General features: G+C 34.3%; 116 protein-coding genes, 1 tRNA gene and 1 pseudogene (1 of these 118 only partly in view). 44 read left to right on the top strand and 74 right to left on the bottom strand.

The features are described 5' to 3' along the window. Both HM990_RS12185 and HM990_RS12180 read right to left on the bottom strand, forming a co-directional pair. Positions 1-332, bottom strand: partial view of a glycosyltransferase family 2 protein gene (locus HM990_RS12185; RefSeq protein ID WP_178989205.1) — the 5' end (the start) only. The gene continues 430 nt to the left of window position 1, outside the view; 332 of the gene's 762 nt are visible here — the first part of the coding sequence; the start codon lies at positions 330-332; its stop codon lies beyond the left edge, outside the window. A 2-nt stretch (positions 333-334) separates the two neighbouring features. Continuing rightward, complete coding sequence (locus tag HM990_RS12180) at positions 335-1,036, bottom strand: glycosyltransferase family 2 protein (protein WP_178989204.1); 702 nt, start codon at positions 1,034-1,036, stop codon at positions 335-337. Positions 1,037-1,093: 57 nt separating this feature from the next. Here HM990_RS12180 and HM990_RS12175 point away from each other — a divergent pair, with 57 nt between their 5' ends. Beyond that, positions 1,094-1,816, top strand: coding sequence for a polysaccharide deacetylase family protein (locus HM990_RS12175; protein ID WP_178989203.1), 723 nt, complete (start codon positions 1,094-1,096; stop codon positions 1,814-1,816). Positions 1,817-1,826: 10 nt separating this feature from the next. Here HM990_RS12175 and HM990_RS12170 read toward each other — a convergent pair whose 3' ends face one another. After that, a complete protein-coding gene (locus HM990_RS12170) occupies positions 1,827-2,564 on the bottom strand; it encodes a glycosyltransferase family 2 protein (protein WP_178989202.1) in 738 nt (245 codons plus the stop codon). 72 nt (positions 2,565-2,636) lie between these two features. On the opposite strand from HM990_RS12170, the gene HM990_RS12165 reads away from it, so the two are divergent. Together HM990_RS12165 and HM990_RS12160 are read left to right on the top strand one after the other, a co-directional pair. Next, a complete protein-coding gene (locus tag HM990_RS12165) occupies positions 2,637-3,461 on the top strand; it encodes a glycosyltransferase family 2 protein (RefSeq protein ID WP_178989201.1) in 825 nt (274 codons plus the stop codon). Then, entirely contained in the window at positions 3,462-4,277 is an 816-nt protein-coding gene (locus tag HM990_RS12160) for a glycosyltransferase family 2 protein (protein WP_178989200.1), read from the top strand. It begins immediately after the preceding gene. Here the strand turns inward: HM990_RS12160 and HM990_RS12155 are convergent. After that, positions 4,274-4,864 (bottom strand): class I SAM-dependent methyltransferase, encoded by a 591-nt coding sequence (locus HM990_RS12155; RefSeq protein ID WP_178989199.1) that lies wholly within the window; start codon positions 4,862-4,864, stop codon positions 4,274-4,276. The two genes, HM990_RS12160 and HM990_RS12155, sit on opposite strands and share 4 nt — an antisense overlap. Before the next feature lie 4 nt (positions 4,865-4,868). Continuing rightward, complete coding sequence (locus HM990_RS12150) at positions 4,869-5,924, bottom strand: glycosyltransferase family 9 protein (protein ID WP_178989198.1); 1,056 nt, start codon at positions 5,922-5,924, stop codon at positions 4,869-4,871. Positions 5,925-5,983: 59 nt separating this feature from the next. Here HM990_RS12150 and HM990_RS12145 point away from each other — a divergent pair, with 59 nt between their 5' ends. Then, positions 5,984-6,751 (top strand): lipopolysaccharide kinase InaA family protein, encoded by a 768-nt coding sequence (locus HM990_RS12145; RefSeq protein WP_178989197.1) that lies wholly within the window; start codon positions 5,984-5,986, stop codon positions 6,749-6,751. A gap of 64 nt (positions 6,752-6,815) precedes the next feature. On the opposite strand, the gene HM990_RS12140 is transcribed toward HM990_RS12145, so the two are convergent. Next, positions 6,816-7,631 (bottom strand): 2,3,4,5-tetrahydropyridine-2,6-dicarboxylate N-succinyltransferase, encoded by an 816-nt coding sequence (locus tag HM990_RS12140; protein ID WP_178989196.1) that lies wholly within the window; start codon positions 7,629-7,631, stop codon positions 6,816-6,818. A 634-nt stretch (positions 7,632-8,265) separates the two neighbouring features. Between HM990_RS12140 and ruvX the strand changes: the two genes are divergently transcribed. From ruvX to mazG, 4 genes are all read left to right on the top strand, one after another. Then, positions 8,266-8,679, top strand: a complete 414-nt coding sequence (gene ruvX / locus HM990_RS12135; protein WP_178989195.1) for a Holliday junction resolvase RuvX — start codon at positions 8,266-8,268, stop codon at positions 8,677-8,679. 178 nt (positions 8,680-8,857) lie between these two features. Beyond that, complete coding sequence (gene def / locus HM990_RS12130) at positions 8,858-9,448, top strand: peptide deformylase (protein ID WP_178989194.1); 591 nt, start codon at positions 8,858-8,860, stop codon at positions 9,446-9,448. 10 nt (positions 9,449-9,458) lie between these two features. Continuing rightward, positions 9,459-9,890, top strand: coding sequence for a DUF5606 family protein (locus HM990_RS12125; protein WP_178989193.1), 432 nt, complete (start codon positions 9,459-9,461; stop codon positions 9,888-9,890). 78 nt (positions 9,891-9,968) lie between these two features. Next, complete coding sequence (gene mazG / locus HM990_RS12120) at positions 9,969-10,742, top strand: nucleoside triphosphate pyrophosphohydrolase (protein WP_178989192.1); 774 nt, start codon at positions 9,969-9,971, stop codon at positions 10,740-10,742. 469 nt (positions 10,743-11,211) lie between these two features. Here the strand turns inward: mazG and HM990_RS12115 are convergent, their stop codons facing one another. The 13 genes from HM990_RS12115 to HM990_RS12055 all read right to left on the bottom strand — a co-directional run bounded on the left by HM990_RS12115 (position 11,212) and on the right by HM990_RS12055 (position 27,313). Then, entirely contained in the window at positions 11,212-12,006 is a 795-nt protein-coding gene (locus tag HM990_RS12115; RefSeq protein ID WP_178989191.1) for a cation transporter, read from the bottom strand. Between the two features lie 74 nt (positions 12,007-12,080). Further along, complete coding sequence (locus HM990_RS12110; protein ID WP_178989190.1) at positions 12,081-12,611, bottom strand: hypothetical protein; 531 nt, start codon at positions 12,609-12,611, stop codon at positions 12,081-12,083. Between the two features lie 24 nt (positions 12,612-12,635). Beyond that, a complete protein-coding gene (locus HM990_RS12105) occupies positions 12,636-14,780 on the bottom strand; it encodes a DUF349 domain-containing protein (RefSeq protein ID WP_178989189.1) in 2,145 nt (714 codons plus the stop codon). A 325-nt stretch (positions 14,781-15,105) separates the two neighbouring features. Then, positions 15,106-15,879: a shikimate dehydrogenase family protein gene (locus HM990_RS12100; RefSeq protein WP_178989188.1), complete on the bottom strand. Its 774-nt coding sequence runs from the start codon at positions 15,877-15,879 to the stop codon at positions 15,106-15,108. Further along, on the bottom strand, positions 15,848-16,867 hold the full coding sequence (locus tag HM990_RS12095) for a DUF368 domain-containing protein (RefSeq protein ID WP_178989187.1): 1,020 nt from the start codon (positions 16,865-16,867) through the stop codon (positions 15,848-15,850). Before HM990_RS12095 ends, HM990_RS12100 begins: the two co-directional genes overlap by 32 nt. Beyond that, positions 16,868-17,791, bottom strand: a complete 924-nt coding sequence (locus tag HM990_RS12090) for a DUF368 domain-containing protein (protein ID WP_178989186.1) — start codon at positions 17,789-17,791, stop codon at positions 16,868-16,870. Between the two features lie 38 nt (positions 17,792-17,829). Then, entirely contained in the window at positions 17,830-19,236 is a 1,407-nt protein-coding gene (locus HM990_RS12085) for a tetratricopeptide repeat protein (RefSeq protein ID WP_178989185.1), read from the bottom strand. A 161-nt stretch (positions 19,237-19,397) separates the two neighbouring features. Beyond that, a complete protein-coding gene (locus HM990_RS12080; protein WP_178989184.1) occupies positions 19,398-20,573 on the bottom strand; it encodes an aspartate aminotransferase family protein in 1,176 nt (391 codons plus the stop codon). Continuing rightward, positions 20,574-22,391, bottom strand: coding sequence for an OstA-like protein (locus HM990_RS12075; protein WP_178989183.1), 1,818 nt, complete (start codon positions 22,389-22,391; stop codon positions 20,574-20,576). 181 nt (positions 22,392-22,572) lie between these two features. Continuing rightward, a complete protein-coding gene (locus tag HM990_RS12070) occupies positions 22,573-23,853 on the bottom strand; it encodes an adenylosuccinate synthase (RefSeq protein ID WP_178989182.1) in 1,281 nt (426 codons plus the stop codon). Positions 23,854-23,865: 12 nt separating this feature from the next. Beyond that, positions 23,866-24,318 (bottom strand): Fur family transcriptional regulator, encoded by a 453-nt coding sequence (locus tag HM990_RS12065; RefSeq protein WP_178989181.1) that lies wholly within the window; start codon positions 24,316-24,318, stop codon positions 23,866-23,868. 249 nt (positions 24,319-24,567) lie between these two features. Beyond that, positions 24,568-26,775: a RelA/SpoT family protein gene (locus HM990_RS12060; protein ID WP_178989180.1), complete on the bottom strand. Its 2,208-nt coding sequence runs from the start codon at positions 26,773-26,775 to the stop codon at positions 24,568-24,570. A 154-nt stretch (positions 26,776-26,929) separates the two neighbouring features. Next, positions 26,930-27,313 carry a VOC family protein gene (locus tag HM990_RS12055; protein ID WP_178989179.1) on the bottom strand — a complete coding sequence of 128 codons (384 nt, stop codon included), beginning with the start codon at positions 27,311-27,313 and terminating at the stop codon, positions 26,930-26,932. Positions 27,314-27,371: 58 nt separating this feature from the next. On the opposite strand from HM990_RS12055, the gene HM990_RS12050 reads away from it, so the two are divergent. Next, complete coding sequence (locus HM990_RS12050) at positions 27,372-27,548, top strand: hypothetical protein (RefSeq protein WP_178989178.1); 177 nt, start codon at positions 27,372-27,374, stop codon at positions 27,546-27,548. Between the two features lie 422 nt (positions 27,549-27,970). Here the strand turns inward: HM990_RS12050 and HM990_RS12045 are convergent, their stop codons facing one another. From HM990_RS12045 to HM990_RS12035, 3 genes are all read right to left on the bottom strand, one after another. Further along, positions 27,971-28,144, bottom strand: a complete 174-nt coding sequence (locus tag HM990_RS12045) for a hypothetical protein (protein WP_178989177.1) — start codon at positions 28,142-28,144, stop codon at positions 27,971-27,973. A gap of 430 nt (positions 28,145-28,574) precedes the next feature. Further along, on the bottom strand, positions 28,575-29,807 hold the full coding sequence (locus HM990_RS12040; protein WP_178989176.1) for a M48 family metallopeptidase: 1,233 nt from the start codon (positions 29,805-29,807) through the stop codon (positions 28,575-28,577). 132 nt (positions 29,808-29,939) lie between these two features. After that, positions 29,940-30,737: a TrmH family RNA methyltransferase gene (locus HM990_RS12035; RefSeq protein ID WP_178989175.1), complete on the bottom strand. Its 798-nt coding sequence runs from the start codon at positions 30,735-30,737 to the stop codon at positions 29,940-29,942. 132 nt (positions 30,738-30,869) lie between these two features. Between HM990_RS12035 and HM990_RS12030 the strand changes: the two genes are divergently transcribed. The 3 genes from HM990_RS12030 (at position 30,870) to HM990_RS12020 (ending at position 37,684) form a co-directional block, all read left to right on the top strand. Beyond that, positions 30,870-34,229 (top strand): DUF7619 domain-containing protein, encoded by a 3,360-nt coding sequence (locus HM990_RS12030; RefSeq protein ID WP_178989174.1) that lies wholly within the window; start codon positions 30,870-30,872, stop codon positions 34,227-34,229. A 110-nt stretch (positions 34,230-34,339) separates the two neighbouring features. After that, positions 34,340-36,754 carry a T9SS type A sorting domain-containing protein gene (locus tag HM990_RS12025; protein WP_178989173.1) on the top strand — a complete coding sequence of 805 codons (2,415 nt, stop codon included), beginning with the start codon at positions 34,340-34,342 and terminating at the stop codon, positions 36,752-36,754. Between the two features lie 132 nt (positions 36,755-36,886). After that, positions 36,887-37,684: a DUF6503 family protein gene (locus tag HM990_RS12020; protein ID WP_178989172.1), complete on the top strand. Its 798-nt coding sequence runs from the start codon at positions 36,887-36,889 to the stop codon at positions 37,682-37,684. 29 nt (positions 37,685-37,713) lie between these two features. Here HM990_RS12020 and HM990_RS12015 read toward each other — a convergent pair whose 3' ends face one another. Together HM990_RS12015 and HM990_RS12010 are read right to left on the bottom strand one after the other, a co-directional pair. Next, positions 37,714-38,724 (bottom strand): DUF3810 domain-containing protein, encoded by a 1,011-nt coding sequence (locus tag HM990_RS12015; protein ID WP_229719257.1) that lies wholly within the window; start codon positions 38,722-38,724, stop codon positions 37,714-37,716. A gap of 132 nt (positions 38,725-38,856) precedes the next feature. Continuing rightward, on the bottom strand, positions 38,857-39,561 hold the full coding sequence (locus HM990_RS12010) for an FKBP-type peptidyl-prolyl cis-trans isomerase (protein WP_178989170.1): 705 nt from the start codon (positions 39,559-39,561) through the stop codon (positions 38,857-38,859). Between the two features lie 270 nt (positions 39,562-39,831). On the opposite strand from HM990_RS12010, the gene HM990_RS12005 reads away from it, so the two are divergent. Further along, a complete protein-coding gene (locus tag HM990_RS12005) occupies positions 39,832-41,295 on the top strand; it encodes an aminoacyl-histidine dipeptidase (RefSeq protein ID WP_178989169.1) in 1,464 nt (487 codons plus the stop codon). Positions 41,296-41,512: 217 nt separating this feature from the next. Here HM990_RS12005 and HM990_RS12000 read toward each other — a convergent pair whose 3' ends face one another. From HM990_RS12000 to HM990_RS11990, 3 genes are read right to left on the bottom strand one after another with little or no spacing between them, the layout of a single operon-like run. Beyond that, a complete protein-coding gene (locus HM990_RS12000) occupies positions 41,513-42,739 on the bottom strand; it encodes a peptidylprolyl isomerase (protein ID WP_178989168.1) in 1,227 nt (408 codons plus the stop codon). Beyond that, positions 42,732-43,265 carry a gliding motility-associated peptidyl-prolyl isomerase GldI gene (gene gldI, locus HM990_RS11995; RefSeq protein WP_178989167.1) on the bottom strand — a complete coding sequence of 178 codons (534 nt, stop codon included), beginning with the start codon at positions 43,263-43,265 and terminating at the stop codon, positions 42,732-42,734. The genes HM990_RS12000 and gldI overlap by 8 nt, the downstream gene beginning before the upstream one ends. 28 nt (positions 43,266-43,293) lie before the next feature. Further along, positions 43,294-44,310, bottom strand: coding sequence for a DHH family phosphoesterase (locus HM990_RS11990; RefSeq protein WP_178989166.1), 1,017 nt, complete (start codon positions 44,308-44,310; stop codon positions 43,294-43,296). Positions 44,311-44,593: 283 nt separating this feature from the next. Between HM990_RS11990 and HM990_RS11985 the strand changes: the two genes are divergently transcribed. The 3 genes and pseudogenes from HM990_RS11985 to HM990_RS19855 all read left to right on the top strand — a co-directional run. Continuing rightward, a complete protein-coding gene (locus HM990_RS11985) occupies positions 44,594-45,013 on the top strand; it encodes a nucleoside-diphosphate kinase (protein ID WP_178989165.1) in 420 nt (139 codons plus the stop codon). A 231-nt stretch (positions 45,014-45,244) separates the two neighbouring features. Next, complete coding sequence (locus tag HM990_RS11980; RefSeq protein WP_178989164.1) at positions 45,245-47,074, top strand: DUF885 domain-containing protein; 1,830 nt, start codon at positions 45,245-45,247, stop codon at positions 47,072-47,074. A 160-nt stretch (positions 47,075-47,234) separates the two neighbouring features. Then, positions 47,235-47,412 (top strand): annotated as a pseudogene (locus HM990_RS19855) (IS110 family transposase); the annotation flags it as partial. 52 nt (positions 47,413-47,464) lie between these two features. Here the strand turns inward: HM990_RS19855 and HM990_RS11975 are convergent. From HM990_RS11975 to recF, 8 genes are all read right to left on the bottom strand, one after another. Next, the gene (locus tag HM990_RS11975) at positions 47,465-48,640 is read right to left on the bottom strand and encodes a hypothetical protein (RefSeq protein WP_178989163.1); all 1,176 of its coding nucleotides are present in this window, start codon (positions 48,638-48,640) and stop codon (positions 47,465-47,467) included. 148 nt (positions 48,641-48,788) lie between these two features. Beyond that, positions 48,789-49,484, bottom strand: coding sequence for a hypothetical protein (locus HM990_RS11970; RefSeq protein ID WP_178989162.1), 696 nt, complete (start codon positions 49,482-49,484; stop codon positions 48,789-48,791). Between the two features lie 149 nt (positions 49,485-49,633). After that, on the bottom strand, positions 49,634-49,987 hold the full coding sequence (locus HM990_RS11965) for a hypothetical protein (RefSeq protein ID WP_178989161.1): 354 nt from the start codon (positions 49,985-49,987) through the stop codon (positions 49,634-49,636). After that, a complete protein-coding gene (locus HM990_RS11960; protein ID WP_178989160.1) occupies positions 49,987-52,398 on the bottom strand; it encodes a penicillin acylase family protein in 2,412 nt (803 codons plus the stop codon). Before HM990_RS11960 ends, HM990_RS11965 begins: the two co-directional genes overlap by 1 nt. A 352-nt stretch (positions 52,399-52,750) precedes the next feature. Next, positions 52,751-53,233: a CIA30 family protein gene (locus HM990_RS11955; protein ID WP_229719256.1), complete on the bottom strand. Its 483-nt coding sequence runs from the start codon at positions 53,231-53,233 to the stop codon at positions 52,751-52,753. 119 nt (positions 53,234-53,352) lie between these two features. Continuing rightward, positions 53,353-53,649 (bottom strand): DUF721 domain-containing protein, encoded by a 297-nt coding sequence (locus HM990_RS11950; RefSeq protein WP_178989159.1) that lies wholly within the window; start codon positions 53,647-53,649, stop codon positions 53,353-53,355. A gap of 137 nt (positions 53,650-53,786) precedes the next feature. Continuing rightward, complete coding sequence (locus tag HM990_RS11945; protein WP_178989158.1) at positions 53,787-54,227, bottom strand: lipocalin family protein; 441 nt, start codon at positions 54,225-54,227, stop codon at positions 53,787-53,789. 3 nt (positions 54,228-54,230) lie between these two features. Further along, a complete protein-coding gene (recF, locus tag HM990_RS11940) occupies positions 54,231-55,310 on the bottom strand; it encodes a DNA replication/repair protein RecF (protein ID WP_178989157.1) in 1,080 nt (359 codons plus the stop codon). Positions 55,311-55,449: 139 nt separating this feature from the next. Between recF and HM990_RS11935 the strand changes: the two genes are divergently transcribed. The 7 genes from HM990_RS11935 (at position 55,450) to HM990_RS11905 (ending at position 62,090) form a co-directional block, all read left to right on the top strand. Next, complete coding sequence (locus HM990_RS11935) at positions 55,450-56,214, top strand: tetratricopeptide repeat protein (RefSeq protein WP_178989156.1); 765 nt, start codon at positions 55,450-55,452, stop codon at positions 56,212-56,214. Between the two features lie 3 nt (positions 56,215-56,217). Continuing rightward, entirely contained in the window at positions 56,218-56,724 is a 507-nt protein-coding gene (gene ribH, locus HM990_RS11930) for a 6,7-dimethyl-8-ribityllumazine synthase (protein WP_178989155.1), read from the top strand. Positions 56,725-57,263: 539 nt separating this feature from the next. Beyond that, positions 57,264-57,569: a hypothetical protein gene (locus tag HM990_RS11925; RefSeq protein WP_178989154.1), complete on the top strand. Its 306-nt coding sequence runs from the start codon at positions 57,264-57,266 to the stop codon at positions 57,567-57,569. Then, positions 57,569-59,428, top strand: coding sequence for a DNA mismatch repair endonuclease MutL (gene mutL, locus HM990_RS11920; RefSeq protein ID WP_178989153.1), 1,860 nt, complete (start codon positions 57,569-57,571; stop codon positions 59,426-59,428). The genes HM990_RS11925 and mutL overlap by 1 nt, the downstream gene beginning before the upstream one ends. A gap of 3 nt (positions 59,429-59,431) precedes the next feature. After that, positions 59,432-60,187, top strand: coding sequence for a rhomboid family intramembrane serine protease (locus HM990_RS11915; RefSeq protein ID WP_178989152.1), 756 nt, complete (start codon positions 59,432-59,434; stop codon positions 60,185-60,187). Positions 60,188-60,189: 2 nt separating this feature from the next. Then, a complete protein-coding gene (locus HM990_RS11910) occupies positions 60,190-61,062 on the top strand; it encodes a rhomboid family protein (RefSeq protein ID WP_178989151.1) in 873 nt (290 codons plus the stop codon). Positions 61,063-61,067: 5 nt separating this feature from the next. Continuing rightward, on the top strand, positions 61,068-62,090 hold the full coding sequence (locus tag HM990_RS11905) for an endonuclease/exonuclease/phosphatase family protein (RefSeq protein ID WP_178989150.1): 1,023 nt from the start codon (positions 61,068-61,070) through the stop codon (positions 62,088-62,090). 1 nt (position 62,091) lies between these two features. Here HM990_RS11905 and HM990_RS11900 read toward each other — a convergent pair whose 3' ends face one another. From HM990_RS11900 to HM990_RS11825, 16 genes are all read right to left on the bottom strand, one after another. Next, complete coding sequence (locus HM990_RS11900) at positions 62,092-62,400, bottom strand: DUF6122 family protein (RefSeq protein ID WP_178989149.1); 309 nt, start codon at positions 62,398-62,400, stop codon at positions 62,092-62,094. A 76-nt stretch (positions 62,401-62,476) separates the two neighbouring features. Then, positions 62,477-63,088 (bottom strand): WbqC family protein, encoded by a 612-nt coding sequence (locus tag HM990_RS11895; protein ID WP_178989148.1) that lies wholly within the window; start codon positions 63,086-63,088, stop codon positions 62,477-62,479. Positions 63,089-63,091: 3 nt separating this feature from the next. Then, entirely contained in the window at positions 63,092-64,708 is a 1,617-nt protein-coding gene (gene lepB / locus HM990_RS11890; protein ID WP_178989147.1) for a signal peptidase I, read from the bottom strand. Between the two features lie 63 nt (positions 64,709-64,771). After that, positions 64,772-65,473: a 4-hydroxy-tetrahydrodipicolinate reductase gene (gene dapB / locus HM990_RS11885; RefSeq protein ID WP_178989146.1), complete on the bottom strand. Its 702-nt coding sequence runs from the start codon at positions 65,471-65,473 to the stop codon at positions 64,772-64,774. A 31-nt stretch (positions 65,474-65,504) separates the two neighbouring features. Then, positions 65,505-66,107, bottom strand: a complete 603-nt coding sequence (locus tag HM990_RS11880; protein WP_178991976.1) for a DUF5683 domain-containing protein — start codon at positions 66,105-66,107, stop codon at positions 65,505-65,507. Next, a complete protein-coding gene (locus tag HM990_RS11875) occupies positions 66,097-67,002 on the bottom strand; it encodes a ParB/RepB/Spo0J family partition protein (RefSeq protein WP_178989145.1) in 906 nt (301 codons plus the stop codon). Before HM990_RS11875 ends, HM990_RS11880 begins: the two co-directional genes overlap by 11 nt. Then, positions 67,002-67,769: a ParA family protein gene (locus HM990_RS11870; protein WP_178989144.1), complete on the bottom strand. Its 768-nt coding sequence runs from the start codon at positions 67,767-67,769 to the stop codon at positions 67,002-67,004. Before HM990_RS11870 ends, HM990_RS11875 begins: the two co-directional genes overlap by 1 nt. Before the next feature lie 106 nt (positions 67,770-67,875). Then, positions 67,876-68,778 carry an SDR family oxidoreductase gene (locus HM990_RS11865; RefSeq protein ID WP_178989143.1) on the bottom strand — a complete coding sequence of 301 codons (903 nt, stop codon included), beginning with the start codon at positions 68,776-68,778 and terminating at the stop codon, positions 67,876-67,878. Positions 68,779-68,792: 14 nt separating this feature from the next. Further along, positions 68,793-69,734 carry an alpha/beta hydrolase gene (locus HM990_RS11860; RefSeq protein WP_178989142.1) on the bottom strand — a complete coding sequence of 314 codons (942 nt, stop codon included), beginning with the start codon at positions 69,732-69,734 and terminating at the stop codon, positions 68,793-68,795. Then, the gene (gene scpA, locus HM990_RS11855) at positions 69,727-71,853 is read right to left on the bottom strand and encodes a methylmalonyl-CoA mutase (protein ID WP_178989141.1); all 2,127 of its coding nucleotides are present in this window, start codon (positions 71,851-71,853) and stop codon (positions 69,727-69,729) included. The genes HM990_RS11860 and scpA overlap by 8 nt, the downstream gene beginning before the upstream one ends. Beyond that, positions 71,850-72,431, bottom strand: coding sequence for a hypothetical protein (locus HM990_RS11850; protein WP_178989140.1), 582 nt, complete (start codon positions 72,429-72,431; stop codon positions 71,850-71,852). The genes scpA and HM990_RS11850 overlap by 4 nt, the downstream gene beginning before the upstream one ends. 66 nt (positions 72,432-72,497) lie before the next feature. Next, entirely contained in the window at positions 72,498-73,895 is a 1,398-nt protein-coding gene (locus HM990_RS11845) for a methylmalonyl-CoA mutase subunit beta (protein WP_178989139.1), read from the bottom strand. After that, positions 73,888-74,214 carry an FtsB family cell division protein gene (locus HM990_RS11840; RefSeq protein WP_178989138.1) on the bottom strand — a complete coding sequence of 109 codons (327 nt, stop codon included), beginning with the start codon at positions 74,212-74,214 and terminating at the stop codon, positions 73,888-73,890. The genes HM990_RS11845 and HM990_RS11840 overlap by 8 nt, the downstream gene beginning before the upstream one ends. Further along, a complete protein-coding gene (gene udk, locus HM990_RS11835; RefSeq protein WP_178989137.1) occupies positions 74,214-74,819 on the bottom strand; it encodes a uridine kinase in 606 nt (201 codons plus the stop codon). Before udk ends, HM990_RS11840 begins: the two co-directional genes overlap by 1 nt. Positions 74,820-74,877: 58 nt before the next feature. Next, complete coding sequence (locus HM990_RS11830; RefSeq protein ID WP_178989136.1) at positions 74,878-75,321, bottom strand: c-type cytochrome; 444 nt, start codon at positions 75,319-75,321, stop codon at positions 74,878-74,880. Beyond that, positions 75,318-76,418: a PQQ-dependent sugar dehydrogenase gene (locus tag HM990_RS11825; RefSeq protein ID WP_178989135.1), complete on the bottom strand. Its 1,101-nt coding sequence runs from the start codon at positions 76,416-76,418 to the stop codon at positions 75,318-75,320. The genes HM990_RS11830 and HM990_RS11825 overlap by 4 nt, the downstream gene beginning before the upstream one ends. Before the next feature lie 103 nt (positions 76,419-76,521). Here HM990_RS11825 and HM990_RS11820 point away from each other — a divergent pair. Next, positions 76,522-76,596 (top strand) — tRNA-Pro (locus HM990_RS11820). Between the two features lie 52 nt (positions 76,597-76,648). On the opposite strand, the gene HM990_RS11815 is transcribed toward HM990_RS11820, so the two are convergent. Both HM990_RS11815 and HM990_RS11810 read right to left on the bottom strand, forming a co-directional pair. After that, positions 76,649-76,801, bottom strand: a complete 153-nt coding sequence (locus HM990_RS11815) for a hypothetical protein (RefSeq protein WP_178989134.1) — start codon at positions 76,799-76,801, stop codon at positions 76,649-76,651. A gap of 12 nt (positions 76,802-76,813) precedes the next feature. After that, positions 76,814-78,178, bottom strand: a complete 1,365-nt coding sequence (locus HM990_RS11810) for an NAD-dependent succinate-semialdehyde dehydrogenase (protein WP_178989133.1) — start codon at positions 78,176-78,178, stop codon at positions 76,814-76,816. 195 nt (positions 78,179-78,373) lie between these two features. Between HM990_RS11810 and HM990_RS11805 the strand changes: the two genes are divergently transcribed. The 3 genes from HM990_RS11805 to HM990_RS11795 are packed head-to-tail and all read left to right on the top strand — an operon-like array spanning position 78,374 to position 79,265. Next, positions 78,374-78,706 (top strand): YtxH domain-containing protein, encoded by a 333-nt coding sequence (locus HM990_RS11805; protein ID WP_178989132.1) that lies wholly within the window; start codon positions 78,374-78,376, stop codon positions 78,704-78,706. A gap of 3 nt (positions 78,707-78,709) precedes the next feature. Further along, the gene (locus HM990_RS11800; protein WP_178989131.1) at positions 78,710-79,057 is read left to right on the top strand and encodes a hypothetical protein; all 348 of its coding nucleotides are present in this window, start codon (positions 78,710-78,712) and stop codon (positions 79,055-79,057) included. A gap of 1 nt (position 79,058) precedes the next feature. After that, positions 79,059-79,265 carry a DUF6327 family protein gene (locus HM990_RS11795; RefSeq protein WP_178989130.1) on the top strand — a complete coding sequence of 69 codons (207 nt, stop codon included), beginning with the start codon at positions 79,059-79,061 and terminating at the stop codon, positions 79,263-79,265. A gap of 2 nt (positions 79,266-79,267) precedes the next feature. On the opposite strand, the gene HM990_RS11790 is transcribed toward HM990_RS11795, so the two are convergent. After that, positions 79,268-80,299, bottom strand: coding sequence for a helix-turn-helix domain-containing protein (locus tag HM990_RS11790; RefSeq protein WP_178989129.1), 1,032 nt, complete (start codon positions 80,297-80,299; stop codon positions 79,268-79,270). An 8-nt stretch (positions 80,300-80,307) separates the two neighbouring features. Continuing rightward, positions 80,308-80,907, bottom strand: a complete 600-nt coding sequence (locus HM990_RS11785) for a DUF2652 domain-containing protein (RefSeq protein WP_178989128.1) — start codon at positions 80,905-80,907, stop codon at positions 80,308-80,310. 190 nt (positions 80,908-81,097) lie between these two features. Here HM990_RS11785 and HM990_RS11780 point away from each other — a divergent pair, with 190 nt between their 5' ends. The 4 genes from HM990_RS11780 to HM990_RS11765 all read left to right on the top strand — a co-directional run bounded on the left by HM990_RS11780 (position 81,098) and on the right by HM990_RS11765 (position 84,088). Then, a complete protein-coding gene (locus tag HM990_RS11780; RefSeq protein ID WP_178989127.1) occupies positions 81,098-81,532 on the top strand; it encodes a hemerythrin domain-containing protein in 435 nt (144 codons plus the stop codon). A gap of 362 nt (positions 81,533-81,894) precedes the next feature. Further along, positions 81,895-82,344 carry a ferritin-like domain-containing protein gene (locus tag HM990_RS11775; protein WP_178989126.1) on the top strand — a complete coding sequence of 150 codons (450 nt, stop codon included), beginning with the start codon at positions 81,895-81,897 and terminating at the stop codon, positions 82,342-82,344. A gap of 390 nt (positions 82,345-82,734) precedes the next feature. Then, complete coding sequence (locus HM990_RS11770; RefSeq protein ID WP_178989125.1) at positions 82,735-83,439, top strand: SOS response-associated peptidase family protein; 705 nt, start codon at positions 82,735-82,737, stop codon at positions 83,437-83,439. Positions 83,440-83,926: 487 nt separating this feature from the next. Then, the gene (locus HM990_RS11765) at positions 83,927-84,088 is read left to right on the top strand and encodes a DUF1328 family protein (protein ID WP_115810288.1); all 162 of its coding nucleotides are present in this window, start codon (positions 83,927-83,929) and stop codon (positions 84,086-84,088) included. A 299-nt stretch (positions 84,089-84,387) separates the two neighbouring features. Here the strand turns inward: HM990_RS11765 and HM990_RS11760 are convergent, their stop codons facing one another. Beyond that, positions 84,388-84,867, bottom strand: a complete 480-nt coding sequence (locus HM990_RS11760) for a hypothetical protein (protein WP_178989124.1) — start codon at positions 84,865-84,867, stop codon at positions 84,388-84,390. 162 nt (positions 84,868-85,029) lie between these two features. Here HM990_RS11760 and trxB point away from each other — a divergent pair, with 162 nt between their 5' ends. The 4 genes from trxB (at position 85,030) to HM990_RS11740 (ending at position 88,764) form a co-directional block, all read left to right on the top strand. Beyond that, positions 85,030-86,013, top strand: coding sequence for a thioredoxin-disulfide reductase (trxB, locus tag HM990_RS11755; RefSeq protein ID WP_178989123.1), 984 nt, complete (start codon positions 85,030-85,032; stop codon positions 86,011-86,013). A 102-nt stretch (positions 86,014-86,115) separates the two neighbouring features. Then, positions 86,116-86,793: a YceI family protein gene (locus HM990_RS11750; protein WP_178989122.1), complete on the top strand. Its 678-nt coding sequence runs from the start codon at positions 86,116-86,118 to the stop codon at positions 86,791-86,793. 37 nt (positions 86,794-86,830) lie between these two features. Further along, a complete protein-coding gene (locus tag HM990_RS11745; RefSeq protein WP_178989121.1) occupies positions 86,831-88,102 on the top strand; it encodes a hypothetical protein in 1,272 nt (423 codons plus the stop codon). Between the two features lie 65 nt (positions 88,103-88,167). Further along, positions 88,168-88,764, top strand: a complete 597-nt coding sequence (locus HM990_RS11740) for a YceI family protein (protein ID WP_178989120.1) — start codon at positions 88,168-88,170, stop codon at positions 88,762-88,764. 14 nt (positions 88,765-88,778) lie between these two features. On the opposite strand, the gene HM990_RS11735 is transcribed toward HM990_RS11740, so the two are convergent. From HM990_RS11735 to HM990_RS11715, 5 genes are all read right to left on the bottom strand, one after another. Beyond that, positions 88,779-89,615, bottom strand: coding sequence for a GIN domain-containing protein (locus HM990_RS11735; RefSeq protein ID WP_178989119.1), 837 nt, complete (start codon positions 89,613-89,615; stop codon positions 88,779-88,781). 254 nt (positions 89,616-89,869) lie between these two features. After that, positions 89,870-90,586 carry a head GIN domain-containing protein gene (locus tag HM990_RS11730; protein ID WP_178989118.1) on the bottom strand — a complete coding sequence of 239 codons (717 nt, stop codon included), beginning with the start codon at positions 90,584-90,586 and terminating at the stop codon, positions 89,870-89,872. 125 nt (positions 90,587-90,711) lie between these two features. Continuing rightward, on the bottom strand, positions 90,712-92,514 hold the full coding sequence (locus tag HM990_RS11725) for a PspC domain-containing protein (protein ID WP_178989117.1): 1,803 nt from the start codon (positions 92,512-92,514) through the stop codon (positions 90,712-90,714). Continuing rightward, positions 92,511-92,852 carry a PadR family transcriptional regulator gene (locus HM990_RS11720; protein ID WP_178989116.1) on the bottom strand — a complete coding sequence of 114 codons (342 nt, stop codon included), beginning with the start codon at positions 92,850-92,852 and terminating at the stop codon, positions 92,511-92,513. The genes HM990_RS11725 and HM990_RS11720 overlap by 4 nt, the downstream gene beginning before the upstream one ends. 92 nt (positions 92,853-92,944) lie before the next feature. Continuing rightward, positions 92,945-93,391, bottom strand: coding sequence for a DUF4870 domain-containing protein (locus HM990_RS11715; RefSeq protein ID WP_178989115.1), 447 nt, complete (start codon positions 93,389-93,391; stop codon positions 92,945-92,947). 145 nt (positions 93,392-93,536) lie between these two features. On the opposite strand from HM990_RS11715, the gene HM990_RS11710 reads away from it, so the two are divergent. The 3 genes from HM990_RS11710 (at position 93,537) to HM990_RS19850 (ending at position 95,594) form a co-directional block, all read left to right on the top strand. Next, positions 93,537-93,992, top strand: a complete 456-nt coding sequence (locus HM990_RS11710; RefSeq protein WP_178991974.1) for a DUF4442 domain-containing protein — start codon at positions 93,537-93,539, stop codon at positions 93,990-93,992. Between the two features lie 361 nt (positions 93,993-94,353). Next, a complete protein-coding gene (locus HM990_RS11705; protein ID WP_178989114.1) occupies positions 94,354-95,178 on the top strand; it encodes a TIGR00266 family protein in 825 nt (274 codons plus the stop codon). Positions 95,179-95,396: 218 nt separating this feature from the next. Next, positions 95,397-95,594 carry a hypothetical protein gene (locus HM990_RS19850; protein ID WP_229719255.1) on the top strand — a complete coding sequence of 66 codons (198 nt, stop codon included), beginning with the start codon at positions 95,397-95,399 and terminating at the stop codon, positions 95,592-95,594. A 95-nt stretch (positions 95,595-95,689) separates the two neighbouring features. On the opposite strand, the gene HM990_RS11700 is transcribed toward HM990_RS19850, so the two are convergent. Further along, positions 95,690-96,628, bottom strand: coding sequence for a LysR substrate-binding domain-containing protein (locus HM990_RS11700; RefSeq protein WP_178989113.1), 939 nt, complete (start codon positions 96,626-96,628; stop codon positions 95,690-95,692). Between the two features lie 102 nt (positions 96,629-96,730). Here HM990_RS11700 and HM990_RS11695 point away from each other — a divergent pair, with 102 nt between their 5' ends. After that, a complete protein-coding gene (locus HM990_RS11695; RefSeq protein ID WP_178989112.1) occupies positions 96,731-97,210 on the top strand; it encodes a Dps family protein in 480 nt (159 codons plus the stop codon). A 73-nt stretch (positions 97,211-97,283) separates the two neighbouring features. Here HM990_RS11695 and HM990_RS11690 read toward each other — a convergent pair whose 3' ends face one another. Further along, positions 97,284-98,627, bottom strand: coding sequence for a hypothetical protein (locus HM990_RS11690; RefSeq protein WP_178989111.1), 1,344 nt, complete (start codon positions 98,625-98,627; stop codon positions 97,284-97,286). 133 nt (positions 98,628-98,760) lie between these two features. Here HM990_RS11690 and HM990_RS11685 point away from each other — a divergent pair, with 133 nt between their 5' ends. From HM990_RS11685 to HM990_RS11675, 3 genes are all read left to right on the top strand, one after another. Continuing rightward, a complete protein-coding gene (locus tag HM990_RS11685; protein ID WP_178989110.1) occupies positions 98,761-99,273 on the top strand; it encodes an RNA polymerase sigma factor in 513 nt (170 codons plus the stop codon). Between the two features lie 63 nt (positions 99,274-99,336). Then, entirely contained in the window at positions 99,337-100,257 is a 921-nt protein-coding gene (locus tag HM990_RS11680; RefSeq protein WP_178989109.1) for a FecR family protein, read from the top strand. 2 nt (positions 100,258-100,259) lie between these two features. Further along, the gene (locus HM990_RS11675) at positions 100,260-102,560 is read left to right on the top strand and encodes a TonB-dependent receptor domain-containing protein (RefSeq protein ID WP_178989108.1); all 2,301 of its coding nucleotides are present in this window, start codon (positions 100,260-100,262) and stop codon (positions 102,558-102,560) included. A 60-nt stretch (positions 102,561-102,620) separates the two neighbouring features. On the opposite strand, the gene HM990_RS11670 is transcribed toward HM990_RS11675, so the two are convergent. The 7 genes from HM990_RS11670 to HM990_RS11640 all read right to left on the bottom strand — a co-directional run bounded on the left by HM990_RS11670 (position 102,621) and on the right by HM990_RS11640 (position 109,591). Further along, complete coding sequence (locus HM990_RS11670; protein ID WP_178989107.1) at positions 102,621-103,037, bottom strand: DUF2141 domain-containing protein; 417 nt, start codon at positions 103,035-103,037, stop codon at positions 102,621-102,623. A 287-nt stretch (positions 103,038-103,324) separates the two neighbouring features. Next, positions 103,325-104,656: a DUF58 domain-containing protein gene (locus HM990_RS11665; RefSeq protein ID WP_229719254.1), complete on the bottom strand. Its 1,332-nt coding sequence runs from the start codon at positions 104,654-104,656 to the stop codon at positions 103,325-103,327. Next, a complete protein-coding gene (locus HM990_RS11660; RefSeq protein ID WP_178989106.1) occupies positions 104,656-105,747 on the bottom strand; it encodes an AAA family ATPase in 1,092 nt (363 codons plus the stop codon). The genes HM990_RS11665 and HM990_RS11660 overlap by 1 nt, the downstream gene beginning before the upstream one ends. Positions 105,748-105,753: 6 nt before the next feature. After that, positions 105,754-106,953: a DUF4350 domain-containing protein gene (locus HM990_RS11655; protein ID WP_178989105.1), complete on the bottom strand. Its 1,200-nt coding sequence runs from the start codon at positions 106,951-106,953 to the stop codon at positions 105,754-105,756. Further along, positions 106,946-107,674, bottom strand: coding sequence for a hypothetical protein (locus tag HM990_RS11650; protein ID WP_178989104.1), 729 nt, complete (start codon positions 107,672-107,674; stop codon positions 106,946-106,948). Before HM990_RS11650 ends, HM990_RS11655 begins: the two co-directional genes overlap by 8 nt. Beyond that, positions 107,667-108,587 carry a hypothetical protein gene (locus HM990_RS11645; protein WP_178989103.1) on the bottom strand — a complete coding sequence of 307 codons (921 nt, stop codon included), beginning with the start codon at positions 108,585-108,587 and terminating at the stop codon, positions 107,667-107,669. The genes HM990_RS11650 and HM990_RS11645 overlap by 8 nt, the downstream gene beginning before the upstream one ends. Then, complete coding sequence (locus HM990_RS11640) at positions 108,584-109,591, bottom strand: stage II sporulation protein M (protein ID WP_178989102.1); 1,008 nt, start codon at positions 109,589-109,591, stop codon at positions 108,584-108,586. The genes HM990_RS11645 and HM990_RS11640 overlap by 4 nt, the downstream gene beginning before the upstream one ends. A gap of 35 nt (positions 109,592-109,626) precedes the next feature. On the opposite strand from HM990_RS11640, the gene HM990_RS11635 reads away from it, so the two are divergent. Together HM990_RS11635 and HM990_RS11630 are read left to right on the top strand one after the other, a co-directional pair. Then, a complete protein-coding gene (locus HM990_RS11635) occupies positions 109,627-110,352 on the top strand; it encodes an RDD family protein (RefSeq protein ID WP_178989101.1) in 726 nt (241 codons plus the stop codon). A 165-nt stretch (positions 110,353-110,517) separates the two neighbouring features. Further along, positions 110,518-111,129, top strand: coding sequence for a trimeric intracellular cation channel family protein (locus HM990_RS11630; protein WP_178989100.1), 612 nt, complete (start codon positions 110,518-110,520; stop codon positions 111,127-111,129). Positions 111,130-111,209: 80 nt separating this feature from the next. Here HM990_RS11630 and HM990_RS11625 read toward each other — a convergent pair whose 3' ends face one another. The 4 genes from HM990_RS11625 to HM990_RS11610 form a co-directional block, all read right to left on the bottom strand. Further along, a complete protein-coding gene (locus tag HM990_RS11625; protein ID WP_178989099.1) occupies positions 111,210-111,662 on the bottom strand; it encodes a GNAT family N-acetyltransferase in 453 nt (150 codons plus the stop codon). Positions 111,663-111,713: 51 nt separating this feature from the next. Next, on the bottom strand, positions 111,714-112,772 hold the full coding sequence (locus tag HM990_RS11620; RefSeq protein ID WP_178989098.1) for a DUF4421 family protein: 1,059 nt from the start codon (positions 112,770-112,772) through the stop codon (positions 111,714-111,716). 87 nt (positions 112,773-112,859) lie between these two features. Then, the gene (locus tag HM990_RS11615) at positions 112,860-113,672 is read right to left on the bottom strand and encodes a hypothetical protein (protein ID WP_178989097.1); all 813 of its coding nucleotides are present in this window, start codon (positions 113,670-113,672) and stop codon (positions 112,860-112,862) included. Between the two features lie 840 nt (positions 113,673-114,512). Further along, a complete protein-coding gene (locus tag HM990_RS11610) occupies positions 114,513-115,298 on the bottom strand; it encodes a transglutaminase domain-containing protein (RefSeq protein ID WP_178989096.1) in 786 nt (261 codons plus the stop codon). Positions 115,299-115,343: the final 45 nt, after the last annotated feature.

Raw genomic sequence — 115,343 nt, 5'->3', positions numbered from 1 at the left:
AGTCGATTAGCATAATAGCCATCAAATTTCCAATTGGATTTTAGTTCAATAATAGATTTTTGAAGTGTTGAGGATAAGGCTTCATCACCATCTAATGAAACGACATAATCATAAGAGGCTTGCGCCAAGGCAATATTCTTTTGTTCGATATAACCTAGGAATTCTTGTTCAATAAATTTTACGTTAAACTTAATGCAAATAGCTTTTGTGTTATCTGTTGAAAAAGAATCGACAATCACAATTTCGTCAACGACATCTTCCAGCGATTCCAAACACTGCTTTATATGTCGTTCTTCGTTATACGTAATTATTACACCAGATAGCTTTACCATAATTATCTCAAGTTTCTGTAATGAAGCCAAAGGTATAAATAACGTTTAAACACTTTAAACGCTTGTAAATAGGAATAAATAAAACCTTCCTTACCATCCAAAAACCCCAGTTTAAAGACATAATGCTTCATTAAACTACCAAAAGGTTTTATTAAAAAATGATAGAGATTAGGTCTTAAATTTTTCTGGGCTAAAGTGTTAGCTTCGTTTTTAGCTTGTTTGGTCAGTGTGGCATTAAACCGATCAAAACATATATAATCCGTAATTATCGGGTTCTTTAATGTTTTGGTTTTTGTTGAAGTATCGCCAACATGGTTTAATCTGTCTTTTAATATGCGAGTACTATCGGCATGTTTTAAAACCTTTCCCATAAAAGACAACTTTGATTTGATAGAGTAATTTCCATTTGAATTGGAGTCTACAATATCAATTATTTCATTACTTAAAGCTTCTGAAATGCGCTCATTAGGTTTTAAACATAAAATCCAAGGATGTGATGCTTTAGATAGCGCAAAAGGTTTTACAATTTCAAAATCCATAAAATCGCCCGAAAAAACAAACGCACTTTTTGATTTAGCAATTTGAATTGTAGCGTCGTTACTATGGTTATCCAGTACAATAATTTCATTGGCAAACTGGCAGTTTGCTATAAAATCAGCAATGATATCTTCATCATTATAAGTAAGGGCGACAACGCTAATCATTCAATTAAAAATAATACTTTTGTGTAAAGCAAAAACAAAAGTAACACTTTTAGGCTTATGACAAGATTGCCCATATTAATGTATCATAATGTTTCCAATGATAAAAATAGTAATGGACTTACCATTTGGGCAAACAATCTTGAAGAGCAGTTTAAATATTTAAAAGACAATGGTTTTGAAAGCTTTCATTTTTCTAAATTAGAGCGCATTAAGGAAAACCAAAAATCACTTCCAAAGAAAAGTGTAGTCATAACGTTTGATGATGTTTATGTCAATCAATTAGAGCTAGCTTATCCACTCCTAAAAAAATATAATTTAAAGGCCACTTTTTTTATACCCTTCAAATATGTTGATGCAGTGGATTCATGGAATACCAATGAAGCAAAAATAATGTCGGTAGCACAGTTAAAGTCTATGGATTCTGATATCATTGAATTAGGCCTGCATTCATTTCATCATAACAATTATAACGATATTTCAATTTCAGAAATTGAAAAAGACTTTGAAGCCTGCTTTGAATTTATCGAACAACACAATTTGAAGGTCGAAAATATATTAGCTTATCCTTATGGCAAATTCCCACGAAAAAATCCAAAGCAACGTGAGTTTTTTAACCAATTAGAACAACAAAATATTACCTATGGTTTACGTATCGGCAATCGTGTGAATCGTTTTCCTTTTAAGGATAATTATCAAGTACAACGAATCGATATTAAAGGAGAGGATAGTTTAAAAACGTTTAAACTAAAACTGAAGTTTGGCAAACTGCGCTTATTTTAATCCAGTAATTTTATTTGATGCCACGTTTTAGCAACATGAGTTTAGCATATCTCGAAAACACACCATAGGCATTTACACCAGCAATAGCCATTCCTGGAATCCCATCCCTAAAACCGCCACGAATTATATAACTATGAAAAAAGCGGTAAAATGGCTTAAATGCTAAATGGAAATAAGTGGCTTTTTTACCCTTATCAAGCATTTGTTGTGCCTGAAACCATGCATAAGTATCTTTCTTCTCGATGTAATGTTCTAAACCTTTGTACGTATAATGCAGCACATGGTGTTTTAATTTTCCAACGGAACCATCAACAATTAATTTTTCGTGTACACTGCCTTCAAAATGACATTTTTCCCTGACCACCAAACGTGTCACATCATTACTGTGATGAAACAGAAAACGATTCATATAGAAATGTGGAAAATTAAGTTTATAGGCGGTATGTTTTCCATTATTGATGGCATCAATGATCTCAAGTTGAAGCGGATAGGTAATACGTTCGTCGGCATCTAAAAATAAAACCCAGTCGCAAGTCGCAAACTGTAAAGCGTGATTTTTTTGATTTGAAAAGTTATCAAATTGGCGTTCAACGATTTTACAATTATACTGTTTGGCAATTTCAACCGTTTTATCAGTGCTGAAGGAATCTACAACAATAATTTCATCGGCAAATTTTACAGAATATAAAGCACGAGCAATGTAGGCTTCTTCGTTGTAAACTGGAATTATGACGGAAAGTGTTTTCATATTTCAATACAAAAGTACATAATTTATGGTTGTAATTAATTCCTTAAATTTGCATCAAAATTGCTAATGAATATGACGCATTTATCCATATCTGTAATAGTAAGTACTTATAATTCTGTCGACTGGTTACAAAAGGTTTTAGAAGGGTACAAACATCAGGCGTACGATCATTATGAAGTTATCGTTGCTGATGATGGTTCTGGAGAAGAAACACGTCAACTTATTGAAAGCTATCAGGCAGATTATCCTGTGAAGTTACGCCATATTTGGCATGAAGATTTAGGCTATCGTCGTCAAGAGTTGCTTAATAAGGTGATCATGCAAACCGAATACGATTATATTTTAATGACCGATGGCGATTGCATACCACGAAAGGATTTTTTGGCCGTCCATGCTAAATTTGCTGAAAAGGGTTATTTTCTTTCAGGTGGTTATTGTAAATTAAATATGCCTTTGAGTAGAGCCATAGATACAGAACATATTGCCAAAGAAGATTGTTTTGATGTCAAATGGTTAAAATCTAATGGTGGATTGCAAAGTAAAAATGCATTAAAAATAAGTGCAGGCGAAACCTTGGCTACATTTTTAGATTTTGTAACACCAACTGGTGCGACCTTCAATAATTGTAATTCTAGTGCATGGAAGGAAGATTTAATAGCTATAAATGGTTACGATGAACGCATGCAATATGGCGGACCAGACCGTGAACTCGGAGAGCGTTTAATGAATTACGGGATTAAACCTAAGCAAATCCGCCACCAGGCGATATGTTTACATTTGGATCATAAAAGAGGCTATAAAACTAAAGAATCCCTGGATCGAAACCTTCAAATCCGAAAGGATGTAAAAACCCAAAAATTGACTTGGACTGATTTCGGAATTGTTAAAAAACAATAAATGCCTCAGCTTTCAGTCATTATTAGTACTTATAATCAGCCTAAATGGTTGGAGAAAGTCTTAATTGGCTATCAACAGCAATCATTTAAAGATTTTGAAATTATCATTGCCGATGATGGTTCTTCCAAGGAAACCGAAAAGGTAGTAACTGATTTCGTGTCTCGTTCGGATTTAAAAATTACGCATTGCTGGCAAGCGGATCATGGCTTTCAGAAAACAAAAATTTTGAACAAAGCCATTGTAGCTTCTGCATCTGATTATTTGTTATTTACGGATGGCGACTGCATTCCACGTAACGATTTTGTTGAGAAACATTTCAAATTAAGACAACCTAAATCTTTTTTGTCTGGTGGTTACTTTAAATTGCCTAAGACCATTTCAGAATCAATAGCTGAAGATAACATCATCAGTCAAGACTGTTTTAAAAGTGATTGGTTATTGAGCCATGGATTAAAAAAGACATTTAAACTTAATAAGTTGACGTCTAAGGGTTTTAAGGAGAAGTTCTTAAATAATGTAACACCAACCAAAGCCACTTGGGACGGTATGAATGCTTCAGGATGGAAGACCGATATTGTTGCTGTAAACGGTTTTGATGAGCGTATGGAATATGGTGGAGAGGATAGGGAACTTGGTGAACGCTTAATGAATTCAGGTATAAAACCAATCCAAATTCGATATAGTGCCATTTGTTTGCATTTGTTTCATGAGCGTAGCTATAAAAATGAACCAACTATCGCAAAAAATAAAGCAATTAGAAAAGAAACAAAAACCCAAAAAAGGAAGTGGACAGATTTAGGTATAAAAAAGAGTTAAACTTTTTTATAAACACCAACTTTCCAATAGGTAGATTCTCGGTCTGTATCTACTTTTTCAAAATTAAGTTGCTGTATTTTAGACGAATTATTTATTAATTGCCAACAGTCCGTTCCTTCCTTATATATTGAAACGATTAAAATACCTTCGGAATTTAATTTTCCAATAAACCGATCTAATACGTCTTGTTTCAAATCATTATGAACATAATAAAAGGCTTCGTTAAAAACAATAACATCAAAGGTCTCTTCAGGAGTATACGTATGGATATCAGCAACCAAATTAACTGAATTTTCAAGGTTTTTCGTTTTGGCGATATCAATAGAGGCACTTGAAAAATCCACGTTAAAAAACGTTTTATATTCATTTTTATTAAGCCTTTGGTTTAGTACAGCTTCGCCTGCACCTAAATCTAAGATTGATGGATTTGTCGTAGCATAAGTTTTTATATAATCTACAATTTTATGATATCTACTAGACTCGCGTTCATCATTCAAATACTTCCATTTGCCTTTTTTATATTGTTTATTCCAACGCATTTTTCTGCGCCAATGATGAAACCTGTCTATGAAAGATAGTTTGTGCATATATCTAAAAATTATGTTTTAAAAACGTATCTAGAATAGGTATAATAAGTTCGGGAGTTAATTGTTTGTATAAAAAAGAAGGGTCTTCTTCTATTTTTTTACGTTGTGCTCTGTCTGTGGAAAATAAATCTGGTTTTTCGTCCAGTAGGTGTACCGAGGTATGTGTCTTTCCATCTTCAAAACTTGCCCAATGGTCTTTTAAAACATAAGGGGAAAAAATGGTAAAAGTAGGTTTGTTCAATGCTTTTGCAATATGTACCGTCCCACCTTCATTGGCAATTAATAATTTACATTTGTTCATTAATTGAATGAACCCACGGATGCTATCCTCATAAACATCAAAAATTATCCTATCCTTATGTTTGCAGCTGTTATAAATGCTTTCAGCATCTTCTTTCTGGTGTGGTGAATAATTGAATAAAGCATAGACATCATAGTGCTCTGTTACAAAATCTATGATTGCGGTTATATGCTCATAAGGCATCGATTTTTGCGGTGTGCTTCCCAATATGCCAAACATAATAACAGGTTTGTCATAAGCATTGAGTTTGTCATAATTTTGCTCTTCCTTGGTTAAATATATTTTTGGTTCATAAATGGGGTTTTCAAGAGGAAAAACAGAATTCACTAAGTTGACGCGGTCTTCAATGGATTTTCCGCATGGAAGGGATTTTTCCTTTAAAAACGGTACGTTATGCGTATAAAAAGATAATGGCGGATTTTTATCCCGTTTTTTATAGCCCACTCGTATGTCTGCACCAGATAATAAACTGATGATTCGACTTTGAAATTTAGCATAAGGATCAAAGATAATGTCATATTCTTTTTTTCTAACCTGTAAAGCTGTTTTAATAAGGTTGGGTATTTTTTTTAGTTCCTTTTCTTTAATTTCAATGATATTGTCAATGGCAGGATTCTGCTCTATAACACCAGTCGTGTAATCATAAACCATATAATCAATTATTGCATCCGGAAACACAGTTTTAATGTTAGTTGCAATTAAAGAGGCTAAGAGTACATCGCCTATACGCTTATTTTGAATGACAAGTATTTTTTTCATTATATGAGATAAAACCTATATTCGCAAAGTATTACATTTTTTAATGTTTTAAAACTAAAATGAAACAATTATACCTTCATTCAGACTATAAGTTTTTAGAAAAAGAAGTTTTAGAGTTTATAGAAAATTTTGATTCACGTGGCGAATATGTCGTAAAAGGAGAACGAAATTCTATAAAAAAGGAAACCCTTCAGAATGAAACGCTAAATGTAAAACAATACAAAATTCCCAATTTTTTTAATGCTTTTATTTATAAATATATTCGTAAATCGAAAGCCAGGCGCTCGTTTGAATATGCTTCAATTTTAATTGAGAAAGGTATATTGACCCCATTTCCGATTGCCTATTATGAAGAAACTACCGCCTTTGGTTTAAGAAACAGCTATTATGTAAGTCAACAAGTTGAGTACGATTTAGACTTTAGAGTATTGATTCACGATTTGAATTATCCAAATAGAGATGAAATTTTAAGACAGTTTACAGCCTTCACCTTTAAGCTTCATGAAAACAATATCAATTTTTTAGACCATTCACCAGGAAACACCTTAATTGTTGATAACGAAGATGGAAACTACGACTTTTATCTTATTGACTTAAATCGGATGCGTTTTGAACCTATGGATTTTAACAAACGTATGCATAATATAAGACGTTTGTGGCCATCAAAAGCGATGATAAAAATCATGGCAAAGACCTATTCCAAACTCTACAACAAATCCTACGAAAGCACGCATGCCTTAATGTTAATACACGCTAGGGATTTTCAAAGAAAAATTGATAGTAAAAAATTACGTCGTTCTGGACGAAAGATAAAATTTAAGTCTTAAAAGTTGATAATTATTTTCAGTATGAGTGAGCACTGTAAACTGCTACTGAATACTGTTAACTTTTTCAGACCGCTACATCATACTCACGTAAAGCATCGTTCAATGACGTTTTCTTATTAGTACTTTCTTTACGTTTACCAATAATCAATGCACAAGGCACTTGGTATTCGCCTGCAGCAAACTTTTTGGTATAGCTTCCAGGAATCACAACGGAACGTGCAGGAACAACACCTTTGGTTTCCACAGGTTCATCTCCAGTAACATCAATAATTTTGGTACTCATAGTTAAGACCACATTAGCCCCTAAAACAGCTTCTTTTTCAACACGTACCCCTTCAACAACTATGCAACGACTACCAATAAAAGCACCATCTTCAATAATTACAGGAGCAGCTTGTAAAGGTTCTAAAACGCCGCCAATGCCAACACCTCCAGACAAATGCACATTTTTACCAATTTGCGCACAACTTCCAACAGTTGCCCAAGTATCTACCATCGTACCTTCATCTACATAAGCACCAATATTTACATAACTCGGCATTAAAATAGTACCGGAAGAAATATAAGCGCCATGTCTTGCCACGGCATGTGGCACAACACGAATCCCTTTAGCAGCATAACCGCGTTTCAGGGGAATTTTATCGTGATATTCAAAAATGCCGACTTCAAAAGTTTCCATTTTTTGAATTGGGAAATACAAAACCACAGCTTTTTTTACCCATTCATTTACCTGCCATCCATTATCAGTGGGTTCTGCAACGCGCAATGTCCCAGCATCGACTAGGTCAATGACACCTCTGATAGCATCAATGGTGACTTTATTAGTTAAAAGAGAACGGTCTTCCCAAGCATTTTCTATAACGGATTGTAATTGTTTCATGTGATTTTGTTTATTGTTTAATCAGCGGTCATATAGAACTTGCAATTCATCATTACTATTAATGAAATGCTTCCTTCATGTTCGTATTATATCAAATTTAACCCAAAGATAAGTCCATAAATACCTTTGGAAAAATATTTTAAAATTTATTTGATATAATTGTGACCTCTTCAAAAAAATGGTGTCTAAATAGTATTAAATGGAAGATAATTTAGTTCTAATAACGTTATCTGAGAATTTAATTAATAGCTAATTCAGAAAACCCCTTTCCCCTTTGACTTAAGGGGTTTTCTTTTTTGTGAAAAATTGGGATACTTGTGACCTAGATAAAAACAAGGTGTCTTATAAGCAATTGATTTAATGATTTATTTATAAGAGGGAATAATATCATAATAATTGGTTTGTATAGATTGGTTACCTACTAACGCTTCTTTTTTTAAGGAAGCGTTTTTTTTGAGTGAAACTCAAATTTTAGAAGTCCTAAGGACGCACTAAAAATTGTTAGCTGAACTAATCCCGCTCCTGTGCTGAACTTGATTCAGAATCTAGCGGGATCTTTTGTTTGCTATAATCTTGTTTAAAATTTTTATTCAATTTAAAAAGTTTAATCCAGTTCTATAGTACCTTTGTAATTATGGGACGAATTTTAGCCATTGATTTTGGTACAAAGCGAACAGGCATAGCAGTCACGGATGAAATGCAAATTATTGCATCAGGCCTTACAACAGTTGATTCCAAAGATCTACTTGACTTTTTAAAAGATTATGTATCAAAAGAAAACGTCGACAAGATAGTCGTGGGTTTACCTAAACAAATGAATAATACAGCTTCTGAAAGTGAAGTTTATATTCAGAAATTTTTGATAAAATTGGCAAAGGCTATTCCTGATATTCCAATAGATCGTGTTGATGAACGTTTTACCTCGAAGATGTCGATTCAAACGATGATTGATAGTGGCTTAAAGAAAAAACAGAGACGTAATAAAGCCTTAATTGATGAGATTAGTGCGACGTTGATTCTACAGAGTTATCTTTCTAGTGTGCAGTAGGTGGAAGTAGTCTCAGTCGCAGTCTCAGTGTCCAGAAAAAAATGTAAAGTAAAAGGATTTTAGTAATTAAACTTTGCGGCTCTGAGTATCTGTGAGAAAGTACTATTGAATTTAGTGCTTAGAATTTGGAATTTAATTATTGGAATTTAATACTTTTGCACCCGAAAATAAACGAATTATGATTTTACCAATCGTTGCCTATGGTGATGCTGTTTTAAGGAAAAAAGCAAAAGCCATTGATAAAGATTATCCGAAGTTAAATGAGCTAATAGAGAACATGTACGAAACCATGTATGGTGCCTATGGCGTTGGTTTGGCGGCACCTCAAATTGGTTTGGCTATTCGTATGTTTATGGTGGACACTAGTCCTTTTGCAGACGACGAAGATCTCTCGGAGAAAGAGCGAGAGCAGATAAAAAATTTCAAAAAGACATTTATTAATGCTGAAATTTTGGAAGAAGATGGCGATGAATGGGCTTTTAATGAAGGTTGTTTGAGTATTCCAGAGGTCAGGGAAGATGTGTTTAGGCAACCAAAGATTAAAATTCAATATCAAGATGAAAACTTTGATACGCATGTTGAAGAATACGATGGATTAATTGCTAGAGTGATTCAACATGAATACGACCACATAGAAGGTATTTTATTTACAGATAAACTATCATCTTTCAAAAAACGTTTAATAAAAGGACGTTTAACCAACATTTCTAAAGGTAAAATTAAAATAGATTACAAAATGCGATTTCCTGCAATGAGCAGAAAACGCTAATACCATATATATGAGCTTAGACAAAATACTATCCATTTCCGGAAAACCGGGATTATACCAAATTGTTACCCAGACCAGAACAGGTGCGGTTGTAGAATCGTTAATTGATAAAAAGCGTATCACAGTTGGTGCGCATAGTAATATTAGCATTCTTAGTGAAATCGCTATATATACCTTGACTGAAGAAGTGCCTTTGAGAGACGTACTTAAAAAAGTTAAAGAAAAAGAAAACGGACAACCAACATCGATTAGCCATAAAGATGGAAAAGATACTTTAGAAGAATTTTTCTTTGAAGTATTACCAGAGTATGATGAAGATCGTGTCTATCCATCAGATATTAAGAAAGTGGTGCAATGGTACAACTTACTTCAAAAGAATGATTTATTAGGTGCACTTGAGGAACCAAAAGAAGATAAAGACACGTCTTCTGAGGAAGAATAAAGCATGCATCAGTTCGAGTGATTTTGTTCGGAATATTTTCAGAACAAAATTGTATCGAGAACATTTTATATGAAATTAATGTCTGATAAAACAGCCCAATTAAAAGCCTTTGAGCGTTTGTTAACTATCATGGATGAGCTGCGCGAGCTATGTCCTTGGGATAAAAAACAAACCATGGAATCGTTGCGTCATCTCACTATTGAGGAAGTTTACGAACTTGGCGATGCCATTCTCGTCAATGATTTGGACGAGGTAAAAAAGGAATTGGGAGATGTGCTTTTGCATATTGTTTTCTATTCTAAAATAGGAAGCGAAACTAACAATTTTGATATTGCAGATGTCTGCAATAGTATTTGCGACAAACTTATCGATCGCCATCCACATATTTATGGCGATGTAAAAGTTGAGAACGAAGAAGACGTTAAGCGCAATTGGGAACAACTGAAGTTAAAAGAAGGTAAGAAAAGTGTACTCGAAGGTGTGCCAAAAAGTTTACCTGCTATGGTTAAGGCTAGCAGAATTCAAGATAAAGTTGCTGGTGTTGGTTTTGATTGGGAAGAACCTGAACAGGTTTTTGAAAAAGTAGAGGAGGAGTTGGCCGAATTAAAGGCTGAAATCGCCAAAGGCGACCAAGATGCGATTGAAAGCGAGTTCGGCGACGTTATGTTTTCAATGATAAATTACGCTCGCTTCCTAAAAGTTAATCCTGAAAACGCTCTAGAACGTACCAACAAAAAATTCATTAAACGCTTTCAATATCTTGAAGCCAAGGCTAAAGATTTAGACAAATCTTTGAAGGACATGACACTTGCCGAAATGGATGTGTTTTGGGAAGAAGCTAAACTGCTCTAAAAATTCCTGCGACCGCAGACAAACCTTTAGGTTCAGCGCAGCTAATCTCTTTTTAAACAAATCAATTCTGTGCTATTTTTCCATTTTATTTCAAATTATCAATTTGCTATTATAGCTAATATTTAAATAACAAGAGCTAAATCTAAGGTCATAATCGACTTGTTTTTAAGTTTTATTTAAATTTTGAAAAAAATGTCAACGCAAAACATCCAAAACTAAATTCTGTACGTAAATACTCTATATAAAAGCAAACGCGCTTTTATAATCTTAGTAGGAGATCTTAATTATTATTTTAAGCGGTTGTAATTAAGGTTAATTTAGTTTAGTTAGGGCAAAACCCATCTGTTGAGACAGGTGGGTTTTGATATTTAAAATTCCTGCGTAGGCAGGAATCTCAGGATGATATGTTATTTTGAATACAAAACTTTGGACTTAAGTTCTATAATGTTTTACTCGCGCCAGCAATTATTCACTTGCTTAATTTCAATATCCGAAATGCGCCTTGAATTACCAACACAAAAACAATTGTTCCGATTATCAGATCAGGTTTATTTGAACTCAACCAATTGACCAAAACTCCAGCGATTATGACACCTAAGTTAATGATTACATCATTGGAAGTGAAAATCATGCTTGCTTTCATATGAGCCTCTTCCTTACTCTTCGACTTTTGTAAAATATAAAGACAAACTCCGTTTGCAATAAGAGCAAAAATGGACACAATAATCATTGTTGAAAAATCGGGAAGTCTTTCACTTTCGAAAAAACGTCTTAAAACTTCTACAAAACCAATAATAGCAAGTGCTATTTGGAAATATCCGGCTAGTTTAGCAATCCGTTTTTTTTTAATCAAAGTGCCACCTACCGCGAACAAGCTAATTCCATAAACAAAACTATCTGCAAGCATATCTAAACTATCAGCAACAAGTCCCATGGATTTTGAGATTATTCCCGTTGTCATTTCGATAACGAAAAAAGCAAAATTTATGGCGAGTACAGACCAAAGTAGCTTTTTTTGGTTCGCAATTTCTTTAAATTCCGTATGGTCGGTCTGTTCGCTCGAGATTTTCATACCGCCTAAATTAAGTTCTAGAATGGATTTTTCGATTTGGTCGGTTTCGCCGCTGTGAAAGACGATCAATTTTCGGTTGGGAATATCAAAGTCCAAATTCTTAATACTTGAAATTCCGTCCAATTTCATTCGGATTAGATTCTCTTCCGAAGGACAGTCCATTTTAGTAATTTCAAATATTGTTTTTTCCACTCTGATGATTTTGATTATGTCTGAAAAGAATATGGTCTATTTACAAACTCTTACCAACGAAGGATTTGAACAATTCATTTGTGAATTCTTGGGTTAACTCTATTACTTAGATATTCTCTTAATTTTTCATATTCATTATTTGACATTGAGTTTTTTGGAATGAGATAAGTTTCAGATTTTGATATCATATGTATAAGTGAATTGGTAATATCTGTAGATGTTATATCAGACCAGTTTTCATTATAGGTTTCACTATCCTGAAATATTTTGAATTCATCTTGTGTAAGTAACAGACTATGCTTTTTGTAACTTTCAATATGATCTAGGTACAATTTTACTTTAATACGAAGTTTCCGTGTTTCAAAAATGGCATGAGCATAATTAAGAAGTTGGAAAATAAAGAAAAACTCAGTTATAAAAGGAGGTGCTAAATATTTGCTGCTATATTCATAGGTGTAATAAAAAACACCAGAAAATATGATTAGACTTAGGATAAAATAGAATAAAGGTTTTCTTGTTGTTTTACTTTTAAAGTAATGTCCTTGATTTTCATTGAAATAGATTCGTTCAAAATCTACTCTATCAAATTTCAAATCTATTTTCAAATTTTCTTCCAACCTAGAAAATTATTAACTATACATCCCACGAACCTTAGATAACTTTTTCTTCCAAGTCTCTAATTCTTTTTTATGATTAGCGATATTTTTATGTACATCCTTAACTAAAGGATTATCCGATTTTACATTAGAGAAAAACTGTAGATTGTTTTCCAATTGATTGATTTCAGATTTAATCTCGCTCATTCGTTTTTTGATAAAGTTGTACTCGTTATCCAATAATCTTGTATCATCAGGACTGGCCAAATTTTCAAGTTTACTATCAAATTTAATCATCTCTAATTTGGACTTGTCCATTTTCAGTTTATCAAAGGCATCATCTATGGCTTTGTAGAATTTGCCATCGATATAACGTTTGTTCTGTGGTACATGACCTATGTCTTTCCACTCGGAAATCTTGGATTTTAAGATGTCAACATCTGCTTTTGGATCGTCGCTAAGTTCCATCGCTTTTAAATCGTCAAGAAGTTTTACTTTTTTATCAAAAGCATCATAAAGATGTTGGTCTTGTGCTTTGCGCTGCGCATGCATTCTGTCAAAATAATGGTTGCAGGCTTTTTTAAACTGTTTCCAGATTTTATCACTATCGCGTCTTGGTACATGACCTATTTTTTTCCAATCGCTCTGAATTTTCTTCATCAAGGGTGTGACTGTTTTAAAATCTTCACTATCCTTATTGTCTTCCGCAATTTGAATAAGTTCTTTTTTCTTTTTTAGATTCTCGTATTGATCTTTCTTTAAATCTTTATAGAATTTATTTTTCCCACGATTAAAGGTCCTTACCGCATCTTTAAACTTTGCCCAAGTAGCTTCATTAACTTTTATAGGCACTTTGCCAGCCTTGAAAAAAGCATCCCTTAAGGCTTCAATCTCTTTTATCTTTTTCTGCCAAGCACTGTGTGAACTAGCTTTATCTTCTGCTATCGCTGCGATTTGGGCTATTATTTCTTCTTTGCGCTCAAGATTTTTTTCATGAGCTTTGTCCATATCCGCAAAATAAGCTTGACGCTTGTCGTGAATTGCTTTTGTGGCTTTGCTAAAACGTTCCCAAATTTCTTCTCGATGTTCTTTGCCAACAGGACCGAGTTCTTCTTTCCATAATTTGTGTAATACTTGCAACTCTCTAAAGGAGCGATTGGTATTTTCATCTTGTGCCAATTCTTCTGCACGTTCTATGATTTTTAATTTTTGATCATAGTTGTGCTTAAAATCCATATCCCGCAAATCATTATTGAGATGCAAAAAGTCGTAAAAACGCTCTACATGATGGTGGTAGGTATTCCAAGCATTATTGTATTTGTCTCTTGGAATTGGGCCAGCATTACGCCATTTTTCCTGAAGCTCTTTGAAGTGCTTATAAGTGGTGCCCATGTTTTCTTCAACATTGAGTAACCCTTTAATATCTTCTATGATTTGTAATCTATCTTCAAGATTTTGCTTTAGGTTTTGCTCGCGTTCCTTATAATAAGCGCCAATGGATTGTTTGTAATTTTTATAAAGTGAATTGAACAGTTTTTTGGTGTCGTTGGTGTAATAGAAGTCAATTTCATTGCCACCATCTTCAATAAACTCTTCCTTTTTTTCGTCTAAAAGTTCACTGAATTTGGCGTTGAATTCCGATTTTATTTCATTGACGTTTTTAGAAATCGTTTGGATTTTGTGATGTTTCAATAACCGGTTTAATTCCGTAGCCAATTCATTCATACTCATGGCATGGTAGTCTTTTTCCTCTACCTCATGGCGTTCAGCATTGGATTCATCTTCCGCATCCTCGGCGTTAGACGCTTCAATCTCATCAACGTGATCGTCTTTGGACGTTTTTTTTGTGGTGGCTACGACTTCAGCTTCATTCTCAGTGTCATTTTCAACAACTTTGGCTTCACTTTCAGTTTCCATCTCAGTTTCTATATCAGTTTCCACCTTTGTTTCGTCATCCGTTTTAGCGTCTTTTGTTTCTTCCGTAACTTGTTCTGAAGTTGTTTCAGTTTTCGCTTTAACCTCAGTTTCATCCGTTTTTATTTCGGCATCTTTATCAGGTGTGCCCTCAGATTCGATTTTCGTTTCAACGTCTTTGGTCGTTTTTGGTGTTGGCGTAGTTTCTGTCGATTCTACTTCTTTTTTTCCATCTGCTTTTGGCAGGTTATCATTCTCAGACATAAGTCAATTTTTTTATAGATGGTTAAAGATACTAACAACCGTTAGAACTACAAAGGAAATGAACCTAGAGCTCATATTTTATGATATATATATCTATTATTGATTGTTTAATGTATGTTCGCTTAAAGCTTTGGTGTTATCGAGTTTTCAAGAGTTTTTAAATCGAGATACCTTAGCATTTGCATATAAAGAATTATTAAACTGGTAAAATGATTATAATTCAGTTTTTCAGTTAGTTAGAATTTTTTCTATAATCTATCAGTACAGCGGTCTTTTATCTTTTTTCGGACAATATTGGTTTATATCTACTTAAAATATGTTAGTTCTAAATATTCAATTTGTTATTAAACCATATTTCCCAAGATTTTTCCGCTTGTAAGCGAAGCATTTCTAAGCCATTGATTGTGGTTGCGCCTCTCTGAAAACCATGTTTTAGGAATTTTGTTTGTTCGGGATTGTAAATAAGATCATACATAATATGATTTTCGGTTAAAGCTGAATACGGAATATCAGGACAATCATTAACTTTTGGAAATGTGCCAATAGGTGTGCAATTGATAATAATGGTATAATCTGATATGGTATTTTCTGTTAAATCCGAATACAAAAATGTAACCCCTTTTTTATGGGAACGGGATACAAAATCAAATTGAATGTTTAGCTTTTTAAGCGCATAAGCAATCGCTTTAGAAGCACCACCTGTACCAAGAATCAAGGCTTTTTTATGGTGTGATTTTAAATGCGGTTCGAGTGAGTTTTTAAAACCATAAAAATCGGTATTATAACCAATGAGTTTTCCACTTTTTGTAAACCGAATGGTGTTTACAGCACCAATTTTTTCTGCTTCCTTATTCAATTTATCGAGCAATGGCATCACCTGTTCTTTATAAGGAATAGTTACATTTAAGCCTTTTAAGTTCGATGTGTTTTTAATTATCACTTTGAGTTCGCCTATTGATTGCAAATCGAAATTCACATAGGAATAGGGTAAATTTTCCCTGTCGAATTTATCCGCAAAATAACCTCTTGAAAAAGAGTAGGAGATATCTCGACCTACGAGCCCGAATTTAAGTTTTGATTTGTCTTGTGCGTTGTCCATACCATTCTAATCCTAAAACTATGAGGATCCCAATGGCAATATAAGCAATTGCAATGTAAGTTTGGGTGCTGAGTTCTGGCAAAAACCGCTCATAATTAGTGATAATTTGTTTTCCTGTAGAATCTAAAATTTGCGAACCATCAAGGTTTGTTTTGTAGATGGTTTTTTTCCATGGCCAAACCACACCTAGCGAACCAATTATAAAACCCATTATAGTAGCTAATGTGATATTTTTATAATGTTTCAAGATATAATTCAATATATGGGAGAATGTCACTAAACCTGTAACTGAACCTAATGTGAAAACTACTAAAACTTTTAAGAGTCTAATACGGACTTCGTTATGGATAAATTCAAAATTACCAGTAAACACGTCGAAGATGGTATCGTAAAGTGCATTTACGGAATCGACCAAAAGTAACACATAATTACCTAATAGAATTAGAATAAACGAACCTGAAAAACCAGGTAAAGTCATACCAGAAACACTAATGATACCACAAAAGAAAACAAAAAAGAGGTTGTCATTTTCTGTGGCAGGATCTAAGAAACTAATACTTATTCCAACAATAGCACCAAGGGTTAAAGCCAAAAGTGTTGTTCTGTTCCATTCTTTAAAATCTTTGCTGATATAATATATCGAACCTAAAATCATTCCGAAGAATGTACTCCATACATAAAGCTCGTAGTGTACAATGAGGTAATCCAGGATTTTTGAAACACTGAAATAACTCACCACCATTCCTAAGAATAGTAAGCTTAAAAATTTACCGTTAATGTAACGATAGAAGCTTCTAAATCTACCGTTTAATAAAAATTTAAAAGCTGTTTTATTGACGCGTTGTAATGAGTATATAAATTCTTGGTAAAAACCAGCGACAAAAGCAACAACTCCACCAGAAACACCAGGTACTTTATTGGCAGCTCCCATTGCCAAACCTTTAATGACCAAAAATATACGATCGATTAGGGTTCTGGTACTTTGCATTTAATTTTGGTGTTTAGATCCCAATTGTTCTAATAAAAGTATGGCGAAAAAACCTGCAAACATTAGTAGTATAGCAAAAACAATTTGTGGTTCTCCATCAAAAGCAGTAGGCCAAACACTTTCTTCCTTAAAAGGTACTTGAAGTCCTTCGGAATCCGTTCGCCAAGACAAAACGCGCTTCCAAGGCCAAACTTTATTTAATGATCCTAATATAAAACCCGTTAACAATGCCATGGTTAAGTTATGGTAATTTTTAAAAAGCCATTTTAGTATCCTACTAAATGATAATAAACCTATTATTGCTCCTAATATAAAAATAGCTAGGCGCTTAAAATCAAAGTCATGGATGGCATCACTAAGTGCTTTGTAAGCTCCGAGAACCACTAATATAAATGAACCCGAAACTCCTGGAAGTATCATCGCACAAATAGCAATAGCTCCTGCAAAAAACAGAAAGAAATTATTGTTATTTCCTGCCATTGATGGTAACGTGGTTATATAATAAGCAACGATTGCTCCTGCAATTATAGATAAATAAGTGGCAAATCGCCATCGTGTAATTTGCTTTGCGACGTAATAAATACTGGCAACAATAAGTCCGAAAAAGAACGACCAAATGAGCACAGGATGATGCTCCAATAGATATTTGGCAACACGCATGAAACTTACAAAGCTGATAATAATACCTGTGAGCAAAGCCGTAAGAAAACTACCATTTATTGCAGTCCAAAAGGCTTTAAAACCTTCTTGTCTCCAAATGGTTATCAAAGATGGTTTAATATTGCTAATGGTTGTAATTAACTCTTCGTATATCCCAGAGATAAAAGCAATGGTACCACCAGAAACACCAGGTACAGCATCAGCTGCTCCCATGGCTATGCCTTTAAAAGTGATGACTAAGTAATCTATAAATCGTCTTTGCATTCCGTTTTAAAATAAGAATCGCTAAGGTATGATTTTTTTTAGTTTGACATCTTTTTCGCGTCTGAAATTATCGCCTTAACCAAAGGCTTATCCGTGAGTTGTGGAAATAATTCTGAAATAATAAAACTATAGTCAATGTTAAGACAGGTGGCGTTTTTAAGATGAAAACGGCCTTCTTCAGATTGATGAACGGTGAAATAAAGACCGGCTAAACGGTATTCAATTTCAGCATTTTCCGGGTAGAATTCTGTAGTTTGAATAAGATTAAATATAGCTGCTTCATATTCGCCTAGAGACGTTAAAATATCTGCGCGATCTAACCACGTGTCCAATTCGTAGTTGCCCAATTCAAGCGTACGTTTGTAGCCACGTTCTGCTTCTTCAAGAAAGTTTAAACGCTTATTTATGGTGGCATATATTTTCCAATACAATACATTGTCGCCATCAATAGTGACTGCTTTATTGATGTAGTATAAAGCTTTTTGATAGTTGACGCGTTTCATGTAAAACTTGGTAATCGCTATCCAGCCTTTATCTAATAAAGGATCTTCATCAATGGTTTTTTTAAAGAATTGAATCGCTAAATCTTCTTGCCCGAGTTTGGAATAACATTGACCAATACGCAAAAGTGCAAACGATGTTGGGTCGTCTAAGGCTAAAGTAATTTTGTAATTTTCAATGGCATCATCGTATTTTTTCAACTTCTCTAAAACCTTGCCTTTTTCTAAGTAAGCACCAACAAAAGTATCGTCGGAAATAATGGCAAAGTCTAAAGCTGCATTGGCTTTTGCATAGTCCTTAATTTCAAAATATTGTCGGCCCAATTGTTGCCAAGCGACTTCACAATACGGATTGGTGTTTAAGAATGTATTGAGATACGCAATGGCTTCCTCGTTTTTATTCAAAAAATCATAGCAATACACAATATTATGAAGCGCAGAATAATCTGTAGTATCACTCTCCAAGCACTTTTTGAAATAAATGAGGGCATTTTCAAATTGGTCTAAAAATAAATATTCCATACCCACTAAGGCATACAAATCGGCATCATCTTCTGGCGTGTTGGACATTTCAATAGCTATTAAAAGGGTGTTAATAGCTTTTTGATGTTCGTCCTGTTTAGATAAAACATTGGCTTTTTGAATGAATATTTCTTCATTATTGGGTTCTATATGATGAAGTCTATCCAAAAGGTCATCGGCTTCTATAAATTTATTCTCAATAACTAATATTTCAACTTGAAACAATCTTAGGTTGATGGAAGTTGGGTGTTGTTCCAAACCTAATTTTATCGCACGTTTAGAAAGAGCAATTTTACCATTTTCAAGATAGTGGTGTATGATATTTTCAAATTCGGCTGAATCAAAGAACAAGATATTATTGGTCTTTAACATGGACTCGAATCGAGTGAGAGGGAAATTTTCGTCTTCGTGACTGTATTGCATAAAAGGATTAATAGTTCACGAGAATAAAATTACAGTTATACTTTGCGCTACATCGATTTTTGAATGAATGTTTTTAACAAAGTAGTTAACATTGAAATTATTCTGCAGTTAATCTAATTTAATAATCTGGTTGTTAATAATTTATAAACTCAGTAATTATATTAAAGTGTGTCCAGTATGGATGTAATAATAGCACAACCTTTAATTATTTCTTCGTTTGAAATGGTTAAAGGCGGTGTAATTCGGATGGCTTTTGGTTCAAAAAGCAACCAAAATAAGACTAATCCTTGGTCTTGGGCTTTCAATATAACCTGATTCGTAAGCTCTGCATTTTCAGTAAATGCCGCTAACATTAATCCGCGACCTCTAATGGCTTTGATATGTTTATGCTTAAGATGTTTTCTGAATAACTGTTCTTTTTCCAACGCTTCTGCCATAAGGTTCGATTCCGTTATTTCCTTCAAGGTGGCCAACGCTGCAGCGGCAATAACTGGATTGCCACCAAAGGTTGTGATATGGCCAAGTTTGGGATTATCACTTAACGTATCCATCATTTCTTTTGAAGCGGTGAATGCTCCAATTGGCAAACCGCCACCTAAGCCTTTGCCTATAACCACAATATCTGGTTGGCAGTTGTAATGCTCAAATCCGAATAGTTTTCCCGTTCTGCCAATGCCAGGTTGGATTTCATCTAAGATAAAAACGGCACCAACTGAGTTACAACGTTGCTGTACTTTCGCTAAATAATTATTAGTAGGTTCAATAAAACCAGCGCCTCCTTGAATGGTTTCTAGAATTACAGCAGCCGTTTTTTCTGTAATCTGAAGTAAATCTTTTTCGGAATTAAATGCAATATGTTTTATATCTGGAATTAATGGCAAAAAAGGATGTTTGCGTTCTTCATAATCCATAAGGCTTAAAGAACCCATGGTATTGCCATGATAGGCGTTTTTTGCAGCAATGATTTCTGAACGACCTGTAAATCGTCGTGCTAATTTTAAACTACCTTCAATTGCTTCGGTGCCAGAATTTACTAAATAAGTGGATTCTAATGGTTTTGGTAAATGCTTTGCTAAAAATTTTGACAACTCCACAGCTGACTTTTGAACATACTCGCCATAAACCATCACATGTAAATACTTATCTAATTGCTTTTTTATGGCATCTACCACTTTTGGGTGTGAATGTCCTAAGCTGCATGCTGAAATACCTGCAACAAAATCGAGATAAGCTTTGCCGTTCGTGTCATAAATATAAGAACCTTTGGCATGGCTAATTTCCATCGCTAAGGGATGTGGTGAGGTTTGGGCTTGATATTTAAAAAAGTCCGATTTCAATTAATCTTGTTCTTTTCCGATTTTTTGTTGTAAAGGTTTTGCTTTAATAGGCTCTACCTTTTTAAGCGTAGAATTTAAAGGTGCAACAGATGGCTTTTTTGGCAAATTACGAGCTGCTTTATTTGGTGCATTTGGTGTTGCCTTTCCTGCTTCTTCAACGCGTTCTGTAATATCATCGTCAATAAAAGCTTCAGGTGGCACGTAATCTTCCAAACCTTTGATTATTGGTAAATCTAAAGGAGGATCGTCTTTGAATAAATCTTCTACAGACATTGGCCGTTCTTCGCCGCGCCAATCAAAACCTCTTAATTTTTTTGCGCTATTCGGAAATTCATCCTCAGGAAAAATATTGCCATCAATTTGGTTTATGAATCTAACTTCGTCAACAATTTGGTCAATAATTTTGACATTGATACTTCCTGATTTGGACTTTTGAATACCAATTAATTCATTCTCATCATTTCGCAAAAAACGAATGGTTTCCGCATTTTTGATCACATCAACATTATAAAGTTCATTATCTTTGAACAAACCAATTAAGCGTTGCCCTTTAATTTGGTTGAAACCATCTTCGCTCAACGTATCCTTACTAACTAAAAAGGCGTTTTCAAAAACCTTTAAAGAATCGAGCTGTTCGGTTTTTACATTGGAAATTAAATGAATAGTGTCACCTGTCATTTGGTTCCCTATATTCCAAAGTGCGGGTTTTCGTTTTACGGCAAAGGCATCATCAGAACTAAACCTACTGAGATTTATCATTTGGGTCAATCCTTTTTTATGATCCACATGGATGGAGTCAGATTTACCGGCTAAGTCACTTTTGTACAATCTGGCATTATAATAGGCACGTGTTATACGGTTTTCTGGTTTACCTGTAACCATCAATGTGTCGGCATGCATATACACAGAATCATTTTCTTGAACCGTTATAGCCAAGGCACGTTTGGTAATGTACATGGAATCCTTGGCGCGCCAGACTTCTGCATAATGTCCTTTGACAATGCTGTTATTTAAAGTATCTGTAACCGTAATATTATTGGTGGCAGAGGCAAAATTTTTGTTACGATCAAAAAATAAGCTGTCGCCTTCCACGGTTCGGTTATCGTAATCGATTTTTGCATTACGCTGAAAATGGCCGATATTATTATTAGTGTCATAAAACCCACGTTCAGAATAAATTTTGCTCGTTTCTCCAGTAATGGTAGACGGCCCAAAAAGATAGGCATGTCCATTTTCTGTAAAGAAATCGAGACGTTCTGTGTTTAATGTGTAGTCTGGATTTACGAGTACCACATCTTGTATAAACTGGTACTTACTCGTATTGGTATAATATCTACCAATTTGACTTGTAATAGTTCCTGAAGAATCCCTTACTACCGTGCCTTGAGACTTGTAATAGGCTTGTTGCTTTACTCTGTCAAAATATAAAGTGTCCGTTTTTAAGGTCGATTGCGGTTCGGTTAAAACCACATCGCCTCTGGCAATGGATAATTGTGTTTTTCCGCTATATTCTAAATATTTGGCCACCATGTTTATGGTGTCGCCTTGCTTCATATTCACATTACTGTAGGCTTCAATAAAATCTTGATCCTCGTAGTAAACGGCTTTGTCGCAAAACAAATCAGCGCCTTTATGAATAAAATGAACTTGTTTAGATTTGTCTCGAAGAAACACCAAAGCACCATCTTTTACGTTTGGATCGGTTGATGTGTTTCCAGAGTATTTGACGGTTATGGTTTGTTTTTCTTGAGCATTGCTAAAACATACAATCGAAAAGCAAAAGAGAACAAATAAATTCTTAAAATGTTTCAAAGACATATATTTTTCACAAAATAACACTTATTAGATTTGCTTTAGTATCTGTTAACGTTTTTTTTAACAGAGTTATTTAGTAAGACCTCACAAGTTTCAAAAACTTTGTGGTCATAAGAAGGTTTGTTAAAACGTTATAATTTTCAAATAGTCACTTAGAATGCTAAATGTATCAATACCAAATGAACTAAACCGTTTTACGAATAATCGTCTGCTTACGATCTGGACCAACTGATACAATGGTAATAGGAATATGCAATTCATTTTCTAAAAACTCAACGTACGCATTCAGGTTTTCAGGTAATTGTGATGCTTCGGTCATTCCGGTTAAATCGGCAGCCCAACCTTTTACTTCGGTGTAAATAGGTGTGACGTTTTGTTCTTCAATATTATAAGGTAGATGTGTGATTTCTTCGCCTTTGTATTTATAAGCTGTACAAACTTTTAAAGTTTTAAAGCCTGAAAGTACATCACCTTTCATCATAATCAGTTGTGTGACACCATTGACTTTACAGGCATAACGTAAAGCTACTAAATCTAACCAACCGCAACGTCTCGGACGACCTGTAGTTGCTCCAAATTCGTTGCCGACCTTGGCCATAGTTTCACCGTCTTTATCAAACAATTCCGTAGGGAATGGTCCAGAACCTACACGAGTCGTATAGGCTTTAAATATCCCAAAAACTTCACCAATTTGATTAGGTGCAACTCCCAATCCAGTACATGCACCTGCAGCTGTTGTGTTAGAAGACGTGACGAATGGATACGTACCAAAATCAATATCCAATAAGGACCCTTGCGCGCCTTCAGCCAAAATCGATTTTCCAGATTGTTGGGCTTGGTGGACGTATTCTTCCGAATCAATGAATTTTAAACCTTTTAATGTTTCAATGGCATTGAAGAAATCCGCTTCTAATTCATTTAAATCATATTGAATATCTACATTGTAAAACGCAATCATGGCTTCGTGCTTATCGGCTAAAGCTCTGTATTTGTCTTTCCAATCGGCTAATTCTATATCACCAACTCTAATCCCATTTCGGCCGGTTTTGTCCATATATGTTGGACCAATACCTTTTAGAGTGGAGCCTATTTTTGCTTTGCCTTTTGAAGCTTCACTAGCAGCATCCAATAAACGATGCGTAGGTAGAATAATATGTGCTTTTCGCGAAATACAAAGGGATTTTTTATAATCCACATTTTGTTCTGCTAATTTATCGAGTTCTTTTTTGAAAATAACAGGATCTATTACTACACCATTGCCAACAAGGTTGACTTTACCTTCATGAAAAATTCCGGAAGGAATAGTATGCAACACATGTTTTTTACCGTTAAATACCAAAGTGTGTCCTGCGTTTGGACCACCTTGAAATCGTGCAATTATATCATATTTAGAGGTAAATACATCGACAATTTTTCCTTTGCCTTCATCTCCCCATTGTAATCCAAGTAGTAAATCTACTGCCATTTTAAAATTGAGTTAGTCGTCTTTTTTACGGTTGCCGTAAAAATATAGTGAATGATTAGTTATCTGAATGTCAAAAACCTCTTCAATGGTTTTTTTGATGGATTGAATGCGTGGATCACAAAATTCTATAACCTCGCCTGTGTCTGTAAGAATAACATGGTCGTGGTTTTTATCGAAATACGATTTTTCGTAATGTGCCTGACTTTGTCCAAATTGATGTTTGCGTACCAAAGCACATTCCAAAAGCAATTCAATGGTATTATAAAGCGTTGCGCGACTTACACGGTAGTTTTTATTCTTCATTTTGATATATAAGGATTCAATATCAAAATGCTCTTCGCTATCATAGATTTCTTGAAGTATAGCGTAGCGCTCAGGTGTTTTTCGGTGACCTTTATCTTCTAGGAACTGTGTAAAAACACGTTTTACAATTTCCTGATTACTTTCTTCTGTGGTTGCATTCATAATTAAACAACAAATTTACGCAAATTTTAAATGATTTGAATTATAAAAAGGGGCTATTAACACCGAAAGAAATGAACACCCTTTTAATAACATTTATTTAATGAATGGATATTGTTTATTAGGACTGATCTCTGAAGTCACATAGAATGAAATTCCTTTTTTGAAATTTATTATCTAGAAGCATTCAGCGTAATCAAGGTTCTCGACTCTATTCCTGTTCATGCAAACTATTCTAAATGACCAACGCATTTAAACTCTTGTGACTTTGTCGATACCATTAATTTTTTTAAGTTTTTCAATCACCTTTTTCAACATGGTTTGATTTTTAACTTCTACGGTGATTTTTCCCGTAAAAACACCGTCATCACTCGAAAAACTTAGACTTTTCATATTAACATGCATGTTTTCTGAAATCAACTTTGTGATATGATTTACCAATCCCATATCGTCAATTCCAGACAATGTAATCTGCGAAGTATATACTTGCTGAGACGAATCTATCCATTTGGCTTGTAAAATTCGATAGGCATAATTAGATTGTAGGCTTACCGCATTCGGACAATTTTTTTTGTGGATTTTTATACCATCGTTAATGGTTAAGAAGCCAAACACTTTATCTCCGGGAATTGGGTTGCAGCAATTGGCTAAAGTGTAATTTAGCTTTTCTTCTTCCTTACCAAAAACCAACATATCATATTTAGATGTGATTTCTTCTTTATGGATATCTTTTGGAACTGATGGCTTGTATATTTTATTTTTAAAATAACTGACAAAGGCATTACTTCGAGATGCCGCAAAGGCTTTTAATTTTGTATTGTCAATAGTACCAATACCAACGCGGTAAAATAAATCTAATGAGGTGCTTAACTTGAAATAGCTTACCAATTCATTAATTGAACTTTCGTTGAGCGCAATTTTGAGTTGTTTTAATTTTCGTCTTAAAATCTCTTTGCCTTCTTCGGCTATAAGCTTGGTATTCTCGTTTAATGCCGATTTAATTTTGCTTCGTGCTCTAGCCGTCGTTGCATAATCGAGCCAGTTGGCATTTGGTTTGGCATTTTCAGACGTCATGATTTCAACACGGTCGCCACTTTGCAACTCATGGCTTAAAGGCACTAATTTGCCATTCACTTTGGCTCCTCGTGTTCTCATACCAACTTCCGTATGGATGCTAAAAGCAAAGTCGAGAGGTGTTGCACCTTTTGGAAGCGACTTTAAATCCCCTTTTGGCGAAAAGACAAAAATTTCCTTGGAATAAAGATTGAGTTTAAACTGTTCCACAAAATCCACAGCATCCGCCTCATTGTTTTCTAAAGCTTCTTGCAGTCGGTTGATCCATAAATCGAGATTGTCCTCTTTGTCGTCTACGTTTTTATACTTATAATGTGCCGCATAACCTTTTTCTGCAATCTCGTTCATACGTTCACTACGAATCTGAACTTCCACCCAACGGCTTTTTGGTCCTACAACGGTAATATGAAGAGCTTCATAACCTGTGGATTTGGGCGAAGAAATCCAGTCTCTAAGTCGGATTGGGTTTGGCGTAAAGTGATCGGTTACGATGGAATAGATTTTCCAAGCCAAGAATTTTTCGTTGGCTAAATCAGATTTGTAAATAATCCTCACCGCAAACTTATCATAGACTTCGTCAAAGGAAACCCCTTGTTTTACCATTTTTCTACGAATGCTAAATATGGATTTTGGACGGCCTTTGATTTCGTAGTTTAAGCCTTCAGCATTTAAGGAATCTTCAATGACTTTAGAAAATGCTTTGATGTACGCATCCTGGTCTTCCTTACTGTCCTTTATTTTTTCAAGAATATCGCTATAGACTTCGGGTTCTGTATATTTTAATCCTAAATCTTCGAGTTCAGTTTTTATATTGTAAAGTCCGATTCGGTGTGCTAAAGGTGCATAAATATATAAGGTTTCCGATGCAATTTTTACTTGTTTGTCTGATCGCATGGAGTCCATAGTCTGCATGTTGTGCAAACGATCGGCGATTTTAATAATGATAACCCTTACATCATCATTTAAGGTCAAAAGCATTTTCCTGAAATTCTCAGCTTGTAAGGACACGTCCATGTCTTTTTTAAGCGAAGAAATTTTGGTAAGACCATCAACAATTCTGGCAATGGTTTCACCAAAAAGGCGTTCCATGTCGTCGATGGTGTATTCAGGATTGTCCTCAACCACATCATGTAACAAGGCTGAAGCAATAGATGTGGCATCCATACCAATTTCTTGTGCTACAATTTTGGCCACAGCAATAGGATGGAAAATATACGCTTCGCCAGATTTGCGTCGCTGATCCTTATGTGCATCCAAGGCGACCTCAAATGCATGACGGATTAATTTCTTATCGTCATCAGTCAACGTCTGATAGCTTACTTTGAGTAATTCCTTGTAAGCTTTGGCAATGGCTTTATTTTCTATTTCTATGGCTTCCTCAGTCATAGAACTAAAGTAGTAAAATGGTTTTTAATGAGCAATGTAATTTCAGAGCTAATTTGAAAATTATCAGGAATTTCGTGGAAATGCAGGTTTTGTTGGTTTAGGCACGAGTTTCAAATTCGCGCAACGGTATGGAAATAAATATTTTATTGATGTATTAGAAATCATCATTTATTTCAATCCAATAGCCATTTGGGTCTTGAAAGTAAACCTGGTTTATGCCGTCTTTTCGAATGTAATCTTTATTTGGTGTACCAAGCCAATCAGAATAGTCAATATGGTGCATTTTCAGAGACTCGATAAATAAATTTAGGTCTGTTGTTGCCAAGGCAAAATGAACAGCTTTATTAATTTTTATTTCAGAATTAGGGCGAGGAATCAGATGCAATTGTTTGCCATCTCCGAATGATAACCATCTCGTTTTAGAGTCGGAAGCTGTATTCTCAATTTCCTTAAGTTGAAGTATTTTTTGATAAAACTCAATAGATTCGTTAACGTCTTTTACTGAAAGAGCTACGTGATTTAATGAAAAGGTATGCATTGAATAAAGGTTGTTTGGTAAATATAGAGATTAATATTATCATTTCAAATATTAACTGGTGTCACAAATTAAATACGTTTTTGAGGCGTCTTATACATTAACAATTAACACGAAATTTGCAGGTTTATGGTCAATACCTGTACCAGGTTCTATTGGTGATAACGGTTTAAATATTAGTATTGCGCTTACTTCTACCACAAATAGAATCTGTATCAAAACCACTAGAACTCGATAAAAATGACTAACAATTTATTTTTACGGAGCGTAAAGTAATATAAAATTAAAGTTAGTTTTCATTGTCGCGAATTCCCAATGTTGTGAAGCATCGTATTGTACTAATGATATTTAAAAACAGGTCGTAACTATATAATCCACCTAGTTTCTATTGTAGTAATTAACCAATAGAGCTATCGTAAGTATTTTTGACATTAAAGAATAATTATCAGGAAAGTCCTTTTAGCATAATGACAGTGACTATTCCATTGAGAATTTCAATTTTTTTAGACAATTAAAAGCAGAATCATACCGCTAAAATTTAAAGGCTATCTTTTAATGATTTCCATTAAATTTCAGCATCAGTTGTTTGAAACACACTTTTAATTGTTTAAATCTGCTCATCTTGTAGAGATCAATCTTGATAAATAATGTGACAATAAACTATTTGGCGTCTTCTTGATTTGAATCTTCGTAAGATTCAAAAATTTCTCGCTTAGTCAAATTAGGATAATTATTCTTTTTTTGTTCATTGTGTGCAACATATATGTTGTAAAACATTAGGCCTAAATAAACAGCGAATATTATGCCTCCGATAAATAAAACTCCTATATTCATGTCGTTCGTCTTTGTCTAATTGCAATTGCAAATAGGAGTATAGTTGCTGGCCAGTGAGCGGAGTATTGAGCTTCTTCTTTCATACCATATAATCCTAATCCAACGGAATATAAGAGACATAAAAATGCTAAAATTATAGGGTACCATTTAAGTATAAATTTCTTCATGTTTAATTTATTTTAGATAAAGTTAAACAAAATGAAATCAAATTTTAGAATTTTAATAATAATTTAATAAATAAAAGATTTTTATAAAGATTACTTGAAAATTAACGTAATATTATGTGTGTATTCTTATATTTTTTTATAAATGTTGAAGTTTTAAATGATTTATTATAATTGGTAATAAATCATATAAGAAAATGGGTGGAGTATTATAATCTTAATGAGTTTTAGCCTTAAAGATGTCATTGTCAGGTTATAAAAAAAACCTATTTCTTTAGATTTTTTATTCGTTCCAAAAGCGTAGGATGCGAATAATGCATAAACACATAGGCTTTATGAGGCGTTAAATTACTTAAGCTGTTTTTGGATAATTTTTTCAAGGATGTAATTAACGGTTCAGGTTTATAGGTGATTTTGGCATAATCATCGGCTTGGTATTCAAAAACACGTGAGACGTAATTCATAATTAATCCTGTGAGTTCAGAAATAGGCGAGTAGAGCAGTCCAAAGGCAATCAATCCCACATGGAAACTAGGTGTTTCAACTCCAATGGCATTGGATAATAAGGGATTCGAAATAAATATAGATAAAATATAAAGTGTCAATCCGGTGAGTAGGATAGAGGTCACTAAATTAAATATGATGTGCTTTTTTTTATAATGTCCAACTTCATGCGCTAAAACGGCAACAATCTCTTCATCGTCTAAATCATTAACTAAAGTATCGTAAAGCGTCACGCGTTTTTCACTGCCAAAACCAGAAAAATAGGCATTGGCTTTGGTGCTTCGTTTGGAACCGTCAATGACGAAGATTTTTTCAAGGTTAAAACCGACGGATTCCGCATAACTAGAAATTTTATTTCGTAATTCGCCATCTTCCAATGGTGTTTGTTTGTTGAATAATGGGACAATGAGTTTAGCATAGAACATATTCATAAAAACCGTAAAAACTGTTACAATTCCCCAAGCATACAACCAAAACTGATGACCTGTAATCTGATAGAACCAAACAATGATCGCAATAATTCCACCACCAAGAACAACCATTAATAATAAACCTTTCAATTTATCTAACACAAAGGTTTTTTTAGTGGTTTTGTTAAATCCAAATTTCTCTTCAATCACAAAGGTTTTATAATAGCCAAAAGGTGTCGTAATAATGTCGCTTGCAATCATTATGATACCGAAAAATATTAAAGCAATCACAATAGGATTGTCTGAATAGCTTCTGGCAATATTGTCCACATATTCAAAACCGTCCAAGAGCAAGAATCCTAATGTTAACACAAACGAAAATAAGGATGTCCATAGCCCGAATTTATAATTAACGGTTTTGTAGGCTTGCGATTTTTTGTATTCCGCTTCGTCATAGACGTCATTTAATTCCTCAGGAATTGGGTCGTTGTAATGTTTGGCGTTAATAGCATCAAGAATTTTGTCTTTGATAAAGTTAATGACGATAATGGCTATGATGATGTAGAATAGGGTTTGTGCTGTCATTTATAGTTCTAAAGGTTTCTGTCACTTCGAGTGAAATTTCTGTTTAGAAATTTTGTATCGCGAAGCTTAGTGTAATAATGGCTCTCGATACAATTTTCTCGTTCCTCAAAAATCACTCGAACTGACGTTATGTTATTTAAAATTTCGCTGTCTTTTCGCTTCAAAAATAAGAATTCCTGCGGCAACGGACACATTCATGGAATCAATTACACCTTGCATTGGTATGCTGATGTTCTTTGTTGCCGCTTCTCGCCAGGCGTCTGTAAGTCCTGTAGCTTCTGTACCAACGACTATGGCTGATGGTAAGGTGTAATCTTGGATGTGATATGGTTCCGATTCTTGTAAAATTGCCGAGAAAATATTGAAATTGTATTTTTTTAGAAACGTAATGGTATCTTCAGAACTTGCCATCGCAATTTCTGTTGTAAATACACAACCAACGCTAGAGCGAATGATATTAGGATTATATAAATCGGATTTTGGATTCGCAATAATAACCGCATCAACATTAGCAGCATCGGCAGTACGTAACAATGCGCCAATATTACCCGGTTTTTCTGGTGCTTCTGCCACTAAAATCAGAGGGTTTTTAGATTGTAGATTTAAATCTTCGAGTTCATGTTTTTTTGAGTCGACTACGGCAATAACGCCTTCTGTGGTGTCTCGATGTGCCAACTTTTGAAAGACTTCTTTTGAGATTTCTATAATTTCTATATCATATTGTGATAGGGCATTAGCTTCACTTTCCGAAAATAAATCGGGAAAAAACAATAAGGTTTCAATACTATAATCGCCTTTAACGGCTAATGATAATTCACGTTTGCCCTCAATTAAAAATTGACTGGTTTTTTTGCGCTGCCTAGATTTTTCTTTTAACAGAACAAGTTGCTTAATGAATGGGTTTTGTGGGCTAGAAATAGTTTTGAACATGAAAGATTTTATAGAAAACTAAAATACGTTAAATATTACTGTATTTTTAAAAATTAGTATATCAAAGTAGGAAAAAACAATGTTAACTTGTTTTAATTATAGTTAATGCGAATTTATTAAATCCAACCCATTATGAAAAAACAATTACTAGTTCTTATTTTATCATTGTTAATAAGTGGTCTTAGTGCCCAAGTAGCTCATACACCTAGCGATTATATCCTTTGTGATGACGGTTTTAATGATGGAAGTGCTGAATTTGACTTAACACAAAAAGATGCTGAAATACTGCAAGGACAAGATCCTGTGAATTTTATGGTGGGCTATTATCTGTCTGAAATAGATGCTTTAAATAACACGAATCAGTTAGCTAGTCCATTTACAAATTTCACCAATCCACAAACTATTTTTGCTTCAGTAATAGAAAACAGTACAGGTAATTTTGATATTACCAATTTCGACCTAATTGTGAATCCAGGTCCAGTTATTACTCAGCAAGTAGAACTTAATGCTTGTAGTTTTGACGGTAACGGTATTGCGGAATTCGATTTGACACAGGCGACACAAGTTATTATTGGTGCGCAAACTGAAATATCACTTACCTATCACGAAACTCAAGCTGATGCAGAAAGTGCATTAAATCCAATTACTAATTTAAATTCATATTACAATACTATTCCCAATTACCAAGTACTTTATGTAAGAGTAGAAAGTAATGTTACGGGTTGTTTTACTCTTAGCTATTTGAATTTGTTTGTTTCTGGAGTCGCACCTATACCTACCATATCAGATTATGTGGTTTGTGACGATGACCAAGATGGGTTTGCTGAATTTAATTTACAGACAAAAGATGATGAAGTTTTGATAAATCAGGATAATTTTGAATTGTTTGTCAGCTATCATTTGTCAGAAGCAGATGCAATAAATCAAACTAATCCGTTACCATATATCTACACCAATATTTCCAACCCACAAACAGTTTATGCCGCTGTGTCCGATTATTTTGGCTGTAATACTGAGATCCGAAGTTTTAATCTTGTCGCGGACCAAACATGTATGCCTTGTCAGGACATAACGCTGACCATAGAAAATACAATTCCAGAAATTAATAATTCTGGTATCGTTGTAGCGCAAGTCAATGATGATGTGAATTTTTTTGGTAATGCGGTTTTCTCGAATGATAGTACTGACGCCACGTATTCATGGGACTTTGGCGATGGTAATGTTGGAACAGGCCTATCGGTTATCCATCAATTTTTAGAAGAAGGTAGTTATACGGTGACGCTAACAGCTACAGATACCAATCCAGAAGGTTGTTCAGAATCCATAAGTATAGAGGTTATAATTTTAGGTGAATTCCTTAGTGTGGATACATCACAATTTACAGTTGAAGAATTGGTGCAAAACATACTCATAAATAATGATTGTAGTCAAGTGTCTAACATAACCTATTCGACAGGAACCGCATTTGGTAGTCAAGAACCAAACGGTATTGCTTATTTTGTTTACGAAGGCAATAATTTTCCTTTTTCAGAGGGTTTATTGATTAGTACAGGGGAAGCTGCCGACATAGAAGGACCAAATGATAGCAACCTAAGTTCAGGAACTAATAATTGGTCAGGCGACGTTGATTTAGATACTGCACTAGGTGTACAGTCTAATAATGCAACGATTATTGAGTTTGACTTCGTTCCTGTGGTGAACGCCATAAATTTTGATTTTTTAATGGCATCTGAGGAATACAATGGTGATAGTTTTGAATGTACTTTTTCTGATGCCTTTGCCTTTTTACTCACCGATGCCGCTGGCAATACCACTAATTTGGCTTTAATTCCAGGAACGGATTTGCCTATTACAGTTACGAATATTCATAACGCCAATGGCTCTTGCGATGCTGCCAATCCTGAGTTTTTTGCAGGCTACACGCCTGAAGGTGCACCACCATTTGAATTCAATGGTAGGACGGTAAATTTTACTGCTGAAGCTAATGTGAATATCGGAGAAACCTATCATATAAAGTTGGTTATTGCAGATGATGGAGACTCAGCGTTCGATTCTGCTGTGTTTTTAAAAGCTGGAAGTTTTGATATTGGAAGTCTTTGTGAAGATACAGGGTTAATTACCATGAAGGCATTTAACGATACCAATACTAATGGTGACTTTGATGATGGCGAGTCTAATTTTACCAATGGTTCTTTTACTTATGAGAAAAATGACGATGGCGTAATAAATGTGGTGAATTCTTCTAACGGGAGTTTTACTATTCTTAGTACGGACGAAAACGATACGTATGACGTCACATTTACGGTTAATCCAGATTTTACAGGCTGCTATTCCCAAGACATCACGGTTTTCAACGATATTAGTGTGGCATTTGGGGAGTTAGCGCAAGTTCAGTTTCCTGTAGAGGATAATCTAACATGTGAGGATTTAGGGGTTTATCTCATTAATCCTTCTGCATCTCCAAGGCCAGGATTTGAACACACTAATTTACTCATCATCGAAAATTTGAGTGGTACTGAAATCGCATCAGGTTCTGTGGAATTCACACTAGACGATGATCTGCAAATGAACAATGCAATTGCCAGTGACACTAGTATGAACATTACGACTACTGCTACAGGTATGACTGTGGATTTTACAAATTTAGGTGCTGGTGAATCCGAAATGGTGGTTATTACATTGTTGTGCCCAACAACTGTGAGTTTAGGAGAAGTAGTTACTAATTCAGTGATCTACACCACAGACAGCAATGATATTTTTGTAGAGAATAATAGCTCCCAATTAGCTGAAACCGTTATAGGCGCATACGATCCGAATGATAAAATGGAGGCTCATGGTCCACAAATTTTATACAATGATTTTGTGGCATCAAATGAATATTTGTTCTATACGATTAGATTTCAAAATATAGGAACAGCAGAGGCCATAAATGTGAGGATTGAAGATGTATTAGATAGCCAATTGGATGCAAGTACCTTCCAGATGTTACGTTCCAGCCATGATTATGTGGTCACAAGAACAGCTAACAGTTTAGAATGGAATTTTCAGAACATTAACTTACCAGCAGAACAAGATGATGCAGAGGGCAGTAATGGTTACGTCTATTTTAAAGTAAAGCCAAATCCTGGTTACGCTGTTGGCGATATCATTGAGAATTCGGCAGCTATTTATTTCGATTTTAACGATCCTATAATAACAAATACATTTCAGACCGAATTTGTGGAAACATTATCTGTTGATACTTTTGAAACTGTAGATTTTACACTATTCCCAAATCCTGCAAAAGATGAAGTGAAAATTCAACTTTCAAATACCAATTTCGGAACTGGAAAAATCAATATTTACAACATTCAAGGCAAAGTAATTTTGAAGGACATTAAATTCAGCGAAAACTCTTCCACTTTAAACATTTCAAATATAGAAAGTGGCTTGTATTTTGTAGAACTGACCTTAGGAAATCGAGCAATGGTCCAAAAATTGATTGTCAATTAATTTGAAATGAGATCTTTGAAAAAAAGCTTTGGATGATGTCTGGAGCTTTTTTTATTCAAGAAATTATATCAGCATTTTTCTTACATTTAACGATTCAAACGATTTTAAACATGACTCAAAAATTACAAATTCTCTTTTTATTTTTAACATTGTCAATTACAGCTTTCGCACAAGTCGCCAACCCACCAGCCGATTTAGAAGTTTGTGATGATGATAATGATGGTTTTTCTCAATTCGATTTAACCTTTTTGGACGCTGAGATTATCGGTAGCCAAAATCCTGTTGGTTTATTCATAACTTATCATGAAACCCAAAGTGATGCAGATAACGGAATTAATCTACTTTCATCACCTTTTGCAAACACTATTAATTGGTTACAAACTATCTATATACGATTGGAAGATAATAATACAGGGAGTTTTGATACTACAATCGTGGATTTAATTGTGATTGTTAATCCCATTGTAGGATCTTTGCAACAACCAGCTTCATTAAACTTATGTGATGATGTGGGAGAAGTAGGTGATGGGGTTACTGTATTCGATTTAACTGATAAGGATGCTGAGATTACAGGAGGCAATGCAGATTTGGCAGTATCCTATTATGAAACCAATGCAGATGGACAGGCACAAACAAATGTTATTACTAACCCAACTGCATATACTAATAATTCAGTAAATGGATTACCAAATAATCCACAAACATTATTTGTGGTCGTTACTGATACTAATACAGGTTGTGTAGGTTACACGACATTAACCATACGTGTTTTGCCTAATCCATATCCAACACCAAGTGATTTGTTGCCAGATTTGGTTCTATGTGATGACGATAATACTGGAGATGAAACAGAAATGTTTGACCTTACGGAAAACGAACCATGGATTATAAATGGTGAAACCGGACAAACCGTTACCTATCATATTAGTGAAAATGATGCTTTATCTGGAACAAATAGTATTTTAAATCCTACACAATTTGCTAATACAATGTCTCCACAGACTATTTATGCAAGAACGGAAATTAATACTACTGGCTGTTTTGCAGTGGTGGATTTTGATATAATAGTTAGTCCATTACCATCTACCATTGCTGTTACAGATTTTATTAAATGTGAATTATTCTCAGATGGTATTGCTGATTTTGATCTAACATTAAAAGACGATGAAATATTAAACGGTCAAGAGCCTGCACAGTTTAACGTATATTATTATATAAGTATAGCAGATGCATTATCAGGTACAAATGCATTAGCAAGTCCATATACCAATACAAATAATCCTCAACAGATATTTGTAACTATCACTAATAACGATACTGATTGCTCAATTAGTACTCAAAGTTTCAATATAGAAGTACAAGAAGCAGCTCAGGCAAATCCAGATTTTGAGTCCATTACCTATGAGCAATGCGATGACAATGTGGAAACGGATGGCGATTCAACCAATGATAGTGTACAGTTTGATTTATCAACGTTAGATTCACAGTTATTGGATGGACAAAATCCTTCTAGTTATACAGTAACTTATTATGCTAATGAGCAAGATGCTATTTTGAAAGTAAACCCACTACCGCAGTTGTATCAAAATGATGTAAATCCGCAAACAATTTATGCAAGTGTAACTAATGATTATTCAGGATGTGATGATGTTACGAGCTTAGACCTTCTTGTAAATCCATTGCCAGTACTAAATATTGAGAGTAATTATGTCTATTGTATAGGCGATACGTTAATATTGGATACAGAACTGTCCGAGGCAGATTTTTATTTTGTGTGGTATTATAATGGTAATTATATGGAATCAGAGGCCTCATATATTATAGTAACAGAACCAGGTTCATACCATATTCAAGCTACTTCATTAACTTCGGGATGCTATGCTACTACAATTACTAATGTAGAAGAAGTAGTTTGCACAGATACTGATAACGATGGTGTTATTGACGGTGATGAAGACATCAATAATAACGGGAATTTAGAAGACGATGATACGGATGATGATGGCATACCAAACTACTTAGACGATGATGATGATGGCGACAACGTAGATACCATTGATGAAATTAATATTGATTTAGATAGAAACAGTATTCATTCATTTATCGATACAGATAATGATCTTATTGAAAATTATTTGGACAATGATGATGACGGGGACAATGTGTTAACCATTGATGAAGATTACAACAATAACGGCGACCCAACCGATGATGATACCAACAACAATTCTATTCCAGATTATCTTGAAAGTGGAGTAGCTTTAAGTTTGAATGAATTTAGTAATGTAAAATTCAATATATTCCCAAACCCTGCTAAAGAAGAAGTGAAAATTCAACTTTCAAATTCTAATTTCGGAACAGGAAAAATTAATATTTACAATATTCAAGGAAAAGTAATTTTGAAGGATATTAAGTTGCAAGGACAGTCTTCAACTTTAAGCATTTCAAATCTAGAAAGTGGATTGTATTTTGTTGAATTGAGAATTGGAAATGGGACAACAGTTCAAAAATTAATTGTCAATTAAGTTGAATTGAAACTTATAATAAAAAAAGCTTCAGAATTATTCTGAGGCTTTTTTTGTAATGACTTATCTTTAGGTTCGTCAAAACTGTAAATAATTTCAATTCCGATAGCTATCGGAACTAAAAACCAAACCATGAAAAAAATACTACAACTACTTTTTATAGCCATTGCTATTTCAGCTTGTAAAAATGAAGCCAAGGAAAAAACAACAGTTATTGAAACTGAAAAAAAAGAGACTATCACAACGAGCATTTACCCAGAAGCAATTACCAAAGTTTTCGATTCCCATGGCGGCATTGACCAATGGAACAAAATGCAAACCTTATCCTTTACCATGGAAAAACCCAATGGAAAGGAAGTCACCACCACAAATTTAAAAACCAGAGAGGAATTAATTGACACGCCAACATACACACAAGTATTTGATGGCGAAACACTTTGGATTAAAGAAAAAGATGGTAAAGATTACAAAGGCAACCCAATGTTTTATAAAGGTTTGATGATGTACTTTTATGCCATGCCTTTTATTGTAGGAGATGACGGTGTTATCTATGAAGAAGCTGAACCTTTAACGTTTGAAGGTAAAACCTATCCAGGCATTTTAATTTCATACGAAGCAGGAATCGGCGAATCACCAGACGACGAATACATCATTTATTACGATTCCGAAACAGGACAAATGCAATGGTTGGCCTATACAGTAACGTTCGGAAAAGATGGTAAAAGCAACGAATTTAAGTTTATAAGATATAATAATTGGCAAACCGTCAATGGCCTTGTCGTTCCAAAAAGTGTGGATTGGTATACCTATGAAAACAACCAACCAATAGAAAAAAGAAATACAGTTGAGTTTACTGATGTCATGATTTCTGAGAAATTTCCAGACACTTCTATTTTTGAAAAGCCAGAAGACGCTAAAGTGATTGAATAGGGTTTAATTTTAATTAGTCCTAGTATTAATTAAAGCTCCTTCCCATCATAATAATTAACCAAAAGTGCCACCACATAACTATAGCTTTTCATACCATCAGCTTGGTTGTTGGCCTTTAGGAAATTATCAAAGGTTTTTTCAAAATAGGGCTCAAGAGGATTCTCGTAAGATTTCCAAAACTCTTGAACTTCTTGATAGTTTTTTATAATGCCTTTATTTATGGTTGGAAGCATGGTTTCATAACGTTGAGGTTCTCTTTTGTAGATTTCAGCTAAACAATACCGCAATGCAAACGTATAGCCTGAATATTTAAAATAAATATCGTCATTATGAATGGCTGCCAAACTACCGATAAAATTAGCTTCATTTTCTGCTGCGTAACCCAATTGATGTGCCGCTTCGTGGCAAGATGTGGTTGGAAATTTATAGGTTGAAATTAACCCATTGACTTGTGCCTCATTAGTAAATGGATTCAGATAGCCTGAAAATCCCATATAAGTCAATGGGAAACTATAAATGGATTTTTTGATGCTTTTCGGATGGTATTCAAGATGTGGATAAACGTCGGAAAGGGTCTTGTAACCATCTTTTACTTTATCGAAAACTTCTGCTTTTGAATACGGAAACCGAACTTTTACCGTATCATTCTTAGATAATTGATATTGTAAACTATTCGATTTTTGAATTAAGCGTTCTGTAAACGAAAGGAGTTGTTCAGTGCTGTAATCGGCTTCAAGGTGTAATGATTTGTAAAGTGGTTGCCTGTAATAATTAAAAGCCCAAAGCAGATGAAATGAAAAATAAGCAATGGATAAGGTCGCTCCAATATCTAATAGCCAATTTATGGTGTCTTTAAAAATCCGTTTTCGATTGACTATGAACCATCTAATGATATAAATTCCAGCTAATGTGTAAAGCACATCGCCTATAGAAAACGGTAGCCATCCAAAAACATAGCGCATCAATTTTGAAAGAAAAACGTATAGGCCGTTGCTGTAAAATTGCTCAACAAATTCGGGATAATGTTTCAATTGGGACATGAACACCACTTGAATGATCAAAAAAGTAACAAGGCTTATTTTTTTGTTTTTATGCATGAAACAAAAATCGAAAAAAAAGCTTGAGTTAATAAGGTCTCAAGCTTTTTAAATAAATTATTATTAAAAAAGTGTTTAATTTACTTTAATTAATTCTATTTCAAAAATTAGCGCCATAAATGGTTGTATGACTCCACCTGGCCTTGGGTTGGCACCATAAGCTAATTCTTGAGGTATAAAAAACTTATATTTAGCACCTTCTTTCATTAGTTGAACACCTTCTGTCCAACCTTTAACCACTCTGTTTAAGGCTGTTGTATATGAGTCAGAACTATCAAACTCAGTGCCGTCAATTGTTGTGCCTTTGTAACTTACAGTTACATTAGAAGAAGGCCCGTCGGGTTGTTTTCCCGTTCCTTTCGTTAGTACTAGGTATTGTAATCCACTTTCGGTAGTTTTTACTCCAGGTTTAGATTTATTAGTTTCTAAAAAATCTAAACTTGCTTTTTTAACGTCGGCAAATTTGGTTTCTAATTCTTTCTCTTGTTTAAGTCTTTGTTCTTCTTGTAGTTTTTTTCCAAAAGCTTGAAGAATATCTTGGTGATTTTCTTCAGGTATCTTTAATTCAGTTGAATCTGCAACATCCTTATAACCATTGATAAAAGCATCAAGATTTAAATCTGGAACTTGATTTAATAGCCCTTTTGCTTGGCTTGCTCCAATGGCATAACTAACAGAATCTATGTTGTTGGTTAAGGTAACATTTGAACCTGTATTTTTATTACTATCACATGCTAAAAACGTACTTGTAAGAACTACTAGTCCTATTTTTATTTTCATTATTTTAAACTTTAGATAAATTATAAATACTCAGTGAATTTAGTTCCCTAAATTTAATGAACTGCAAAAATATAATAATTAATTTTTTCTTGAAACATCTTTAGTAGAAACGAATCATTTTTTAAACCAAATGCATTATAATACTTAGTTGTAATTGGTGAATTGAGAATGAAAACATAATTACAATATAGACTCATTCATATTTTGTAAATTTGCCATTCAATAAAATGTAGTATTAATTAAAAGATACCCGCTTTTGCGGGCAAGTATATGAGTCAAGAAATAAGAGTCTTAGAGCCAAAAGCATTATGGAATAAATTCGCAGATTTGAATGCCGTTCCACGACCTTCTAAAAAAGAGGAACGTGTGATACAATTCATGAAGGATTTCGGGAAAAATCTAGGTTTAGAAACTATAGAGGACGAAGTTGGGAACGTCATCATTCGCAAGCCAGCATCGAAAGGTATGGAAGATCGAAAGCCAATTGTGATGCAAAGTCATTTAGATATGGTGCATCAAAAAAACAATGATACCGTTTTTAACTTTGATGAACAAGGAATAGACATGCATGTGGTTGGCGATTGGGTAAAAGCCAAAGGCACAACCCTTGGTGCTGATAATGGATTGGGTGTTGCCACGATTATGGCCATTTTAGAAAGTGATACTATTGCGCATCCAGCTTTAGAAGCATTGTTCACTATTGATGAAGAAACAGGAATGACAGGTGCCAAAGGTTTAAAAGGCGGTTTGCTAAGAGGCGATATTCTTCTAAATTTAGATACCGAAGAAGATGATGAAATAGGTGTTGGTTGCGCAGGAGGCGTTGATGTGACAGCAACACGAGATTATAAAGAAGAAGAAACTCCTGAGTTTAAACTCGGTTATAAAATTACCGTCAAAGGCTTACAAGGCGGCCATTCCGGAATGCAAATCCATGAAGGATTAGGCAATGCCAACAAATTGATGAACCGTTTATTATTTGATGGTTTTGAAAATTTCGGACTTCGGATTTCTGAAATTGATGGTGGAAGTTTACGAAATGCCATTCCAAGAGAAAGTAATGCCATTGTTGCGATTGATGCTGTACATGAAGCGGCTTTTGAAGCTGAGATGAAAGCACATGCCGAAGCGCTTAAGACCGAATTTAAAACTATGGAACCAGATTTGGAGATCGTAGTATCTAAAACGAATACACCTGCTAAAATTATGGATTTAGGCGTACAAGAAGGTTTAACCAGAGCTTTGTATGCAGCACACAATGGTGTTTACAGAATGAGTCCAGATATTAAGGATTTGGTAGAAACGTCCAACAATATCGCCAGAGTAATCGTAAAAGATGGTCATATTAAAATAGGGTGTCTAACACGTAGTTCTGTTGAAAGTACAAAACAAGATTTAGCGAATACTTTGCGTGCTACTTTTGAGCTCACAGGTTGCGAAGTTGAACTCTCTGGAGATTATCCTGGTTGGGCACCAAATATGGATTCTGATATCCTGAAAGTCATGGTGCCAATTTACGAACGTTTAAATAACGGTGAAAAACCACACGTCGCAGCTTGCCACGCAGGATTGGAATGTGGAATTCTTGGCACTAATTATCCAGATATGGACATGATTAGTTTTGGACCAAATATTAAAGGTGCGCATTCACCGGACGAACGTGCCCAAATTTCTTCTGCCCAAAAGTATTGGGAATTTGTATTGGAGATTTTGAAGCATATTCCGAAGAAATAGTTTTGTAGAATAAATTGTGATTTGAAAAAAAACCACTAATCCCGATAGTTATCGGGACTCAAGGCGATATCTATTCTATTCACCTGAGTGGATTGTCCCCTTGAGTAGACTTTAGGGGTGTTAGCATTATCATTGCAAGTTGTTCAGAAAAGCCACAAAAAAAGCAGCTAAGTATCAAATATAGATTTAGCTGCTTTTTTTATGTCTTATAGTAAGATTACTTCGGCTTCTTAATACTAACCAATTCAATATCAAAAACAAGGTTCGCATTGGCAGGAATCACAGGTGGATTTCCTCTCTCGCCATAGCCTAAATAATAAGGAATATATACTCTTGCCTTATCACCAATCTTCATGTTAAGCATAGCCTCTCTAAAACCAGCGATTAAAGTAGCGGTTTCATTGTACGGCATGTCGAAAGGCGCATAGCGACCAGCTTGGTCTTGTCTTTCATCATATTTGCCATTTTTCTCAGCAACACTTTTCCAAGTGGTCCAAAACAACTCTCCATTTTCTAAATAACCAGCACAATCAATATTTACACGATCTGTAGATTTTGGTTTAACGCCATTACCTTCATGGGTAAATATCATGGCCATTCCTGTAGGAGATTCTATCTTGCGTCCTGTTAATTCCTCATTCTTTTTTAAGAACTCTTCTCTTGCGGCTTCAGCTTTTGCTTTCGCTTCTTTTTGAGCCTCTGCTAATTTTTTGGCAGCTTCAGCCTTGGCAACTTCAGCGCGTTCTTTTATCTTAGGTAATTCTTCAGTAAAAACCTTAGGCGCATCGAATTTTTTCGCGGCACTACCTTTTCTTATAATGTTCACTTTAGTAATAGTGACATCTTCCAATGGTTTGTTAGATCCAGGCTGGACTTCTACATTAGAAATAGTGTCCAATACGGTTAAACCTTTAACCAATTCACCAAAAATCGCATGGCAAAATATTCTCGGATTGGTGCAATTTTTTAGATTTCCACTTTCGTCGTAGCCGTCTAACCAAGGTGTTGCTTTTTCAGTAATGAAAAACTGACTTCCATTGGCATTAGCACCAGGATTTGCCATGGACAAAATACCAGGTTTATTATGTTTAAAATCTTTAACAAGTTCATCTTCGAATTTATAGCCAGGATCACCACTTCCAGTTCCTGTTGGATCACCTGTTTGAATCATAAAATTATTCATCACACGATGAAACGTTAATCCATCATAGTAAGGTTTTCCTTTATATTCATCTTTTACTAATGGATGTTTTCCTTCAGCCAATGCCACAAAGTTAGCCACTGTTACAGGTACTTTTTTAAAGAATAGTTTTGCAACCATGGTATCTTTTGAGGTTACGATTTCTGCATAAAGCCCATCTTCTAAATCAGGATAACGGTCTTGACAAGACGTACTCGATAGTACTAATAATACAACGAATGCTGTAAGTGCTGTTTTAATCATTTTTTTGGGTTATTGTGTTTAAAGTTACTTCACAAATTAAAGGAATATTGGTTCCAATTTTATGTTCATCGCCATAATAACCGAAGGCTTTTTGGGATGGAAAAATAAATGTAGCGGTTTCTGTTGGTTTCAAAAGTTTTAAGCCTTCACGCAAACCTGTGAACAATTCTTCTTTGTCCATAATATAGGTTTTGTTGGTGTTGGCATAAATTTCATCGCCTTCAATAGTGGAGACATCAAAAGTAAAATCTACAACGTCTCCAAACTCTGCTTGAATCGTGTCATTTTCAATTCTAGTGTTGTAATAATACCAAAAACCACTTTCTGAAGCGATATAATTTTTTTCAGGATTACTTTTTATAATGTCTTGAATTTGCTCGTGCTCACGTTCATTAAGCTTTTTATTACGTTCTGCAGATGCTTTTAAAAACGAACCCGATTGCACGGATTCTGGCATTCGTGCTTCTGGAGATTTACAGCTGAAACACAACAACGAGAAGATGAGTATTATGAGTAGGTTTTTCATACTTGAATAATTTATTGCCTATTTTGGGTTAGGACAAATCTTGTTTATACTGCGGTAATATACTAATAAATTTATTTATAGTGGTTTTCATGTCCTCGTCACTGCGTCCTCCAGCGGCATTTGTATGTCCACCACCATTAAAATGTGCTCTTGAAAATTCATTTACCGAAAACTCACCTTTGCTGCGTAATGATATCTTTATGATACTATCTTGTTTACTTTCAATAAATATGGCTGCAAATATAATACCTTCTAACGATAATCCATAGTTTACAAAACCTTCCGTATCTCCTTTTTTAAAGTTGAACTCGTCCAATTCTGCCTGAGACAAAGTCGTGTAAGCCGTTCTCAATTCCGGGATCACTTTTAGATTCTGCAATGCTCTTCCCAATAATTGTAAACGACTGTAACTATTGGTGTCGTATATATTATTGTGAATTTGTGAATTATCCGCCCCTTTTTCAATGAGACTACCAATAACTTGGTGCGTTTTGGTCGTCGTAGCAGGAAACCGGAAGGAACCTGTATCTGTCATGATGCCAACGTACAAACAGGAGGCAATAGTTTCGTCTATTTTGTTTTCATCGCCAAGCCTATCGATAAAATTATATACCATTTCGCAGGTCGAAGACATCCTTACGTCAGAATACATATATTTTGCATAAGCATCTGGTTGCTGATGATGGTCTATCATTATTTTGGTTGCGTGTGAAGCTTCCAAAACTTCAGCCATGTGATGACCAGCTCTGTGATAGGCGTTAAAGTCCAATGTAAAAAGAAGGTCGGCTTTTTCTATAAGTCCGTTGCTTTCTTCGAGTTGCGTTTCATATTTTAAAACAGTCTCGTCGCCTGGCAACCACTTTAAAAAATCGGGATAATCGTTAGGAGCAATAACTGTGACGTTGTGGTTGTAGTGTTTGAGGTAATGGTATAAGCCCAAACTAGAACCCATTGCATCGCCATCTGGATTTCTATGCGGAACGATCACTATATTTTTTGGTGTGCTTAAAAGCGCTTTTATTTCTGAAATCTGCGTTTTATTCATAAGCGACGAAGATACGTTTTTTAGGGATTCTGAAAAGTGCTTTTAATATGAAATTAAGAGTGTTTTTTTATTGTTAGGATTTCTGATTTGTCGCACTGAGCACGATTCGGGAAACGGATTATATTAAGAAGTATGACTAATTGTGTATAGAGGTTGTCGATACAAAATTGAAAAAAGCAATTTCACTCGAACTGACGTTTATTAGGTAACACTAATTTAATAAAAGCTAAACTTGATTAATTAAAGAAATGCATTACTTTTGCACCTCATTAAAAAAAAGAACATGGCAACTAACAGAACATTTACAATGTTAAAGCCAGATGCTGTTGAAAAAGGACACATTGGCGCAATATTAGAAAAAATTTCAGCTTCAGGATTTAGAATCGTGGCGATGAAATTAACCCAAATGACCAAAGCAGATGCTGAGGAATTTTACGCAATTCATAACGAACGTCCATTTTTTGGAGAGTTGGTTGATTATATGACTCGTGGTCCAATCGTAGCAGCAGTTTTAGAAAAAGATAATGCTGTTGAGGATTTTAGAACTTTAATCGGAGCGACGAATCCTGCTGATGCAGCCGAAGGAACTATACGTAAAATGTTTGCAGATTCTATTAGCGAAAACGCTGTGCACGGAAGTGATAGTGATGAGAATGCCGCTATTGAAAGTGCTTTCCATTTTTCTGGAAGGGATATGTTTTAAGCTAAACATTATATGATAATTAAAAGACCATTCTAATAGGATGGTCTTTTTTTTTTAACTCAGTACGTTGTTGTGCTTTCGTTATTTAATTTTCTTGTTTCAGTTTTAAAGAGAATTTTAGCTTTATTGTATTTAATCTCAATAAAATAGTATATTTATCACGCTTCCCAAATTGTATTTTTAATTAATAGCCTGTACTAAAATTAGTGTTTTAAACCATAAACAATTACTATGAAAACATCTATCCCTAGACGGATTGCAATATCTGCTTTACTTATCTTTCTATTAATCTCTTCTTGTAAAGAAACCTCTAAAGAAGAAGTTGTTATCAATCAAACAGAAGCACTTAACAAGTGGTTTGATGATAAATATGAGGAATTGCTACAAATGAGTCCAATCCGACTTACAATGCAAGGGCGAAAAGATCAGTACGACAAAATTGATGACTTGAGTAAAGAAGCGGAAGAGAAGCAGTTAGATTGGTATTCTGAAGCGACTAAAGATCTCATTGAGAAGTTTGATTATGAAAGCCTTAATGATCAAGACAAAACATCTTATGATTTGTGGGTATTTCAGTACGAAGCTCTAAAAGAAAGTAGTGAATATAAGGATATAGATTATGTTTTTGACCAAATGCGTGGATTGCATGCTCGGCTACCTAATGCATTAATCAATTTTCATAAAGTTGACAGTCTTGCAGATATGACTGCCTATATGTCTCGAATTCAAGAGACAGGAAGAGCTATGAATCAATTGGTGGAAAGAGCAAAAGCGCAATCAGCTTTGGGTATTTTACCTCCAAAATTCACCTTTGAAAGATTGATTATTCAAACGAAGTCATTAGTGGATGGTAAGCCTTTGTTAGACGACATGTATAGAAAAATTGATGCGCTTATGGCATCAGAAAACATAGATTCAGAGCAGGCCGTTGCACTTAAAGAAGAATCTAAAAAAGCACTTTCAACTTATTTTACACCATCATATAATAATTTATTAGCTTGGTTAGAAACTGAAATTAACAATGCAGAAGCAGCACCAACAGGTGTTAGTCGCCATCCTAATGGTAAAGATTTTTATAATCACAAATTAAAGGTGTTTACAACAACAGATCTTACTGCAGACGAAATACATGACATTGGCCTAAGAGAAGTGGCTCGAATAAAAGGAGAGATGTTAGCAATTAAAAATGAAGTAGGTTTTGAAGGCGATTTGGATGCTTTTTTTAATTTTGTGAATACTGATGAACAGTTTTTCTTTCCGAATACTGACGAGGGACGACAAGCATACCTTGATGAATCTACTAAATATTTAGACGATTTAACTAAGAAATTACCAGATTACTTCGGTATTCTGCCAAAAGCTGATTTAGAAGTCAGACGTGTAGAGGCTTTTAGAGAACAAGATGGTGCTCCACAGCATTATTCAGCAGGAACTCCCGATGGGTCAAGATCAGGAACTTATTATGCACATCTATCAGATATGAGTGCGATGCCAAAATCTACTATGGAAGGTGTTGCATATCATGAAGGAAACCCTGGACATCATATGCAAATTTCCATAGCACAAGAGTTAGAATCTGTTCCTAAGTTTAGAACACAAGCTAATTTTAGTGTGTATAGTGAGGGTTGGGGATTATACTCTGAAATTTTGGCAAAAGAAATGGGAGGTTACCAAAATCCTTATTACGATTTTGGTCGCTTGGTTAACGAAATTTGGAGAGCCATTCGTTTAGTAGTAGACACGGGTTTACATTCTAAAGGGTGGACCGAAGCTGATGCTGTAAAGTATTTCACTGAAAACTCTTCAATTGCAGATGGCGCAATAAAGGCAGAGGTACAACGCTATATGGTAATGCCAGGTCAGGCTACGTCTTACAAAATAGGAATGCTTAAAATTCAGGAATTAAGACAACATGCTGAAGATGAATTAGGTGCCAAATTTGATATTAAAGAATTTCATGATACCATTCTGGGAGGTGGTGCTTTACCACTGGAGTTATTAGAACGCAGAGTGAATGCATGGATAAACTCCGTGAGTGAAACGCAAGCACTAAAAATGTAATTGCAATGAAGCATTTTAGCAACATTGTTTTCAATTTGTAGTTTTCTGAAGAACTTTACATGGGTTAGCATTTTCTGATAACGGCTTGTCCTGAATTATGGCTAAAGGTTAATCCCGATAGCTATCGGGAGAATTAGGCTGATAATTTATCTGCCTGCCGGCAGACAGGTACAACAAAGCTTGCAGAGATTTGTATGAGCGAATTGTGGCCAAGGGTAAGAGCAAAAAAACTGGCTTTTATTGCAGTGTGCAATAAGCTGCTAAAACAGGCCTTTGAAATCGCAAAATCAGTATTGATATATGACAATGAATATAAAAGTACGCTAGTGAAAAATTAATGGAATTTTACTTGTTTTTTAGCACAGTACTTTGTTGTGTGGAGTACTTTTTTTATTCATAGTAATAATATCTAATCAATTCAGTCCGCTTTCCATTTCGATATTGAGATTTTTCGGTTATTAAATTCCGATGATTGTATTCGAATTTCTGCTTGATAATTTCTCCGTTTGATTTTGTTTCTGTTCTTTCGATTAATTTTTCGTTTTTCCATTTATATGAATAATCGGAACATTCGTTTTGGTCATTTGCTATTTTACATTCCCTTATTATATTTTTATCAGTATCTAAAACTGTGATTTCTTTCTTGTAATATGCACCAAACCTTGATTCGGTATTGCTGTTTATGGTTTCTGTTGTTTTATCTAAACCATATTTATAAGTTTTCGTCGATTCCCAAATTGGTTTATTGTAAACATACCAACCTGTCGAGTCGATCTGTTTTTTTAATCGATTTTGATTGTCGTAATAGTAATATCTTTTGGTATGTAATTTATTTTCTCTTGTGTAAGAAGTCCATTCAATAAGTTTTTTTTCTTCGTCGTATTTCCACTCAATATTCAAGTATTTTGAGTGACAATATGAACAAGTAACAGCGTCTGTTTTGTTTTCGGGATTATAGCTTTTTGTTTTTAAATATCTTGTACTATCGACTGTATGATATTGTTTGATTTCTTGATTATATGAATTATATACATATTCGTAAATCTGTGGTCTATCAATTGATTTTAAATGAAACGTAGTGTCTTTTGATGATTTGTAAATAGAGTAGTGATTATTTATAGTTCGATATTCTTTTCGTTTAAGGTTTTCGTTGATGTTATATTCATAAATCGTTTCGCCTACGCATTCATCATACTCTATAAAACCAAATTCCTTTGTTTTTTCGATTTCTAAAGGTGTACTGGTCGTTTTTAGAATTAAACCATTCTCTTTGTAATAATCTTTAAATTTATTCCAATTTAAATGAGTGCCAACGTGAGTAACAACGACTAAACTACTTTCAATTCCAAAAACTGTTTTGTTCTTTAAATCAATCTGTTTGATAAATAGTAGTGTGCTATCTCTTTTTTTGACTTCACCATTTTTTCTCAATGGTATTGAATATTTAGAAACCTTACTTAAATTGTTTTCGATGAAGTCATTATAAGTCCAATTTAATTCTGTCGGTTTTTGAGCAAAAACCAAAGTCGTTAGAAATGTTAATATGGTAAATGTAAAGGTCTTCATTGGTATTACACACAACGTTTGGTGTATGATTAGTTGCGTGGTTAAGCAACTAATTTAGCAAATAAATCACAGATAGAATATTCCAGTAGAAATTGCGTAAGTCGGCAGTGACCAAGCAATTAATTATTCATGGTGTTGTGGGTAGTTTTTATTCATTGTAAGGGTTCATTATGTTATTTGCTTTATGACCTTCTTTTCTGTCTTTATTCATTTGTTCTGGATTAATAAAAGCCACTATTTCATTAGAAACAATGGCTCTATCTTCAAATTCCAATTTGTAGCGAAGCTTTGTTTTGAAACTTCCCTTAAATATTGGTTGAGTAAATTCCCAATACTCGTTTTTTCCAAGAGTTATAGTATGATAACTATTTCCGCACCAACTTGAAGGTAAATAAGTTATTTCAGTCCATATTCCAATATTGGATTTAATCTCCGTTTTTATGTCAAGTCGACTGTCTTGACCTGATAAGTCAAAATTCTTGTCTGTTGTGTTAATTAAATAAAGAGTATGTCCAATATTTTTTTCATATACTTTTTGAAGTTCGTTTTCACTCAAAAAAAGTCCGAACAGTCCTTTTTCAAATTTTCCGTTATTGGGTTTTGGAATATTTTCTGAATGGGCTTCTCCATTTGACTCTTTAGCATTTTTTTTGCTACTGAATGCGTAACAATTTCCTCTTAATTGAAAATCAATATCTAAACTGTCCAATTTTTTTAGAGTTTCAGAATCAATTTTAGGTTCTCCGTTAAATGCAATTCCATTCGATATATTAACTTTTTCTTGGCATTGAAAAAAACAAATTAATCCAACCATCAGAAATATAAATTTTAGTATTCTTTTCATATCGAGTTTAAATTACCCACAACGTGATATATAATAACTTTTATAATTCATATCCTGTAAACAAGCCAAGCTAACAACACTTTTCTATTTTCATTTCTGATTTTATAAAAATTAGTCAAATCGTTAAAGACATATATAGCCAGTCCCACTCACTTCTTCAAAACCAAACTCAACTGCTTCCCAAAAACACCAGAAATTCCTGCAGCCAAGCCACCAACAATTCCTGTAACTAGCATCAACACATAAGGATTGCCTCCTAAGGGTAAAAGCACGGCAATACGTTTGGCTAACGTGTAATCATTGCCACTACTCAATATAAAACTATAAAGAAACCATAAGACTAGAATGGCAAAAAATGGTATAAAAAATACCGCTGCTTTTTTAAGCGGCATAAATAAAGCGGTCGCAAAAGCCGCGACCATAACTGACCACCAAGGCAGAACTAATGATAATACATAGGCTACTATTATGGTCACTATAAAATTGAGAATATTCTTGCTCATTACTTGGTTGGTGTTAGGGTTTGAGTGCCAATAATGGCTTCTGTGGCTTTATCGCTTTGCAGAAAATTGAGACTGTGGTATTCGCCAGCAGCCCAAGTGTCTATAAAATTATCGTAGTATTTACTGCCGGGATTACCCGATTGTCCGCCAGGATAAATGCCCAATGCGGTAGGAGGAGAGGTCATTTCTACGATCATGCGCCAAGATGGTCCCCAATTTTCGGAAGTCGCGTTAACAATATTTTTACCGCCTCCAATAGGAATATCAAATCTTGAAAAGGCTGGTAAGGCTTGTAATAGATGACCGGCAAATGTGCCTTTGTAGTTTACCCAGTTGAGGTCTCCGTTTTTGGCTTTCCAATCGTTAAGATTTTCAACCGCTTTACTAAAACTGAGATTGAATAAGTCTTTAGCTGTTTCTTTTTCTGGTGTGCCTTTAATGTCCATAAAGTCATCTTCGCCTTTATTTTTCAATAAATAAATGGTTTGGTAGGTGAACGGCGTTTCTAAGGCAGTATTCTCAACTTTAAACTCGTCCCAAACCATATCGTGGAGAACGTCCCACCAAGCATTCCAGATACTTGGGCCAATTTCATCTGTGTCATTATTATAGTGCCATTCTTCAGCAGTATCATAAATTTCTTTCTCTTCCTTGGTTAAGTTAGACACATCCATAGTTTTTAACATATAGGGCATCAATTCAGCTGCTTTAAGGTTGTAATTATTGTTGTGTAAATCCTTGAAATCTTGAATACTAAATTTGTCCTTCGAATTAAAAAAATCATTTATCACACGATTTCTATACGTTTCATAACCATCATTAAATACAAAATAAGGATAAGTTTCATCGACAGGAGATTGATTGGCAGAACTCACAAAACCACGCTCCGGATTTTTGGTGTGTGCGTTGAACTGTTGCGGAATATAACCTTGCCAGTCGTTTTCAGATTTGGTACCATCCATTACAAATTTACCTTGGCCTTCCCATTTATTAGGAAATAGGCCTTGCACCCATAGGGCAATATCCCCTTCAGTAGAAGCAAAAATGATGTTTTGGGCAGGCGCTACCCAATATTGGAGTGCCTTTTCATAATCATCATAACCTTTTGCCTTGTTCAATTCTGTAAATGTTTTTTGACCATTCCCAGGAATATGTCCTGCCCATTTCATGGCATAACCCGATAATTCATTATCAGATTTAAAGTTTTTGTCATAAACCACAGGACCATGATGTGTATAAAGCACAGAATCTTTATAGCTTTCCTGACCTTTAATTTTGATTTCTTCAATTCTCATGGAAACAGCTTTCCATTGGTTATCCAATTTATAATGTGTTCGGTTGTTGTTGAATTCAATCTTATACCAATCAATAACATCGCGTGTGGCATTGGTTTCGCCCCAAGCAATATGTTCGTTAAATCCAGATATTACAGCCAATGCACCTGGTAATGTGGCACCAAATGCATTATGATTTGGTGTGCTTAATTGCATCACAAACCATATAGAAGGTAAATTGAGACCTAAATGTGGATCGTTTGCTAAGATGGCATTTCCTGTTGCTGATTTTTCGTCCGAAATTGCCCAATTGTTACTGCCATAATTAGGATCTGGTTTATCAATGGTTTCGGCGATGGAATCTAAAACGGGTTTGCTATTCGGGCTTTGGGTTTGTGGCACATCGATGTAACTCCAATCGGTTTCTTTTGGAATGATGGGATCCGTAATGTCAAAAAAATCTGGATACAATAAATCGAAACGTTCCTTCCCAAAGAGTCTAAGCGCATTGGTATATTCCATGTCTTCATCTCCTCCAGCCAGCATTTTGGTCATATACATTAAGAGTAAAGCCGTTTTTTTAGGTGACCATGCTTCAGGTTTATAATCCAATAATTTATATTCAACAGGATAGGTTTTTGAGTTGAGTTGGTTAATATAACTGTTAACGCCATCAGCATAGGCTTCAACAATAGCCATCATGTTTTTATCTTCCGACATTTTGCTCAGTGTTTGTTCAGCACCATAGACCATACCTCGTCTGCGTTCTTGTCGGTCGTAATTCAGGGCCTTTTCTCCAATAATTTCAGACAAACGTCCTGCGGCTGCATAGGTTTGGAATTCCATTTGCCAAAGTCTATGTTTTGCAGTGATATAACCTTGCGCTCTGTATAAATCGAGTTCGTTTTGTGCGAATACATGTGGAATTAACTCGGCATCATAATGCACAGTGACTTTATCTTTTAAGTCAGGAATAGCAATAGTTCCTGAAATGGCTTCGTCGGTTTCATTTTGCCAGACGCCTGTGTAAGGATTTAGGAATTTTCCAATGGGAGGAATAGCGCCGAATTTGGAATTTAAAGCGAAAAAAATGCCAACCATCAATAGGAAGGACAGAATGAGTTTGAAATACTTCATGAAGTGGAATTATAGTAGGATTTAAAAATAGGAAAATATATGATAACGTTAGACACGAATTGCACTAATTCTTACTAAAGGTTAATACGGTTGAGTATCTCGCGCAAAGGTGCAGAGACGCAAAGTAATACGCTCTTCATAGACTTTACATATCAAAAAAGTTTATGGGGTTTTGAATGGTTAAATTTAATATTATTAATTTTTAAAGCTGCAACCTGTGCGTCTCTGCGTCTTTGCGAGAGGTTGTGACGTGGTGATTCCGAATGGTTCGTTAATTTCATATAAAGCAAATTTTCAAGAATTAATAATCTGCAATACACTTGAGTAGAAACCTTTCAGAAACAAGAATTTTTTATTTAAGAGAAATAGAGTCTATAAGAAGTTGAAATGTTTCTTCTTTTTTATTCCCGATTAAAAAAGCAATCTCTTCCATCTGTTCTCCTTCAAAATTAGGGATATCTACACTACGACCTCTGAAGGCTGCAGACATTTCTGAAAATGGAATTGCAATGGTTTGCCAAGCTCCAGTCGTGCTAAATTGAAAAATATAAGAATAGCGATGGGAGCGTTTATCCTTAACCCGAAATTGATAGGGTTTACCATCGCCTTTAATTTTTAATATAAATTTTGAATAGTCCTTTGTGTCGATTGACTCAAACTCATAATGTAAGGAAGAGAATCCACCATTATTTTCGAGTGACACTTTACCTGAATAGTCCCCATGTCCATCGTCATTAATTTTAAAATGACCATCAGAGCGTCCTCCCATAACCACGTCATCGACAATTTTCCAATCGGAGACATCACTAGTTGAAGAAAAATCAAAAATGGTCATGCTTTGGGAAATTAAAAAAATTAGTAAGGTATTTATAAGGAGTGTTTTCATCATTTCCTTAAAGATACACTATCGATATGGTTACAGGAAAATATTTTGAAAACTTTATAATTCAAACCCTATCGAAGCACCAATTTCTTGACCACATCTTTCCTTAGGGATTCATTGAGCATTTTTATGATTTTTTCTGTACCATAACTCAACTCTTCTCGCAATACGCTACTACTTAATTGCACATAGAGCGTGTCGTGTTTTAACTCTATGGCAGTGGTGTAATTATTCACGCCATTTCCCATCAAATTTGCCCAAGCTTCACGCACATCTACTTTATCCAAACCCGATTGTAAATTGTTGGTCTCTACAAACTCTTTTAGAATGTCTTGTATCGGTTGATTATCGTTTTTTCGTTTTGCCATCTTTAGTTGCCGCGAAAACGGTCATCTATTTAATAGTGTTAAACTTTAGTTCTAGATTACTAAGTTACAAATTTAATAGCTTAATAAGCTATTTTGGTTGTTTCACAGAGTTGCCTCCAATACCTTAATACTACAATTTATGGTTCTAAATCTAATTTTATAGGCGTATAGCGTTTATACACGTAAATATTCTCATTTTCATTAATGATCCGAAGTTGGTCTGAAGTAGCTTCCAAGACCGTTTCTTTCCAATTGGCATATGGTGTTGTATAATAAATATGCAAGGCATTATCTTCAATTTTCAACTCAATGGCTTCAGCGTCATCCGAAGAAAAATAGGTGTCGTTTAAGCCAGGTTTTAGTTTTTTACGGAAACCCTTCAAACTATCATTCACGCTTATATAATCTATGGTTTCGTTAAATTTATATTCTTTTTTACTGCCATCTGCCATGGTCACTTCTTCAATTTCCCAATAACCTTCTACATGTGGAATGTAAGTTTCAGGATTCTCGGAACAGCTAAAGAGGACTATTGCAATAACAATTAAAAGTGTTGGGTATGACAGTATGGTTTTCATATTTTAAAGTTTGAAAATTTTATACGATTGATGAATTTGTTTTACAACTTCTTCTGTACGTTCTGCATGCGTATCGCTTATAAAGATTTGCCCGAAATGCTCATCATCCACTAAACTTATAATTTGTGCCACTCTGTTTTCATCCAATTTATCAAAAATATCATCCAAAAGTAAAATAGGCGAGACACCACTTTGTTGTTTTATAAAATCGAATTGGGCTAATTTTAAGGCTATTAGAAATGATTTTTGTTGCCCTTGACTTCCAAATTTTTTAATAGGAAAATCATCAATCAAAAACACCAAATCATCCTTATGTGTGCCAACACTGGTATATTGCAACGCTTTATCTTTATTGATGTTTTTATTTAATAAATCCTTTAATTCAGCATCAAACAAATCACTTTTGTACTTTAAATCTATCACTTCTTTACTTTGACTAATGGCTTCGTAACGTGACTTGAAAATCGGAATAAAGGTTTTTAAAAAAGCATCTCGCTTTTTGAAAACTTCACTTCCGTAGGTGTGGAGTTGTTCGTTATAAATAGCTAGCGTATCTTCATTAAAGATATTGTTCAGCGCAAAATATTTTAAAAGTGCATTCCGTTGTGCCAATACTTTATTATAATTGATGAGTTCGGTTAAATAGCTCTTATCACTTTGCGAAATAACACTATCGATAAATTTACGGCGCGTATCGCTACCTTCAATAATTAAATCACGATCGGCTGGCGAAATAATAACCAATGGAATAAAACCAATATGTTCACTAAATTTTTCGTAAGCCTTAGCATTCCGCTTAATGATTTTTTTCTGTCCTCTTTTTAAGGAAACGATAATTTTTTCCTCGCGGTCATTTTTCGTAAAATGGCCATCGACCACAAAAAACTCAGCATTGTGGTTTATATTTTGAACAGCGATGGGGTTAAAGTAACTTTTTCCGAATGCTAGATGGTAAATGGCATCAAGTGCATTTGTTTTTCCGATGCCATTGGCACCAACAAAACAATTGATTTTAGCGTCGAAATCGAAAACCTGACTTTCAAAATTTTTGTAATTAATTAAAGATAGTGTGTTTAGATTCATAAAAAACGAATAGTTTCCCTGATTTTATTGCTGTGGTAAAGCTTTTAGACTTGAATTTAATAATTCAAAAATAACGAATAAATAGGCTTTTAAATCCCAATAAAAATTTTATTTTTGCGCACGCACAAAATGACAAGTAATGGCAACATATAAGAAAAGAGGCTACAAACCAAAAACCAAAAAGGAGAAGGAAGAAATTGTTGAAGACGATTCAACAACAGCTGAGGTATTTAATACCTTGGACGAAGGTGCTTCCAGAACTGAGGAATGGGCGGTTAAAAACCAGAAATACATTATAGGAATCGTTGGAGCAGTAGCTTTAGTGGTTTTAGGATATTTAGGTTACAATAAAGTCGTCGCTGAGCCTAAAGCAAAAGAAGCCATGAATGAAATGTACACGGCTAAATCCTATTTTGACGAAGCGGTTAATGGTGCGTCTGCGGATTCACTTTACCAAATGTCTTTAGATGGAGGCGAAGGTAAGTATGGAATGTTAGATATCATTAATGAATATGGTGGGACTCCAGCAGCTAACCAAGCGAACTATTATGCTGGTATGGCGTATTTGAATCTTAAGGATTATCAGAATGCCATAACGTATTTACAAAATTTTTCTAGCGATGATAAGATGTTAAATCCAATTGCTAAAGGCGGTATTGGTGATGCGTTTGTTCAATTAGAGCAGCCAGAAGAAGCTTTGGGATATTACGAAAAAGCATTTAAAGCTAACGTCAACGATTTTACAACACCTTTATATTTAATGAAAGCGGCTAGAGTTGCTATTAATTTAGGGCAGAATGAAAAGGCTTTGGATTATTTAACACGGATTAAATCTGAATTCTCTGCGTCTAACGAAGCAAAAGATGTAGATGTCTTAATAGGAAAAGTAGAAGCAAGCTTATAGCATATGGCAACTGCAAATCATAATTTATCGCACTACGATAAAGCTACAATCCCAAACGCGAAAGATTTTCGGTTTGGGATTGTTGTTTCAGAATGGAATGACAAAATTACAGAAGGCTTATGGCAAGGTGCTTTTGATGCCTTAATTGATTGTGGAGCGATTAAGCAAAACATTATCCGTTGGAATGTGCCAGGCACTTTTGAACTCACTTATGGCGCAGCCCGAATGGGTAAAAGTATCTATGCAGATTCTGGAATGCTCGATGTCATCATCGTAATAGGTTGCGTAATTCAAGGGGAAACCAAGCATTTCGATTTTGTTTGTGAAGGTGTCACCCAAGGCATAAAAGACCTGAATCTTAAAGGCGATATTCCTGTGATATTTTGTGTGCTTACCGATAACAATATGCAACAATCTATTGACCGTTCTGGTGGTAAACATGGGAATAAAGGTACGGAAGCGGCTATTGCGGCGATTAAGATGGCAGCTTTGCGTAAGGAAACTTTGTAAGTCCTAAGTCCACAGTCTTCAGTTGGCAGTCACCTTGCCATAAAATAATTCATAATAATATTTAGTAGTAAGTGAAAATTTAATTTTGCTTACTGCTTACTGCTTACTGCTTACTGCTTACTGCTTACTGCTTACTGCTTACTGCTTACTGCTTACTGCTTACTGCTTACTGCTTACTGCTTACTGCTTACTGCTTACTGCTTACTACCAACCCACTCTGGCATCCTTTTTGTTTATAATTTTAAGGAATCCTTAGGCTTTGTTTTCTTGTATTTTCAGTACTTTTGATATTAATCAAGTTTAATTTATAGGTTAATTGTTTAATCAAAGAAAAAATAAACGGTTCAGTTATAAATCGCGTTTTAAGGATTCTAAAGAAAAAGAGTCGAACGACGACTTGGAAGCGAAATGGAATGAAATAAGAGGTAATACAAAACGAAGAGGAAATATATTCACTTCATTGCCCGTTTTAATAATAATTTTAGCATCGCTTTTTGTTTTAATTTATGTCCTAAATGGATATATCCAATAGCATTATTATGGGTCCAATAAAATTTACATTAATTAAAAAATTACCAAAGAATAAAAGGTTTAATTATACACCTAGATATTATAAAGGTAAAGAAGATGTTGATACAGCTGGGCATGCATCAAAATTTGATGCTTACGCAGATACGTACAATAAAAACGATTTTTCGGGGCAATGGCACGATAGCAGAATAAGTGGTAGAACTAGAAATAATTCAGGATTAAATAGAACCATTTTAGTATTGATAGCAATTTTCGTTTTAATTTTTCTTTTTATTATAGATTTTGACCTATCTATTTTCTCTCTAAAAAGCTAATGTCAGATATTATTCAACTTTTACCAGACCATGTTGCGAATCAAATTGCAGCAGGTGAGGTGGTACAACGCCCAGCATCTGTAGTTAAGGAACTATTGGAAAATGCCATTGACGCCAATGCCACCGAAATAAAACTCATTATTAAAGATGCTGGTAAAACACTGGTTCAAGTAATAGATAATGGCAAAGGTATGAGCGTTACCGATGCACGACTGAGTTTTGAGCGTCATGCCACTTCAAAAATTAGAGCTGCCGAAGATTTATTTCAACTGAATACCAAAGGGTTTAGAGGTGAGGCTCTAGCGAGTATTGCTGCCATTGCGCATGTAGAATTAAAAACGAAACAGGATGATGACGATTTAGGAACCGCCATAGTTATTGAGGGAAGCGACGTAAAATCCCAAGAGGTTGCAGTCACGCCCACAGGAACTTCGGTTGCAGTAAAGCATTTATTTTTCAACATTCCGGCGAGACGGAATTTCTTAAAGTCAGATACGGTAGAATTACGCCATATCACGGACGAATTCCATCGTGTCGCTCTAGCACATCCTAATATTGCTTTCGCCTTTTATCATAACGGAAGTGATTTGTTTAATGTGCCTAATGAAAATTACAGGCAACGTGTGGTTCATATTTTTGGTACAAAAACGAATGAAAAATTAGTACCTGTTGAAGAAGAAACTGAAGTATTGAAGATTTCAGGATTTGTAGGTAAACCTAATTTTTCCAAGAAAACAAAATCCGAACAATTCTTTTTTGTTAATCAACGGTTTATAAAGAGTCCTTATTTGAATCATGCCATAAAATCGGCATTTGAAGGTTTGCTGAAAGACGGTTACCATCCCAGTTACTTTTTGAATCTTACGGTGGACCCAAAATCGATAGATATCAATATTCATCCGACAAAAACGGAAATTAAGTTTGATGATGAGCATACACTTTACGCTATTTTACGTTCGGCTGTAAAGCACAGTTTAGGGCAATTCAATATCGCTCCGGTATTGGATTTTGAACATCAGAGCAATTTAAACACGCCGTATAATTATAAAGATAAACGCGCTTCTACACCAGCGATTGAGGTTGATCGGAATTTTAATCCTTTTTCGAACGATTCAGCAGGAAGTCAACATAGAACAAGTCATAATACAGGATTCAAATCTGCACCTGTAGCGTCATGGGAAAGTTTGTATGTAGGTTTAGAATCTAAAAGCAATACATCGCCATCTGATTTTAGTGAAGTCACTTTTGAAAGTGATTCTAAAAACGAATCTATTTTTACAGACTCGTCTATTGAAACTAGAAAAACAACCTTTCAACTACAACAAAAATATATTGTGAGTACGTTGAAATCGGGCATGTTGATTATTGATCAAAATAGAGCGCATCAGCGGATTTTGTACGAGAACTTTTTGAAACACATTACTATAAAGGAAGCAACAAGTCAACAATTGTTATTTCCATTACAATTACATTTCACACCGAATGAAACCAAAATCATTGAGGATTTAAAAGCCGACTTAGAGCATACTGGTTTTGTGTTTTCAGAATTAAATGGGAAAGGCATTACCATAACAGGAGTTCCTGTAGGTGTGCCAGAAAGTGAAGTGTCGATTATTTTAGAACAATTAATTAGCGATGTCGAAAATGACGTGCCAGATACTAATTTTAGTACTGCGGATTTATTGGCAAAATCCATGGCAAAGAGTTTGGCCATTAAAAATGGACAATCGTTAAATAGTACAGAACAAGAACATATGGTAAATAGCTTATTTGCCTGTAAGGAACCTAATGTATCACCAACCAATAGACCAACGTTTATCACCATGGCAGTTGATGATATTGAGAAAAAATTTATGTAGCATATGAGACAAGGGATAACAGATGCGGTAAAGCATTTATTGATTATAAACGTTGTTGTTTTTATTGGAATGATAACTATAGGAAATCAAAACGAGCCATTTATGTCTTGGTTCGCACTTCATTTTCCTAAAAATCCAACTTTTCAACCATGGCAAGTACTAACGCACATGTTTATGCATGGGAATTTTATGCATATTGCATTTAATATGTTCGCCTTGTGGATGTTTGGTACTGCTGTAGAGCAGATTTTCGGGTGGCAGAAATTCATAATATTTTATTTGCTATCAGGTTTTGGAGCAGCAATTATTCAAGTTGCTTTTTTATATTTTCAATTTAATACGGGTCTATCCACTTTGGTTGAGTCTGGTTTATCTCAAACCGATATTGTTAGTATACTCAGTGAAGGCAAATACAATACAGCTTGGGTGCCAATTTTGGGTGATAATTTTGATAGTTTTGTGAGTGCATTTAATAGCACGATGGTTGGAGCATCTGGCGCCATTATGGGTATTTTAGTGGCTTTTGGAATGTTGTTTCCAGAATCAAAACTCATGCTTATATTTTTACCTATACCAATAAAGGCCAAGTATTTTATTCCAGGTATAATTGCTTTGGATTTATTTTCGGCAATATCAGGAAACTCTATCTTTAGCCCAAGTAATACAGCTTACATGGCTCACGTTGGTGGTGCACTTACCGGATTTCTGTTAATGTATTTCTGGAAGAAAAATGAAAAGGATAAATACCGTTGGAATTAACTATGAGCACCATTCAAGATTTAAAATACAAGTTCAATAACCTCGATGTTTTCGGTAAGATCATTGCCATCAATGTGGTAATTTTTATCATTGGCCTCATTTTCGAAGCTCTATTACGTATCGATTTGTTTACGTATTTTGAATTGCCCTCTGATATCATGGATTTTCTTTTTCAACCATGGTCCTTAATTACCTATGGGTTTTTGCACAATGGAATTTTCCATGTGATATTCAATATGTTATTTCTTTATTATCTCTCTCGAGTCACAACCAATTTGTTCCGCTCGAAAATGATATTGAATATTTATTTTTTAGGAATTATTTGTGGTGGATTGGCTTTTTTGGCCTTTAATAATCTGATGCCTGCATCATTTTTCTCTGGAAAGGGAATTTTAGTTGGCGCTTCTGCAGGTGTAAGTGCCCTTTTGCTTTTCGTGGCCGCTTATATGCCAAATAGTGAAATACGTCTATTCAATGCATTTACCGTAAAGTGGAAACATATTGCAATGGTCTTTGTGGGATTTGATTTAATTAAAATGTTATTAGGTCTTAATCAAGGTGGTTATGTTGCTCATTTTGGTGGTTACTTTTTGGGGTATATCTATGCTACCCAATTAACAAAGGGTACAGATATAGGAACAGGTTTTGAGCGTATGATGGATACCGTTGTGAGTTGGTTTAAGCCAAAATCGAAGCTAAAAACGGTTCATAAGAATAAAACTAAAAGTGCAACGTCTCGCAAGACTAAAAATGCGTCCGATACGTTAAGTAAACAGAAAAAGATAGATGCTATTCTCGATAAAATCAGTAAAAGTGGTTATGAGAGTTTAACTGCCGATGAGAAAGCATTTTTATTTAAAGTGGGTAAGGACTAGTACACATGAAAGGTTTAAAATTTGGTAGTAAGATCATATTTGCACTCAATTCATTGGTGGCATTTTTATTGCTTATTTCTTACATATTACCATATATTCCTCCGAAAAGCTTTGCTACATTATCCGTATTGAGTTTAGGTGTGCCTTTGCTTATTCTGCTAAATGTTATTTTCTTTATTTATTGGTTACTCAGGGTAAAAAAGCAAATGATTTTGTCTTTAGTCGTTTTGTTATTGGGGTGGAGCTATATTAATTCTATGTACAAATTTTCATCTTCATCAAAGTTAGATGATGCTGGGAATTTTACCGTAATGTCCTTTAATGTAAGACTCTTTAATAAATTTCAATGGCTTCCCAATAAGTCCGTTAAGGATGAAATAGTTGCATTTATAGGAAAAAATCAACCTGATGTTCTGAGTCTTCAGGAATATCCTATAAGCGAACGACTTAAATTACAAGGGTACTCAAGTTTTAATGCCGAATATACCAAAGGTATTAAAGGTGGACAAACCCTATTTTCAAAATTTCCTATCGTAAATTCGGGTTCGTTAGAGTTCGCCAATACCTATAATAATATCATTTTTATTGATATTGTCAAGCAGAAAGATACCATAAGAATATATAATGTCCATTTGCAATCTTCTGGTATTGAAACCGATGTAGAAAAACTCAAAAAAGAAACATCTGGACATCTGTTCAAACAAGTTGGCACCACATTTAAAACCCAACAGGAACAGGTAGAACTGTTTCTGGCACACAAATCAAAAACCAAACATAAAACTATAGTGACTGGGGATTTTAACAACACGGCTTTTTCTTATATCTATAGAAAAATAATAGGAAATGACCTTAAAGACACGTTTGAAGAAGCTGGTAATGGCTTTGGAAGAACTTACGATTTTAAATTTTTCCCGATGCGTATTGATTTTATTTTAGCCGACAATAATTTTAAGGTCAATGGTTTTAAAACCTTCGATAATGTACTCTCAGATCACTATCCTATAAAAACCACATTAAAATTACCGTAATTTACATCAACCCGCAATCGGCGAGATCTGCAATAATGTGAATGACCAATCCCAAGCCAATCAATCGTGTTTTTTTTGGAATCAACAATAATACATAAACCGCTATGGCATAATAGGAGTGAAGTGGATGGAAATTGATACTACAACGATTAGGGTCGAAAATAGGATTTGCCAATAAATGATCTAAATCTATCAACATACCTAAAATCATGATGCCGTAAGCCTTAAGCCAATAATTTTTGTAAAACGCAAGGGCAACGACTAAAGGTAAACCGAAATGTATGCCGTAATGAGCAATTGATTGAATCATTTTTTGTTTAGTTTAACGGCCTAAAATCCCATTCTTACTTACATCTAATTGGATTTATAGGATAGTTCCCTTAAGTCTATAATTTCTGCCTTTTTAGATACAATTCCGAATTTGGGCCTTCATTAAATAATAAATCTAAAGTACTGAGATTAGAAATAAAACCATGTTTCTCAGTAAACACTTGCGTGTAGGGTTGAAAAGAGAGTATGTTAGCATTACGCTTGGCTAAGTTTCTGAAATCAGTTTTTCCGCTTGGTTCTTTTTCAAAAGTTGAAGTATGAATTGGTGCTAGATCCAATTGAAGCGCATTTAAGAGTATTTCAAACGACTTTAAATTGAAATCTAAAATATAGTCGAATTGATTTTCAAAGAGCGGCAGTAAATCATCGATATAGAATTCAAAAAAAGGCGACATACTATAAGCCGATTGTAAAGACTTTAAATGTTGAATTTGCCACGATTCTTCATTAGCAATTTTTACATCTTTGTACAATTGCCGGTTTTTCTGGGAATAACTCACAGGGACAGATAACGCCATTTTACCATTGGCACCATAGATTTCTGTTCGGTTTCTGTACGATTGCTTTTGATAATTATCGCAAACTTCAAAATAAACGGTATCAGCATTTACAATAGCCCAAAAGTGTGCAATGTTTGGGAAATATGTAGGGTAAATGATACTGTTCAAAATTTAGCTCTCTTTAGCTTTCTTCTTTTTTCTCCACTTATTAAAAAACGTTAGCCCTAAAACAAGCACAATAAAAGGAATCAGGTAAGAGGTGCGTTCATTGCCACCACTTACAGTTGTGAAGATTCTATCCCAACGGAAACTCCAGTTTTTTAAGCCGTCGTTAATGCCATCGATACTCATCCAAATAAAAACAGGTTTACCAAAAATGTGGTTGTTAGGTACAAATCCCCAATATCTACTGTCAATGGAATTGTGTCTATTATCACCCATCATCCAATAATAATCTTGTTTAAAAGTATAGGATGTGGCTGGCTGGTCGTTAATAAAAATTTGGTTACCTCTAGTCACTACGTTGTTCCCTTCGTATTCTGAGATGGCACGTTTGTAAATGGAAATATTATCCATATCCAAATTTATAGTTTCTCCAGATTTTGGAATCCAAATAGTGCCAAAGTTGTCAACGTTCCAGCTGTAATTTGGATCCCTTGGGAAAATATTTCCATTTTTGCCTTCTGGTTGTTTTACGGGTACAATGTGATCTATGTTTGGCTGAACTTTTAATTGAGTAATAGCTTCATCAGTTGCTGCAAAAATTCTATAGCTTCCATCATTTTTTAGACCAGCGCCATCTGATATACCAATTTTTTTTAGTAATTCGAAAAATCTATACTGTTCTGCTTGACTGGAATGAGGTTTTTTTAAAGTCACATCATAAGAAAATTGCAAATGTGACCTCGGTGGTAATTTGTTTTGTTTTCCATTGATATACACATAACCGTTTCTGATTTCCAAGGTGTCTCCAGCTACACCAACACAACGCTTAACTAAATTGGTCTTTTTGTCAATTGGCTTGTAATAATTGCGATCTGGATTAAAATCGTTCATATTCAGCAATGTATCTGCTGGTTGATTAAACACTACAATATCATTTCGCTCGATATCTTCAAAACCTGGTAATCTAAAAAATGGTAATTGGAGTTTGTTCATCCAAGAGCTGTTCCGTTTTTCATAATTATCGTTAAATAAATATGATTTTTGACCAATAATAGGAATGGTATCATGCACCATAGGTGCTGCAACCGTGGTCATAGGAGTTCTGGCGCCATAATGTAATTTGCTCACAATAAGAAAGTCTCCGACCAACAACGATTTTTCTAAAGAGGACGACGGAATTACAAACGGTTGAAAGAAATACGTATGTACAATCGTGGCCGCTACAATGGCAAATAGGATTGAGGTAATCCATTCGCCAGTTGACGTTTTTGGTTTTAAGGTTCTGTTTTCAATGTAATTGACATCTGCTACATAATTCAAATAGTATAAATAAAAACCTAAGGTGACAATGCACAGCAGCGCATCTAATTTACTGTCTTTTCCAAAAGTCCTTGCCGTTTCCACCCAACCCGCAGGAATCATAATGAGATTTACGATTGGCAAAAACATGAGAATAACCCACCACCAAGGACGTGAAATTATCTTCATCAACACCACAGCATTGTAAACTGGTACAAATGCTTCCCAAGCTTGTCTTCCAGCTTTAACATATAATTTCCATGTGCCTAAGCCATGTATGATTTGTAGAATGAGTATAAAGAAAAACCACTGTGTCCAGCTCATAACGTTGTATTTTGTCTAGTATCGATTGAAAAATATCTTATTCTATTTTAATACTTTGGCAAATTAACCAATGTTTAACACATCTTTCATACTAAAGATGCCTTTTTTGTCTTTAATCCATTCTGCGGCAATAACAGCTCCCATTGCAAAACCTTGTCGGCTGTGTGCTGTATGTTTGATGCTTATGGAATCTATTTCAGAATTATAGGTAATTTCATGTGTTCCAGGAACGTTTTCGATGCGCTTGGCTTCAATATGAATTTCATTGGATTTTGGTTGATCTAAAGTCCATTTGCTGTAATTGGTTTGCTCAATAATTTGTTCGGCTAAAGTAATGGCCGTACCACTTGGAGCATCCAGTTTTTGTGTGTGATGGATTTCTTCGATTTCAGTCGAATATTCAGGAAAACCTGAGAGTAACGCACTTAAGTTTTTGTTGAGTTCAAAAAAAAGATTAACTCCCAAACTAAAATTTGAAGCATATAGGAAAGTTCCATTTTTAGATTTACAATACTCCAAAATTTCGTCATATTGGTCTAACCACCCTGTTGTACCTGAAATAACAGGAACTCCAGCATCTAAAGCCTTTTTAATATTGAAAACGGCTACTGATGGTACGCTGAAATCTATGGCAACATCGGCGTTTTTAAAGTCGTAATCGGAAGAGGCATCTTCTACTTTTAAGGTTATGCTATGGTTGCGATTTAACGCAATCGTCTCAATACTTTTTCCCATTCTGCCATAACCGAGTAAAGCTATTTTCATATTTTTATTGATTGTAAAAGTCCAATATGGACTAAAATTTAAAATTTAAAGTCAATCCCAAATCCGAAGTGTTCTCCATTTCATTATACTGATAATGTGGACTTAAGCTTAGGTTTTCATCGACATTAAATTGTAACAAATGTGCATCCACATTAGCGTCAATGATATTTAAGGCATATAAACCGAACGTAATTAAGAGCGATAATTCCTTGTTTTTTCTAAACTGCTCTTGTGCTCTAATAAGTCCATCCTCAGAAATTAAAGGTGTTGATCCGGAACCATAGAATTCATCATCTTTAAAACCCGCCAAACGACTTTTGTAAGCGTCTCTGTAGCGGTCATATTGTTCGTCGTTTCGCACGTAGAAGTAAACACCTGCGCCAATCGCTCCCCAAACAATAGGTATTTTCCAATATCTTTTGTTGTAAGCCTGACCTAAACCTGGAAAGATGGCAGAATAAAATGCTGCTTTTGCAGGCCGCAAAGGGTCAATTTCCTTTTTAACCAAGGTTTCATTAGCTATGATTGGACTTTCTTCAATAGAAACACTCGTACTATCTTTTTCTTTTTGGGAAAATGAAAATAAGACTGAAAACAAGCACAGAAAAAGACAGAAGAACGCTTTATTTGTTATCACGCTGTACTAATTTTTTAATACGGTTAAAGTCTTCTTCCGAATGAAATGGTATCGTGATTTTTCCGCTGCCATTGTTCGCTACTTTAACATCTATTTTGTGGCCAAAGTATTCTGAAAAGTCCTTTACGCCTTTTTTTATGTATTTAGGGATTTCGGCTTTAACAGCTTCTGGCTTTGATGGATTTTCGGAATTCAAATTCTTTACCAATTGCTCCGTTGCTCTTACGGATAATTTATTGGTAATGATTTTTTCATAAACCTCAAGCTGATCGACTTGATCTTCAATATTAACCATGGCTCTTCCGTGGCCCATACTTATAAAACCATCACGCATTCCGGTTTGGATGATGGGATCTAACTTTAATAAACGCAAATAATTAGCAATTGTCGATCGTTTTTTACCCACACGTTCGCTCATTTGTTCTTGTGTGAGGCTGATTTCGTCAATTAAACGTTGATAAGACAATGCAATTTCTATAGGATCTAAATCCTGGCGTTGAATGTTTTCCACCAAGGCCATTTCCAAAGATTCTTGGTCATTAGCGATTCTGATATACGCTGGAATAGCTTGTAAGCCTATTAATTTTGAAGCTCTAAAACGACGTTCACCAGATACCAATTGGTAGTTGTTGAACGCTAATTTTCTAACTGTTATAGGTTGAATAACCCCAAGCTCACGAATGGAAGAAGCGAGTTCTCTTAATGATTCTTCATTAAAGTTGGTTCTGGGTTGAAAAGGGTTAACCTCGATACTATCAATATCAAGTTCCACTATATTTCCAACAACCTTATCTGCATTTTTATCTTCTGCGGAATTAATATCGTTTTCGGGATCTTTCAACAACGCCGAAAGTCCTCTGCCTAATGCTTGTTTTTTTGTTGCTTTCGCCATTATAATTCATTTTTCTTAATCAGCTCTTTTGCCAAGCTGAGATAATTGGCTGCGCCTTTACTGCTCACATCATAATTGATAATGCTCTCACCATAACTCGGTGCTTCACCCAAACGTACGTTACGCTGAATAATAGTATCAAAAACCATATCACTGAAGTGTTTCTGTACTTCTTCTACAACTTGATTGGATAAACGTAAACGCGAATCGAACATCGTTAACAGCATACCTTCAATATCTAACGCTTGATTATGTATTTTCTGTACACTTTTAATAGTATTTAACAGTTTGCCTAAACCTTCGAGTGCAAAATATTCACACTGAATAGGAATTATAACCGAATCTGCTGCGGTTAGAGCATTCAAGGTCAATAAACCCAAAGATGGAGCACAATCAATTAAGATATAGTCGTAATCTGATTTTAAATCTTCAATGGCCTTTTTAAGCATATACTCACGCGCTTCTTTGTCTACCAATTCAATTTCGATAGCGACAAGATCTATATGAGCAGGAATAACATCTACATTCGGTGCGTTAGAAGATACTATGGCATCTTTTGCTTCTGCGGAATGTTCTATGATTTGATAAGAACCTATCTCAACGGATTCCACATCAATACCCAAACCAGAACTGGCGTTGGCCTGTGGATCGGCATCTATAAGTAGGACTTTTTTCTCTAAAACTCCCAGGGAAGCCGCCAAGTTTACTGAGGTTGTTGTTTTTCCAACTCCTCCTTTTTGATTTGCTATAGCAATGATTTTACCCATTAAATAATTTGGTTATAAATAAGGATTCAAAATTACGATTATTTACGAGTTTATAAAATTGAAGTTGTTAATAGTTATGAGCATCATAAGTGCCTTGAATCTGGAGTCATTTGTTCTTTTTTGCACGAATCATTTTTTCCAAATCATCCCATAGACTTTCACTAACGCCAGAAAGCATATTGAATTCTCCCGCGCCTTTTAGCCATTCGCCGCCATCTATGGTTACTACTTCACCGTTCATATAAGCAGAAAAGTCAGAAACCAAATAAGCCGCTAAATTGGCTAATTCTTGATGCTCTCCAACACGGTTTAAGGGCACTTTTTTCGCCATGTCAAACTTTTCCTGAAGATCGCCAGGCATTAAGCGGTCCCAAGCGCCTTTGGTAGGAAATGGTCCTGGTGCAATAGCATTGAAACGCATACCATACTTTGCCCATTCTACAGCAAGGCTTCTGGTCATCGCTAACACGCCTGCTTTGGCTGCAGCACTTGGTACGACATAACCAGAGCCTGTCCAAGCGTAAGTGGTTACAATACTAAGCACATTGGTATTGGTTTGCTTGGTATCTATCCAATGTTTGCCAAAAGCCAACATACAGTTTTTGGTACCTTTTAAGACAATATCTATGATAACATCAAACGCTCTTGGCGACAAGCGTTCTGTTGGTGAAATAAAATTACCGGCTGCATTATTCAATAAAATATCTACTTTACCGAATCTTTCAATAACCGCCTTTCGCATAGCCTCAACTTGATGGTACTCTCGTACATCACATTGTACAGGTAAACATGTGCCACCAGACTGCCCGACCGTCTGGCGGGTTTCGGTTTCCAATTCTTTTGCGGTGTTTTTTAGTTTATCTAAATCGCGAGAGGTAATCGCAACGTTAGCGCCGAGTTCTAAGAAATATCGGGTCATAGCCTTTCCTAAGCCGCTTCCGCCACCTGTGACTACAATTGTTTTTCCTTTGAGCGCATCGTCTCTTAGCATTTTGTTTGTATGGTTCATAAGCTTCTGTGTCGTTAGTTACAGTGGTGTTTGTTTAAAAATACTAAAATCCTTTCGAAAAAAGCGTCTCCGCCGACTTTCCACACATTGGAATGATTAGCGGCATCTATTTCTATAAATTCTTTATCAACACTTTTTAATTTTGAGAAATTAGCTTTTCCGTATTTAATATGGATGCGTTCGTCCGCATTGCCATGAACCATAAGAATAGGTTGGTCTATGTTTTCGCAATATTTGATGGGTTTAGCATCGTTTACATCAAATTCTGCAATGCTTCCTGTTCTATTCACCAAGTAATTTGAAAAAGGGGAGAAGCTAAATCCAGCGTGTAAATCGAAATAATCATTGACAATGGTCTTGAAGTTTGAAAAGGTGCTTTCAACGATACCAAATTTAATTCTTTTGTCATAACCCATAGCTTGCAAACCAATGGCTCCACCTAAGGATTGTCCCCAAATGCCAAAATGATTTAAGTTTTCTTTTTGAGCTAAATAATCAATGAGTTTTTGAATATCCTTCTTTTCATGGACGCCAAACGTACAGAATTGGCCTTCACTTTCGCCATGGGCTCTCGAGTCTAAGGCTACTGAATTGAATCCGTTTTCAGCTAGAAAAGTGCTTAAATCGAAAAATGTATTCTTGTTCGAGCGGATACCATGAAGTAGAATAATAGTGGCTTTACTGGAATCCAAATTTGAAAACGTTAATCTGGCGGATAGTTTAATACCATCGAATGAAGTAATCTTAAGGTCTTTTCTTTCGATTTTCAAATCATCCTTTGCGGCAATGTCAACATCAATATTTTTATTTCTTTTAATTAAGCCAACAACGGGATTTCTTATTTCCGATATGAGTCTAGGAGCAAAGAAATGCGTAAAAAGTATGCCTAAAATCACTAAAATTAAAAAAGTGATTTTTATGGTTTTTGTTTTAGAAAATTTAGTTGTTTTAGTCATCAATCAATAGCTCCAAAATCTGAATAGCTGCCTCGCTAATTTTCGTGCCTGGCCCAAAAACGGCAACTGCTCCAGCGTCGAATAGATATTGGTAATCTTGCTTCGGAATCACACCTCCAACGATAACCATAATATCGTCACGACCATAGTTTTTTAGTTCTTTTATAACTTGAGGCACTAGTGTTTTGTGTCCTGCTGCTAAGGAGGATACCCCTAAAATATGCACGTCATTTTCAACGGCTTGTTTCGCTGCTTCCTTTGGTGTTTGAAATAGAGGCCCAATATCCACATCAAAACCTACATCGGCATAACCTGTAGCAATTACTTTTGCACCACGATCGTGACCATCTTGTCCCATTTTGGCAATCATAATTCGTGGCCTGCGGCCATCTTGTTCTGCAAATTGGTCTGCCAAATCTCTCGCTTTTTGAAAGCTTTTGTCGTCTTTTAGTTCTTTACTATACACCCCTGAAAATGATTTAATTTGCGCTTTGTAGCGCCCAAATTCTGCTTCTAGAGCATCGCTTATTTCGCCTAAAGTGGCTCGTTTTCTTGCGGCATCTACGGCTAAAGCTAACAAATTATCCTCACTTGTCTTAGCAGCTTTTGTTAATTTAAATAATGCTTTAGTTACCGCATTAGTATCACGACTCGCTTTTATGCTTTCTAAACGTTCAATTTGTTGCAAACGAACCGTTTGGTTATCGACTTCGAGTGTAGAAATAGGGTCTTCTTGTTTTAATCTGTATTTGTTCACGCCAACAATAATATCTTGGCCAGAATCTATACGTGCTTGCTTTCGTGCCGCAGCTTCTTCGATTCGTAATTTAGGAATTCCGGCTTCAATGGCTTTCGTCATTCCGCCTAATGCTTCAACTTCTTGAATAAGTTTCCAAGCTTCGTTAACGATATCATCCGTTAATTTTTCCACATAGTAGCTCCCAGCCCATGGGTCAACGGTTTTTGTGATTTGCGTTTCTTCTTGAAGATAAATCTGCGTATTTCTTGCAATACGTGCTGAAAAATCTGTGGGTAAAGCGATCGCTTCGTCCAAAGCGTTAGTGTGTAAGCTTTGGGTGCCTCCAAAAGCAGCTGCAGAGGCTTCAATACAGGTTCTGGCGACATTGTTAAAAGGGTCTTGCTCTGTTAAACTCCAACCAGACGTTTGGCAATGTGTTCTTAAGACTAAAGATTTTTGATTCTTTGGGTTGAATTGTTTTACCAGTTTAGCCCAAAGCATACGTGCAGCACGCATTTTGGCGATTTCCATAAAATGGTTCATGCCAATGGCCCAAAAGAATGATAGGCGAGGAGCGAAGGTGTCAATATCCATACCTGCATCTAAGCCTTTTTTGATGTATTCTAAACCATCTGCTAAAGTATAAGCTAATTCTATATCACAAGTGGCGCCAGCTTCTTGCATGTGGTAGCCGGAAATACTGATACTGTTGAATTTGGGCATGTTTTGGCTCGTGTATTCAAATATATCTGAGATGATTTTCATGGAAGGTGTTGGTGGATAGATATAGGTATTTCGCACCATGAATTCTTTTAAAATATCATTTTGAATGGTGCCTGCGAGAAGTTCTGGTTTCACGCCTTGTTCTTCAGCTGCGACAATGTAAAATGCCATAATAGGAAGAACTGCACCATTCATGGTCATGGAAACCGACATTTTATCAAGTGGAATTTGATCGAAGAGAATTTTCATGTCTTCAACCGAATCAATAGCAACGCCTGCCTTGCCAACATCGCCAACCACGCGTTCGTGATCTGAATCGTAGCCTCTGTGTGTTGCCAAATCGAAAGCGACGGATAATCCTTTTTGTCCTGCGGCAAGGTTTCGTCTATAAAACGCATTGCTTTCTGTAGCCGTTGAAAAACCAGCATATTGCCTAATGGTCCATGGTCGACGTACATACATGGTTGAATATGGGCCGCGAAGATTTGGTGCAATACCTGCAACGAAATTAAGGTGCTCTAAATCTTCAATATCCTTTTTTGAGTAGGTGGATTTGACTGCGATGTTTTCAGCGGTCAGAAAGTTGTTTTTTTCTTCGTGATTCGAGTTTCGAGCTTCATGCTTTAAGCTTAGGTGTTGAAGGTTTTTTCTGCTCATAACGTCATTTTTTCTAAATACAGGTCAAAATTTACTTCAAAAGGCGTAGTAATATTTATTAGTGCAGACTTATTATTCGATGAAATGAAATAGACATGCTGAAACGCTTGGTGCTGAAGCTTTCTGTTTTCAACCTTAAAGATTGCTTTAAATACCTGTGTGCCGTTAGTGTTGTTGTGTTTGGCTGTAATTTTAGTGTAATCTAAGTCGGTAGTGTCAGATAGTTTATCTTGATTTTGTCTAATTATGCCTAACAGATATTTAGCATCTTGCCTTGTGATTGGTGTGTAGGGAATTGTATTTATGGTGTAAGAAGAGTTTACGGACTTGTCGAAAAAAATGTAAAGATTTCCTCCCATTTCTCTCATGTTTTTAAAACGGGTTTGCTCAATTTTTAAATTATTGTTATCAATAACTAACGAATCGATTAAGTTCGAATATTCAACCGCATTGTATCTTTTGAAACTATCGGGAAGAAATACTTTGATACCGTCATTTTCTAGGAAATGTTTGGTTCCAATAATTTGATCTTGTGCAGTTACTTGAGTCCAGTTATTAATTTCTTTTGCGACTTCCATGCATGAAGTGAATAATAACATTAGTAGACAAAAAACTAGAACTATAGATTTTCTCAATACCATGTTTTATTCTTTATTTAATCTATTGATTTCCAATTTTTCAGACAGCCTTTTTTCAATAATTGGTTCAATCAATGTTTTTCGCTTTTCAACTTTTAAAAATGGACTGACTTCTAAGTCGTTTTTCATTTTATCAGCCAAATTAGGGTGTTTATTTGTTCCTAAAAGCACTAATTGTTCAGCATCAAAATCGGCTTTTTCCTTGGCTGCACATTCTTTAATTTTTCTTTGGATGGTGCCTTCTTTTAGTTGACTTAAAAAGCCGCCATTCAATTCTATATCTTTAAAAAGATCAAGCGCTTTTTCGGCTAATTGTTCAGTTAAACTTTCAATATGATAAGCGCCATCTGCTGGATTGTTGACTTTGTCAAAATAGCTTTCATGCTTTAAAACTAATAACTGATTCCTGGAGATGCGTTCTCCAAATTCATTGGATTTATGGAATAACGTATCATAGGGTAGATTGCATATAACGTTTGCTCCGCCGAGAACAGCACTCATACATTCTGTCGTGGTACGCAGCATATTAACGTTATAGTCATAAATTGTTTTATTGCGTTTACTTGGTGTGGCTATAATTCGGCAATTTTGGTTTAGGCCATATTCCAAGGCCAGCGTTGACCATAATTGGCGCAAAGCTCTAATTTTGGCGATTTCAAAAAAGTAATTTGAACCTGTTGCAATATTGAACGTTATTTGAAGCGATTGCTTCGCTTCGTTGGCGATTGCATTATCAAGATGGTTTAAGTATTCATTGACATGTGCCAAACCGTAAGCTAGTTGTTGTACTATCGTTCCGCCAGCGTTTTGATATAAGCATAAATCAACACTGAGTTGATGCGAAGAATTTACTATGGCTTCAAACTTGTTGTGGTCCTCTTTTAGATCGTTGTACCAGTTGCCTGTTTTAGCTAGGTTGCCAATGATGTCTGTGTGGATATGTATTTTTGATTTTTTAGTGCGAGATGTTTCGACTGCGCTCAACATCACGGATTTTAGGCTTTCAACATAGGTTTCAGAAATAAAATTGCACTTAATATCAACGCTTGCTTTGTTAAAATCCAAATTTTGAAACAAATCTTCAACCGAAACGTTCTCATCTTCAATATGGAATATTATGTTTTCTGCGCCGCGTTCTATGGCGTCAAGAGCTTTTGAATTAGCGTCTTTTGCATTAGTGACTAAAATTGATTGAGATATTTCCCATTCGGTGGCTTTACATTTTGAGACTTCTGGTAGTGTATCAAAGTCATCAGCATGATAAAATGGTTTGACATTAATGCCTTCATTGGTTTTCCAGATTAATGTGTCGTTGTAGTCGGCACCTTTGAGATCCACTTGTATTTTCTGTTTCCAAGCTTTTGAGGAAACAGGTGCAAAATCTTTAAATAAGGATTTACTCATCTTCTTTTTGTTTCACTAGGCTGTCTTCGTATTCAATGATATAAATATCTTCGTTGGCTTTTTTCATGTAGTAGTTTTCACGTGCTGTACGCTCAATGCCTTCATCTGTGCTCAACTCCTTAATGGCTTTATTGTCTTTCGCCATTTCATTTTTATAGTGTTCTTTTTGGTATTCCAATTCTTCAATATCTGTATTCAATTCGTGATGAAACAACCAGGAATGCGCGTCAAAAAACAGCATCCAAACGATAAAAACGACCAGAACAAGGGCGTAAATGTTCTTAAAAGGTTTTAGATATTTAGAATTAAAGAATCCCATTATAGTTTTTCGTTGATTATAGTTTTAACGATATCTACAGCAACAGTGTTGTATTTGTTGTTCGGAATTATGATATCCGCATATTCTTTCATTGGTTCAATAAACTGCTGGTGCATGGGTTTTAATGTGCTTTGGTAGCGTTGCAAAACTTCATTAATGTCTCTACCTCGTTCTGTAATATCACGTTTTAAACGACGAATCAGTCGCTCGTCAGAATCGGCATGAACGAATATTTTAATATCGAATAATTCACGGATTTCAGGATGGGAAAGAATAAGGATACCTTCTACAATCATTACCTTTCTCGGTTTGGTTACAATAATGTCTCCTGTTCGGTTGTGTTTTACAAATGAATAAACGGGTTGATCGATGGATTTGCCCTCTTTTAAATCTTTAAGATGTTGTTCCAATAATTCAAAATCGATGGATCTCGGATGGTCAAAATTGATTTTTACACGTTCTTCAAAGCTTAAATGCGACGTATCCTTGTAATAAGAATCTTGGGAGATAACTCCGACTTGACCTTCGGGTAACTCTTGTAAAATTGTGTTGACTACGGTTGTTTTTCCGCAACCTGTACCACCAGCTATTCCTATAATAAGCATATTTAATCGAGATTTGTTAGCGTCCTACAAAATTAATTATTTAAGTGTGATTTTGTGCTTATAACTCGGAAACTTTCTCAATTGTAACAAAGTTCTCAATAGTATTTCCCCAGCTATTGTTAATGTAATTCATAACATCGGCGACTTCTTCATCTGAAAGTCCTAAAGGTGCCATTGTACTATTGTAAGTAACGCCATTGACTAAGATTTCTCCAGACATACCATATTTTACGGCCTTAATGCTCTCGGTTTGTTTAGCCCTTAAATAATCGGAGTCTGCTAATGGTGGAAATGCTTTCGGTACACCTTTGCCGTTTGGCATATGGCAGGTTATACACATGTCTTCGTAAACGTTTTTACCCCTTATTATACTTGCTTCGAGGGTTGATTGGTCTTGTTTTGAAGAATTGTCAATTTGAGCACTGAGATTGGATTTCTTACTATTTGAAGGACATGATAGGAACGTTAATGCCATTATGCCGACAATAATTATTTTGCTCATTTTCTAATCAATTTTACAATACCTAAATTCTCAATACCAACGTAAATGAAGCCATCAGGTCCTTGCTCTACACATCGGACACGTCCTTGTCCGTCGAGTAAACGTTCTTCCTTGATCACTTTGTTGTCTTTCAAAGTACACATATCTAAGTATTGAAATTTTAAGGATCCCACAAGTAAATTTCCATTCCAGTCGCCATATTTTTCGCTATGGATAAATGCCATTCCGCTTGGTGCAATTGAAGGAACCCAATAATGAAGTGGTTGTTCCATGCCTTCCTTTTTAGTAATATCCGTAAATGACGTGCCGCTATAATTAACGCCATAGCTAATTACTGGCCAGCCGTAATTCTTTCCTGCTTTGATAATGTTGATTTCATCACCACCTTTTGGACCATGTTCGTGAGTCCATATTTTTTTAGTTTCGGGATCAAGGGTCATACCTTGTGGATTTCTGTGTCCATATGAGTAAATGGCTGTTTTAGCATTTTTTTCATTTAAAAATGGATTGTCTTCAGGGATTGAGCCGTCGTCATTCAATCGATAAACTTTACCGCCATCTCTAGTGATATCTTGTGGGTTCTCATCTCGATTACCACGTTCACCAATCGTAAAAAACAAATAACCATTTTCATCAAAAACCAAACGCGACCCAAAATGTTGACCTTTGGTGGTGTTTGGTGTAGCTTTGTAGAGGACTTCCAAATCCGTTAAGTTGTAGTCACTAAGTTTTGCTCTCGCTATGGCTGTATTTCCGCCAGAAACTTCCCCTTCGGAAGATGCATAAGAAAAATAGATCCAGTTGTTGGTTTTATAATCTGGATGTAAAATGACATCCATCAAACCGCCTTGGCCACGAACATAGATTTCGGGTAATCCTGAAACGGTAGTTTTCTTTCCATCTTTAAAATGAATTAGCTCACCTGATTTTTCGGTAATGAGCAAAGCATTATCGGGAAGAAAAGTGAAACCCCAAGGAATATTTAGATCTGGAACAATAACTTCGTGAGTGTTTTGTGTATTTATTGGGTTCTTATCTTGGGCACAAGCTAGTGTACTAGTAAGAATTATACTGATTAAAATGCTTCTTAATTTCATATTTAATTATCTTATAAATCTATTAGTTTTTAAAGTTAGATAAATGTTATTGGATTCTAAAGAAAATCTATATATTTGCAATCCGAAAACGGTAAATCATTTTCGGGGTGTAGCGTAGCCCGGTTATCGCGCCACGTTTGGGACGTGGAGGCCGCAGGTTCGAATCCTGCCACCCCGACTTTCAAAGAAAAAGCTCAGCATTTGCTGAGCTTTTTTAATTTTATACAGTTTTAAAACCATTCAAAGTGAATCCCAGAGGCAATCACTGCGATAGCTAAAATGATTAGGGTAATGATAATAAATTTTGCTCCAAATTTTGTTTTTTCATCTTTTTGGAAAATATAATCTCTTCTTTTTTCATCGTCTTCTTTTACAAATTTCATAATTTATTAGTTTTATTGGTTAATGTATACTGTTTTCTTATTTACAAAGGCTAACATGCCTTCTTTGGATAATTCGCGGCCAAAACCTGAAATTTTTGTGCCACCAAAAGGTAACCTCGGATCGGATTTTACCATTTCATTTATGAAAAATGCACCGTCTTCAATTTCTGAAATACGTTTGGATGCAGAGTCATAATCTGATGTAAATATCATGGTGCCTAAACCAAATTTAGAGTTTGATGCCGTTTTATAGGCTTCATCTTCTGATTTGACTTTTATGATCGCTGCAACTGGTCCAAAAGTTTCCTCTTTAAATACAGGCATTTCGGCAGTCACATTAGTTAAAATTGTTGGTTGGTAATAGGTGCAATCCCGTTCATTACCAATTACTACTTTGGCGCCTAGATCGATAGACTTTTGGACTTGTTTTTCTAAAATGTCTGCTAAATCTTCACGAGCTAAACAGGACATTGTGGTGCTTTCTTCTATCGGATTACCGTATTTTAATGCTTTAATCTTAGATGTGAACTTTTTTAGGAATTCGTCATAAATACTTTCAACCACAACAAACCGCTTGGCTGCGATACAGCTTTGTCCAGAATTTTGCATTCGGGCTTTCACTATGGTATCCATGTGTTTGTCTAAATCGGCATCTTTTAATATAATACAGGCATTATTACCGCCTAACTCTAGAAGTGAAGGTTTTAAATTTTTTCCTGCTAGTTCAGCTATTTTTCGTCCCGCTTTTTCACTTCCTGTCAATGAAACCGCTCTAACGATTTCATTTTCCATGAGCTCTTCTACGGCATCATGGTCTGTAATGAGTGTTTGAAAGCAACCTTTAGGGAATCCTGCATCTATGAAAAGTTTTTCAATTGCAATAGCGCATCCCGTAACATTAGAGGCATGTTTTAAAAGCGCCACGTTTCCAGCGGTTAAAGTCGGAATAGCAAATCGGAATACTTGCCAAAATGGATAATTCCAAGGCATGATAGCCAAAATACAACCTAATGGATCGTAACTGATAAAGCTTTCATGGGCATCCGTTTCAATGATTGCATCTCCTAAAAATTGATCCGAATTTTTTATATAAAAATCAATTAAATAAATACATTTATCAATTTCAGCTTTACTTTCCTGAATTGGTTTTCCCATTTCATTAGTCATGAGTTGACTTAATTCAGATTTCTTCTTAAAAACTTCATCAGCCAAATTCTGCAGTAATTCTAAGCGCTTTTTAATTTCTACCTGTTTCCAAGTTTTAAAAGTCGTTTCAGCTAATTCTAGTTTGTCATTTAATTTGGGTTTAGAATCCAGCTTATACGTTTCTAGATGGTTTCCGTTAAAAGGATTATATGTTTTAATACTTGTTTTCATTTCATTGGAGGTTCATCAAATTTAATTTTATTCAAGCTCTTAACTTAATGCGATTACTAAAATATTTAACGCTAACAATAAATAGCATTACAGCTAAAATAGCTATGTAAAGAGTTAAATTCTCTAAGGTAAAGGTCTTATCTTTGTGTAACAGCAAAGTGCTGAGAATTAAAAATAACCAAAAAAAATTAAAACATGAGTAATAACGGAAATACAGTATTAGGAATATTAGCAGGAGCAGCTACAGGTGCCATATTAGGGATATTATTTGCACCAGATAAAGGCAGTGTTACAAGACAAAGACTTGCAGACGAAGCAGCGACAAGAAGAGATTACATGGCTGACAAAGCTTCTGAATTAAGAGATTCTTTAGGACATACTATCTCTACACAAAAAGAAAATTTGGATCATCAGGTTGAAGCTATTGTGTCTAATGCAAGTTATAAAGCTGAAGACGTAATTACTACTTTAGAATCTAGACTGAAAGACTTAAAAGCTAAGAACAAGAACTTACAGAAAAAAGCCTAATTGATGAGTGTATTTGATGATATAAATCACACTACAGACAAAGCTTCTCATATTGGTGAGCGCTATATAAAAGCGTCTCACCAATATTTTAGGTTGAAAGTTTTTCAACAGTTAACACTTTCTTTGAGTTTAGCAGCAAAAGTTATAGCGTTTGGTAGTTTTATGTTTGCTAGTTTGCTGTTTTTATCAATAGCAGCAGGTATTGAGATAGGTAAGGCGGTTAGCAGCTATCCGCTTGGATTTTTAATAGTGGGTATTGCTTATTTTATAATATCGATTTTAATCTATCTGATGAGAGCGAAATTCAACTCGTACATTATTAAGAAACTAGGACCAAAATTTTTTAATTAACATGAAAGAATATACTACTTTTAAAGAGATTGAAAACGATTTGAAACGTCATAAATTGGAGCGTGATATTGCTTGGGAAGAACTTAAGTTGATTAAAAGTGAGTTTAAGGAAGATCTGCAACCATTGAACTGGGTGAGCACGGCATTGAAACTTACAGGAAAATACAGTTTTATCGCCTTGATAAGGAAATGGATTTTCGGTAAATAATGTTATTGCATTTTTACTTTTGAAATAATTTGCTTTTTAAATTCATTAGGTGAAATTCCATATTTTTCTTTAAAAATTTTTGAAAAATAACTTCTGCTGGTAAAACCAATGGAATATACAATTTGAGAAATATTTAAATCCGTGGTTTTTATTAAATTCCTTGCTTTTTCTAATCTTATATGACGAATAAATTCAGTAACTGTTCGTTTATAAAGAAACTTAAAACCATCTTGAAGCTTAGCTTGGGACAAGCCGTAATCTAAGGACATTTGATCTAAGGAGTATTGTTTTGCAGGTTCTTTTTGAATTATGTCACAAATTTTCTTAATTGTTCTAAGTTCTTGCTTTGTTAATGATTTAGGTAGTTTTTTACCACTACTTTGTCTATTGTGTTGTTGGATATGCTGCGAAAGAATTTCATAAACCTTGGCTTCGATTTTTAATATGCGCAGCATTCCTTTCGATTTAATGTTGTGAATAGACTTTACATCATCCGCCATTTTTAAATTCAATTCTCCATAATGTACAAATCGGTTTTCATGATCTGTGTCTACAAAAACTTCATATAATTTTTTGTTTAGCGAAGAGACATCTGTGGTTTTTTTCTTCAAAAACTCCTTGCGTACTATTTGAATGACGTTTATTTGAAGCGTTTCATTTTTAAGAAAGTGCAAATAATTAACACCGACAGATTTATTAGCAAAAATTACGGATTGAAACTGTTGGGTTTTATGCTCTTCGTTTTGTACGCCTACGCGATGTGTAAAAGCACCTTTTAGGTTATAAATAAATCGTATAGGATTGAAATCTTCAGCTTCAATTCTAAGGACAAATTCCTTATAAAATTTAATATCAAAATCCAATAAATTAACGCCCCAATCAAAAGGTATATAAGTGATATTACCACACGCATTGGCATTGTCAATTGTCATGGTGTATTCACCCCAACGTTCTTCGATAGTTCCGTCCAAATGCTCAGAGATTTGAGTCAGGATATCTTTAGTGTTCGAAGGTGTTAGTGCTATTTCGATCATGAGTTTTTTTAGTATTTTGTTGAATTTAATGAATTTAGAGGTTTGAGATCAACATAAGCATAGTTCACATCTCCAATGTGCTTATAATTTTCGTCACCTTTACCGAGTTGTGACCAGAATAACCTTTTGTCTAAATCGTCGGTATTGTATTGATTCAATAACGTTTGAGAAAATAAAATATAGTCGTCTTTGTCAATGGTGTTTTTTAAAAGTTTGTGTGCAATAACAACATCTTCGCCCATTAATTTTATATGTTTTCCAATGTTTACAGCTTCAACCTCTTCTCCAAAGTGTAGAATTATTTTTAGTCCTAATGACTTAATAATGGGTTTGCCACTTGTTTCAAATTTCTGGTCTAAGGTTGCTAATTGTTTATAAAATTCAGAATAAAAATAAGTGCACTGGTCAATCAGTTGTTTCAATGATGGTAATTCTCCTCTTTTGAAAAAAAGCACAGCATCACCTTCAATTTCGGAGACCCTTAATCCAATTTCGTTAGCGTATATTATTTGGTTCAGTAATGCTGGTATCACTTTTGCACTAATTTCGGCTTCAGCAGCACTCATAAATTTTGTGAAGCCACTAATGTCGGGAATACAGATTAACATAGTTAAATAATTAAATTAATGCGTTGTAAAATTAGGTTTTTTTCTAGTATGAACTTCATAAATATTTCAAAAAACATCAATAGACAGTGTAAATAAACGCAATAAGCAGTAAATCAGTTAAGCTTTGGCGTAATAGAGCAAATTTAAAGGCAATTGTGTCCGTATTTTTGTTTATAAAATAAAGACTAATATGAATATTTATGAAGCCATTAGAAAAGATCACGATATCCAACGCAATTTATTAGACAAATTGGTGGACACATCTGGCGATACAAAGACGCGAACCCATTTGTTTAAAGAGCTTCGCAAAGAGTTGACCCTTCATGCTAATGCTGAAGAAAGACATTTTTACAAACCATTGATTCCAACCGATAAGATGCAAGATCACGCCAGACATGGTATTGCAGAGCATCATGAAATTGATGAACTTGTTGAACAATTGGAGAAAACCGAAATGGACTCTTCGGCCTGGTTAAAAATTGCTAAAGATTTAAAGCATAAAGTGGAGCATCATTTAGAAGATGAAGAACATTCGTTTTTTCAACTTTCAGGAAAAGTATTCAGCGAAAAGCAGAAAGAGGAGTTAGCCACAAAATATAACGACTATATGCAAGAGCATAGGTAAATAAGAATTACGGTTAGTAGCTTAGCTATCAATTTGGATTTCAATAATAGGTTTTAGACCGATTTTAGAAATTTAATTTGGTAGCTTTTTTCTTTAATTAAAATAGCTCTAATATCCACGTCAACACTATCCAGCTTAGACTTGTTTTCCTTTAATTAACGGCAATTTATCATAAAATGTGTTAAGATTTATGGCTTAGATTAATCGCGTCAATTTCTTCTGCAATTGAACTAATGAATGCTTTAAAAGACAGCTATTTTTGAGTATGAAAAACAAATGTTGAAATAAAGCATTTGAGATGAGATGTAATGAGATGAGCATCTACTAAAAAAATCATCTATAATATTTAAAAACAGAATAAAATGGCAGCATACACAGAAGAAGTAGGAAAGAAGTTAAATGCATTATTAGAAAAGAATTATGATGGTGAAAAGGGCTATCATAAAGCTGCAGAAAACACGGATCACGTCGGATTAAAGACTTATTTTGGTCGCAAGGCTCAGGAAAGAAAATCGTTTGGACACGATCTTAAGTCAGAAATCAGAACTTTTGGAGAAGACGTAGATAAAGGAGGAAGCTTTACAGGCGCAGCACATAGAACATGGATGGACGTAAAAGCTTTGTTCTCCGCTGATGACGCAGAATCAATGTTAGAGGAAGCGATAAGAGGCGAGAAAGCAGCAGTAGAGGAATACAACGACGTATTACAAGAAACTAGCTTGCCTAGCAGTACAAAGTCAATTTTACTGTCTCAGAAAAATCAAATTGAAAGCGATTTATCTCAAGTAAAATCCTTAGAGAATTTGAAGTAAATTCGAAAATTAACTAGAATTTTAGAAAGCGTTTATTATTCATTTAATAAACGCTTTTTTATGGGATTAAACTTAGATAGATTATGATTGTTAAATTCGATAATACCAAAAACATATTTATACAATAATTATTGGTGGTAATAATCCAAATTTAAAAAACTAAGCGTCTTTAATATATTTTCATTTTCTAGGTTATATATAATTATACTGAGTTCATTTTCCTCAATCCAATACAGGACAAATTATGCACTTAACATCATATATTTTATAAACCATTTGTGGCAATAACCATGCTTTAATATTAACATTTGTTTTTTTATTGCGATAGTTTTTTATGTATTCAGGATAACAAAAAATGATAATAATCACTTACTTGCATAAAAAATAAGTATGTTTTATAAATTATCAAATACAAACAATGTACTGAAAATTGAAGATGCTTTTGATGCTAAATTTAAATACCCGCTACTTTACAAAACCGCTCCAATTATAAACGGACTTTCAGAACAGTCTTTACCAGTTATTACCATGAATAATCCTAAACAAATTGATTATGCAATTTGGGGAATATTGCCGCAAGAGTATAAGGAAGATTGGGATAGTTTTCAGAGCCTTACTAATACGCTCAATATTTCAATAAATAAAATCAATACTTTAGATTGGGCTTATCCATTACTAAATGAACAGCGATGTCTAGTAATTGTTTCTGGGTTTTTTACCTCTTATTTATTTGATGGCGAAGTATATCCATTTTTTGTTTATGAAGAGAATCACAAACCATTTGCTTTGGCAGGTATTTATTCAACTTTAGCTGATGGTTTTTTATCGGTAAGCCTAATTACTACGGCATTAAAAAATGATTTCAAGAATATACACAATATAGGCCATGATTTTCCGATTGCCATGGATAACGCGCATTGTAAAAAATGGTTGAGCAACGATTTGGAATTGTCAAATTCGCGCATAGAAAATATTAATAGACTCGAATTGAAGGCACATACAATATCTCGGGAATTTTATAAAAATGATATTATTTATGATGATGTGCTAGAACCCGCTGATTATGTTGGTTTACCTATTCTTTCCCTGAAATAGTGGATTCCTTATTCATTATTTCCTTTGATATCGACACCAGATTTATCTAATAAAAGTTGTGTCCATCCATGCCATTATCGGCTTTCACTGTTTCAGATTTACGTTTAATAGAAATTGTAGACTTTGATAATGCTCTGAAAGTTAATATAAATACCAATTTTTTAATTTATGAACTATTTTTTAAATCTGTATCGTTTTGAGTTAATAACTTCTTTTATAGAGTTAATGGATGTTTTACTTAGGCCTTAGATTTGTAATATATAATTTAAAGCAATATTAGTTGAAATACTTTTATTAGTTTAGTATAGGTTGGTTACCTAGTAGATAAGGCGAATTCTCGGTTAGGGAATTCGCTTTTTTTTATAAAGTATATGACTATCAATTCGGTCAATATCAGTTGGATATGAGCAAATCAAACTCCTAAATAAATGTCATCTTTGTATTGAAGGTTAGAAATACTGACCGAATAACTAAAAATCAAAACATTATGTTACGTTGGACAATCACATTCGTTATAATAGCAATCATAGCAGCCATTCTTGGCTTTGGAGGCATTGCTGGAGCAGCAGCAGGAATCGCTAAAATCGTATTCTTTATATTTATAGTGCTTTTTGTACTATCTTTATTAAAAGGAGTTGTAAAAAAATAAACCGATATAATTTAATTTAAATACTAAAATAGCCTTGAGAAGCTCAAAATTCTCAAGGCTATTATTTTTTGTTATTTAGTAAAAGATCAATTTTAAAGCGTTTGAATAAAGGCCAATAAGTTTAAAGTAAGACCCTCATTGATTGTAAGTTTGAATTCAGCCGAAAAAAGGCTAACCTGATACTAATTTCTGATTACAGAGATAATTATGATATAAGTTCAGATTCGTATCAGAGATAGTCAACTTCTGAATTAGAATATTTACGATATCACGTACTAATATTTAGTGATATTGAAAAGTTATTCAATCCTAACGTAATTTTCAGAATAAATTTTATTCCCATCATCATCCAATTCAATTTGCTCGAAACGATCTTCTGATAATTCAAGTTGAAAGTTAAATTCCTTGTTTTCTGCAATCACTTCATTCATAAATGCAGAACCAAAATCCAGGACTTCGGTTAAATGGCCATCATCATAGTCATAAGAGCCATAACCAAAAAATTCAATAGAATCTGTCTTTAGCAATTTGCACCACATCACTTTACTATCCGTGTACATTTTTACTTGTCTAGATATCGTGTTATTGGAAAATGAATCTACAACCACATTGTCGTTATAATTATAAAATCCAACAAGTTCCCATGTGCCCATAAGACTATTATCGTTTGCTTTCATTTCGGTCTCCACTTCAATAGTTTCAACATCGGTTTTTGATTGGTCCTTGCAAGCAACTACAAGCATCAATACCATAATTAGGATTAGCCATTTAGATTTCATAATGTATTGGATTTTGCTATTATACACCTAAAATTTACAAAATAAAATGGAGAAATGGCACCTATTTATAATATTTATGATACTATAGTGAGTGTTGATAACTTCTAAGTAAGGTTTTATTCAAAAAACCTACTTTTGTTTTACGGAATAAAATACAAAATTATGTCTGATACAATTGAAAAAGTAAAGTGTTTAATTATAGGTTCTGGACCAGCAGGATACACAGCCGCAATATATGCATCTAGAGCTAATATGTTTCCTGTGTTATATCAAGGGGAACAGCCTGGTGGTCAATTAACAACAACTAATGATGTTGAAAATTTCCCAGGTTATCCTGATGGAATCACAGGGCCAGAAATGATGATTGAGCTACAAAAACAAGCCGAACGTTTTGGAACAGATGTTCGCCATGGCTGGATTACAAAAGTTGACTTTTCTGGAGATATTCATAAGGCTTGGGTCAATGAAGAGAAAGAAATTCATGCTGATACCATAATTATATCAACAGGAGCTTCTGCAAAATATTTAAACCTGCCATCTGAACAAAAATATCTAAAACTAGGTGGCGGTGTTTCTGCCTGTGCGGTTTGTGATGGTTTCTTTTATAGAAATCAAGAAGTGGTAATTGTAGGCGCAGGAGATTCCGCTTGTGAGGAAGCCCATTATTTGAGTAAACTTTGTAAAAAAGTAACCATGTTGGTAAGACGTGACGAATTTAGAGCCTCTAAAATTATGGCAAGACGCGTTAAAAATACAGAGAATATTGAAATCTTATATAATACAGAAACCGAAGAAGTGTTAGGAGATGGTCAAGTAGTGACTGGAGTTCGTGTATTTAATAATCAAACCAACGAAAAGCACGATATTAAGGCGACAGGTTTCTTCGTGGCGATTGGTCATAAACCAAACACGGATATTTTTAAAGAGTATTTAGATTTAGATGAAACGGGTTATATCATTAATGCCAAACCAGGAACAAGCAAAACCAATGTAGAAGGAGTGTTTGTAAGTGGAGATGCCGCAGACCATGTTTATAGACAAGCCATTACAGCAGCCGGAACAGGTTGTATGGCAGCTTTGGATGCTGAGCGTTATTTAGCGGCTAAAGATTCTGATTTTGAAGTGGCAACTTCGACCTATAATTAAATTAGTTACCTCCTATATATAAAGCCGAAGTTAAACACTTCGGCTTTTTTTTATTCAATATTTTGAGTTTTATAATTGACTGTTTTAAAAAAAAAATAAATCATGATTTTTATCATAATTGGTAATGGTTATTATTTAAATCTTTGCATAAATATTGAAAACACAATTATGAATATTAAAAACACAGGTATGAAAAATTCAATTAAACTCCCAAGCTTCTTTTTATCAGTTTTACTAATTAGTCTATTTTCTTTTCAGATTGCTACATCTCAAAATTATACTCTAAATAATTCGGCTTCTGTTTTAGAAGTGCATGGTACTTCTTCTTTGCACGATTGGACATTAGAGACGGAAAAACAATCAGGTAAAGTGGTTATCACCAACTCAGAAACACTAGAGATTAGTAGTCTTAATATTTCTGTAGTTGCAGAAAGTCTTAAAAGTGGAAAATCCGCGATGGATAAAAACACTTTTAAAGCTTTAAACACAGATGATCATAAAACTATTGACTTTAGCCTTACTTCCTTAAAACAAGTTACTAAGGTGTCTGATCAATCTTTCAAAATTTCTGCTTTAGGAAAATTAACAATTTCTGGCGTAACTAAATCAATTACCATTGATATGACAGTGAGATTGGAAGGAAATAAAGTTTTCCTAGATGGTGAAAAATCCTTTAAAATGACTGATTTTGGAATTGATCCGCCTAAAGCTTTATTAGGAACTATCAAAACAGGTGATGAAATTAAAATTGAATTCAAATCAGTATTCGAACAAAAATAGATAAAACTCAAATTCAACTAACTTAAATTTAAAAATTATGAAATCAGTATTAAAACTAGTAACATTTGTGATTGTGTTAACAATGGGATATTCAATATCGGCACAAACTAAAAACAAAAGAAACTTAGATAATTTTAGGCAACCAGACCAAAGAGGTGTTAATGTATTTGAAGCACCAAAGGATACACTAACAACTTTTGAAAACGTATACGTAAGAATTGGAGGCTCATTTGCATTACAGTATCAAGCTATAGATCATGAAAATTCAGGTGCTGTGCCATTAGGAGAAATAGGTTATAACTTTAACTTAGCAACGGCTAACTTAGATTTAGATGTAGCTCTTTATGATGGTGTTAGCATGCACTTGAGAACGTATTTATCTTCTCGTCATCACCCAGAACCATATGTTAAAGGTGGATATTTTCAAATAGATAAATTAGATTTTATCTCTGAAGGATTTATGGCAGACCTTATGAAACATACCACTATTAAAATTGGTCATATGGAGAATAATTATGGTGATGCACACTTTAGAAGAACAGATAATGCCCAAGCAATTTACAACCCATTTGTTGGAAACTTAATCATGGATTCGTTTACAACAGAGGTTGGTGCAGAAGTTTACTATAGAACAGACATGGGACTTTTTGGTATGATCGGATTCACAAACGGTAAATTAAACCAAAAAGTTACAGTTTCTGACGGTTCTACAGGTGGTGCAGTATTTTTAGCTAAATTAGGATATGATAAGCAAATCTCAGATGATTTTAGATTTAGATTAACAGGGTCTTTATATAATACGGGTTATGCACCAAATGTATATTTATATTCAGCAGATAGAGCAGGGTCTAGATATTATAGCGTAATGGAAGTGGATGGTTCATCAGCATTTAGATCAGGTCGCTTTGATCCAAGCTACGGGAATCAAATTACTGCCATTATGGTTAATCCATTTGTAAAGTATGGTGGTTTAGAAGTGTTTGGTACAATTGAATTAACTTCAGGAAAAAGATTAACAGAAATGGACAGAAGAAATACTGAACAGTTTGCAGGTGAAGTTATTTACAGATTTGGAGAAACAGAAGATTTATTTTTAGGTGCCCGTTACAATACTGTAAATTCTGAATTAGCTAGTGGTGATGAAATAAGCATTAATAGATTTCAATTAGGTGCAGGTTGGTTCATGACTAAAAATGTACTTATGAAAGCAGAATATGTAAGTCAAAAATATAACGATTTTGCAGAAGGTGACCAATTTGAAGATGGTCAATTTGATGGACTTATGTTAGAAGCAGTAATAAGTTTCTAAGCATTAGTATTATAAAAATGACCTTCATCTTTTGGGGTGGAGGTCTTATTTTTTTATATTTAATTATGATTAAGACAGTTTCAATTATCTTTTTGTTTTTCTTTGGATTTGTGTTTACTGCTTTTTCTGAAGTAGAAACGATAGAATCTAAAGAATCAACAGTGGTTCTATCTTCTGAAAGTTATCTTAAAATTAAAGGTAAGACTAATGTTGGTGCATTTGAATGTCATTTTGATATGACGACTATTTCAACCGAGATTAGAATTAATTATAGAGATTATGACAATAGTATAAAATTTAATAACACCAAGTTAACACTACCTAATATTGAATTTAATTGTGGTGGTAAGGCTATTAATAGAGACTTTAATAAATTACTTAATACTGAGGAATTCCCTGAGATAGTACTTAAGTTAAAAGAAATCTCAAAAGTTCATGCCAACGATAACGAAACGACGGCAGTCATAGAAATTACATTGAGTAATATTGTAAGGACATATGCAGTTCCTATTTGTATAACTAAGGGCAGTGATTTACATGTAAATGGTGTGATGCCTTTAAATATTAACGACTTTAATTTAACTGCACCAACCAAAATGCTGGGTATGGTTAAGGTATCGCCTGAAATTGAGATTCAGTTTTCTCTTAACATATTAGAATGAGAATTCTTTCTTAGTTAACGCATCTTCTTCTGTAGTTTAGAAGTATCTTCAAACTTTGTGATGGTTATTGCAGGATTTCCAAAAAGGTAAATTTCACTATCGCCAGAAGCGGCTATGGTAATACGTTCGTTTGCGGAAATCGTTAAATCACTACTGTCTTCTAAACTGGCATCAGCCGTTTTTACGTCAAATTTTGCACCATCAAAATTGGTTGAACTATCCAATTGAAAAATAGAGCTATTAGCTGTACCTTCAACCACAGCATCAGCACGTTGGTACAATATAAAACCTGTGATTTTACTATTAATTAAAGCATCTAATTTACTATTATCGCTTAATTCAATTTTCGTGCTTTCTGCGTTAAGGTTTAAGCGTGTTTTCGATTTTCCGGAGCTCTTGTAATTGATGGTTTTTGCATTAATATTTAAGTAGGCTCTAGAATCATCCGCTGTAGTAAGGGTCACATCACCAAGTTCCATAGATGTCAATGATCTGATCTCGCCATCACCTCTGGTTTCAATGGTATGAAGCCCATCACCATAATTTACGGTTATTTTCAATTTCTTCTTAGAGGTTATGCGCATGGTTTCAATAAATGTGAGAATACCATCAACCACGTTGAATTGAATCACTTCATGTAAATTATCATCGGCTTCCACATTTACGGAAGGCTTACTATTATAAACCACTTCGATTGAAAAATCGCCATCAACTACTATTGTATGGAAATCATCAATGTAAGTTTGTTTGATAGTGACGTTTCTATCGCCTTTAATTTTTTCATCCGATTGTGCCGTTACTATTGGTGTAGCAACAAGTGTTATAAAAAGAATGAGTACTAATTTTTTCATAATGTAAGGTTTACTGTCTTTTAAGAGACACAAAACTCATTTCTAAAGTCACTTATTTCGGTTTCTGACTTTAATAAAATGTTCCGATTGTCAATATTAATGATTTCTGTTTAATATTGGTCAATTAAAAGCAATTAAACATACATAAACAAAAACCATCCCAAACTCAAAATTGAATTTAGGATGGGTTATAATTGACTGGTTGTTAATTGATTGAATTCTAAAAGATTTTCATTTATCTTAAAACGGTTGGTTCATTGTTTTCTAACACTTCCTGCAGAAGTATCTGATTTTTCTAGGTTTTCAGGATTTCCAGAGTATCTAATATCGCCACCACTGGTGGCCTTAGCGATTAACGATTTTGATGTATTGACAGAAATATCCGCTCCACTTGTGGCCCTAACATTAGAGGTTTCGGCCTCAAGCTCTGATGCGTTAATATCACTTCCACTAGTGGCTTCAGCAATCAATGCGTTTGTAGAACCACTCAATTTTATATCGCTTCCGCTTGTGGCATGACAGTTTAAAGATTTCGTTTTTACATCCAACTTAACGTCAGCACCACTTGTACTGTTTAATTCTAAATCCGTAACTTTAATGGTGTTTTTAGAATAGACATCACTGCCACTTGTTGCTTTAATCGCTGAAATGGTTTCAACATTCAACATTATTTTTTTCGAATTGGCACGTCTTATGTTTTCTGTGGCATAGATTCTTAATACACTATTTTCAACTTCTGTCATAATAATATCTTGAAGGTTTTCATCTGCTTCAATAGATAATGAGACATTGTCAGATTGTGTAATGTAAAGGTCTAAACCTTGGCTGACTTTAATTTCGTTGAAGTCTGATGAAATATCTCTTTCTACGTTTATAACATGGCCATTGCCATCGACACCTTCTATCAAATTACAGGAAAGTAATAGTAAACTAATAATACTGGTTACGATAATTCTTGTTAGTGTGGTCATAATTTCTGTTGGTTTTTTGATACTGAAAAAGGTTCAGTAATGGTTGATGAAATATTATGATGTGAATTTAAGTTGATTAGACTTTGTTCTAAATTATAAAATGATGAGCTGTTGAAAGTTAGGTGTCAATTGTCATTTGCTTCAATATTGACACCATCTTCATTAATTTCTAAGCTTACATTTGATTTACCGTCGTTGGATGGTCCTTCCTTTGTAATGTTTTCTATGATTTCGGTAGATTCTTCACTAAATTCCTCTTTCTCTTCAAAGTCATCGACACAGTCCAAGCATTCGACATCGCCATCCAAGACTTTATAATAATGATTATCCATGTTGGACCTCAATAAATTGCTACGATAATTGTTTCCTTGAGAAAAACGCGATGCATAGTCAGATGGAAAAAAGATAGTGCCTTCTGGCAAGTACAAAATAATTTCTACATTTTGATCGCTGAACTTATTTATGGCATCCGTTGTTAAATAAGAATTTAACTTCAGAACATTATTAACTACCGAATAATTATAACTAATATTCTGGGCACGTTCCCTCGCTAAATCATAACTACTGCCTCTTGCAAAACCATTAATTTTAATACTTGCTAAAGAATCTGTGGTCGATTTTACAATGAACCTAACATCAGTAGTTGAAATGATATTTCGGTCACTGTCCGTTGGAATGATTTTATAACCGTGAAAATTTCTATTGAAATGCCTGTTATAACTATCATGGCTTACCATGCTAATTTTTAAGGTATCTTCTGAAGTGATATTAATAGTTTCTTCAATTTGAGTGAAGTTAGCATCATACGCTTGTTCTGTGGCTTGCTTTACGCCAGTTATAATTAGTCCTATGATGGCTACGATCCAAAGTCCCAACAAGGTGAATTTCGCCACATTACCGATAGATTTTAAGTTGTTTACCAAAATCTTTAGACCTAAATAAAAGATAAAGAAAAATGGAATTCCAATCGCAAAGAACAACAATAAAGACATGAGCCAAATTGGAATGTTAGCCGCATTGGAAGCATCTATAAAATCCATACCTGGAAAATGAAGCGCATTGGTAACACCAACTGTAAAAAAGGCAATTATTAAAGCAATAATTGCACTAATGCCTATAATAATCAGTAATATCCCAATAAACTTGGCAATCACCTTTAAAAAGAACATGATGATAGTACCGATGGTTTCAAAAAAGGACTGTGAGCTCGATTTTAACTTACTGCCTTGCTTCTGAAAATCAACACCTTTTACCGATTCAGAAATGTTATCAGACACATGGTCAAAGCCTTCTTTCAGTTTATCGCCGTGTTTTTTTAAATCTACATTTTTAAAGTTTTCTGAAACGGAATCAATCCCGTCTTTAATTTTTTTTTCGATGTTACTGATGTTTACGGGATCACCAGTCATGGTCAGCTTTTCAGCTGTGGTTTTTGCTTCGGGTATCAAGGCCCAAAGCAAAATGTACAATAAAACTCCAGTACCAGCACTAAAAAATAGGATGACCCATATAAGTCTGATCCATAAGGCATCTAAACCAAAATAATGACCTAAACCAGCAGCGACGCCACCAATATAAGAGTTGTCCGTATCTCTAAATAAACGTCTTGAAGATGTTGATTTTTGCTTGTAATGCTGTTTTGGTTCGTCTTCAAATATTTCGTCATCGACGAGATAATCTTCTGGTTGTCCCATAATGGTAATGACCTCGTCCACGAGCTTAACACCAACGACTTGTTTTTCGTTTTGAATACGCTCGCTAAATAATTCGGCGATACGTGCTTCTATATCTGCTATAATTTCAGATCGACCTTGAGAGTCTGTAAATGAACGTTTTATAGCCTCAAGATAGCGTGATAACTTAAGATATGCATCTTCATCTATGTGGAAGAATATACCTGCTAAATTTATATTGACTGTTTTATTCATTTTTTTGGTGTTTTTGTATTAGTTACTAGGTTAACTGCATTTTGTAAGTCGCTCCATGTGGCGTTCAGTTCGTTTAGAAACAGTTTCCCTGTTTCCGTTAATCCATAATATTTTCTTGGGGGACCAGATGTCGATTCTTCCCAACGGTAATTGAGCAATCCAGCATTTTTTAATCTTGTTAAGAGCGGATAAATGGTTCCCTCTACAACAAGCATTTTTGCGTCCTTTAATGTGCCCAGGATTTCTGCTACGTAAGCATCCTCATCCGCTAATATGGATAAAATACAATACTCCAGAACACCTTTACGCATTTGTGCTTTTGTGTTTTCTATTTTCATGTGTTATGAGTCTTTAAATCAATTAAACTGTTCATTTTTTGATCGATTTTGATGATTATACTGAAACAAGTTCAGCAAAAGTTGATGAATATTTACTTTAAAAAATTAATGGTAAATGGATATTTATAAGGCTGTCCATCCCTTGCAGATAAACTCGCTTTGACAATAAGAGCCAATTCAATGATAAAAGCAATAATGGCTAACACTCCCAATCCACCACCAATATAGAGTAGAGGGGAAGGCTCGCCAATATTGATATGAAAATCATGAAACCCATGAAAGTCAATAACATCTAAACCTCTAAATAATTTGAAAATGAAAAAAGGGACACTGATCGTTCCTATAATTATGGCATATAGCAAAACACTAATTTGAAAATTAATAGCTTGCTTACCATGCTGATCAATAAATTCAGATTTGTCTTTATTGGCTGCCCATAATACTATTGGGCCAATGAAATTCCCAAACGGAATTACAAATCTCGAAAAGGTGGACAGATGAATAAATGTCGCTAAAGTTTTATGGTGATTATCTATCATGATTAAAAGTATATAATAGTTGCTTATACAAATATATGTCTTAAAAAAGGTATTATGTTACGCATAGTACTAAAAATTAACATTTTATTAACATTAGTTGGGTTGGTATTTTTGAATTATTTTAGTGGAAAAATTAATTCACAATATGAATATTTCGCCATCCAAACTCAACTTTTTTCTAATGTTTAAGCTACCTGCGGCATATTTTACAGGAGTAAGAACAAAAGCGATAAATGATAATTCTTGTATTGTGACGGTGAAACATCGTTGGGTAAACCAAAATCCTTTTAAGTCCATGTTTTGGGCCGTACAAGGAATGGCTGCTGAGTTAACAACAGGTGCGTTAGTTATGAAAAAAATAAGAGAAAGTGGCAAGAAAATTTCAATGTTGGTAGCAGCTAACAATGCTTCATTTACAAAAAAAGCAACAGGAAGAATTACATTTAAATGCGAAGAAGGTCACAAAATAGATGAAGCGATTAAGAAAGCCATTGAAACAGGAGAGGGACAAACGGTTTGGTTAAAGTCTAAAGGGACAAATAAGGAAGGTGTAGAGGTATCCGATTTTAATTTTGAGTGGACACTCAAAGTAAAATCTTAGATTTTTCTTTGACCTTATAGTCTCAGTCTCAGTCTCAGTCTCAGTCTCAGTAAAAAGTAAAAAGTAAAAAGTAAAAAGTAATAAGTACAAAGTGAAAAGTGTGGAGTGAAAAGTAAAAGGTACTAAGTAAAGTATAGACGTTTTTTTTCTTTGTGTGCCTTTGTGTCTTCTCTGTGGAACTTTGTGTCATAGCTTTTATTAGATTGAAGTATTCATTACTTAGGATTCAGTTTAAGGTATTTGAAAAAAAAATTTGTAACAAAACAAGAAATAATTCAACATATAATAGAATCAATTCATATTGAATTCTTATCTGGCGACAGGTAGGTGTTTCAGTATCAACATTTAAAAATATATCACAATGGAAAAATTACCAGATTACAACGACAGAAATGCGCACGAAATAGACTATCGCATTTACGGCGAAGAAATGCAATACGTTGAAATAGAACTCGATCCACAAGAAGCCGTTATCGCAGAATCCGGAAGTTTTATGATGATGGATGACGGCATAAAAATGGATACTATTTTTGGTGACGGTTCTCAAAAAGACACCGGTTTTTTAGGAAAGATATTAGGAGCAGGAAAACGAATTCTTACAGGAGAAAGTTTATTTATGACGGCTTTTTACAATGACCTCATAGGCAAACGAAATGTGTCCTTTGCATCGCCTTATCCAGGGAAAATAATTCCGATTGACTTAATGGAATTTGGTGGAAAATTTATCTGCCAAAAAGATGCATTTCTATGTGCAGCAAAAGGCGTAAGTGTCGGCATTGAGTTTTCTAAAAAACTAGGGCGTGGCCTTTTTGGAGGTGAAGGTTTTATAATGCAAAAGTTAGAAGGTGACGGCATGGCATTTGTACATGCAGGTGGAACTACAGCTGTAAAAACTTTGGCGGCTGGCGAAACCTTACGCGCAGATACAGGCTGTATTATTGGATTTACACAAGGTATTGATTATGACATTGAATTTATTGGAGGTATAAAGAATTCCATCTTTGGAGGTGAAGGGTTATTCTTCGCAAAACTCCAGGGACCAGGAAAAGTGTATATTCAATCCTTACCGTTTAGTAGGTTGGCAGGTCGTGTGTTAGCATCTGTTCCAAGAGGTGGAAAGTCTAAAGGTGAAGGTAGTATACTGGGAGGTATAGGAGATTTGTTGGATGGTGATAATCGGTTTTGAAAAGTGTAACTATTTTTAAATCAATGTTTTGTGCTATAAGAATTGTCTGAAATAATTTATCGACTTTATCGAGTAATCTCAAACTTTTAGCATAATAAGCTGTTAAAATTTATACGAAACAAATTTGAGTTCAAAAAATTTACTACCTTTAGGATTGAATTGAAATAATAGCCTATAGCGAAAATTTACTTTTATCAAACCTAAAACCAAAATTACCTATGGCGAGAGCAATGTACGAGTACACTAAAACTGTCCTCAGCAAAGTGAGTTTTGATGCGACGTTATTTTGTAAGGAAGTGCAAAAAGCAGTAAGACGATTACTGCCTCACGAACTTGAAGAACTTAGAATTTTTATTCAGTCCCTAATCAATCAAAACCCAGAATTGAATCAGTGTTTAATTTATTTAAAAGCATAAAAAAAAAAGCGACTTACGAGTCGCTTTTTTTTTTATTACTATTCAGTAGTTAAAAAGTTATTAGATGTAGGAAATAGAGTTTAATCCCTATACCCTCATTTAGCCTTCGGACTAATAATTTCCACATTCTGAAATGCTATCGCTCCACGAATGATTCCTGAAATTACATCGTGCATGGCATTGATGATTTGCATTTTTAATTCACTTTTGTGATAGATCATACTTACTTCTCTTGCAGGTGAGGGTTCTTTAAAATGTTTTAAATTAGGACTGAACTTTTCGTTCACGTCTAAAGTGTGTAAATAGGGCAGAAGTGTCATGCCCAAACCTTCATTCGATAGTTTTATAAGCGTTTCTATACTCCCACTTTCTAGTTGAAAATGTTCATCCAATTGATCTTTAAATGCTTTACATAAATTGATGACACCATCCCTGAAACAATGACCATCTTCCAACAACAACATGTCATCGATACTTAAATCAGAAACTTCAATAGTTTTTTTATCCTTTAGTCTATGATTTTCGGGAATATAGGCAACAAAAGGTTCGTAATACAAAACACGCTCCTTAATATTATCACTTTCTAAAGGTGTCGCAGCAATAGCTGCATCTAGGTGTCCATCACTAAGTCGGGTTAAAATTTCTTCAGTGGTCAATTCTTCAATCTTCAATTTAACCTTAGGATATTTTTTAATAAAATTATTTAAAAACATCGGCAAAAGCGTTGGCATAACGGTTGGGATAATTCCTAATCGAAATTCACCACCAATGAATCCTTTTTGCTGATCGACAATATCTTGAATCCGATCGGCTTCATTAACAATATTCCGAGCTTGATAGACAATTTTGCGACCAACTTCAGTCAATTCTATTGGTTTTTTACCTCTGTCAAAAATAACAATGTCCAATTCATCTTCCAATTTCTGAATTTGGGTACTTAAAGTGGGCTGTGTGACAAAGCATTTTTCGGCTGCTTTTGTAAAATTTTTATGTTCTGCTATGGCTAAAGCATATTTGAGTTGTGTAATGGTCATAACTATTCATTTAGGCTATAAAAGTATAAAAACTATTCATAAAAACTATACTAATTTTGTCTTATTTAAGTCGTAAATTTGAGTACACAAAAAAAATTAATCATGACATTAAATAGTATAGGTTTAGATACCGAAAAAACACAGGAATTAGCTGATGAATTAAATCAGTTGTTAGCAAATTTTCAATTGTATTATCAAAACTTAAGAGGTATACATTGGAATATCAAAGGGAAAGCATTCTTTAATTTGCACGAAAAATTTGAAGAATTATATACGGATGCAAATGTAAAAGTAGATGAAATCGCTGAGCGTATATTAACACTAGGTGCAACACCGTTGCATACATTTGAAGATTACACAAAAGCGGCTAAAGTACCAGTGGGTAAGAATATCTCTAATGATGGAAAAGCTGTACAACTTATTGTTGATTCTTTAAGTGAATTGTTGAAAATGGAACGCTCTATTTTAGACTCTGCTGGAGATGCAAATGATGAAGGTACCAATGCCATGATGAGTGATTTTATTACTGAGCAAGAAAAGACGGTATGGATGATGAAAGCTTGGTTAGGTGAAACTATTTAAGCTTAGTAAATAAAAAGCAAAATCCCTTCAGTGTCATTAACTGTAGGGATTTCTTTTTTAACATATAAAACTATTAATCACATTCTCGGCTAAGCGTTATTTCATCTCCATTATTTGACTGCAAACTTATCGAACATGGAAGATCGCAACCTATAACTCTCCATTGACCACTTGCTTGTTGTAAATCTGGCCCAGAGAAACTTAATGACAGTATATTTCCAGCTGTTGTGTTTTCTTCTGCTGACCACGTTCCAGAAAATGTTACGCCACTAGACATCCATTGTAAAGTACCATCAGCATTAAAAGTTATTTCATACACACTTAATTCATTTGAATTATTGAATGCACTTACAGCCCAATCTGTATTATCTGTTAATGCAGAAGAAATAGCACTAGGTAGGCAAAGATCATTTCCAGAATTACAAAAGACAAAGTCTGCTTCTGTATAACCATCACAAATTGCATAACAAGCATTATCATAAGAATAAGTATAACTAGAGCCATCTGGCTGTTCTACATTTACACATACAATATCCATTGGTTCGTCTGCACATTCTTCACATTCGTTAGGGTTATTATCATCATAGCAATCATTTAAAATAGCTTCAATTTCTTCTCGCGTATTAATGGTTGTTATATTACCATCGTTTTGCGAAATATCTATCGGATATATAAAGTCGAAATAATAAGAGTTATAGGTTACAGCATCTAATTCTTCTTGAGAATTTATGGTTGCAGTAGTATTTTCGTCAGTAATAATTGATAAAGGGAAAATTAGAGTAAAGCAATCGTTACCATTAGGATTATAATCTCCTTCGCAATCATCTACAAAATCATCTTCTGTAAATCCATCGCAAGCTGCATAACAAGCATTTGGGTAAGTAATAACAAATGTGTTTCCAAAAGGATCTGTAATTTCTACACAAACAGGAGTATAATTTTCAAAGCACTCACAAGGTTCGTTAGTTTCAAAATTACAGGTCTCAATTAAGTTAACAAACTCTTCTTCATTGTTAATAGTTTCAACTTCGATAGCGTTTGTAGTTTCATTATAAACTTCTACATCAAAAGGAAAAGCAATACCATTGATGTATAGTTGATTTGTAGAAGCAAGCATTACATCCACTAAGTCATCTAAGTTATTTACTGTAACTATAGTTCCATTATTATATGAAAGGGTTAAAGGATATACAAAATCAAAACAAAAATCGAAAACAACATTACCGGCTGGATTGTTATTAGCGTTTAGATTACCGTTAAGATCAAATTGTAGACTCAATTGGTCTAGAGTAGCAGTGATAGATTCACTATCTTCAGTGTTTTGCAGATTATCAACAAAAGGCTCATTATTAGTACAGGATGTAAAGATAAAAAGCATCATTACCATACTAAAAATTAGAAGTTTAAAATTTTTCATTTTTGTTTAGAATTTTTTTGGTTAAACTATTTTGTTGAGGTTAATCAGTAGTATTACAACTCGAAAAATAAAAACCCTACTTTTTTCTCAAATTATTTTTTTCATAGTTTTGAACCAATAATTTAAAAGCTAAATGGCTAAAGATAAACCCAACATATGTAATTCTAAAACTTTTGAGTTTGTCTATAATACTTACGCCAAAGATATAAGGCGCTTTCTCTTTTTTAAAACACAGGATATAGCAATTGCAGAGGATATTCTACAAGACACATTTGTAAAACTTTGGGAAAACTGCAAAAAAGTAGATCCTGATAAAGTAAAAAGTTATCTCTATAAAATCGCTAACAATAAATTTATAAATGAAAAGAAGCATGAAAAAGTAGTGAAAAACTTTGAAAAACATAATAAGAAAACCGGTACTAATGAATCTCCAGAATTTATCATGCTCGAAAAAGAATTTATAGAAAAGTTAGAAAGAACTATTGCTAGTTTACCAGAAAAACAAAAAGAAGTCTTTTTATTAAATAGAATTGAAAAAAAGAAATACAAAGAAATTTCTGAAATGCTTAATATTTCTGTAAAAGCTGTAGAAAAACGTATGCATTTAGCATTGATAGTAATGCGAAAAGAAATAGGAAATGTTTAAGCTAAAAAAAAGCCTTAGTAAGTAGGGTTTTTATTTTGTGAGTTGTTTTAACTATAGAACGCAATGAAAGAAAAGAATACACATAGCGATAAAGATGTTTTTTTAGCACAATGGTTAGCAGGCGAAATCTCTGATCAGCGGTTAAAAGAATTAGTTAGTAATGATGATTTTAATGCCTTTTCTAAAATTAGAAAAGGTGTTGAGGTCTATGAACGAATAGAAGCACCTATTGATATGTCTTATTCTAAAATACAAGAACGTATTAATAACAAAAAGCCAAAGGTAAAACCACTCTATACATATTTGTCGATTGGTATTGCAGCTTCCATAATATTTCTATTTGGCCTGTTTACTTTTTTAGGAAATGATGAAGTAATATTCGAAACAGGTTTTGGTGAAACAAAAACAATTGTGCTCTTAGATGGTTCTGAAGTTGTTTTAAATGCTAAATCTAAAATCACTTACAACGAAGATAATTGGGGAAATAATAGAACATTAACATTAGATGGTGAAGCCTATTTTAAAGTTAAGAAAGGCGAAAAGTTTACGGTAAGTACTGATAATGGTTCTGTTATGGTTTTAGGAACTCAGTTTAATGTAAATTCTACTAACGATTTTTTTGATGTGGTTTGCTATGAAGGTAAAGTGGGAGTTAAGACTTTAGAGTCCGATCATATTTTACTTCCAAATAATGGCGTTAGACAAATAAATGGTAACCCAATAGAAACTTCTGTTACCACGTTTATTAAACCTACTTGGATTGATGGCGAAAGCACATTTAAAAGTGTACCAATTAAATATGTAATTACGGCGTTAGAAGATCAATACAATATTAAATTTATTTCAGTTGAAATAGACGATTCTACAATATTCTCGGGCAGTTTTCCACATAATAACCTCAATGTCGCTTTACAAACAGTCTTTGATGCTTTAGATATAACCTACAATGAAAAAGAAAAACGTAACATTAAACTTAGATATTAAAGATGAGGTTAATCTATGTCTTTGTCTTAATGTTACTCCCATTTTTAGACTTTTCTCAAGAAGAGGCTTTTTACATAGAATTTAATGATGAAAACCTCACTGATGCATTTACCAAAGTAGAAGAAACCTATAACGTGCTTTTTTCTTTCAAAAATGATGATATCGTAAAAAAACGAATTTCATTAATTAGGAAGAAAAGAACGCTTTTAGAGGTTTTAGATGCTATAAAAGCGACTACGAATCTCAATTATAAAATATTAAACAATCGCTATATTGTTATCAATCAATTTATAAGTGAAACTATAAATGTAAACGCGTTAGATTTAGTTGTAATTAGTAGTTACTTAACAAAAGGTATAGAAAAAAATAGTGATGGGTCTTATAGGCTATTACCTTCTAAATTAGGAATATTACCAGGTCTTACAGAGCCAGATGTTTTAGAAAGTATCCAATTACTTCCAGGTGTATTAAGTCCTAATGAAACAGCTACAGGTTTTTTTGTAAGAGGTGGAGCCTCAGACCAAAACAGAATCATTTGGGATGGTATAAACATTTATCATAAAGGCCATCTTTTTGGAATGATTTCTCCATTAAACCCAAATGTCACTTCAAATATCAAATTTATAAATAATGGGTCGCATGCAAGATATGGAGAACGATTATCGAGTGTTATAGATATATCTTCGAGTTCTAAAATATCCAATAAGTTAAGAACTGAATTAGGCTTAAATGGCATTAATGGAGATGCTCTAATTGAGTTACCAATTATTAAAGACAAGTTGAATATTCAGGCTTCATTAAGAAGAAGTTATGTTGATGCGTTAGAAACGTTTACTTATAACCAGTTGGCAGATAAAGTCTTTGAAAGTACTAAGATTGATAACTCGGAGAATGGTAATAATGATTTTTCATTTTTAGATTATAATTTTAAGATTAACTATAAACCTAACAACAATAATAGTCTTTATGCTAGCTTTATTTCAATTGACAATCAATTAGATTATACATCTAACGAAACCGATACAAATAAAGAATTTAATGATAGAATTAACACTAAAAATCTGGGCTATGGCATAGGTTGGAGCGTGGATTGGAATACCAAAATAAAACAAACCACAACAGCCTATTTTTCTGATTATAAATTCAACTATAACTTTATTACAACTGAAGATGGTGAGCAAACATCAGATTTTGAAAAAAGAAATACTATCTATGATTCTGGAGTTGCAACCGAAATTAAAATAAATGCCTCTAAAAAAAACAACTATACTTTTGGATATCAATATGCACTAAAAGATGTAGCCTATGCTTTTTTAAATACAACTGACCTATTATTTATATTAGATTCTGAAGAACGCATTGTACAAACTCATAGTATCTATGGACAATACGATTATAAAAACTCTAAACTTTTTGATCTCTCATTCGGATTAAGAAGCACTTATTTCAATGAATTAGATGCAGTAAGATTAGAGCCAAGAATAGTTTTATATAAATCTATTTCCGATAATTTGAAATGGCAAGCTACAGGTGAAATTAAGAACCAAATCATTAGTGAGATTGATGAAACTATTATTAGTGATTTGTCTCTAGAAAATAGAGTATGGAGATTAGCAGATGGAAATCAGTTTCCTATAAGTAATAGTCAACAAGTGTCTACTGGCTTTATCTATACAAAACAAGGATTGAGTATTGATGTAGATACCTATTATAAAAAATTAAAAAATATAACCGCTTTATCTCTTGGTTTTTTAAATCCAGAAAATAGCACATTTAATATAGGACAACAAGATGTTGTAGGACTAGATGCTTTTGTAAAAAAGCGATTTAATGATTTTAATTCATGGTTTAGTTATTCGTATAATCGCTCTAGAAGTCATTTTAATAGTCTTAATGATAACAAGTCCTTTAACTCTAAGTCTAATGTTACGCATGCTATTTCGACTGCTTTAAGCTATAAGGTCGATAATTTACAGGTTGCATTAGGCTGGAAATGGCAAACTGGGAAGCCTTATACCATAGCAGAGCAAGGCAATGATGGTTTAGAATTTAACGATGGTATTAATACAGGCGAATTACCTATTTACCATCGCTTAGACTTTTCATCTACCTATAATTTTAAAATGTCTAGGAGTCATAAGTTAAGAGGAAAAGTAGGCTTGTCTATTAGAAACATTTACAACAGAAAAAATTTAATAAGTAGAGAGTATAGAGGTAACAATAGTTTAGACGATCCTATTGAGCTCATAGAAAAATATTCTATTGGTATAACACCTAATATTATGTTTAGACTTTATTGGTAGTACAAAAAATCCAGCTAATTAGCTGGATTTTTTTGATTGATTGATTGATAAGAGTAATGTCTAAAAGCGAATATTAAGTTCTAAATTTTTGTCTTCTACTTTAAATTTTGCCTCGTCATATTGTGGTGGCCCAAAAGACATAGAGTTATTAGACATACCGTAAGACTCTAACGGCATTCCATTGTCGCTAAAGTCCATTTTGTTATTTTCATTGACATCATGGTAAGCGATTATGGCATATTCACCCGGTTCAACATTTTCAAAAGTAATGGTTACTTTTCCGTCTTTAATTGCAGATTCAGCGCTCATAATGGGCTTGCCTTTCATAAAGGTGTCTGCCGTGTTTAAAGCCATTTTAACGGTTCCTTTGTCGTTGTTTACATTATCGATCGTGACTGTTATCGTTTTTTGGCTATCTTGAGAAAAGCTAACTAATGTTGTAAAAATTAGAGCGAAAGTTAATAGTAAATTTTTCATAATAATGGATTTTAATGGTTAGTGTGTATTACTGTTCTTTTTTGTTGATGGTTCAAATATCTTACAAAAGCTATGGTTTTTATAATTGTAATTACTGAATTGTAATTTTATAGGGATGAGTTGTGTTTTACGTTAGAATTTGGAATCATAAATTGGGGAGTTTGCTCGCAAAGTCGATAAGATGCAAAGAAAGATTTTACGAAAAAAAAATCTCAATAGAATCTTATACATTTGCTGAACAACCTATATTCCAATTCTGTGACTGCCCACTGAAGACTGCCTACTTTTTACAAAAGTCCCCTCGCCTTAATTTCCAAATACTTATTAATAGTATTTATCGTCAAATTTTCTGGTGTTGTTAGAATGGATTGAATGCCGTGTTTTTGAAGTTCGTTTACAATCAACTTCTTTTCATACATGAATTTTTCCGCTATGGTTTTCTGAAAAATATCAAAGGTATTATCGGCTTCAATTTGTGTTAGTTTTTGTAATTCAGTATTTTCAAAAAAGATAACTACCAAAAGGTGATTTTTAGCAATGGCCTTTAAATAAGGTAACTGACGATGTAAGGCATCTAAAGTTTCAAAGTTGGTATAGAGTAGTAGCAGACCACGTTGCGTAAGACTTCGTTTCACATCAATATACAATCTTGAAAAATCAGATTCTGAAAAATCAGTGTTGACATTATATAAGGTTTCTAGAATTTTATTCATTTGCGATGGTCGTCTTTCGGCAACCACTTTGTTTTCAACCTTACGGGAAAAGGTAAACATTCCGGCTTTATCCTGTTTTTTTAAAGCCACATTACTGATGACTAAAGTCGCATTTATCGCATAATCCAAAAGGCTTAGACCATCAAAAGGCATTTTCATGGCTCTACCTTTGTCAATGACCGAGTATATGGGTTGTGAGCGTTCGTCTTGAAACTGATTAACCATCAGTTGATTGCGTTTGGCAGTTGCTTTCCAGTTGATGTTTCTTATATCGTCGCCATTGACATAGTCTTTAATTTGTTCAAATTCCATGGTATGTCCAATACGGCGAATTTTTTTTAAACCATATTCAAATAGTTTGTTGGAAAATGCCAAGAGCATATATTTCCGTAATTGTAAAAACGACGGATAATTTGGTACCATCGCATCCTTGGCGAACTGAAAGCGTCTCATAACCAGACCGATTGGTGAATTGACATAAATATTAAGACTGCCAAAATAATATTCGCCTCGCTCTAATGGTCTTAATGTATAAGTGATTTTCTTTTGATTGTGTTTTTTAAGTTGTGTGTTAATTTCAAAATCGCGCTTTTGATATTGAAATGGCATTTCATCTATTAATTGTAAATCGGCTGTAAAATTATAGTTATTCTGAAGTGAAATTTCAATCGGATTATCGTCGCCATTACTTAATTTTTCTGGTAAAATTCTTGATGCTATTATTCCTTTTTGTTTGAATAATAGAATTAAATCCACAACCACTAAACCAATGGCGATGACAAACAGAATAGTTACAATGCTCAATAAGTCTGGATAAATATAGGCGAGAATGAACAGTGCTACCAAAATCATGGCAACAACAAAAAACCGAAAGGTTAAATACGTATGTTTAAAAAAGCGTTTCACTATCTCGGAATCTCAATGGTTTCAAGGATTTGGTCCACAACCTTATCTACGGTGAAGGCTTCCATTTCACGCTCTGGAGTTAATACCAAGCGGTGTTTTAGTACAGCTTTTGTACAACGTTTAATGTCATCTGGAGTAACAAAATCTCTTCCATTAATGGCTGCATTCGCTTTGGCAGCATTTAAAATGGCAATAGAAGCTCTTGGTGAAGCTCCTAAATATAAGTTGGCATTGGTTCTTGTATTATGAACAATGGAAGCAATGTAATTTAAGAGGTTATCTTCCACCACAATTTGCTTGATGAGGTTTTGATAGTTTTTAATCGATTCTGCTGAAAGTACCGCTTTTATAGTACTGAAATCCATTTGGTCTTGGCGCGAGTGATTATCGACCAAAATTTGAACTTCATCTTCTAATGAAGGATAATCCACTTCAATCTTAAACAAAAAACGATCTAATTGTGCTTCAGGCAAACGGTAAGTACCTTCTTGTTCAATTGGGTTTTGGGTTGCAAAAACCAAAAAAGGTAATTCCATGTCGTAACGGGTGCCATCCATGGTAATTTGACGTTCTGCCATGACTTCGAATAAAGCTGCTTGCGTTTTTGCAGGTGCTCTGTTAATTTCATCAATAAGCACAATGTTAGAGAAAATAGGTCCTTTCTTGTATTCGAATTCACTGTTCTTTACATTAAAAATGGACGTTCCCAAAATATCACTAGGCATTAAATCTGGTGTGAATTGGATACGGCTAAAATCCACGGCCATTGTTTTGGCTAGCATTTTTGCCGTCACGGTTTTTGCAACACCAGGAACACCTTCAATAAGTGAATGGCCATTGGTTAAAATTGAAATAATTAATAGCTCGATCATTTCATTTTGCCCAACGATGAATTTTGCAATTTCACGTTTAATATCTTCAACGCTATTTTGCAGCGGTTGAAGGTCTATTCGGCTTTGGAAACCTTCGGAAACGGGTTCGGTGATTCCTTCTTGAATACCGTTTGAAGGATTTGTGTTGTTCACCACTCTTTCCTCATTTCTAAGTGTATCATCTTGGTGTTCTGATGACGGCGTATTTTCATTTTCCATAATACCTTATGTTCGTTTAAAATGTTCTATTTTTTTATTCAATTCTATGAGCTCTTGCTCGTTGTGCTGTGTTTTCGACTTTAAAAAGACAATGTAATCCACTAAAGCTTTGGTGTCTTCCTTTGAGTTGCTCGATTTGGCCGAGAGTTTATCTATAAAACCAGAATTAAACTGATTGGTTTCCAAATAATAATGACTTCTTACAAACTCTAAAAAGTATTGAATTTTCTTTTCGATAATATTAGTGAAATCACCATGTTGATAATATAGTTCTCCAATTGTTTGGGTAAAATCTACGGTGGCATTTTCGAGTTTGTTGATAACAGGAATAATGCGTTGGGTACGTTTTCCCCTAAAAATAACAAAGAGCATTAACCCAAACATGCTAATGTAAAATGCCCATTTTAATGCCGTATTTGTTAAAATGAAACGCAACGGACTTGTAATGATCTTTCGTCCGCTTTTATAATTGTTATCCCAAATAATTTGCTGTTTTGGCATGTATGACAACACCGTTGCGGCATAATCTTCTTTATCGTCCAATAGATGGTAATTGGTAAAAGCAAATGGATTGGTATGAAGAATAAATTGCCCATAGTTATCACCAACCTCAATTTTAATAAGATTGGGATGGGTTTCGTCTAACTCATCTTCGTTTTTAGTGGTTATGGTTCCTAAAACAGTAGTGCTTAAGGTATCAATGGATTCAAAATAACTGTTTTCAATGACATCTTTGTAAATTCGGTTATTGGCTTGTAAGCTTGGACTTGTAAATTTAGTATCTGCTTCTTTCCGATAGAGGTTGGTGTATTGGCGCTGTACACTTACGTTTAAAGTATCTAAAACATCGCCATATAAATACGTACTACTGATAAAAACGGTATTGCCATCTTCAACAAATTTCATCAGTGTTCTGGACTCTTCTTTATCGAAATTAATATGGTCATTAATAAAAATCACGGATTTAGGTTCTGAAAACGTTTCATCTTTCAGATATTCATAAATCGATTTTTCAGCGACCAGAACTTCGCCTTCAGAAAAGGTTTCCAATTCATTAAAAAGCACGTAACAGCCCAATGGAATTTTATCCATTGCAGAATACGAATTTCGCCAGTTTAAGGCTTTTGGTTTGGTAACTTCGGCGATCATCATAAAAACAATCACAGCACCAATAATATAGAGCGCAATTTTAGAACGCTTATCCATACTGGGTTGTTTTTATGAGTTGGTTAAAATCGGCTTTGTTTTTATTAAAGCGCGCTTCGTCTATTGGAAATTCCCCATACCATACGTAATCGTATATATAAGATACACGCTTAAATAAGGTTTTGAGTTGACCATCCTTTATTTCATTTAAATAATCTGTATTTGTCTTTTCGTAATGCCATTCAATGAATTGCTTATTGGCTAGGGATTTTAATGATTTAAGATACAAATACCGTGTTGCCAATCTGTAATTATTGTCTTTTAAGGCTTTTGAAATCAGTTTGTCAAAATCAATTTGTTCTATGTTTTCTTCTACATAACTAAACCCTTCAATAGCTGCAGTTTCAGTTTTAAAAACAGAGCTAACCGGATTTTCCAACAGGAATTTAATTAAAAGGTACAAAACGATAATTCCTAATAATCCATAGACGATATATTCTAAGGTTTGGTAATCGACAAAGTCAATATCGAAGCCAAAAATATCGCCCAACCAATTAAAGAATTTCCTGAGAATGCGTTGCATGAGGTTGATGCCTCCTGTATCATTTATGGAATAGTTGAATTCATCGCCAGAATAGTTGTCTTTAAAGTTATCTTTAAAATAGGTGACATCGAGATTAGACGAGTCTTTTTTGACAATTGCATGTTGAGCCCCAATAAAAGTGGAACTGAAAGCCGTCATTAAAAATGAGTTGATATGTTTGAGTTGAAACTTACTCATTAATACCAATTTGATCGATTTTCTTTTGCAGAAAAAGATTGTATTTCATTTCATTGAGATTGTAGTATAGAATACCATAGGATATCTGCGATAAGGCCTGTGCATAAATAAACGATAATAAAAATGCAGCAAAACCAATTGTGAATACTAAAGTTGCAAAAGTGCTAGTAGCTATATCGACATTGCTTTCCACGGAAAAATAAACATAGATACCAATAATAACACTGGGAATTGAAATGATTAAAACGGTAATCATGGTATTTAGGATACCAATGACCAATCCATATAATACGACGCGCCAGAAATTTGACATGGTAAAACTGAATCCTTCGGAAAGCGCATCTCCAACATTTTTACTGGTTGAAAAAATAGCCATGAAAGTTAATCCAAAAATGGCATTCAAGGTAAAGTTTAAACCGTATTGAGCTAACATGCCCAGCAATGGAATAAAAGCTAACATCATAGAAATGATTATATAAGCTACCGCCATCAATCCACCAATGAGAATAAAAACGACAATGGTTCCGAGGTTATTTAATATGCTTTTCCAAATCCGTTTGGACTCTATTTCTCCATTATGTTTAACATAATCGGCAATATAGGCGCTAGAAAAGCTATAGTTGATCAATGCCGTTACAAACACAATTAAAATAAGAATAATTACACCAGCAATAAAATAGCTTTCCGTGGCAACATTAGAACCCATGCCAAACCTAAAATCCTGACTGGCCAAGCCCATAAATCCTGTAACTAAAAGGTATGAGCATATCAAGGTAAGAACAATGCTAACAGCATTATATCTGAGATAAAGATTAGTGTAGGCTTTAAAATTATGTTTCAGGAATAAAAAGTAGGTATTTATAATATCGCCAAACGTACTTCTTGTTCTTAATTCAATATACTTTTCGTTCACGTCAATAAGGATTTGGGATGCGTTTGTGATGTGGCTTCAAGCGGTTTTATATGACTTGCTTTATTCAGCGCAATCGGATAAATGATATAGTAATAAACAATTAAAAATAATGATAAAAATATAATGCCATACGCTAAAAACCAAGGCATTTGTTCGCCATAGCGGGTTATAAATCCTTCGATAAAACCTGCAACAATAAAGAATGGAATAGTGCTCACCACAATTTTCAATCCGTCTTTTGCACCTTTCATAAATGCAACACGTCTGGAATAGGTTTTAGGAAATAAAAAGCTGTTTCCCATAACCAAACCAGCACAACCAGCAATAACTATGACTGAAATTTCAATCGTTCCATGTAGCCAAACCGTTGAGGTTTTTTCTAAAATACCGTAATTATAAAAGAAGGTAATAAATGCACCTAACATTATACCATTACTAAAAAGCACATAAATAGTTCCAACGCTAAAAATAGCGCCACAGGCAAAAGCGATAATGGCAACTCTAATATTATTGATGGTAATTCCTAAGAAGGTTCCAACTTGACTTCCGCTTTTATAAACAGCCATGGGTTCGCCCTTTTCAATGTTTTCCAAGGTCATGTTGACATAACCATCGCCTAAAATTAAGCGAATAAACGAATCGTCATTCAGTGTAGAAACAGCACCAATGGTTACCGCTGCCATAAAAATCAAAAAGGCGTAAAGCAAGGTTTTATGATACTGATAAAAAAATAATGGAAACTCGTCAAGCCAGAACGACACAATTTTATTTTTAGACTCTTTTTTGGTAATATAAATCTTTTGATGTGCTTGTGAAGCCAACGAATTTAAGTACAGCAAAGTCTTACTCCCAGGGTAATACGTTTGAGCATAAGACAAGTCGTTGGTAAGTTGTATATAGTAAGAAGCTAGATCATCAGGATTTATTTTCGCATTATTCTCCAATGCGTTTTCAAAACCAATCCATTTTTCCTTATTTTGCTTCACGAAAGACGCTTCGCGCATAAATTGTTTTAAATTAGAAACGAATATACATTTCAATGGGCAAATTAGCAATTAACACGGCACAAAATGTCAACTTAGATTACAAGTTAATTGGTTTGGGTGAACGAATGGTCGCATTCTTGATCGATGGGATTATTTTAATCACCTATATGACCATCATTGAAAACCTTGTTTCAGTTTCTGAAATTTTTGATGCAGATAGTTGGACAAGACGTGGCTTTTTAGGCTTGCTCACCTTACCAGCTCTTTTTTATTCGGTCATTTGCCATATTCTTTTTGGAGGACAGACCATCGGAAAAATGATATTGAAAATAAAAGTGGTAAGCATAGATGGTTCGCCAACACAATGGTATAACTTCTTTGTGCGTTGGATGCTCCGGATTGTTGATTTGTGGATTTTTTCGCCATCAATAGGTGTTTTAAGTATTTTGTTATCCGATAAAAAGCAACGTATTGGTGATGCAGCTGCGGGAACTGTGGTTATAAGTGTAAAGAAAAAGCACAAAATTACAAGTACTATTCTTGAAGATTTAAACGACGATTACGAACCTGTTTTTAATAACGTTACCCAATTAACCGACAAAGATGTAAGGATTATAAAAGAGGCGTTTACCATTTCGAAAAAGAATAATGATTTTAAAACCTTAACCATTTTAAAAAATAAGATTTGCGATACGTTGCAGATTGAATCGAAGTTGTATGATGTGCAGTTTATAGACACCATTCTTAAAGATTATAATTATTATACTCAAAATATGTAAGCAGAGAACAACTTTTTCTTTTTCAGAAAAAGTTAGCGAATCGCTTATACTGAGCGAAGCCGAAGTTTCTAAGAGAACCAAATTCCTGCGAAAGCAGGAATCCCAAGTATCGAATAGATTTCATATTAAGTACGGGTGACAAAAAAATAACACTAATAAACAACCATGTTTTTCCAAATCATAGACATATTAGGAACCATAGCTTTCGCCATTTCAGGGGCATTAGTAGCCATGAACAAACGCATGGATCCGTTTGGTGTGCTGATTATTGCTTTTGTGACTGCGGTTGGTGGTGGAACGTTGCGTGATGTTATGATTGGCGTTGAACCTGTTTCATGGATGAGAAACATGACCTTTGTATATGTTATTATCGGGTCTGCTGTTTTCGCTGTTGTTTTTAAAAAGCGCATTAATTACCTTAGGAAGTCCCTGTTTTTATTCGATACCATTGGTATTTCACTTTATACCGTTGTTGGTATTGAAACTGGACTTGTTGCAGGTTTACATCCTTTAATCTGTATTGCGTTAGGTACTATGACGGCTTGTTTTGGTGGTGTGATTAGAGATATTTTGTGTAACGAAATTCCTGTTATTTTCAGAAAAGAGATTTATGCAACGGCTTGTATTTTAGGAGGCGTTACTTATTTTTTACTGTTGCAATTTTTTGAGGATAGAAACTATTTGTTTGTTCTTGTCGCGATCGTGGTTATTACGATTCGTTTGATTGCGGTACGCTTTAAAATTAGTTTACCTAGTTTATATAGGAAAGAGGAATGAGGGATTAGGCATTTGATCTGAGAAATTAGGCTGAATTTATTTCAATAAGCGTTCTATTTTATTTTGTCGGACTTCATAAATTAGAAATGCATTTTCATGCCTTCATGAGTCGCTTTAAATCCTAAATCTTCATAAAATTGAATAGCTTTTGGTCTTTTTTTGTCAGTGGTTAATTGCAGTAAATGTGCTTTTCGTTCTTTGGCTCTATTTATGGCCCACTCAAACAATGTTTTCCCAATGCCAAGCCCTCGTTTGTCTTTTCTAATTCTTACCGCTTCAATTTGTGCTCTAATTCCACCTCTATAGGTGAGGTATTGAATAAAGGATAATTGAAGTGTACCAATAATTTCAGCATTTTCGTTTTCTACAACTATGAGTTCTTGGTTGTCGTCTGCGTTTATATTTTCAAAGGCTATGAGATATTCTTCTGGTAATGGATTTTTGAAATTTTCCCTTTGTTTCCCAAGTTCATCATCAGCAATCATTGCTACAATGTATGAGATATCGTTTTTTGTTGCTTTTCTGACGGTCATGGTTGGGAATGGATGAAAATTAGTTTGATTTAATTACGGTTAACATTAACATCATTGGTTTGAATCATTTTGTCTCAGTATAAGTTTTTCAACTTTATTCACTTGGCGTTCTAAATAATTGGGAGCAGGGAAACGTATTCCCAGAAAAAGATGATAGTTAACTCTAGTTTCAGAATTCCTCCCAGTGGTGTTTTCTTGTTTAAATTCAGTTCCCGAAATTGTTGAATAAATTCCAGTATAAAAACGCTTACCATTATAACCTAAACCAATTCTGCCATCCCAACGAAATATAAAATTGTCCTGATTAGTAATTGCATCTCCATCAGTTAGTCTTGTAGTCAGCTTCGTGTTTAAATAACCTATTCGCGCAAGTAAACCCAATGAGAAATAGAACTTCTCTCTACTGACAAATGTATGCACATAGCCAGGCCCAATACTAGCTTCACTATTATTTGATTTTTGAGTGTTTATATCTGATGACTTGTCATTGATTTTAAAGTAGCGTAAATTAATAGACGGGATGAAACTTCCCGCACTTTTTAACTGGCGTTCGGTTTGAGAAGTTAAACTCTTAAATGAAAATTTTGAGTTACTGGAATATCCTGTTGTTATGGCGAATCCATTATAGCTTAAATCAGGAAACTGAATATAGGGATCACCTTCCGAACGAGTTATAAAATCATTTGAATTCTTAAGGTAGTAGCCTTTTACTTTGGAATAAGAAAGGTCGGTAAACCAATGTTTAAAAATTAATGAGGTACTTAACTCAAATGATTTTGTTTTCCCTCTTAAACTCTCATCTCCATTTCCTGGTAAAAAATCGGGTGTAAATTGAAACCCAAATGAAATAAATTTATAATTAACGTTTAAACGAAGATTCGCAGCAGTATTTGGGTAAAGAATGACTTTAGTATTTTCCGTCCTTACTTCAAATATTTCATATGCATTGTTTAATGACACATCGATTCCGATCTTATCTGTTTTTTCAATCCATCCATCTTCAATTTTTAGACTAAGACTATCTTTCGTTTGTGCCCAAAGAGAAATGAACGTAAAGGTTGAGACTATTACTGTAAGTTTGGTATGTCTTGTGATCGCTTTTCTGTTCATTTATTTCAGTATTTAAACTAATGTAAACATCTTTGGCCTCGAGTAGTCTTTAAGGCAATTACCTATGGTCATAGTGAGTTGTTGTATTTAATAGTCATAAAATTCCTTTACCGTGAAATTCAATTCATTTTGTTTAGGTCTTATTATAGCGTTTAAATAGTATCTATGAAAAAAACCGTTTAGCACAACTATTTTCTTGCCTTTATATTCTCTGATAAAATGGAAAATATTATTAGCCATTGTTTGATTGCGTAAATCCCAAAATTCAGCCGCTTTTTTATAGCCTTCTAAATAACAGATACTATCTCCAGTATGCTTAATGTAATAGGTGTTTTGAAAAATTGGATAGTTTCGCATGATATCCAGAAGCTTTTTGTACTGATAGCCTTGTCTTTTTTGAGCTATTCTATCCGTTTTCAAACTATTAAAAGAATTTGCTCCTAGATATGCCCTTGAAATTAGGCTATCGTTGACCCTAAGATAATCATTATAGGTTTTTTCATCCAATGGACTTAATAAGTTATTACTATATAGACTATCTAGCAATTGGGTTGCTTTGTTGTCTGTAGGTCGTGATCCTATTTTTATTCTGTATTTATTTCTTCCAGTGAATTCATAGGGTCTAATATCTACTTCAAAGTTGTTCATATACCTTATGGTCGCTACATTTTCGTTACTATCCCAAGTTTTCTTGAATTCAAACGCTTTGGTGAAAAAGGATGAATCCACTTCGAAAAGAATTAAATCGGGTTTTATCTTAGTTAAAATATTATAAAGACTGTCTGCATTGAAATTTTCAACCGGATCGTGAACTGTACCAAGAAGCACTAATTCAGCTCTATTAGTTGTGCAATTGTAATAAACCGCACAGATTAAAATAAAGTGGAAGTATTTTCTCATTTAAATGAGTTATTAATGTTGCTATCAACGTATTTTTATGATTAAGTTGTTTGTTTCAACAACTAAGTTAGCAATTAGAAACCAAATAGAAAATCCCTAAGATTTTTTCTAAGTAGTCTACAACCAGGAAATTAAGTATGAACAGTTTTGCTCATAGTGCTTTATTCATTCCATTTTGTAATTCCATCCAGTTTTAAACCCGCAACAAGCTAAAAAAATCAGCAATATTAACTGGGTGTAAAAAATAACGCTCAACATAATTCTTAGATTATTTTCTTTTGGTTCCATTTCGGGTACAATTTCTCCAGGCCTTAGAGGTGGATAAATTCTCCAGCTAGTGCTTTTTATAATGAAAGTTTCCAAAAAAAAATCAATTCCGATTAAAACTACAACCATAAGTATTGTCGAAATCATTTAAATCAGATTTGCAGTCAAGTTTTTAAAATTCCTGCGCCATACCCTAACCAAATAGATTCCGAAAAACACCAAAACTCCGTGTAATAGAATGAAATTTAAATTCGCAATGACGAAATATGTATCGTGAATATTTATATCAAGTGTTGAGTCAGCTTTTAAACTATCTATTTCGAAAATCAGAGTGTTCAAAATCAGGAATAGAATAATTGTTCCAATCAACCAAATATTTCTTTTTTTCTCAAGGTTCTAATTTAGATTACGGTTTTTGTACATTTTGCAAAACGTTCATGGGTTGTGTTGTAAAATATTTTTTTATAGGGATGCTTCAATGGTGTGTTAAAATGTTTATAAACGACTAACATTATATCGTTTTATAATGCGTAAATTTTTTTAAAAATAGATAAGTTACTTTTCCCATTTAGTTTAAGGGTGAAGTTTAACTCTAACAAGATTTTCAATTGGAGAAACTAAAGAGCCAAATTGATTAAAAATAGCAACGTCGGCAGCATCACGACCAAAGCCAAGAACCACATAGCCTCCTGGAGAGCCTACTTGAGTGGCATCAAAAGTATACCAACGGTTACCAATATAGGCCTCAAACCAAGCATGCATATCCATTGGTTCCAAATTGTGTAAATAACCAACAACAATACGTGCTGGGATGCTTAAACTACGGCAAAGCGCAATACCTAAATGGGCCAAATCCCTACAAACACCAAACTGTCTATTTTTAACTTGAACGGCTGACAAGGGTTGATTATTACTGCCTGGCAGATACTCAATGTTTTCGTGCAACCAATTTGTAATTGCTGAAACTTGGTTGTAGCCCATGAATTGGCCTTTGGTAATAGCTGTACTCATTTCATTAAAAAGATCAGACTCGCAGTATCTACTCGGTAAAAGATAACTTAGCACGGCGTCTGGTAAATTCTGGATTTCAATAAATGGTTCGCCAAAGCCTTGATCTATAAAATTAGAGGTTACAACATCTGAAGACGTAGAAATTGAGAACATTCCAGGTTGGGCAATTAATCGTTGACACAGATTGCCATAATTGTCCGTAAATTCAAAAACCGGTGTACTTGGTGTAATTTTATATTCCTCTCTTTCTACCCATTGTTGGCTACCACTACGCGGCCTTAACATAAAAATAAATGGGGTTGGCTCAAAAATCTCAAACTTTAAATCACAGCTCGTACGTAAACGCATATATCATTTTTTAAGATTATAATTACACAATAAAGACTGGCCCAA

It is taken from the genome of Winogradskyella schleiferi (genome assembly GCF_013394655.1).
Lineage (GTDB): Bacteria > Bacteroidota > Bacteroidia > Flavobacteriales > Flavobacteriaceae > Winogradskyella > Winogradskyella schleiferi.
This window is presented reverse-complemented; position numbering and strand designations above follow the sequence as displayed.

What these genes read in the sequence shown, in the direction of transcription:
- HM990_RS12180 (WP_178989204.1), bottom strand. Translation starts at nt 1,036, where the DNA reads ATGATTAGCGTTGTCGCCCTTACTTATAATGATGAAGATATCATTGCT.
- HM990_RS12175 (WP_178989203.1), top strand. Translation starts at nt 1,094, where the DNA reads ATGACAAGATTGCCCATATTAATGTATCATAATGTTTCCAATGATAAA.
- HM990_RS12170 (WP_178989202.1), bottom strand. Translation starts at nt 2,564, where the DNA reads ATGAAAACACTTTCCGTCATAATTCCAGTTTACAACGAAGAAGCCTAC.
- HM990_RS12165 (WP_178989201.1), top strand. Translation starts at nt 2,637, where the DNA reads ATGACGCATTTATCCATATCTGTAATAGTAAGTACTTATAATTCTGTC.
- HM990_RS12160 (WP_178989200.1), top strand. Translation starts at nt 3,462, where the DNA reads ATGCCTCAGCTTTCAGTCATTATTAGTACTTATAATCAGCCTAAATGG.
- HM990_RS12155 (WP_178989199.1), bottom strand. Translation starts at nt 4,864, where the DNA reads ATGCACAAACTATCTTTCATAGACAGGTTTCATCATTGGCGCAGAAAA.
- HM990_RS12150 (WP_178989198.1), bottom strand. Translation starts at nt 5,924, where the DNA reads ATGAAAAAAATACTTGTCATTCAAAATAAGCGTATAGGCGATGTACTC.
- HM990_RS12145 (WP_178989197.1), top strand. Translation starts at nt 5,984, where the DNA reads ATGAAACAATTATACCTTCATTCAGACTATAAGTTTTTAGAAAAAGAA.
- HM990_RS12140 (WP_178989196.1), bottom strand. Translation starts at nt 7,631, where the DNA reads ATGAAACAATTACAATCCGTTATAGAAAATGCTTGGGAAGACCGTTCT.
- ruvX (WP_178989195.1), top strand. Translation starts at nt 8,266, where the DNA reads ATGGGACGAATTTTAGCCATTGATTTTGGTACAAAGCGAACAGGCATA.
- def (WP_178989194.1), top strand. Translation starts at nt 8,858, where the DNA reads ATGATTTTACCAATCGTTGCCTATGGTGATGCTGTTTTAAGGAAAAAA.
- HM990_RS12125 (WP_178989193.1), top strand. Translation starts at nt 9,459, where the DNA reads ATGAGCTTAGACAAAATACTATCCATTTCCGGAAAACCGGGATTATAC.
- mazG (WP_178989192.1), top strand. Translation starts at nt 9,969, where the DNA reads ATGTCTGATAAAACAGCCCAATTAAAAGCCTTTGAGCGTTTGTTAACT.
- HM990_RS12105 (WP_178989189.1), bottom strand. Translation starts at nt 14,780, where the DNA reads ATGTCTGAGAATGATAACCTGCCAAAAGCAGATGGAAAAAAAGAAGTA.
- HM990_RS12100 (WP_178989188.1), bottom strand. Translation starts at nt 15,879, where the DNA reads ATGGACAACGCACAAGACAAATCAAAACTTAAATTCGGGCTCGTAGGT.
- HM990_RS12095 (WP_178989187.1), bottom strand. Translation starts at nt 16,867, where the DNA reads ATGCAAAGTACCAGAACCCTAATCGATCGTATATTTTTGGTCATTAAA.
- HM990_RS12090 (WP_178989186.1), bottom strand. Translation starts at nt 17,791, where the DNA reads ATGCAAAGACGATTTATAGATTACTTAGTCATCACTTTTAAAGGCATA.
- HM990_RS12085 (WP_178989185.1), bottom strand. Translation starts at nt 19,236, where the DNA reads ATGCAATACAGTCACGAAGACGAAAATTTCCCTCTCACTCGATTCGAG.
- HM990_RS12075 (WP_178989183.1), bottom strand. Translation starts at nt 22,391, where the DNA reads ATGTCTTTGAAACATTTTAAGAATTTATTTGTTCTCTTTTGCTTTTCG.
- HM990_RS12070 (WP_178989182.1), bottom strand. Translation starts at nt 23,853, where the DNA reads ATGGCAGTAGATTTACTACTTGGATTACAATGGGGAGATGAAGGCAAA.
- HM990_RS12065 (WP_178989181.1), bottom strand. Translation starts at nt 24,318, where the DNA reads ATGAATGCAACCACAGAAGAAAGTAATCAGGAAATTGTAAAACGTGTT.
- HM990_RS12060 (WP_178989180.1), bottom strand. Translation starts at nt 26,775, where the DNA reads ATGACTGAGGAAGCCATAGAAATAGAAAATAAAGCCATTGCCAAAGCT.
- HM990_RS12055 (WP_178989179.1), bottom strand. Translation starts at nt 27,313, where the DNA reads ATGCATACCTTTTCATTAAATCACGTAGCTCTTTCAGTAAAAGACGTT.
- HM990_RS12045 (WP_178989177.1), bottom strand. Translation starts at nt 28,144, where the DNA reads ATGAATATAGGAGTTTTATTTATCGGAGGCATAATATTCGCTGTTTAT.
- HM990_RS12040 (WP_178989176.1), bottom strand. Translation starts at nt 29,807, where the DNA reads ATGACAGCACAAACCCTATTCTACATCATCATAGCCATTATCGTCATT.
- HM990_RS12035 (WP_178989175.1), bottom strand. Translation starts at nt 30,737, where the DNA reads ATGTTCAAAACTATTTCTAGCCCACAAAACCCATTCATTAAGCAACTT.
- HM990_RS12030 (WP_178989174.1), top strand. Translation starts at nt 30,870, where the DNA reads ATGAAAAAACAATTACTAGTTCTTATTTTATCATTGTTAATAAGTGGT.
- HM990_RS12025 (WP_178989173.1), top strand. Translation starts at nt 34,340, where the DNA reads ATGACTCAAAAATTACAAATTCTCTTTTTATTTTTAACATTGTCAATT.
- HM990_RS12020 (WP_178989172.1), top strand. Translation starts at nt 36,887, where the DNA reads ATGAAAAAAATACTACAACTACTTTTTATAGCCATTGCTATTTCAGCT.
- HM990_RS12015 (WP_229719257.1), bottom strand. Translation starts at nt 38,724, where the DNA reads ATGTCCCAATTGAAACATTATCCCGAATTTGTTGAGCAATTTTACAGC.
- HM990_RS12010 (WP_178989170.1), bottom strand. Translation starts at nt 39,561, where the DNA reads ATGAAAATAAAAATAGGACTAGTAGTTCTTACAAGTACGTTTTTAGCA.
- HM990_RS12005 (WP_178989169.1), top strand. Translation starts at nt 39,832, where the DNA reads ATGAGTCAAGAAATAAGAGTCTTAGAGCCAAAAGCATTATGGAATAAA.
- HM990_RS12000 (WP_178989168.1), bottom strand. Translation starts at nt 42,739, where the DNA reads ATGATTAAAACAGCACTTACAGCATTCGTTGTATTATTAGTACTATCG.
- gldI (WP_178989167.1), bottom strand. Translation starts at nt 43,265, where the DNA reads ATGAAAAACCTACTCATAATACTCATCTTCTCGTTGTTGTGTTTCAGC.
- HM990_RS11990 (WP_178989166.1), bottom strand. Translation starts at nt 44,310, where the DNA reads ATGAATAAAACGCAGATTTCAGAAATAAAAGCGCTTTTAAGCACACCA.
- HM990_RS11985 (WP_178989165.1), top strand. Translation starts at nt 44,594, where the DNA reads ATGGCAACTAACAGAACATTTACAATGTTAAAGCCAGATGCTGTTGAA.
- HM990_RS11980 (WP_178989164.1), top strand. Translation starts at nt 45,245, where the DNA reads ATGAAAACATCTATCCCTAGACGGATTGCAATATCTGCTTTACTTATC.
- HM990_RS11975 (WP_178989163.1), bottom strand. Translation starts at nt 48,640, where the DNA reads ATGAAGACCTTTACATTTACCATATTAACATTTCTAACGACTTTGGTT.
- HM990_RS11970 (WP_178989162.1), bottom strand. Translation starts at nt 49,484, where the DNA reads ATGAAAAGAATACTAAAATTTATATTTCTGATGGTTGGATTAATTTGT.
- HM990_RS11965 (WP_178989161.1), bottom strand. Translation starts at nt 49,987, where the DNA reads ATGAGCAAGAATATTCTCAATTTTATAGTGACCATAATAGTAGCCTAT.
- HM990_RS11960 (WP_178989160.1), bottom strand. Translation starts at nt 52,398, where the DNA reads ATGAAGTATTTCAAACTCATTCTGTCCTTCCTATTGATGGTTGGCATT.
- HM990_RS11955 (WP_229719256.1), bottom strand. Translation starts at nt 53,233, where the DNA reads ATGACCATTTTTGATTTTTCTTCAACTAGTGATGTCTCCGATTGGAAA.
- HM990_RS11950 (WP_178989159.1), bottom strand. Translation starts at nt 53,649, where the DNA reads ATGGCAAAACGAAAAAACGATAATCAACCGATACAAGACATTCTAAAA.
- HM990_RS11945 (WP_178989158.1), bottom strand. Translation starts at nt 54,227, where the DNA reads ATGAAAACCATACTGTCATACCCAACACTTTTAATTGTTATTGCAATA.
- recF (WP_178989157.1), bottom strand. Translation starts at nt 55,310, where the DNA reads ATGAATCTAAACACACTATCTTTAATTAATTACAAAAATTTTGAAAGT.
- HM990_RS11935 (WP_178989156.1), top strand. Translation starts at nt 55,450, where the DNA reads ATGGCAACATATAAGAAAAGAGGCTACAAACCAAAAACCAAAAAGGAG.
- ribH (WP_178989155.1), top strand. Translation starts at nt 56,218, where the DNA reads ATGGCAACTGCAAATCATAATTTATCGCACTACGATAAAGCTACAATC.
- HM990_RS11925 (WP_178989154.1), top strand. Translation starts at nt 57,264, where the DNA reads ATGGGTCCAATAAAATTTACATTAATTAAAAAATTACCAAAGAATAAA.
- mutL (WP_178989153.1), top strand. Translation starts at nt 57,569, where the DNA reads ATGTCAGATATTATTCAACTTTTACCAGACCATGTTGCGAATCAAATT.
- HM990_RS11915 (WP_178989152.1), top strand. Translation starts at nt 59,432, where the DNA reads ATGAGACAAGGGATAACAGATGCGGTAAAGCATTTATTGATTATAAAC.
- HM990_RS11910 (WP_178989151.1), top strand. Translation starts at nt 60,190, where the DNA reads ATGAGCACCATTCAAGATTTAAAATACAAGTTCAATAACCTCGATGTT.
- HM990_RS11905 (WP_178989150.1), top strand. Translation starts at nt 61,068, where the DNA reads ATGAAAGGTTTAAAATTTGGTAGTAAGATCATATTTGCACTCAATTCA.
- HM990_RS11900 (WP_178989149.1), bottom strand. Translation starts at nt 62,400, where the DNA reads ATGATTCAATCAATTGCTCATTACGGCATACATTTCGGTTTACCTTTA.
- lepB (WP_178989147.1), bottom strand. Translation starts at nt 64,708, where the DNA reads ATGAGCTGGACACAGTGGTTTTTCTTTATACTCATTCTACAAATCATA.
- dapB (WP_178989146.1), bottom strand. Translation starts at nt 65,473, where the DNA reads ATGAAAATAGCTTTACTCGGTTATGGCAGAATGGGAAAAAGTATTGAG.
- HM990_RS11875 (WP_178989145.1), bottom strand. Translation starts at nt 67,002, where the DNA reads ATGGCGAAAGCAACAAAAAAACAAGCATTAGGCAGAGGACTTTCGGCG.
- HM990_RS11870 (WP_178989144.1), bottom strand. Translation starts at nt 67,769, where the DNA reads ATGGGTAAAATCATTGCTATAGCAAATCAAAAAGGAGGAGTTGGAAAA.
- HM990_RS11865 (WP_178989143.1), bottom strand. Translation starts at nt 68,778, where the DNA reads ATGAACCATACAAACAAAATGCTAAGAGACGATGCGCTCAAAGGAAAA.
- HM990_RS11860 (WP_178989142.1), bottom strand. Translation starts at nt 69,734, where the DNA reads ATGACTAAAACAACTAAATTTTCTAAAACAAAAACCATAAAAATCACT.
- scpA (WP_178989141.1), bottom strand. Translation starts at nt 71,853, where the DNA reads ATGAGCAGAAAAAACCTTCAACACCTAAGCTTAAAGCATGAAGCTCGA.
- HM990_RS11850 (WP_178989140.1), bottom strand. Translation starts at nt 72,431, where the DNA reads ATGGAAGTCGCAAAAGAAATTAATAACTGGACTCAAGTAACTGCACAA.
- HM990_RS11845 (WP_178989139.1), bottom strand. Translation starts at nt 73,895, where the DNA reads ATGAGTAAATCCTTATTTAAAGATTTTGCACCTGTTTCCTCAAAAGCT.
- HM990_RS11840 (WP_178989138.1), bottom strand. Translation starts at nt 74,214, where the DNA reads ATGGGATTCTTTAATTCTAAATATCTAAAACCTTTTAAGAACATTTAC.
- udk (WP_178989137.1), bottom strand. Translation starts at nt 74,819, where the DNA reads ATGCTTATTATAGGAATAGCTGGTGGTACAGGTTGCGGAAAAACAACC.
- HM990_RS11830 (WP_178989136.1), bottom strand. Translation starts at nt 75,321, where the DNA reads ATGAGCAAAATAATTATTGTCGGCATAATGGCATTAACGTTCCTATCA.
- HM990_RS11825 (WP_178989135.1), bottom strand. Translation starts at nt 76,418, where the DNA reads ATGAAATTAAGAAGCATTTTAATCAGTATAATTCTTACTAGTACACTA.
- HM990_RS11815 (WP_178989134.1), bottom strand. Translation starts at nt 76,801, where the DNA reads ATGAAATTTGTAAAAGAAGACGATGAAAAAAGAAGAGATTATATTTTC.
- HM990_RS11810 (WP_178989133.1), bottom strand. Translation starts at nt 78,178, where the DNA reads ATGAAAACAAGTATTAAAACATATAATCCTTTTAACGGAAACCATCTA.
- HM990_RS11805 (WP_178989132.1), top strand. Translation starts at nt 78,374, where the DNA reads ATGAGTAATAACGGAAATACAGTATTAGGAATATTAGCAGGAGCAGCT.
- HM990_RS11800 (WP_178989131.1), top strand. Translation starts at nt 78,710, where the DNA reads ATGAGTGTATTTGATGATATAAATCACACTACAGACAAAGCTTCTCAT.
- HM990_RS11795 (WP_178989130.1), top strand. Translation starts at nt 79,059, where the DNA reads ATGAAAGAATATACTACTTTTAAAGAGATTGAAAACGATTTGAAACGT.
- HM990_RS11790 (WP_178989129.1), bottom strand. Translation starts at nt 80,299, where the DNA reads ATGATCGAAATAGCACTAACACCTTCGAACACTAAAGATATCCTGACT.
- HM990_RS11785 (WP_178989128.1), bottom strand. Translation starts at nt 80,907, where the DNA reads ATGTTAATCTGTATTCCCGACATTAGTGGCTTCACAAAATTTATGAGT.
- HM990_RS11780 (WP_178989127.1), top strand. Translation starts at nt 81,098, where the DNA reads ATGAATATTTATGAAGCCATTAGAAAAGATCACGATATCCAACGCAAT.
- HM990_RS11775 (WP_178989126.1), top strand. Translation starts at nt 81,895, where the DNA reads ATGGCAGCATACACAGAAGAAGTAGGAAAGAAGTTAAATGCATTATTA.
- HM990_RS11770 (WP_178989125.1), top strand. Translation starts at nt 82,735, where the DNA reads ATGTTTTATAAATTATCAAATACAAACAATGTACTGAAAATTGAAGAT.
- HM990_RS11765 (WP_115810288.1), top strand. Translation starts at nt 83,927, where the DNA reads ATGTTACGTTGGACAATCACATTCGTTATAATAGCAATCATAGCAGCC.
- HM990_RS11760 (WP_178989124.1), bottom strand. Translation starts at nt 84,867, where the DNA reads ATGAAATCTAAATGGCTAATCCTAATTATGGTATTGATGCTTGTAGTT.
- trxB (WP_178989123.1), top strand. Translation starts at nt 85,030, where the DNA reads ATGTCTGATACAATTGAAAAAGTAAAGTGTTTAATTATAGGTTCTGGA.
- HM990_RS11750 (WP_178989122.1), top strand. Translation starts at nt 86,116, where the DNA reads ATGATTTTTATCATAATTGGTAATGGTTATTATTTAAATCTTTGCATA.
- HM990_RS11745 (WP_178989121.1), top strand. Translation starts at nt 86,831, where the DNA reads ATGAAATCAGTATTAAAACTAGTAACATTTGTGATTGTGTTAACAATG.
- HM990_RS11740 (WP_178989120.1), top strand. Translation starts at nt 88,168, where the DNA reads ATGATTAAGACAGTTTCAATTATCTTTTTGTTTTTCTTTGGATTTGTG.
- HM990_RS11735 (WP_178989119.1), bottom strand. Translation starts at nt 89,615, where the DNA reads ATGAAAAAATTAGTACTCATTCTTTTTATAACACTTGTTGCTACACCA.
- HM990_RS11730 (WP_178989118.1), bottom strand. Translation starts at nt 90,586, where the DNA reads ATGACCACACTAACAAGAATTATCGTAACCAGTATTATTAGTTTACTA.
- HM990_RS11725 (WP_178989117.1), bottom strand. Translation starts at nt 92,514, where the DNA reads ATGAATAAAACAGTCAATATAAATTTAGCAGGTATATTCTTCCACATA.
- HM990_RS11720 (WP_178989116.1), bottom strand. Translation starts at nt 92,852, where the DNA reads ATGAAAATAGAAAACACAAAAGCACAAATGCGTAAAGGTGTTCTGGAG.
- HM990_RS11715 (WP_178989115.1), bottom strand. Translation starts at nt 93,391, where the DNA reads ATGATAGATAATCACCATAAAACTTTAGCGACATTTATTCATCTGTCC.
- HM990_RS11710 (WP_178991974.1), top strand. Translation starts at nt 93,537, where the DNA reads ATGAATATTTCGCCATCCAAACTCAACTTTTTTCTAATGTTTAAGCTA.
- HM990_RS11705 (WP_178989114.1), top strand. Translation starts at nt 94,354, where the DNA reads ATGGAAAAATTACCAGATTACAACGACAGAAATGCGCACGAAATAGAC.
- HM990_RS19850 (WP_229719255.1), top strand. Translation starts at nt 95,397, where the DNA reads ATGGCGAGAGCAATGTACGAGTACACTAAAACTGTCCTCAGCAAAGTG.
- HM990_RS11700 (WP_178989113.1), bottom strand. Translation starts at nt 96,628, where the DNA reads ATGACCATTACACAACTCAAATATGCTTTAGCCATAGCAGAACATAAA.
- HM990_RS11695 (WP_178989112.1), top strand. Translation starts at nt 96,731, where the DNA reads ATGACATTAAATAGTATAGGTTTAGATACCGAAAAAACACAGGAATTA.
- HM990_RS11690 (WP_178989111.1), bottom strand. Translation starts at nt 98,627, where the DNA reads ATGAAAAATTTTAAACTTCTAATTTTTAGTATGGTAATGATGCTTTTT.
- HM990_RS11685 (WP_178989110.1), top strand. Translation starts at nt 98,761, where the DNA reads ATGGCTAAAGATAAACCCAACATATGTAATTCTAAAACTTTTGAGTTT.
- HM990_RS11680 (WP_178989109.1), top strand. Translation starts at nt 99,337, where the DNA reads ATGAAAGAAAAGAATACACATAGCGATAAAGATGTTTTTTTAGCACAA.
- HM990_RS11675 (WP_178989108.1), top strand. Translation starts at nt 100,260, where the DNA reads ATGAGGTTAATCTATGTCTTTGTCTTAATGTTACTCCCATTTTTAGAC.
- HM990_RS11670 (WP_178989107.1), bottom strand. Translation starts at nt 103,037, where the DNA reads ATGAAAAATTTACTATTAACTTTCGCTCTAATTTTTACAACATTAGTT.
- HM990_RS11660 (WP_178989106.1), bottom strand. Translation starts at nt 105,747, where the DNA reads ATGGAAAATGAAAATACGCCGTCATCAGAACACCAAGATGATACACTT.
- HM990_RS11655 (WP_178989105.1), bottom strand. Translation starts at nt 106,953, where the DNA reads ATGGATAAGCGTTCTAAAATTGCGCTCTATATTATTGGTGCTGTGATT.
- HM990_RS11650 (WP_178989104.1), bottom strand. Translation starts at nt 107,674, where the DNA reads ATGAGTAAGTTTCAACTCAAACATATCAACTCATTTTTAATGACGGCT.
- HM990_RS11640 (WP_178989102.1), bottom strand. Translation starts at nt 109,591, where the DNA reads ATGCGCGAAGCGTCTTTCGTGAAGCAAAATAAGGAAAAATGGATTGGT.
- HM990_RS11635 (WP_178989101.1), top strand. Translation starts at nt 109,627, where the DNA reads ATGGGCAAATTAGCAATTAACACGGCACAAAATGTCAACTTAGATTAC.
- HM990_RS11630 (WP_178989100.1), top strand. Translation starts at nt 110,518, where the DNA reads ATGTTTTTCCAAATCATAGACATATTAGGAACCATAGCTTTCGCCATT.
- HM990_RS11625 (WP_178989099.1), bottom strand. Translation starts at nt 111,662, where the DNA reads ATGACCGTCAGAAAAGCAACAAAAAACGATATCTCATACATTGTAGCA.
- HM990_RS11620 (WP_178989098.1), bottom strand. Translation starts at nt 112,772, where the DNA reads ATGAACAGAAAAGCGATCACAAGACATACCAAACTTACAGTAATAGTC.
- HM990_RS11615 (WP_178989097.1), bottom strand. Translation starts at nt 113,672, where the DNA reads ATGAGAAAATACTTCCACTTTATTTTAATCTGTGCGGTTTATTACAAT.
- HM990_RS11610 (WP_178989096.1), bottom strand. Translation starts at nt 115,298, where the DNA reads ATGCGTTTACGTACGAGCTGTGATTTAAAGTTTGAGATTTTTGAGCCA.